This is a genomic window from Nonomuraea sp. NPDC050536 (assembly GCF_044457685.1).
In the GTDB taxonomy this organism is placed as follows: Bacteria; Actinomycetota; Actinomycetes; order Streptosporangiales; family Streptosporangiaceae; genus Nonomuraea.
Genome location: NZ_JBITHD010000006.1, coordinates 279,359 through 393,854 on the forward strand (window position 1 = coordinate 279,359; position 114,496 = coordinate 393,854).

101 protein-coding genes, 1 tRNA gene and 1 pseudogene (2 of these 103 cut by a window edge) are annotated in these 114,496 nt (G+C 69.6%); 45 read left to right on the forward strand and 58 right to left on the reverse strand.

Going from position 1 to position 114,496, the window contains the following annotated elements; translation table 11 throughout:
- From scpB to ACIBHX_RS19950, 7 genes are all read right to left on the reverse strand, one after another.
- Positions 1-400, reverse strand: partial view of an SMC-Scp complex subunit ScpB gene (gene scpB, locus ACIBHX_RS19920; protein ID WP_397068775.1) — the 5' portion only. The gene continues 197 nt to the left of window position 1, outside the view; only the first 400 of its 597 coding nucleotides appear in the window; it begins with the start codon at positions 398-400; its stop codon lies beyond the left edge, outside the window.
- A gap of 886 nt (positions 401-1,286) precedes the next feature.
- Complete coding sequence (locus ACIBHX_RS19925) at positions 1,287-2,099, reverse strand: segregation and condensation protein A (RefSeq protein WP_397068601.1); 813 nt, start codon at positions 2,097-2,099, stop codon at positions 1,287-1,289.
- Positions 2,096-3,037 carry a ParA family protein gene (locus ACIBHX_RS19930; RefSeq protein WP_397068603.1) on the reverse strand — a complete coding sequence of 314 codons (942 nt, stop codon included), beginning with the start codon at positions 3,035-3,037 and terminating at the stop codon, positions 2,096-2,098. Before ACIBHX_RS19930 ends, ACIBHX_RS19925 begins: the two co-directional genes overlap by 4 nt.
- A 115-nt stretch (positions 3,038-3,152) precedes the next feature.
- Positions 3,153-4,058 carry a site-specific tyrosine recombinase XerD gene (locus ACIBHX_RS19935; RefSeq protein ID WP_397068604.1) on the reverse strand — a complete coding sequence of 302 codons (906 nt, stop codon included), beginning with the start codon at positions 4,056-4,058 and terminating at the stop codon, positions 3,153-3,155.
- 5 nt (positions 4,059-4,063) lie between these two features.
- Positions 4,064-4,675: an NUDIX domain-containing protein gene (locus tag ACIBHX_RS19940; protein ID WP_397068605.1), complete on the reverse strand. Its 612-nt coding sequence runs from the start codon at positions 4,673-4,675 to the stop codon at positions 4,064-4,066.
- Positions 4,676-4,697: 22 nt separating this feature from the next.
- Entirely contained in the window at positions 4,698-5,927 is a 1,230-nt protein-coding gene (locus tag ACIBHX_RS19945) for a TIR domain-containing protein (protein ID WP_397068606.1), read from the reverse strand.
- Positions 5,928-6,014: 87 nt separating this feature from the next.
- Positions 6,015-7,676 carry a CTP synthase gene (locus ACIBHX_RS19950; RefSeq protein WP_397068607.1) on the reverse strand — a complete coding sequence of 554 codons (1,662 nt, stop codon included), beginning with the start codon at positions 7,674-7,676 and terminating at the stop codon, positions 6,015-6,017.
- A 110-nt stretch (positions 7,677-7,786) separates the two neighbouring features.
- Here ACIBHX_RS19950 and ACIBHX_RS19955 point away from each other — a divergent pair, with 110 nt between their 5' ends.
- From ACIBHX_RS19955 to ACIBHX_RS19970, 4 genes are all read left to right on the forward strand, one after another.
- The gene (locus tag ACIBHX_RS19955) at positions 7,787-8,443 is read left to right on the forward strand and encodes an acyltransferase (protein WP_397068608.1); all 657 of its coding nucleotides are present in this window, start codon (positions 7,787-7,789) and stop codon (positions 8,441-8,443) included.
- Positions 8,444-8,453: 10 nt separating this feature from the next.
- Complete coding sequence (locus ACIBHX_RS19960) at positions 8,454-9,578, forward strand: NAD(P)H-dependent flavin oxidoreductase (protein WP_397068609.1); 1,125 nt, start codon at positions 8,454-8,456, stop codon at positions 9,576-9,578.
- Positions 9,579-9,652: 74 nt separating this feature from the next.
- Complete coding sequence (locus tag ACIBHX_RS19965) at positions 9,653-10,399, forward strand: GntR family transcriptional regulator (protein WP_397068610.1); 747 nt, start codon at positions 9,653-9,655, stop codon at positions 10,397-10,399.
- 10 nt (positions 10,400-10,409) lie between these two features.
- Positions 10,410-12,671: an ATP-binding cassette domain-containing protein gene (locus tag ACIBHX_RS19970; protein WP_397068611.1), complete on the forward strand. Its 2,262-nt coding sequence runs from the start codon at positions 10,410-10,412 to the stop codon at positions 12,669-12,671.
- 9 nt (positions 12,672-12,680) lie between these two features.
- On the opposite strand, the gene ACIBHX_RS19975 is transcribed toward ACIBHX_RS19970, so the two are convergent.
- Together ACIBHX_RS19975 and ACIBHX_RS19980 are read right to left on the reverse strand one after the other, a co-directional pair.
- A complete protein-coding gene (locus ACIBHX_RS19975; RefSeq protein WP_397068613.1) occupies positions 12,681-14,732 on the reverse strand; it encodes an ATP-binding protein in 2,052 nt (683 codons plus the stop codon).
- Complete coding sequence (locus ACIBHX_RS19980) at positions 14,729-17,053, reverse strand: ATP-binding protein (protein WP_397068614.1); 2,325 nt, start codon at positions 17,051-17,053, stop codon at positions 14,729-14,731. Before ACIBHX_RS19980 ends, ACIBHX_RS19975 begins: the two co-directional genes overlap by 4 nt.
- 155 nt (positions 17,054-17,208) lie before the next feature.
- Between ACIBHX_RS19980 and ACIBHX_RS19985 the strand changes: the two genes are divergently transcribed.
- Positions 17,209-19,536 (forward strand): LuxR C-terminal-related transcriptional regulator, encoded by a 2,328-nt coding sequence (locus ACIBHX_RS19985; protein WP_397068615.1) that lies wholly within the window; start codon positions 17,209-17,211, stop codon positions 19,534-19,536.
- A gap of 103 nt (positions 19,537-19,639) precedes the next feature.
- On the opposite strand, the gene ACIBHX_RS19990 is transcribed toward ACIBHX_RS19985, so the two are convergent.
- The 3 genes from ACIBHX_RS19990 to ACIBHX_RS20000 form a co-directional block, all read right to left on the reverse strand.
- On the reverse strand, positions 19,640-20,071 hold the full coding sequence (locus tag ACIBHX_RS19990; protein WP_397068616.1) for an ATP-binding protein: 432 nt from the start codon (positions 20,069-20,071) through the stop codon (positions 19,640-19,642).
- A complete protein-coding gene (locus ACIBHX_RS19995) occupies positions 20,068-20,262 on the reverse strand; it encodes a DUF5999 family protein (protein WP_397068617.1) in 195 nt (64 codons plus the stop codon). The genes ACIBHX_RS19990 and ACIBHX_RS19995 overlap by 4 nt, the downstream gene beginning before the upstream one ends.
- Before the next feature lie 157 nt (positions 20,263-20,419).
- A complete protein-coding gene (locus ACIBHX_RS20000) occupies positions 20,420-22,774 on the reverse strand; it encodes an FAD-dependent oxidoreductase (protein WP_397068618.1) in 2,355 nt (784 codons plus the stop codon).
- A gap of 104 nt (positions 22,775-22,878) precedes the next feature.
- On the opposite strand from ACIBHX_RS20000, the gene ACIBHX_RS20005 reads away from it, so the two are divergent.
- Positions 22,879-23,784: a phosphotransferase gene (locus ACIBHX_RS20005; RefSeq protein WP_397068619.1), complete on the forward strand. Its 906-nt coding sequence runs from the start codon at positions 22,879-22,881 to the stop codon at positions 23,782-23,784.
- A 4-nt stretch (positions 23,785-23,788) separates the two neighbouring features.
- Positions 23,789-24,403 carry a DUF4126 domain-containing protein gene (locus ACIBHX_RS20010; protein WP_397068620.1) on the forward strand — a complete coding sequence of 205 codons (615 nt, stop codon included), beginning with the start codon at positions 23,789-23,791 and terminating at the stop codon, positions 24,401-24,403.
- Here the strand turns inward: ACIBHX_RS20010 and ACIBHX_RS20015 are convergent.
- Genes ACIBHX_RS20015 through ACIBHX_RS20025 form a run of 3 tightly spaced genes read right to left on the reverse strand, consistent with a single transcriptional unit; the run spans position 24,372 to position 26,866 of the window.
- Positions 24,372-25,166 (reverse strand): alpha/beta fold hydrolase, encoded by a 795-nt coding sequence (locus tag ACIBHX_RS20015; protein WP_397068621.1) that lies wholly within the window; start codon positions 25,164-25,166, stop codon positions 24,372-24,374. The genes ACIBHX_RS20010 and ACIBHX_RS20015 overlap by 32 nt on opposite strands.
- Position 25,167: 1 nt before the next feature.
- Entirely contained in the window at positions 25,168-26,091 is a 924-nt protein-coding gene (locus tag ACIBHX_RS20020) for an alpha/beta hydrolase (protein WP_397068622.1), read from the reverse strand.
- On the reverse strand, positions 26,081-26,866 hold the full coding sequence (locus ACIBHX_RS20025; protein ID WP_397068623.1) for a glucose 1-dehydrogenase: 786 nt from the start codon (positions 26,864-26,866) through the stop codon (positions 26,081-26,083). Before ACIBHX_RS20025 ends, ACIBHX_RS20020 begins: the two co-directional genes overlap by 11 nt.
- A gap of 83 nt (positions 26,867-26,949) precedes the next feature.
- On the opposite strand from ACIBHX_RS20025, the gene ACIBHX_RS20030 reads away from it, so the two are divergent.
- Positions 26,950-27,555, forward strand: a complete 606-nt coding sequence (locus ACIBHX_RS20030) for a hypothetical protein (RefSeq protein WP_397068624.1) — start codon at positions 26,950-26,952, stop codon at positions 27,553-27,555.
- Between the two features lie 195 nt (positions 27,556-27,750).
- Here ACIBHX_RS20030 and uvrB read toward each other — a convergent pair whose 3' ends face one another.
- Complete coding sequence (uvrB, locus tag ACIBHX_RS20035; RefSeq protein WP_397068625.1) at positions 27,751-29,859, reverse strand: excinuclease ABC subunit UvrB; 2,109 nt, start codon at positions 29,857-29,859, stop codon at positions 27,751-27,753.
- Positions 29,860-30,127: 268 nt separating this feature from the next.
- On the opposite strand from uvrB, the gene ACIBHX_RS20040 reads away from it, so the two are divergent.
- From ACIBHX_RS20040 to ACIBHX_RS20050, 3 genes are all read left to right on the forward strand, one after another.
- A complete protein-coding gene (locus ACIBHX_RS20040) occupies positions 30,128-31,675 on the forward strand; it encodes an SPFH domain-containing protein (RefSeq protein ID WP_397068626.1) in 1,548 nt (515 codons plus the stop codon).
- Entirely contained in the window at positions 31,675-32,892 is a 1,218-nt protein-coding gene (locus ACIBHX_RS20045) for an SPFH domain-containing protein (RefSeq protein WP_397068627.1), read from the forward strand. The genes ACIBHX_RS20040 and ACIBHX_RS20045 overlap by 1 nt, the downstream gene beginning before the upstream one ends.
- A gap of 129 nt (positions 32,893-33,021) precedes the next feature.
- Positions 33,022-35,073 (forward strand): phosphocholine-specific phospholipase C, encoded by a 2,052-nt coding sequence (locus tag ACIBHX_RS20050; RefSeq protein WP_397068628.1) that lies wholly within the window; start codon positions 33,022-33,024, stop codon positions 35,071-35,073.
- Here the strand turns inward: ACIBHX_RS20050 and ACIBHX_RS20055 are convergent.
- From ACIBHX_RS20055 to ACIBHX_RS20075, 5 genes are all read right to left on the reverse strand, one after another.
- Entirely contained in the window at positions 35,060-35,203 is a 144-nt protein-coding gene (locus ACIBHX_RS20055; RefSeq protein WP_397068629.1) for a hypothetical protein, read from the reverse strand. The two genes, ACIBHX_RS20050 and ACIBHX_RS20055, sit on opposite strands and share 14 nt — an antisense overlap.
- Positions 35,200-35,460 (reverse strand): hypothetical protein, encoded by a 261-nt coding sequence (locus ACIBHX_RS20060; RefSeq protein WP_397068630.1) that lies wholly within the window; start codon positions 35,458-35,460, stop codon positions 35,200-35,202. The genes ACIBHX_RS20055 and ACIBHX_RS20060 overlap by 4 nt, the downstream gene beginning before the upstream one ends.
- 81 nt (positions 35,461-35,541) lie before the next feature.
- Positions 35,542-36,354 carry an inositol monophosphatase family protein gene (locus ACIBHX_RS20065; protein WP_397068631.1) on the reverse strand — a complete coding sequence of 271 codons (813 nt, stop codon included), beginning with the start codon at positions 36,352-36,354 and terminating at the stop codon, positions 35,542-35,544.
- 9 nt (positions 36,355-36,363) lie between these two features.
- The gene (locus ACIBHX_RS20070) at positions 36,364-36,978 is read right to left on the reverse strand and encodes a hypothetical protein (protein WP_397068633.1); all 615 of its coding nucleotides are present in this window, start codon (positions 36,976-36,978) and stop codon (positions 36,364-36,366) included.
- Positions 36,975-38,027 carry a hypothetical protein gene (locus ACIBHX_RS20075; protein WP_397068634.1) on the reverse strand — a complete coding sequence of 351 codons (1,053 nt, stop codon included), beginning with the start codon at positions 38,025-38,027 and terminating at the stop codon, positions 36,975-36,977. Before ACIBHX_RS20075 ends, ACIBHX_RS20070 begins: the two co-directional genes overlap by 4 nt.
- A 154-nt stretch (positions 38,028-38,181) precedes the next feature.
- Between ACIBHX_RS20075 and ACIBHX_RS20080 the strand changes: the two genes are divergently transcribed.
- The gene (locus ACIBHX_RS20080; RefSeq protein ID WP_397068635.1) at positions 38,182-39,072 is read left to right on the forward strand and encodes a PIG-L family deacetylase; all 891 of its coding nucleotides are present in this window, start codon (positions 38,182-38,184) and stop codon (positions 39,070-39,072) included.
- 181 nt (positions 39,073-39,253) lie between these two features.
- Here ACIBHX_RS20080 and ACIBHX_RS20085 read toward each other — a convergent pair whose 3' ends face one another.
- The gene (locus ACIBHX_RS20085) at positions 39,254-40,252 is read right to left on the reverse strand and encodes an NADPH:quinone oxidoreductase family protein (RefSeq protein WP_397068636.1); all 999 of its coding nucleotides are present in this window, start codon (positions 40,250-40,252) and stop codon (positions 39,254-39,256) included.
- Between the two features lie 112 nt (positions 40,253-40,364).
- On the opposite strand from ACIBHX_RS20085, the gene ACIBHX_RS20090 reads away from it, so the two are divergent.
- The 3 genes from ACIBHX_RS20090 to ACIBHX_RS20100 all read left to right on the forward strand — a co-directional run bounded on the left by ACIBHX_RS20090 (position 40,365) and on the right by ACIBHX_RS20100 (position 43,376).
- Positions 40,365-40,991: a TetR/AcrR family transcriptional regulator gene (locus tag ACIBHX_RS20090; RefSeq protein ID WP_397068637.1), complete on the forward strand. Its 627-nt coding sequence runs from the start codon at positions 40,365-40,367 to the stop codon at positions 40,989-40,991.
- A gap of 60 nt (positions 40,992-41,051) precedes the next feature.
- On the forward strand, positions 41,052-42,632 hold the full coding sequence (locus tag ACIBHX_RS20095) for an IS1182 family transposase (protein WP_397068638.1): 1,581 nt from the start codon (positions 41,052-41,054) through the stop codon (positions 42,630-42,632).
- Positions 42,633-42,959: 327 nt separating this feature from the next.
- Positions 42,960-43,376 (forward strand): DUF6292 family protein, encoded by a 417-nt coding sequence (locus ACIBHX_RS20100; RefSeq protein WP_397068639.1) that lies wholly within the window; start codon positions 42,960-42,962, stop codon positions 43,374-43,376.
- Between the two features lie 654 nt (positions 43,377-44,030).
- Here the strand turns inward: ACIBHX_RS20100 and ACIBHX_RS20105 are convergent.
- On the reverse strand, positions 44,031-45,197 hold the full coding sequence (locus ACIBHX_RS20105) for an SLC13 family permease (protein WP_397068640.1): 1,167 nt from the start codon (positions 45,195-45,197) through the stop codon (positions 44,031-44,033).
- A gap of 57 nt (positions 45,198-45,254) precedes the next feature.
- Here ACIBHX_RS20105 and ACIBHX_RS20110 point away from each other — a divergent pair, with 57 nt between their 5' ends.
- Positions 45,255-50,822, forward strand: coding sequence for a TIR domain-containing protein (locus tag ACIBHX_RS20110; protein WP_397068641.1), 5,568 nt, complete (start codon positions 45,255-45,257; stop codon positions 50,820-50,822).
- Here the strand turns inward: ACIBHX_RS20110 and coaE are convergent.
- A complete protein-coding gene (gene coaE, locus ACIBHX_RS20115; protein ID WP_397068642.1) occupies positions 50,799-51,398 on the reverse strand; it encodes a dephospho-CoA kinase in 600 nt (199 codons plus the stop codon). The two genes, ACIBHX_RS20110 and coaE, sit on opposite strands and share 24 nt — an antisense overlap.
- A gap of 9 nt (positions 51,399-51,407) precedes the next feature.
- Positions 51,408-51,854 carry a GNAT family N-acetyltransferase gene (locus tag ACIBHX_RS20120; protein ID WP_397068643.1) on the reverse strand — a complete coding sequence of 149 codons (447 nt, stop codon included), beginning with the start codon at positions 51,852-51,854 and terminating at the stop codon, positions 51,408-51,410.
- A gap of 27 nt (positions 51,855-51,881) precedes the next feature.
- Between ACIBHX_RS20120 and ACIBHX_RS20125 the strand changes: the two genes are divergently transcribed.
- The gene (locus ACIBHX_RS20125) at positions 51,882-52,628 is read left to right on the forward strand and encodes a maleylpyruvate isomerase family mycothiol-dependent enzyme (protein ID WP_397068644.1); all 747 of its coding nucleotides are present in this window, start codon (positions 51,882-51,884) and stop codon (positions 52,626-52,628) included.
- Positions 52,629-52,680: 52 nt separating this feature from the next.
- On the opposite strand, the gene rpsA is transcribed toward ACIBHX_RS20125, so the two are convergent.
- The 3 genes from rpsA to polA form a co-directional block, all read right to left on the reverse strand.
- Entirely contained in the window at positions 52,681-54,159 is a 1,479-nt protein-coding gene (rpsA, locus tag ACIBHX_RS20130) for a 30S ribosomal protein S1 (protein ID WP_397068645.1), read from the reverse strand.
- Between the two features lie 202 nt (positions 54,160-54,361).
- Positions 54,362-55,459: a polysaccharide deacetylase family protein gene (locus ACIBHX_RS20135; RefSeq protein WP_397068646.1), complete on the reverse strand. Its 1,098-nt coding sequence runs from the start codon at positions 55,457-55,459 to the stop codon at positions 54,362-54,364.
- Between the two features lie 257 nt (positions 55,460-55,716).
- Positions 55,717-58,407, reverse strand: a complete 2,691-nt coding sequence (gene polA, locus ACIBHX_RS20140; protein WP_397068647.1) for a DNA polymerase I — start codon at positions 58,405-58,407, stop codon at positions 55,717-55,719.
- 140 nt (positions 58,408-58,547) lie between these two features.
- Between polA and ACIBHX_RS20145 the strand changes: the two genes are divergently transcribed.
- From ACIBHX_RS20145 to ACIBHX_RS20170, 6 genes are all read left to right on the forward strand, one after another.
- Positions 58,548-58,892: a PaaI family thioesterase gene (locus ACIBHX_RS20145; protein ID WP_397068776.1), complete on the forward strand. Its 345-nt coding sequence runs from the start codon at positions 58,548-58,550 to the stop codon at positions 58,890-58,892.
- Positions 58,893-59,360: 468 nt separating this feature from the next.
- Entirely contained in the window at positions 59,361-60,644 is a 1,284-nt protein-coding gene (locus ACIBHX_RS20150) for a branched-chain amino acid ABC transporter permease (RefSeq protein WP_397068648.1), read from the forward strand.
- A 10-nt stretch (positions 60,645-60,654) separates the two neighbouring features.
- Positions 60,655-61,644 (forward strand): branched-chain amino acid ABC transporter permease, encoded by a 990-nt coding sequence (locus ACIBHX_RS20155; RefSeq protein ID WP_397068649.1) that lies wholly within the window; start codon positions 60,655-60,657, stop codon positions 61,642-61,644.
- Between the two features lies 1 nt (position 61,645).
- Positions 61,646-62,569: an ABC transporter ATP-binding protein gene (locus ACIBHX_RS20160; RefSeq protein ID WP_397068650.1), complete on the forward strand. Its 924-nt coding sequence runs from the start codon at positions 61,646-61,648 to the stop codon at positions 62,567-62,569.
- Entirely contained in the window at positions 62,566-63,351 is a 786-nt protein-coding gene (locus tag ACIBHX_RS20165) for an ABC transporter ATP-binding protein (RefSeq protein ID WP_397068651.1), read from the forward strand. The genes ACIBHX_RS20160 and ACIBHX_RS20165 overlap by 4 nt, the downstream gene beginning before the upstream one ends.
- A gap of 58 nt (positions 63,352-63,409) precedes the next feature.
- On the forward strand, positions 63,410-63,811 hold the full coding sequence (locus ACIBHX_RS20170; protein ID WP_397068652.1) for a hypothetical protein: 402 nt from the start codon (positions 63,410-63,412) through the stop codon (positions 63,809-63,811).
- 46 nt (positions 63,812-63,857) lie between these two features.
- On the opposite strand, the gene ACIBHX_RS20175 is transcribed toward ACIBHX_RS20170, so the two are convergent.
- Entirely contained in the window at positions 63,858-65,150 is a 1,293-nt protein-coding gene (locus ACIBHX_RS20175) for an ABC transporter substrate-binding protein (RefSeq protein ID WP_397068653.1), read from the reverse strand.
- A 186-nt stretch (positions 65,151-65,336) separates the two neighbouring features.
- Here ACIBHX_RS20175 and ACIBHX_RS20180 point away from each other — a divergent pair, with 186 nt between their 5' ends.
- Positions 65,337-66,179, forward strand: a complete 843-nt coding sequence (locus tag ACIBHX_RS20180; RefSeq protein WP_397068654.1) for a hypothetical protein — start codon at positions 65,337-65,339, stop codon at positions 66,177-66,179.
- 3 nt (positions 66,180-66,182) lie between these two features.
- Here ACIBHX_RS20180 and ACIBHX_RS20185 read toward each other — a convergent pair whose 3' ends face one another.
- From ACIBHX_RS20185 to ACIBHX_RS20195, 3 genes are all read right to left on the reverse strand, one after another.
- Entirely contained in the window at positions 66,183-67,487 is a 1,305-nt protein-coding gene (locus ACIBHX_RS20185; RefSeq protein WP_397068655.1) for an ABC transporter substrate-binding protein, read from the reverse strand.
- Positions 67,488-67,659: 172 nt separating this feature from the next.
- Positions 67,660-68,946 carry an ABC transporter substrate-binding protein gene (locus ACIBHX_RS20190; protein WP_397068656.1) on the reverse strand — a complete coding sequence of 429 codons (1,287 nt, stop codon included), beginning with the start codon at positions 68,944-68,946 and terminating at the stop codon, positions 67,660-67,662.
- A 112-nt stretch (positions 68,947-69,058) separates the two neighbouring features.
- Positions 69,059-69,643: an ANTAR domain-containing response regulator gene (locus ACIBHX_RS20195; RefSeq protein ID WP_397068657.1), complete on the reverse strand. Its 585-nt coding sequence runs from the start codon at positions 69,641-69,643 to the stop codon at positions 69,059-69,061.
- Positions 69,644-69,684: 41 nt separating this feature from the next.
- Here ACIBHX_RS20195 and ACIBHX_RS20200 point away from each other — a divergent pair.
- Positions 69,685-69,758, forward strand: a tRNA-Leu gene (locus tag ACIBHX_RS20200).
- Between the two features lie 10 nt (positions 69,759-69,768).
- Here ACIBHX_RS20200 and ACIBHX_RS20205 read toward each other — a convergent pair.
- Positions 69,769-70,098, reverse strand: coding sequence for a hypothetical protein (locus tag ACIBHX_RS20205; RefSeq protein WP_397068658.1), 330 nt, complete (start codon positions 70,096-70,098; stop codon positions 69,769-69,771).
- A 1-nt stretch (position 70,099) separates the two neighbouring features.
- Here ACIBHX_RS20205 and ACIBHX_RS20210 point away from each other — a divergent pair, with 1 nt between their 5' ends.
- The gene (locus tag ACIBHX_RS20210) at positions 70,100-70,600 is read left to right on the forward strand and encodes an ATP-grasp domain-containing protein (protein WP_397068659.1); all 501 of its coding nucleotides are present in this window, start codon (positions 70,100-70,102) and stop codon (positions 70,598-70,600) included.
- Between the two features lie 386 nt (positions 70,601-70,986).
- Positions 70,987-72,027 carry a phosphate ABC transporter substrate-binding protein PstS gene (gene pstS, locus ACIBHX_RS20215; protein WP_397068660.1) on the forward strand — a complete coding sequence of 347 codons (1,041 nt, stop codon included), beginning with the start codon at positions 70,987-70,989 and terminating at the stop codon, positions 72,025-72,027.
- A 375-nt stretch (positions 72,028-72,402) separates the two neighbouring features.
- Here pstS and ACIBHX_RS20220 read toward each other — a convergent pair whose 3' ends face one another.
- The 5 genes from ACIBHX_RS20220 to ACIBHX_RS20240 form a co-directional block, all read right to left on the reverse strand.
- The gene (locus ACIBHX_RS20220; protein ID WP_397068661.1) at positions 72,403-72,942 is read right to left on the reverse strand and encodes a hypothetical protein; all 540 of its coding nucleotides are present in this window, start codon (positions 72,940-72,942) and stop codon (positions 72,403-72,405) included.
- 34 nt (positions 72,943-72,976) lie between these two features.
- Positions 72,977-73,222: an ATP-binding protein gene (locus tag ACIBHX_RS20225; RefSeq protein ID WP_397068662.1), complete on the reverse strand. Its 246-nt coding sequence runs from the start codon at positions 73,220-73,222 to the stop codon at positions 72,977-72,979.
- Positions 73,222-75,498, reverse strand: coding sequence for an FUSC family protein (locus ACIBHX_RS20230; protein WP_397068663.1), 2,277 nt, complete (start codon positions 75,496-75,498; stop codon positions 73,222-73,224). The genes ACIBHX_RS20225 and ACIBHX_RS20230 overlap by 1 nt, the downstream gene beginning before the upstream one ends.
- 193 nt (positions 75,499-75,691) lie before the next feature.
- On the reverse strand, positions 75,692-75,880 hold the full coding sequence (locus ACIBHX_RS20235; RefSeq protein WP_397068664.1) for a response regulator transcription factor: 189 nt from the start codon (positions 75,878-75,880) through the stop codon (positions 75,692-75,694).
- A gap of 213 nt (positions 75,881-76,093) precedes the next feature.
- Positions 76,094-77,737, reverse strand: coding sequence for an FAD-dependent oxidoreductase (locus ACIBHX_RS20240; protein ID WP_397068665.1), 1,644 nt, complete (start codon positions 77,735-77,737; stop codon positions 76,094-76,096).
- Positions 77,738-77,824: 87 nt separating this feature from the next.
- On the opposite strand from ACIBHX_RS20240, the pseudogene ACIBHX_RS20245 reads away from it, so the two are divergent.
- Together ACIBHX_RS20245 and ACIBHX_RS20250 are read left to right on the forward strand one after the other, a co-directional pair.
- Positions 77,825-78,743: pseudogene (locus ACIBHX_RS20245) on the forward strand (aldo/keto reductase).
- A gap of 274 nt (positions 78,744-79,017) precedes the next feature.
- Positions 79,018-79,227, forward strand: a complete 210-nt coding sequence (locus ACIBHX_RS20250; RefSeq protein WP_397068666.1) for a molybdopterin-binding protein — start codon at positions 79,018-79,020, stop codon at positions 79,225-79,227.
- Here ACIBHX_RS20250 and ACIBHX_RS20255 read toward each other — a convergent pair.
- On the reverse strand, positions 79,224-79,406 hold the full coding sequence (locus tag ACIBHX_RS20255; protein WP_397068667.1) for a hypothetical protein: 183 nt from the start codon (positions 79,404-79,406) through the stop codon (positions 79,224-79,226). The genes ACIBHX_RS20250 and ACIBHX_RS20255 overlap by 4 nt on opposite strands.
- Positions 79,407-79,441: 35 nt before the next feature.
- Complete coding sequence (locus ACIBHX_RS20260) at positions 79,442-80,008, reverse strand: molybdopterin-dependent oxidoreductase (RefSeq protein ID WP_397068668.1); 567 nt, start codon at positions 80,006-80,008, stop codon at positions 79,442-79,444.
- A gap of 30 nt (positions 80,009-80,038) precedes the next feature.
- Here ACIBHX_RS20260 and ACIBHX_RS20265 point away from each other — a divergent pair, with 30 nt between their 5' ends.
- Positions 80,039-80,533 carry a helix-turn-helix domain-containing protein gene (locus ACIBHX_RS20265; protein WP_397068669.1) on the forward strand — a complete coding sequence of 165 codons (495 nt, stop codon included), beginning with the start codon at positions 80,039-80,041 and terminating at the stop codon, positions 80,531-80,533.
- Between the two features lie 109 nt (positions 80,534-80,642).
- Here ACIBHX_RS20265 and ACIBHX_RS20270 read toward each other — a convergent pair whose 3' ends face one another.
- The 6 genes from ACIBHX_RS20270 to ACIBHX_RS20295 all read right to left on the reverse strand — a co-directional run bounded on the left by ACIBHX_RS20270 (position 80,643) and on the right by ACIBHX_RS20295 (position 85,633).
- A complete protein-coding gene (locus tag ACIBHX_RS20270) occupies positions 80,643-81,137 on the reverse strand; it encodes a hypothetical protein (RefSeq protein ID WP_397068670.1) in 495 nt (164 codons plus the stop codon).
- Positions 81,138-81,145: 8 nt separating this feature from the next.
- The gene (locus ACIBHX_RS20275) at positions 81,146-81,739 is read right to left on the reverse strand and encodes a LamG-like jellyroll fold domain-containing protein (RefSeq protein WP_397068671.1); all 594 of its coding nucleotides are present in this window, start codon (positions 81,737-81,739) and stop codon (positions 81,146-81,148) included.
- Positions 81,740-81,785: 46 nt separating this feature from the next.
- Positions 81,786-82,082, reverse strand: coding sequence for a hypothetical protein (locus tag ACIBHX_RS20280; RefSeq protein ID WP_397068672.1), 297 nt, complete (start codon positions 82,080-82,082; stop codon positions 81,786-81,788).
- Between the two features lie 294 nt (positions 82,083-82,376).
- Positions 82,377-84,491: a BTAD domain-containing putative transcriptional regulator gene (locus ACIBHX_RS20285; RefSeq protein WP_397068673.1), complete on the reverse strand. Its 2,115-nt coding sequence runs from the start codon at positions 84,489-84,491 to the stop codon at positions 82,377-82,379.
- A gap of 13 nt (positions 84,492-84,504) precedes the next feature.
- A complete protein-coding gene (locus ACIBHX_RS20290) occupies positions 84,505-85,062 on the reverse strand; it encodes an NADPH-dependent FMN reductase (RefSeq protein WP_397068674.1) in 558 nt (185 codons plus the stop codon).
- Positions 84,974-85,633, reverse strand: coding sequence for a YitT family protein (locus ACIBHX_RS20295; protein WP_397068676.1), 660 nt, complete (start codon positions 85,631-85,633; stop codon positions 84,974-84,976). Before ACIBHX_RS20295 ends, ACIBHX_RS20290 begins: the two co-directional genes overlap by 89 nt.
- A gap of 50 nt (positions 85,634-85,683) precedes the next feature.
- Here ACIBHX_RS20295 and ACIBHX_RS20300 point away from each other — a divergent pair, with 50 nt between their 5' ends.
- The 4 genes from ACIBHX_RS20300 to ACIBHX_RS20315 all read left to right on the forward strand — a co-directional run bounded on the left by ACIBHX_RS20300 (position 85,684) and on the right by ACIBHX_RS20315 (position 88,849).
- Entirely contained in the window at positions 85,684-86,151 is a 468-nt protein-coding gene (locus tag ACIBHX_RS20300) for a MarR family winged helix-turn-helix transcriptional regulator (RefSeq protein ID WP_397068677.1), read from the forward strand.
- Positions 86,152-86,296: 145 nt separating this feature from the next.
- Positions 86,297-86,860, forward strand: coding sequence for a hypothetical protein (locus ACIBHX_RS20305; RefSeq protein ID WP_397068678.1), 564 nt, complete (start codon positions 86,297-86,299; stop codon positions 86,858-86,860).
- A 143-nt stretch (positions 86,861-87,003) separates the two neighbouring features.
- A complete protein-coding gene (locus ACIBHX_RS20310) occupies positions 87,004-87,411 on the forward strand; it encodes a hypothetical protein (RefSeq protein ID WP_397068679.1) in 408 nt (135 codons plus the stop codon).
- 862 nt (positions 87,412-88,273) lie between these two features.
- Positions 88,274-88,849, forward strand: coding sequence for a dihydrofolate reductase family protein (locus ACIBHX_RS20315; RefSeq protein ID WP_397068680.1), 576 nt, complete (start codon positions 88,274-88,276; stop codon positions 88,847-88,849).
- 171 nt (positions 88,850-89,020) lie between these two features.
- Here the strand turns inward: ACIBHX_RS20315 and ACIBHX_RS20320 are convergent, their stop codons facing one another.
- Together ACIBHX_RS20320 and ACIBHX_RS20325 are read right to left on the reverse strand one after the other, a co-directional pair.
- A complete protein-coding gene (locus ACIBHX_RS20320) occupies positions 89,021-89,326 on the reverse strand; it encodes a hypothetical protein (protein ID WP_397068681.1) in 306 nt (101 codons plus the stop codon).
- A 15-nt stretch (positions 89,327-89,341) separates the two neighbouring features.
- Positions 89,342-89,998, reverse strand: coding sequence for a sigma-70 family RNA polymerase sigma factor (locus ACIBHX_RS20325; RefSeq protein ID WP_397068682.1), 657 nt, complete (start codon positions 89,996-89,998; stop codon positions 89,342-89,344).
- 60 nt (positions 89,999-90,058) lie between these two features.
- On the opposite strand from ACIBHX_RS20325, the gene ACIBHX_RS20330 reads away from it, so the two are divergent.
- The 5 genes from ACIBHX_RS20330 to ACIBHX_RS20350 are packed head-to-tail and all read left to right on the forward strand — an operon-like array spanning position 90,059 to position 96,518.
- A complete protein-coding gene (locus ACIBHX_RS20330) occupies positions 90,059-91,654 on the forward strand; it encodes an ABC transporter substrate-binding protein (protein WP_397068683.1) in 1,596 nt (531 codons plus the stop codon).
- Positions 91,654-92,592 carry an ABC transporter permease gene (locus ACIBHX_RS20335; RefSeq protein ID WP_397068684.1) on the forward strand — a complete coding sequence of 313 codons (939 nt, stop codon included), beginning with the start codon at positions 91,654-91,656 and terminating at the stop codon, positions 92,590-92,592. Before ACIBHX_RS20330 ends, ACIBHX_RS20335 begins: the two co-directional genes overlap by 1 nt.
- A gap of 4 nt (positions 92,593-92,596) precedes the next feature.
- Complete coding sequence (locus ACIBHX_RS20340; RefSeq protein WP_397068686.1) at positions 92,597-94,432, forward strand: dipeptide/oligopeptide/nickel ABC transporter permease/ATP-binding protein; 1,836 nt, start codon at positions 92,597-92,599, stop codon at positions 94,430-94,432.
- Positions 94,405-95,202, forward strand: a complete 798-nt coding sequence (locus tag ACIBHX_RS20345) for an ATP-binding cassette domain-containing protein (protein ID WP_397068687.1) — start codon at positions 94,405-94,407, stop codon at positions 95,200-95,202. The genes ACIBHX_RS20340 and ACIBHX_RS20345 overlap by 28 nt, the downstream gene beginning before the upstream one ends.
- A gap of 8 nt (positions 95,203-95,210) precedes the next feature.
- Positions 95,211-96,518 carry an NAD(P)/FAD-dependent oxidoreductase gene (locus ACIBHX_RS20350; protein WP_397068688.1) on the forward strand — a complete coding sequence of 436 codons (1,308 nt, stop codon included), beginning with the start codon at positions 95,211-95,213 and terminating at the stop codon, positions 96,516-96,518.
- On the opposite strand, the gene ACIBHX_RS20355 is transcribed toward ACIBHX_RS20350, so the two are convergent.
- The 6 genes from ACIBHX_RS20355 to ACIBHX_RS20380 form a co-directional block, all read right to left on the reverse strand.
- On the reverse strand, positions 96,508-98,151 hold the full coding sequence (locus ACIBHX_RS20355; protein WP_397068689.1) for a DUF885 domain-containing protein: 1,644 nt from the start codon (positions 98,149-98,151) through the stop codon (positions 96,508-96,510). The two genes, ACIBHX_RS20350 and ACIBHX_RS20355, sit on opposite strands and share 11 nt — an antisense overlap.
- A gap of 82 nt (positions 98,152-98,233) precedes the next feature.
- Positions 98,234-99,448, reverse strand: a complete 1,215-nt coding sequence (locus ACIBHX_RS20360) for a PucR family transcriptional regulator (RefSeq protein ID WP_397068690.1) — start codon at positions 99,446-99,448, stop codon at positions 98,234-98,236.
- Positions 99,449-99,488: 40 nt separating this feature from the next.
- Positions 99,489-99,890 carry a hypothetical protein gene (locus tag ACIBHX_RS20365; protein ID WP_397068691.1) on the reverse strand — a complete coding sequence of 134 codons (402 nt, stop codon included), beginning with the start codon at positions 99,888-99,890 and terminating at the stop codon, positions 99,489-99,491.
- Positions 99,878-101,467 carry a DUF885 domain-containing protein gene (locus ACIBHX_RS20370; RefSeq protein ID WP_397068692.1) on the reverse strand — a complete coding sequence of 530 codons (1,590 nt, stop codon included), beginning with the start codon at positions 101,465-101,467 and terminating at the stop codon, positions 99,878-99,880. Before ACIBHX_RS20370 ends, ACIBHX_RS20365 begins: the two co-directional genes overlap by 13 nt.
- Positions 101,454-103,112 (reverse strand): DUF885 domain-containing protein, encoded by a 1,659-nt coding sequence (locus ACIBHX_RS20375; RefSeq protein ID WP_397068693.1) that lies wholly within the window; start codon positions 103,110-103,112, stop codon positions 101,454-101,456. The genes ACIBHX_RS20370 and ACIBHX_RS20375 overlap by 14 nt, the downstream gene beginning before the upstream one ends.
- Positions 103,109-103,963 carry an alpha/beta fold hydrolase gene (locus ACIBHX_RS20380; protein ID WP_397068694.1) on the reverse strand — a complete coding sequence of 285 codons (855 nt, stop codon included), beginning with the start codon at positions 103,961-103,963 and terminating at the stop codon, positions 103,109-103,111. Before ACIBHX_RS20380 ends, ACIBHX_RS20375 begins: the two co-directional genes overlap by 4 nt.
- A gap of 469 nt (positions 103,964-104,432) precedes the next feature.
- Between ACIBHX_RS20380 and ACIBHX_RS20385 the strand changes: the two genes are divergently transcribed.
- Positions 104,433-104,738: a hypothetical protein gene (locus ACIBHX_RS20385; RefSeq protein ID WP_397068695.1), complete on the forward strand. Its 306-nt coding sequence runs from the start codon at positions 104,433-104,435 to the stop codon at positions 104,736-104,738.
- 462 nt (positions 104,739-105,200) lie between these two features.
- Here ACIBHX_RS20385 and ACIBHX_RS20390 read toward each other — a convergent pair whose 3' ends face one another.
- The gene (locus ACIBHX_RS20390; protein WP_397068696.1) at positions 105,201-105,413 is read right to left on the reverse strand and encodes a histidine kinase dimerization/phospho-acceptor domain-containing protein; all 213 of its coding nucleotides are present in this window, start codon (positions 105,411-105,413) and stop codon (positions 105,201-105,203) included.
- 202 nt (positions 105,414-105,615) lie between these two features.
- On the opposite strand from ACIBHX_RS20390, the gene ACIBHX_RS20395 reads away from it, so the two are divergent.
- On the forward strand, positions 105,616-108,699 hold the full coding sequence (locus ACIBHX_RS20395) for a BTAD domain-containing putative transcriptional regulator (RefSeq protein ID WP_397068697.1): 3,084 nt from the start codon (positions 105,616-105,618) through the stop codon (positions 108,697-108,699).
- A gap of 141 nt (positions 108,700-108,840) precedes the next feature.
- On the opposite strand, the gene ACIBHX_RS20400 is transcribed toward ACIBHX_RS20395, so the two are convergent.
- Both ACIBHX_RS20400 and ACIBHX_RS20405 read right to left on the reverse strand, forming a co-directional pair.
- Positions 108,841-109,284 carry a hypothetical protein gene (locus tag ACIBHX_RS20400; protein ID WP_397068698.1) on the reverse strand — a complete coding sequence of 148 codons (444 nt, stop codon included), beginning with the start codon at positions 109,282-109,284 and terminating at the stop codon, positions 108,841-108,843.
- A gap of 196 nt (positions 109,285-109,480) precedes the next feature.
- Positions 109,481-110,098, reverse strand: coding sequence for a sigma-70 family RNA polymerase sigma factor (locus ACIBHX_RS20405; RefSeq protein ID WP_397068699.1), 618 nt, complete (start codon positions 110,096-110,098; stop codon positions 109,481-109,483).
- 325 nt (positions 110,099-110,423) lie between these two features.
- Between ACIBHX_RS20405 and ACIBHX_RS20410 the strand changes: the two genes are divergently transcribed.
- Positions 110,424-112,553 carry a BTAD domain-containing putative transcriptional regulator gene (locus ACIBHX_RS20410; protein WP_397068700.1) on the forward strand — a complete coding sequence of 710 codons (2,130 nt, stop codon included), beginning with the start codon at positions 110,424-110,426 and terminating at the stop codon, positions 112,551-112,553.
- A 21-nt stretch (positions 112,554-112,574) separates the two neighbouring features.
- On the opposite strand, the gene ACIBHX_RS20415 is transcribed toward ACIBHX_RS20410, so the two are convergent.
- Positions 112,575-113,078 carry a hypothetical protein gene (locus tag ACIBHX_RS20415; protein WP_397068701.1) on the reverse strand — a complete coding sequence of 168 codons (504 nt, stop codon included), beginning with the start codon at positions 113,076-113,078 and terminating at the stop codon, positions 112,575-112,577.
- A gap of 207 nt (positions 113,079-113,285) precedes the next feature.
- On the opposite strand from ACIBHX_RS20415, the gene ACIBHX_RS20420 reads away from it, so the two are divergent.
- The 3 genes in view from ACIBHX_RS20420 to ACIBHX_RS20430 are tightly spaced (each overlapping or abutting the next) and all read left to right on the forward strand, a layout consistent with a single transcriptional unit that may run on beyond the window.
- The gene (locus tag ACIBHX_RS20420) at positions 113,286-113,681 is read left to right on the forward strand and encodes a hypothetical protein (RefSeq protein WP_397068702.1); all 396 of its coding nucleotides are present in this window, start codon (positions 113,286-113,288) and stop codon (positions 113,679-113,681) included.
- Entirely contained in the window at positions 113,678-114,250 is a 573-nt protein-coding gene (locus ACIBHX_RS20425; protein ID WP_397068703.1) for an RNA polymerase sigma factor, read from the forward strand. Before ACIBHX_RS20420 ends, ACIBHX_RS20425 begins: the two co-directional genes overlap by 4 nt.
- Positions 114,243-114,496 carry the beginning of a hypothetical protein gene (locus ACIBHX_RS20430; protein WP_397068704.1) on the forward strand. 610 nt of this gene lie beyond the right edge of the window, so the window shows 254 of its 864 coding nt (coding positions 1-254); its start codon is at positions 114,243-114,245; the stop codon falls past the right edge of the window. The genes ACIBHX_RS20425 and ACIBHX_RS20430 overlap by 8 nt, the downstream gene beginning before the upstream one ends.

Sequence of the window (114,496 nt, forward strand, 5' to 3'; positions counted from 1 at the left end):
TGTTCACGCCGCGTACCGCGGCCACGCGGGCACGGCTCACCGGTTGCCGGTAAGCCACGACCGCGAGAGTCTCGAGCGCGGCCTGGGTCAGCCGCGTCTGCTGGCCGTCACGGATAAACCGCTCGACCAGGGCAGCGCAGTCGGCACGCGTGTAGTAGCGCCAGCCGCCTGCCACTTCCCTCAAGTCAAACCCCCGACCCGCCTCGGTGTATTCCGCCTCCAGCTCACGGAGTGCGGCCGCCACCTCGTGCGTGGGCCGTTCGAGCACCTGCGCCAGCGTCACCTCGGCCACCGGCTCGTCGACCACCATCAGGATGGCCTCCAGCGCGGCCCGCAACCCCGGCCCGACCCCGCCCTCCTCCCCAACCTCCGCGTCCCCCACAACGCCCACGTCACCCACGACGCCCGCGCGTCCGGCCTCCGCCGCTGCCACGGACAGGACGTTCTCGCGTGCCCACGTCTCCGGGTCACCCACATCGCCCGCGTCGCCCACGCGTCCGGCCTCCGCCGCCGTCCCGGACGGGGCGGGCTTGGGGTCCTCGTCCGTCAGCTCGACGGGCGCGCCGGGAGACTCCTGCTCGGGCGCGGGCCTCGCGCCGGGCACCGCCGCACCCAGACTCGCCGCACCGGCGCCGACGAAACCGGCCGACACCGCCGAATCCTCACCTTCGTCCCCGGTACGGCCAGTAGGCACGAACTCCCCGTCCCCGACACCGTCGGCAGGCACGAACTCCGGGTCCCCGGCGTAGTCGGCAGGCTCGAAGTCCGCGTCCCCGACACCGTCGGCAGGCACGAACTCCGCGTCTCCGGCGTGGTCGGCAGGCTCGAAGTCCGCGGAGCCGGAGTCTTCCGGCTCACCACGCCGCGCGACGCCGTCGCCGTGCATCGTGCCCTCGCCGTCAGCGCGTCCGCGCTCGATCCCGCCCTCAGCCTCGACCTCGACGCCTGCGTCGAGGTCGACGTCCGAGTCGGCTTCGCTTACCAGCGCGGCATCCACGTCCGAAGCGAGGGACCCGGTGTCCACATCGAGCCCACCACTCCTGGCCGCAGGCACGTCCGGAGCGGCAGGCGTGGGAGCGCTCTGGGGTTCTGGCGCGACGGCGGACGACTGGGTGCCGGCAGTCTCGGACGCGGCATCCGAGGCGGGCTCACCCTCCCGGGCCGCAGGCACGTCCGGAACGGCAGGCGTGGGACCGGGCGCGGGCTCGGCGGGGTCGGAGTGGCCTGCAGGGTCGGCCAGGGAGCCCGGGAGGGTCATCCAGGCAGGCAGGTCCGAGTCGCCGTGCTTACTCATCGGTTCGCTTCTCCGCGCTCTCTTCGTAGTCGTCGCCCACCGAGACGTCGCCCTCGTCGGCCCCCGTCCAGGTGACGTGCAGGTCGCCCAGCGGCTCGAGCTGGTCGAAGGTGACCGCCGACTCCCGGAAGAGCTCGAGTACGGCCAGGAAGCGGGCGATGACCTCGAAGGTCCCGTCGCAGTCGGCGACCAGGGCGCGGAAGGTCGCCTTGCGCATCCGCCGCAGCCGCTGGACAAGGATAGCCGCCTGCTCCCGCACCGAGGCGAGCGGTTGGTAGATGTGGCCGACCGAGACGGTGGGCGGCAGCTTGGGGGTGAAGGCCCGGGCAGCGATCTTGGCGAGCTGGTCGGGCCCGATGCCGAGCACCAGCTCCGGCAGGAGGTTGGCGAACTGCGGCTCCAGGGCCACCGTACGGGGGAAGCGCAGGGACTCCTGGGCCATCAGACCGGAGAAGACCTTCGCCACTTCCTTGTAGGCCTTGTACTGCAGGAGGCGGGCGAACAGCAGGTCGCGGGCCTCCAGCAGCGCCAGGTCCTCCTCGTCCTCGACCTCGCCCGAGGGCAGCAGCCTGGCGGCCTTCAGGTCCAGGAGCGTGGCGGCGACCAGGAGGAAGTGACTGGTCTGGTCGAGGTCCCACTCGGGCCCGCGCGACTTGATGTAGGCGATGAACTCGTCGGTGACCTTGGAGAGCGAGACTTCGGTGATGTCCAGTTTGTGCTTGGAGATGAGCCCGAGCAGCAGATCGAAGGGACCCTCGAAGACGTCCAGGTGGACCTGGAAACCCTGCTCGGACGGAGTTGTCACCTGGCCATTGTCGCAGGCTGCGGCCAGCGCGCCAGCACCTCTCTGGCCAGCTCCCGGTAAGCGTTCGCGCCGAGCGAGGACGGGTCGAACGTGGTGATCGGCTCGCCGGCGACCGTGGCGTCGGGGAAGCGGACGGTCCGGTTGATCACCGTGTGGAAGACCTTGTCGCCGAAGGCCTCGACGGTGCGGGCGAGCACCTCGCGGCCGTGCAGCGTGCGGGCGTCGTACATGGTGGCCAGCAGGCCCTCGATCTCGAGGTCCTCGTTGAGCCGCTCCTGCACCTTGGTGATGGTGTCCATGAGCAGGGCGACGCCGCGCAGCGCGAAGAACTCGCACTCCAGCGGCACCATGACCCCGGCGGCGCAGGTCAGCGCGTTGATCGTGAGCAGGCCAAGCGAGGGCTGGCAGTCGATCAGGCAGACGTCGTAGTGCGGCAGCAGCGGCTTGAGCACCCGGCCGAGCACCTGCTCGCGGGCCACCTCGGTGACGAGCTGGACTTCGGCGGCGGACAGGTCGATGTTGCTCGGCAGCAGGTCGAGGCCCTCGACGCCGGTCTCGAGCAGCACGTCTTCCGCGGTGACGGACCTCTCCATCAGCAGGTTGTAGACCGTCAAGTCGAGCTGGAGCGGGTTGATGCCGAGGCCGACCGACAGGGCGCCCTGCGGGTCGAAGTCGACCAGCAGCACCTTCAGCCCGCACTCGACGAGCGCGGCGCCCAGGTTGATCGTGGTGGTCGTCTTGCCGACGCCACCCTTCTGGTTGACCATCGCGACGACCCGGGCCGGTCCGTGCGTGTCACGGGGCACGGGATCGGGGAACGTCGGGCGCGGCCGCCCGGTCGGACCCAGGTTCACGCCGCTGGATGGCGTGTTCGTCTTGGTGTCGCCCCAGGGGTTGTCGGGGGTCCCCGGGGTCGAACCGTTGGTCTTCACAGTCACCAGCTCGAACCTCCCTGACGATCCCGAACCGGACCGTCCGGACGGACACTATGGCGTCGGCACTTAACGCAGCAAGGCGGCACGCCGGAACCGCCGCACGTCGAAAGACTATAGATCACTGCCGGGCACGGGGGTGCGCCGCGGCATAGACCTCTCTGAGCTTGTCAACGGTGACCAAGGTGTACACCTGGGTAGTGGTCACCGAGGCGTGGCCCAGCAGTTCCTGCACCATCCTAACGTCGGCGCCGCCGTCGAGCAGGTGAGTTGCGAAGGAATGCCGCAAGACATGCGGAGAGATCCCGTTAAGCCCGGCTCGTTCGGCGGCCGCCTGCAGCACTTCCCAGGCGCCCTGGCGGGTCAGCCGCCCTCCCCTGGCGTTGAGGAAGATCGCGGGGGTGCCGCGGCCGTGCGCGAGCAGGCCGGGGCGGGCGCGCACCAGGTATGCGTCCAGCGCGCCACGGGCATACCGGCCGAGCGGGACGACCCGGGTACGGCCGCCCTTGCCGCGCAGCCGTACCTGGTCGTGCTCCACGTCGTCGACGGCGAGTCCCACCGCCTCCGAGATGCGGGCGCCCGTGCCGTACAGCACCTCGAGGAGGGCGCGGTTGCGGAGGGTCAGCGGCGCGCCGTCGGGGCCCGAGGCGGCGATGAGCCGCTCGACCTCGTCGACCGTGATCGCCTTGGGCAGGCGGCGCAGCTGGCGCGGCGGCCGCACCTCGTGCGCGGGGTCGTGCTCGGTCATCCCCTCGCGCAGTGCGAAGCGGTGCAGCCCGCGTACGGCCGAGACCGCTCTGGCGGCCGAGCCTGCCACGAGGGCGGGGTGCTCGCCGTCGCCCTCGCGCAGAGCGGCCAGGAAGCCCAGCACGTCGGACTCCCCGACGTCCGACAGCTTGTCGCGGCCGCGGGCGCGCAGGTGGTCGACGTAGCGGCGCAGGTCGCGCCGGTAGGAGGCGAGCGTGTTGGCAGCCAGGCCACGCTCCACCGCCAGGTGGGCGAGGTAGCTGGAGAGCACCGCCTCCACGAAACTCACTCCTCAGGTGTGTCGGCGGGCCGCAGCCCCGCGAACCCCTCGGCCGAAGCCACGTATGCGGCGAGGATACCGGCCACTGTCGGGGAATTGTGGATCATTCCCGCGAGCACGTGTTCCACCGCCTCCTGCAGCGGCATCCAGATCGTCGGCATGTCGGCCTCCTCGTGCTCGCGCACGAAGGTGATCTCCTCCTCGGGGATTGCTGTGATGCCGCGGGCGAGGAAGATGCGCGAGCGCTCGTCGGAGGCCCCGGGGGTGACGAACAGGTCGAGCAGCGTGTGCCAGGTGTCGGCGCGGTAGCCGCTCTCCTCGGCCAGCTCGCGCGCCGCCAGGTCGACCAGCGCCTCGCCCGGGCGGTCGCGCAACCCGGCAGGCAGCTCCCACAGCAGGTGCTTGACGGCGTGCCGGTACTGGCGCAGCAGCAGCACGTACCCCCGCTCGTCGACCGCGACGACGGTGACCGAGCCCGGGTGGGAGATCAGGTCGCGATCGGCGACCGCGCCGTCTGGCATGCGCACGGCTTCCGTGGTGACCTTCAACAGCTTGGTGCGCAGGCGCTCGGTGGAGGAGACGACCTCCCACTTGTCTGCGGTGTCGCGTACGTGCATTCGCCCACGGTAACGCAGGCGATCATCCGAATCGTGCCGCGACCTCCCGGGTCACGGTATCGAGATCTTCCTGGGCGTAGCAGGAGATGTAGAGCTCACGCAGGTCGGGCACCAGGTCCACGTTGTCGGCCAGGGTCTCCAGCATCGGCCCGATCACCTCGGTGGTCGCGGCTCCGCCCTGCCCGGTGCCGAGCAGCGGAAGGATCACGCTGCGCAGCCTGCCGTCGCCGAGTCCGGCCAGCCGTTCCTGCTCGCCGCGCTGCGGGGTGCCCGGCGGGGAGAAGACGCCGTCGGCGGCGTTGATGTCGGCCAGCGCGGCCAGCACCGAGCGGACGCACGCCTCGATCTGGTGCGGGTGCTTGTAGGGGATGACCTTGCTCTCGGCGTCGACGGCCTGCACGGCGGCCACGTGCAGGATGGCCCGCGCCTTGTTGACCTTGGCCAGCTCGCTGGCGGGCCCGCCCGCGCTGGTGGCGAAGACCTCCCCCGCCTGGACGGGCCTGCCGCGCTCGCGCAGCTGCCAGTCCAGCTCCTGCTGGATGGTGTCGACGTACAGCCCGGCCTTGATCGTCGCGCCGCGCCTGCGCAGCAGCGAGGAGACGGTGTGGCTTTCGAAGAAGCGGGCCATCTGCATGTAGTCGTTCTCGGGGTTGACCAGCGCGTCGATGCCCCGCACCTTGGCGATGTCACCGCTGGCCAGGTGCAGCGCCACCCCGGTGGGCAGCGTGAAGCTGGCGGCCCGCTGGTCGTCCCTGGCCCTGGTACGGCGGGGCGGCCTCCTGCCCTGGCGCGCGGCGGTCGCGCGGGCGGCGTGCTCGAGCGCCGGGGCGAGCTCGGCGACCAGCGCGTCCCCGCGCGACAGGGCGATGTTCCGCGTCATGACGTACTGCCTGTCGGCGATGTTGAGCGCCTTGACCTCGGCGACCATCTCCTCGTCGGCGAGGTCGAAGCCGACGGGCACCACCGCCAGGCTCAGCGCGGTCGCCAGCGCGATCTCCCTGCGCACCCACTCCGACTGCGAGGTGCCGGGGCCGACCAGCACCAGCAGCACGTCACTGGCCAGGATCTGGCGGTAGATCTCGGTCTCCCAGTGCATCCCGGCCATCAGCCGGGCGTCGTCCATCCACGGGTCGTACTCGGCGTGCTGGGCCAGGATGTAGTGAAGGATCTCGGCCTTGGTGTTCTCCTGGACCAGGCGTACGCCGCCCTCGTCGCGAGAGAGGTTCTTCTTGTAGCAGATGAAGACGCGCATCGGGCCCGTCCCTTTGGCCACGGGGGTATGCCGTGATACTGCCAGAGACAGGCCCGGGCGGCTACCGCTCCGCCCCGGCGGGGCGGCCTACTTGACCGCTTCCGCGACGCGGCTGTCGGCGTAGGCGAGGGCGGCGGAGATGAGGCCCTTGAACATCGGGTTGGCCCGGGTCGGCCGGGAGCGGAACTCGGGGTGGGCCTGGGTGCCGATGAAGAACGGGTGCACCTCGACGGGCAGCTCGGTGTACTCCACCAGGCGGCCGTCGGGCGAGAGCCCGGAGAAGACCATGCCGACCTTCTCCAGCTGCTCGCGGTAGGAGTTGTTGACCTCGTAGCGGTGGCGGTGGCGCTCGTCGGCCTTGGCCCGCCCGCCGTACAGCTGCCTGGCCAGGGTGCCCTCGCCGAGCTTGGCGGTGTAGAGGCCCAGGCGCATGGTGCCGCCCATGTCGCGCTCGCCGGCCACGACGTCCTCCTGGTCGGCCATGGTGGAGATGACCGGGTGCTTGGTGTCGGGGTCGAACTCGGCGGAGTTGGCGTCCTCGACGCCGGCCAGGTTGCGGGCGGCCTCGATGACCATGCCCTGCATGCCGAGGCAGATGCCGAGCAGCGGGACCTTGTTCTCGCGGGCGTGGCGGATCGCGCCGATCTTGCCCTCGATGCCGCGCACGCCGAAGCCGCCGGGGATCAGCACGCCGTCGACGCCGTCGAGCTCACGGGAGGCGCCTTCGGGCGTCTCGCAGTCGTCGCTCTTGACCCAGCGGATGTTGACGCGGGCGTCGTTGGCGAAGCCGCCTGCGCGCAGCGCCTCGGTGACCGACAGGTAGGCGTCGGGCAGGTCGATGTACTTGCCGACCAGCGCGACCGTGACCTCCTTGGCGGGCCGGTGCACCCGGCGGAGGAGCTGCTCCCACTCCTTCCAGTCGACGTCCCGGAAGGGCAGCCCCAGCCGCCGTACCACGTAGGCGTCCAGGCCCTCGGAGTGGAGCACCTTGGGAATGTCATAGATCGAGGCGGCATCGATCGCGGAGACGACCGCGTCCTCGTCCACGTCGCACATCAGGGAGATCTTGCGCTTGAGCGAGGTGGTGATGGGCCGGTCGGAGCGGCAGACGATGGCGTCGGGCTGGATGCCGATGCTGCGCAGGGCGGCCACGCTGTGCTGGGTGGGCTTGGTCTTCAGCTCGCCGGACGGCCCGATGTAGGGCAGCAGCGAGACGTGCAGGAAGAAGACGTTGTCGCGGCCCACCTCGTGCCTGATCTGGCGGACGGCCTCGAGGAACGGGAGTGACTCGATGTCGCCGACGGTGCCGCCCACCTCGGTGATGATCACGTCCACGTCGGGGCCGGCCATGCCGCGGATGCGGTCCTTGATCTCGTTGGTGATGTGCGGGATGACCTGGACGGTGTCGCCCAGGTACTCGCCGCGGCGCTCCTTGGCGATGACGTTGGAGTAGATCTGCCCGGTGGTGACATTGGCCGAGCCGTGCAGGTCGGTGTCGAGGAAGCGCTCGTAGTGGCCGACGTCGAGGTCGGTCTCGGCGCCGTCGTCGGTGACGAAGACCTCGCCGTGCTGGAACGGGTTCATCGTGCCGGGGTCGACATTGAGGTAGGGGTCGAGCTTCTGCATGGTGACCCGCAGACCGCGTGCCTTGAGCAGGCGACCGAGGCTGGATGCCGTGAGCCCCTTGCCGAGACTGGAGGCGACACCGCCGGTGACGAACAGATGCTTGGTTTGCGATGCGCTGCGCAAAGGGGCTCCCGTGGCTCGAGGTGTGGTCAACATGTCCACGGGCTCTCAGGATATCAAAGAACGCCCCCGACATGCCCGAACGGCATGACCAAGCGGTAACTTTGGGCTCTATGTCACTAGTTGGCGCGCTGATTCACCGCGCATATGGGTTGGTCCGCAGGGCGGGCGCGATCAGTCCCGCCAACCCCGCCGGCTACCGATTCCGCCGTCTGGGCGACGGGGTGAGCATCGCGTTCCCGCCCGGGGCGATCTTCGGCGAGCAGTGGATCGAGATCGGCGACCACACGCTGATCGGCGAGCGCGTCTCGCTCTCCTGCGGCATGGGCCCGGGGGTGGATCTCGGCCCCGACTCGATCCTGCGGATCGGGGGCAGCTGCTCCATCGGGCGCGGCAGCCACATCGTCGCCCACCAGTCGATCGACATCGGCGACCACGTCTTCACCGGGCCGTACGTCTACATCACCGACCAGAACCACGTCTACGACGATCCCGATGTGCCGATCGGCAGGCAGTGGCCGCGCAACAGCCCGGTCTCGATCGGGTCAGGCTCGTGGCTGGGGGCGGGCGCGATCATCCTGCCGGGCACGCGGCTCGGCAGGCAGTGCGTGGTGGCCGGCGGCGCGGTGGTGCGCGGCGAGTTCCCCGACCACAGCGTCGTGGCGGGTGTGCCGGCCAAGCTCGTCCGCAGCTACGACCCGGAGCAGGGCTGGCACACCCCGGGCATCGCCGTGACCCGGACAGTGGACCTGGACCGAACATCGTTCTAGAGTCATTGCCATGCGGAGCGCCATCTGCGAACGGTTCGGCATCGAGTTCCCGCTCTTCGCGTTCAGCCACTGCCGCGACGTGGTCGCCGCGGTGACCAACGCGGGCGGCTTCGGCGTCCTGGGCGCCGTCGCCTACACCCCCGAGCAGCTCGACACGGAGCTGACCTGGATAGACGAGCAGGTGAACGGCAGGCCGTACGGGGTCGACGTGCTCGTCCCCGGCAAGATCGAGGCGGCAGCCGTAGCTTCAGATGCCCATATTTCCGACTTCATCCCGGAACGGCATCGCGACTTCGTCGCCCACCTCTTCACGAAATATCAGGTCAAAGGCGATACGGGCGGGCTCAGTGGCTCCGCCGACGAGTTCGGCAGACGCGTGACCGCCGCGGGCGCCACCGGCCTGATCGACGTGGCGCTCAAGCATCCCATCGGCCTGATCGCCAGCGCGCTCGGCCCTCCCCTGCCCGAGATGGTGTCGCTGGCCCGTGACCGGGGCGTCCCCGTCGCGGCGCTGGTGGGCACGGTCGAGCATGCCAGGCGGCAGGTCGCGGCGGGCGCGGACCTGATCGTCGCGCAGGGCACGGAGGCCGGCGGGCACACCGGCGAGATCTCCACGATGGTGCTGGTGCCGCAGGTGGTGGACGCGGTCGCCCCGGTCCCCGTGCTGGCGGCCGGCGGCATCGCCTCGGGCCGCCAGATGGCCGCGGCGATGGCGCTGGGCGCGGAGGGCGTCTGGTGCGGCTCGGTCTGGCTGACCACCGAGGAGGCGGAGACCGCGCCCGCGGTCAAGCGGAAGATGCTGGCCGCCTCGTCGCTGGACACCACCCGGTCCCGCTCGCGCACCGGCAAGCCGGCCCGGCAGCTGAAGTCCGCCTGGACCGCCGAGTGGGACGAGGGCGGGGAGAGCCCGGGCCCGCTCGGCATGCCGTTGCAGATGCTGGTGGCCGAGGGCGCGATGGCGCGCATCACCGCGGCCGCCGAGCGCGGCGTGCCCGGCGCGGTCGAGCTGGCCAACTACTTCGTCGGGCAGGTCGTCGGCCAGCTCAACCAGGTCAAGCCGGCCCGCGAGGTGGTCTACGACATGATCAGCGAGTTCTCCGAGGCCCTGGACCGCCTGACGCGCATCACGGACTGAGGGTGCGGGCCGTCCCGGGCCCTTCTCGGCGGCGGGCCGTGCCCGGCGTCCCGGCCGCGCCGTACCCTGGCTGGATGGGCAATCCGGCACCCGAGCTGCGTCGCGGCACCGGCGTGCCCGCGCACGTCCAGATCGAGCGCTGGCTGCAGGAGGCGATCTCCGCAGGTCAGATGGCGCCGGGCGACCGCCTGCCGGGCGAGCGCGAGCTGGCCGCCGGGCTCAAGGTGAGCCGCATGACGCTCAGGCAGGCGCTGGCCGCCCTGGAAGCCAAGGGGGTGCTGGTCAGGGTGCCCGGCAGGACGGGCGGCGCGTTCGTGGCCGAGCCGCGGATCGACTGCGATCTGACGGGGCTGGCCGGATTCACCGAGCAGATGCGCCGGGCCCACCTGCGCGCCGAGGCCGCGGTTCTGAAGGCGGCGACCGTACCCGCCGCGGCCGAGGTCGCGCAGGCGCTGGAGATCAGGGCCGGCGAGCCGGTGCACGAGATCGCGCGGGTGCGGTCCGCGGGCGGATCGCCTGTCGCGCTGGAGCACTCCTACTTCCCCGCGGCCCGCCTGCCGGACCTCCTGGAGGAAGACCTGTCCGGCTCCATCTACGACATACTGAAAAATCGGGATCTGTCGCCGCACACGGCGGTCGAGTACCTGGACCCCGTCATCTCGACCCCCGATCAGGCGGAGCATCTCGGGATCGAACCCGGCGCCCCGCTGATGCGCATCGAACGCACCGCCCACACCGCCGCGGGAATTCCTGTAGAACACGCGCACGATTTGTTCCGGCCGGATAGAGTCCGAATCTCCGTACAGTGTACGACTCATTGAGGAGACGCGAGTGGAGCGGGCGGCGGCGGACACCCACGACGTCATCGAGGTCAGGGGAGCCAGGGAGAACAACCTCAAGGACATCTCTCTCGACATCCCGAAACGCCGCTTGACGGTCTTCACCGGAGTGTCGGGATCGGGCAAGTCGTCGCTGGTCTTCGGCACCATCGCGGCCGAGTCGCAGCGGCTGATCAACGAGACCTATACGGCGTTCCTGCAGTCGTTCATGCCGAGCATCGGCAGGCCCGACGTCGACGCCCTGGACAACCTGAGCGCCGCGATCGTGGTGGACCAGGAGCGGATGGGCGCCAACTCCCGCTCGACGGTCGGCACGGCCACCGACACGCACACGATGCTGCGGATCATCTTCAGCCGGATCGGCACGCCGCACATCGGCACCTCGGGGGCGTTCAGCTTCAACCTGGCCGAGGGCATGTGCCCGGCGTGCGAGGGGCTGGGCCGGGTGTCGGACATCGACGTCGACGAGCTGGTGGACAGGAGCCTGTCGCTCAACGAGGGCGCGATCACGGCCCCCAACTTCGCCGTCGACTCCTGGTACTGGCGGGTGATGGCCGAGTCGGGGCTCTTCGACCCGGACGTGAAGCTGAAGGACTTCACCCCGCGGCAGTGGGACGACTTCCTCAACAAGCCCAACACCAAGCTCAAGATCGGCTCCCACAACATCAACTACGAGGGCCTGCTGGTCAAGGTCCGGCGCCTGTACGTGGACAAGGACCGCGGCACCAAGCAGGCGCACATCAAGGCGTTCCTGGAGCGGGCGGTGAAGTTCGCGCCCTGCCACGAGTGCGGCGGCACCCGGCTGAACCAGGCCGCGCTGTCGTCCAGGATCAACGGCTACAACATCGCCGAGTGCGCGGCCATGCAGATCAGCGACCTGGCCGAGTTCATCAGGGCCATCACCGACGCCGGCGTCGCGCCGATGGTGGCCACGCTCAGCCACACGCTCGACTCGCTGGTCGAGATCGGGCTGGGCTATCTGAGCCTGGACCGCGAGTCGGGCACGCTGTCGGGCGGCGAGGCGCAGCGCGTCAAGATGGTGCGCCATCTCGGCTCCAGCCTGACCGACGTCACCTACGTCTTCGACGAGCCCACGGTCGGCCTGCACCCGCACGACATCGAGCGGATGAACAACCTGCTGCTGCGCCTGCGGGACAAGGGCAACACGATCCTGGTCGTGGAGCACAAGCCGGAGACGATCCAGATCGCCGACCACGTCGTGGACCTCGGCCCCGGCGCCGGTTCGGACGGCGGCCAGCTCTGCTACAACGGCGACCTCGCCGGGCTGCGCGCCTCGGGCACGCTCACCGGCCGCCACCTCGACCACCGCGCCAGGCTGCGCGGGCAGGTACGGCAGGCCACCGGTCACCTGCCCATCCGCGGCGCCGGCCTGCACAACCTGAAGGACGTCAGCGTGGACGTCCCGCTGGGCGTGCTGACGGTGGTGACAGGGGTGGCCGGGTCGGGCAAGAGCTCGCTCATCCACGGCTCCCTGTCGGGCAGGCGGGACGTGGCGGTCGTCGACCAATCGGCCATCCGCGGCTCCCGCCGCAGCAACCCGGCCACCTACACCGGCCTGCTCGACCCGCTCAGGACGGCCTTCGCCAAGGCCAACGGCGTCAAGGCGGCCCTGTTCAGCGCCAACTCCGAGGGCGCCTGCCCCACGTGCAAGGGCATCGGCCTGATCTACACCGACCTGGCGATGATGGCCGGGGTCGCCTCGGTGTGCGAGGAGTGCGACGGCAAGCGCTTCACGGCCGAGGTGCTGACCTACAAGCTCAACGGCAGGGACATCAGCGAGGTGCTGGACATGCCGGTCGCCGAGGCCGCCGCGTTCTTCCCGCACCCGATCCTGGACCGGCTGACCGACGTCGGGCTGTCCTACCTGGGGCTGGGCCAGCCGCTGACCACGTTGTCGGGCGGCGAGCGGCAGCGGCTCAAGCTGGCCATCCAGATGGCGGAGAAAGCCACCACCTACGTGCTCGACGAGCCCACCACCGGCCTGCATCTGGCCGATGTGGACCAGTTGCTGGCGCTGCTCGACCGCCTGGTGGACGCGGGCAACTCGGTGATCGTCATCGAGCACCACCAGGCCGTGATGGCGCACGCCGACTGGATCATCGACCTCGGCCCGGGCGCCGGATCCGACGGCGGCCGGATCGTCTTCACGGGCACGCCGCACTCCCTGATCGCGGACTCGGACACGCTGACCGCCCGTCACCTGCGCTCCTACGTCGACGGAGGTACCTTCTGAGCTCCGGGGTCACGCGCCGACCGCGTAGGGGGTGGTGGACTCCAGACCGTGCCTGGCGCCGTCGCGGAAGAGGGCGGTGAAGGCACGGTCTCCCAGGCGGTCGCGGGACTGCTCGACGCAACGCTCGTGCCACATCGCGTGGTACCACAGGCCGTCCGGGGAGGCCTCGACCGCCTGCCACAGCGCATGGGCCGCGCCGAGGAGCCAGGCGGCGCGCTGGTGATCGCCGCGGGCGCAGGCGGTCCACGACAGCACCTCCAGGCACTGCGTGAGGCACCACCGGTCGTCGATCTCCCTGGTGAACTCGGCGGCCTCGCTCACCAGTGCCTCGGCCCTGCGGCAGTCGCCCTGGTTCCACGCGGCGATGCCGAGCGACAGCTGGGCGTACCCGCGCGACACCACCGCGTGGTGTGCCTCGCACAGCGCCAGGAACTCCTCTCCGAACCGGGCGGCTCGCTCGGGGTCCTCCGCCGCGCCGTACGTGGCCGCGTAGTAGAGGCTGAAACCCACGCCGCTGAGGTCGCCGGCGGCGCGGTAGAGGTCGAGTGACTCTTCCAGGAGGGCCAGTCCACGCCGGGGGTCCCCGGTGGAGAAGGCGGCGACGCCGGCGGTCCGGATGGCGAACGGCAGGACGCTCTCGTTGCCCGGCCGGCGCGCCAGGCTGTGGCATTCCTCGAGCCTCCGCAGCGCGGTCGCCAGGTCACGCTGGCGGAGGGCGATCATGCAGTCCACCCAGAGCGCCATCCCCCTGGCGATGCCCGACGGCACCAGGTTCAGGCCACGCTCCAGCCAGTACCTGCCCTCGGTGAAGGAACCCGCCGCAAGCCAGTAGCCCCACAGGGAGGTGGCGGTTTCCAGCTCCTTGACGGCGGTCCTCGGATCGCTGAGACCCAGCTCGAGCGCCGCGCGCAGGTTGGGCAGTTCCCCGAGGACGAGCTGCAGACGCTCGAACTGGTCGGGCGCGAGCACGTCGATCCGGTGGTTCTCCGCCAGAGCGTGGTAGTGCTCGAGGTACCGTCCGTGCAGGGCCCGCGTTTCCTTCGGCTCCAGCTGCTCTGCCCCGTAGGCGCGGAGGCTCTCCAGCATGCGGTACCTGAGCCCGGGTGCCGAGTGCTCCCCCGCCAGCACCGATTTGTCGACCAGCCCGGCCAGCAGGTCGATCACGTCGGCGACGTCGATCCCGTCGCCCGCGCACACCGCCTCGGCGCCGTCGAGGTCGGCCCCGCCGGGGAACATCGACAGCCGGGCCCACAGCCGCTGCTCGGCCGGCGAGCAGAGATCGAAGCTCCAGTCGATGGTCGCGCGCACCGTCCGGTGGCGTGGCAGGACGGCGGGGTCCCCGCGCAGAACGTCCAAGCGTTCGTCCAGCTCGCCGGCGAGCTGCTCCAGCCCCCGGGTGCGCAGCCGGGCCGCGGCCAGCTCGATCGCCAGCGGGAGCCCCTCCAGACGCCGGGCCAGCCGGGTCAGGACGGCGGCGTCGCGCGCACCGAGAGTGACGCCGGGCTGCGCGGCGGCCGCACGCTCCAGGAACAACCGCACGGAATCATGGCGTTCGACGTCGCGGAGCGGCTTGCCGGCCTCCGGCACGGACAGCGGAGGTACGGCCAGCACCTGCTCGCCGCCGACTCCCAGGGTCTGCCGGCTGGTGGCCAGGATCCGCAACCGGGGAGAGCGGCGCAGCAGCCGATCGGCGAGAACGGCGCAGTCCTGGAGCAGATGCTCGCAGTTGTCCAGCACCAGCAGCATGCGCTTGTCCGACAGGTAGTCCGCCAGCGCCGCCATCGGATCGGGCCCCACGTACCGCAGGCCCAGAGCCCCGGCGACGGCCGAGGCCAGCAGGTCGCCGGATTCCAGGGTGGCCAGCTCGACGATCTCGACGCCGTCCGGGTACTTGGGCCTGAGCGCCTGGGCGACCCTGCGTGCCAGCCGCGTCTTGCCGACACCGCCGGTACCGGTCAGGGTCAGCAGCCGCGTGCCGGACAGCATCCGCCTGACCTGCGCCACCTCGTGCCGGCGTCCGACGAAGGCGGGCTCGTCCGCGTGCTGATCGGCGCGGCTCATGGTGAACCTCCGGACGGGTCCTCGTCAGCCAGCGGGTCCAGCCCGCTGACCCACGCGGCGATCTGCACCCGCGAGGTGAATCCGAGTTTGGACAGAATGTGCTCGACGTGTCCCTCCGCGGTGCGCTGAGCGATCACGAGCGTGGCCGCGATCTCCCTGTTGCTCATGCCCCGGGCGACCAGCTGGGCGATCTCCATCTCCCTGCGGGTGAGCGCCGACGGCCTTCGTGCCGGTTCGCCCTCCGGGGTCTCCTCGCGCATCGCGTACTCCAGCGCCTCGGCGGGCGCCAGCTCCATGCCCTTGCGCGAGAGGCCGTCGAACCTCTTCCGGCCGAGGACTTGCCTGGCGGCCTCCTGGCAGGCGTCGTGCCCTGAGACGAGGTAGCCGAACAGCGGGCCGCCGAAGGATCGCCACATCCGCTCGGCGGCGCCCAGGAGCAGCGCCGCGCGCTCGGCGTCACCGTCGTCGCAGTACATCCGGGCCAGGACCTCGACGCACAGGGCGACGCCCAGGCGGTCGTCGAAGGGTTGCTTGAGCCGGAGCGACTGGCGTTCCATCTCCACCGCCCGCCGCGTGTCGCCCTCCCTCCACACCTCGATCCCGTACGCCCACAGGACGTAGGACCGGAACCAGTTCTCGCGGCGCGGTTCGCAGATCGCCAGGCACTGCTCGAACACCTCGGTCGCCTGCGCGGAACGTCCGGCGAGCGAACGCACGACGGCGAGGTAGATCAGCGCGTTGACGACGCAGATCTGGTCGTCCGCGGCGCGGCCGTACTCCACCGCCTCGGTCAGGAGCCGCAGCGCCTCGGCGGAATCCCGCTGGAGCAGGGCGTTGAGCCCGGCGACGTAGGAGACGGTTCCCGTGAGCGACAGATCGCCGAACTCGCCGGTCAGCTCCCTGCACTCCTCCAGCAGGCCCGCGGCCACCGCGAAGTCGCTCTGCAGGACCGCGAGCCGTGCCTGGAGGCACAGCGCCGAGGCGCGCATCAGGGTCGGCCGCGCGTCCACGGCTAGCAGGCGCTCGAGCCAGCTTCTTCCCTCGTGCGGGGAGTTGGCGGCGATCCAGTAGAAACGCAACGCCGTGGCGATGACCAGGCCGGACTCCTCCTGGCCTGGAACCGCCAGGCAGTAGTCGAGGGCGGTGCGGAGGTTGTCGTGCTCGGTGCGCAGGCGCGCGTACCAGGCCACCTGCTCCGGCCCGAACCAGTCCCGCTGCGCGGACAGGGCCAGGTCCTGGTACCAGTCGCGATGCCGGCGCCTGAGGTTGTCCTGCTCACCGGACTCGCGCAGCCGGTCGCGGCCGTACTGGCGGATCGTCTCCAGCAGCCGGTACCGCACCGTCGTCCCGTGCTCCTCCCGCATCAGGATGGACTTCTCCACCAGGCCGGTCACGAGGTCGACGATCTCCTCGACGTCGATGCCGTCGCCTGAGCACACGTGCTCGGCCGCCTCGAGATCCAGGCTCCCTGAGAACACCGACAGGCGGGCCCACACCGTCTGCTCCTGCTCGCCGCACAGGGCGTAGCTCCAGTCGATCAACGCGCGCAACGTCCGCTGACGGGGCAGCACCACCCGCGATCCCGCGCTGAGCAGCGTGAAGCGGTCCTCCAGCCTGGCCAGCAGCTGCTCCACGGAGATCACCCGGAGCCGGGCGGCCGCGAGCTCGATGGCCAGGGGCACGCCGTCCAGGCTCCGGCAGATCCGTGCGACGGCCTCCTGGTTGTCGCCGGTGATCGCGAAGCCGGGCAGTACGGCGCCGGCCCGCTCCGCGAACAGCCGCACCGCGTCCGACTGCTCCAGCGGATGATCGGCGTTCGGCAGCGGCAGCGGCGGCACCACCATCGTCTGCTCGCCGGCGACGCCGAGCGCCTGCCTGCTGGTGGCCAGGATGCGCAGGCCGGGCGCGGCACGCACCAGCGCGTCGGCGATGAGGGCGCAGCCGGACAGCAGGTGCTCGCAGTTGTCCAGGACCAGCAGCAGTTGCTTGTCCCGCAGATGTTCCGTGAGGACCTGCAAGGGGGTCCTGGTCGACAGGTCGGTGATCCCCAGGGACTCGGTCACCGCTTGGGCGAGCAGCTCGGGGCCGTTCAGCGTGGCGAGCTCGACCAGGCACACGCCGTCGTGGAAGGCCCGCCGCACGTCGGCAGCGACGCGCAGGGCCAGCCGGGTCTTGCCCACGCCGCCCGCCCCGGCCAGCGTGACCAGCCTGGAACCTGTCAGCAGCCGTTTGACCTCGGCTATCTCATGCCGCCGCCCCACGAAGCTGGTCAGCTCGACCGGCAGCCCGCGGACCTGCGGCTCCTTCGATGTCACCCGCATCAACGCTCCACCTGCTCGGGCCCTCGGGGACCTGAGCCGACAAAACCCAGATTACGCCGGGGCCGTTTCCGCTTGTACACCGGCGACGAGCTGCGCATACCCTGAAGATGAACGTCTCGGCGCCACTTCGCCGGCGACCGAGGCGGCGAGGCACGATGACAGCACTGACCAGGAGCGCCTCACGCCGCCAGCAGACAGTCAGGCTGCCGGCCGAGGTGACCAGCTTCGTTGGGCGTCGGCACGAGGTGGCCGAGGTCAAACGACGCCTGTCCATGTCGCGCGCGGTGACCCTGACGGGCGCCGGCGGTGTCGGCAAGACGCGGCTGGCCCTGCACGTCGCGCTGGATGTGGCGCGTGACTTCCGCGGCGGCGTCTGGTTCGTGGAGCTGGCCGCGGTGGAGAACCCGGACATGCTCCCCCAGACCATGATCGAGGCCCTGGAGATCCGCGATCACAGCCTCAGTTCACCCCTCGACGTGCTCGCCGAGTATCTGCGGGACAAGCAGGCTCTGATCATCCTGGACAACTGCGAGCACCTGGTGCACGGGTGCGCGGTCCTGGCCGAGGCGCTGCTGCGCCGCGTCCCCGGGCTGCGCATCCTGTCCACGAGCCGGGAGGCGCTCGGCTTCGCGGGCGAGCAGACACTGGCGGTGCCGACGCTCCCGCTACCCGATCTGAACGGCGCGAACGTGCCGGCCGAGGAGTTGGCGCAGAGCGACGCCGTCTGCCTGTTCGCCGAGCGGGCCAGGGCGGTCCTGCCGTCGTTCGCCATCACCGAGGACAACAAGAACGTCGTGGTCGGCATCTGCCGCCGACTGGACGGCCTGCCCCTCGGGATCGAGCTGGCCGCGGTCAGGTTGCGGGCCCTGTCGGTGCACCAGCTGGACGAGCGGCTTGACGACCGGTTCCGGTTGCTGACCGCCGGCTCGCGGGCCGTACTGCCGCGCCACCAGACGCTGCGCGCGCTGATCGACTGGAGTCACGCGCTGTGTTCCGAGAAGGAGCAGCTGATGTGGGCCCGCGTGTCGGTGTTCGCGGGCGGGCTGGACCTGGAGGCGGCCGAGGCGGTCTGCTCCTTCGACGGCATCGCCCGCGAGGAGGTCTTCGACCTGGTGAGCGGCCTGGTCGACAAGTCGGTCCTGGTCCGGGAGGAGCACGGATCGCGGGCGCGCTACCGGCTGCTGGAGATCATCCGCCAGTACGGCCTGGAGAAGCTCGCCGACCGGGGGCAGACGGCGCAGATGCAACGGCGGCACCGTGACTACTACCGCGAGCTGGCCGCCCAGGCACGAGCGGAGCTGTTCGGACCGTCGCAGGTGGCCTGGTTCGCCAGGTTGCAGCTGGAGCACCCCAACCTGCACAACGCCCTCGACCGGTTCTTCGAGACCCCTTCGGACGTCACCGCCGGCCTCGACATGGCCGTCGACCTCCTCTACCACTGGATCAGCTGCTTCTACCTGCGTGAGGGCCGCCAGTGGCTGGATCGGGGGCTCACCGCCGACACGGACCCGAGCGAGGTACGCGCCCGGGCGCTGTGGACCGACAGCTGGCTGGCCATCATCCAGGCCGACATCGGCTCCGCCACGACGATGCTCGAGGAGAGCCGGTCCATCGGCGAGCGGCTGGGGCTCGACCCGGTTCTCGCCTACGTCGATCTCTTCTCCGGGATGCTCGCCATGTACGGGGGCGACACGGACGCGGCCATCGCGCACTACCAGGAGGCCCTGGCGCGGCACCGGGCCGCCGACGACCCCGTGGGCACGGCGCTGACACTCATCCGGCTGTCCCTGGCCCACTCCTTCCGCGGCGACTCGCCGGAAGCCGTCTCGCTGGGCGAGGAGTGCATGGCCATCTGCGACGCCCATGGCGACGGCTGGCACAAGGCGTACATGATGATGGCGCTCGGCGTGGAGCTCTGGCGCCAGGGTGACACCGAGCGCGCCGGCGAGCTCGAGACGCAGAGCCTGACCTTCAACCGCGAGCTCGACGATCCGCTGGGAGTCGGCGTCAACCTGGAGGTGCTGGCCTGGATCGCCGCCACGGACAAGCAGTACCGGCGGGCGGCGGAGCTGCTGGGCATCCTGGAGACGATCTGGCAGACGGTCGGGGGGATGCTCTCGGGGTTCGGGCACCTCGCGAGCTATCACGACCAATGCGTGGCGAGCACCGTCGAGGCGCTCGGCGAGACGGCCTTCGCCGCCGCGTTCAAGCGAGGCGCCCGCCTGTCCTACGGCGACGCGCTCGCCTACGTGCTCCAGGAGGACAAGCACGTGGACGAGCGGCCGGCGACGCCGCTGACCCCTCGGGAGACGGAGATCGCCCAGCTCGTGGCCCAGGGCCTGACGAACAAGGAGATCGCCGCCTCTCTGGTCATCTCTCAGCGCACCGCGGAGGGGCATATCGAGCACATCCTGAGCAAGCTCGGATATCGCTCACGTGCGCAGATCGCCGTCTGGGTGAAGGAACAGGATCGCGACGACTAGTACGGCAGCGGCCGCCCCGACGGCGTCCGCAGGTCCGGGGTGTCGATACCGGTCGGCTTCCGCGTCTTGCGGATCCGGATCCTTCGCACGGTGACGGCTCCTTTCATGCCGGTGCGGGCGTGGGAAGCTCGAACCACACGATCTTCCCCTCGGGTGTGCGGGCGGTGCCCCAGCAGCAGGCCAGGCCGGCGAGCAGGAGCTGCTCGCGGCCCACGCTAAGCCGGAGGCGGATCGGCTCGGCGTGCTCGACCTCGCAGCGCAGCAGGCCGTCCTCGGCGGTGAGCATGAGCCGGATCCTGTCGCCGTGCCGCAGGGCGTTGGTGACCAGCTCGGTGACGAGCAGCTCGGCCGCCGACACGTAGTCGTGCAGCCCCCAGAGCGCCAGCCGGGTCCGGGTGATGCGCTGCGCCATGGCCACGGCGGTCGGCCCGGACGCGAGCACCCAGGACGCCGTCCGGTCATCGTCATCGTCGCCGATCTCGCTGTACAGGCCGTCGGCCAGGGCCACGAGCCGGTTGGACGGCGTGAGCCTCATGCCGCCCTCCCCGCGAGGACGGGCCCGGCGCAGCGGCTGCTGCCGTCGGGAAGCAGCTCGCCGGCGTCGTCGAAGATCACGACACCGTTGCAGAGCAGGCCCCATCCCTGTTCCGGATGGAACGCCACCATGCGCGCCGAATCGTGGTCGGGAGCGTCCGCTGGCGGACACTGTGGCCGGTGCTGGCACATGGCCCTTCCCCTTCTCGGTCGGCTGAGCTCAGGTCTAGCCAGCAGCTTGCCTCGGGACCCCTCACCAGCGAGACGGGATAAACCCCCATATAGGTACCCCTTACGTAGTGAGTAGGTACGTATCTCCTCAAGCAGGGTGACCGCAGAGGCGGCGCCGTCACGACGCGGCGTGCACCACCGTGCCGGGGATCCAGGTGCCGAAGACGTCCACCTCGACGCGGGTGCCCGGGCCCGCCTCCAGGTAGGCGTAGGCGATCGACGTACGCGCGGTGTAGCCGTAGCCGCCCGAGGTGACCCGGCCCACGATCCGCCCGTCCACCCGGACGGCCTCGTTGCCGAGGGCGACCGCCCGCGGATCGTCGAGTGTGAGGCAGCGCAGGCGGCGCGCCGGGTCCGGATCGAGGGCGTCCCCGCCGAGGAACTCCTTGTCCGGCTTGACGCAGAAGCCCAGCCCCGCCTCGTACGGCGTGGTCTCGGGCCCGATGTCGGAGCCCCAGACCCGGTAGCCCTTCTCCAGGCGCAGGCTCTCGATCGCCTTGTACCCGCCGGCCACCAGCCCGTGGGGTTCGCCTGCCGCCCACAGGGTCTGCCACAGGGCCATGCCGTACTCGCTGGAGCAGTACAGCTCCCAGCCGTGCTCGCCGACGAACGTCACCCGCATGGCCAGCACGGGCACGTCGCCCACGGTGATCTCGCGGGAGGTCATGAAGGCGAAGTCCAGCGGGTCCGGCGTCAGCCCGGACAGGATGTCGCGCGCCTTCGGCCCCCACAGGGCGAAGCAGGCGTACTGGCCGGTCACGTCGGCGATCCGCACGTCGGCACCGCGCACCCGGGCCTGCTTGCGCAGCCAGCCCAGGTCGTGCGAGCCGAACGCGGTGCCGGTGACGATCAGGAACTCGCGCTCGCCGCGGCGGGTGACGGTGAAGTCGCACTCGATGCCGCCGCGCCGGTTGAGCGCCTGGGTGTAGGTGACGGCGCCCACGTCGCGGGCGACCCGGTTGTCGCAGACCCACTCCAGCAGCGAGGCCGCGTCGGGGCCGGTGACCTCGATCTTGGCGAAGGACGTCTCGTCGAACAGGCCGGCCGTCTCGCGGGTGGCGCGGTGCTCGGCGCCGATCGCGGGCGACCAGTGGCGTCCCGCCCAGCCCCGCGGCCGCTCGTCCTCGCCCTGCGTGCCGTTGGTCTCGTAGTAGTTGACCCGTTCCCAGCCGGACTTCTCGCCGAAGCAGGCGCCGTGGCGGGCGTGCCAGCCGTACACCGGGGAGACCCGCAGCGGGCGGCCTGCCGAGCGCTCGTGGCCGGGGTAGCGGATGTCGTAGTAGGTCTCGTAGTTCTCGATCGAGCGCTTCAGCGTGAACGACGGGGAGCGGTACTGGCGGCCGAAGCGGCGGATGTCCATGTGCCAGACGTCCAGCGACGGCTCGCCCTCGACGATCCACTCGGCCATCACCATGCCGATGCCGCCTGCGCCCGCGATGCCGTGTGCGCAGAATCCCGCCGCCACGTACAGGCCGCCGACCTCGGTCTCGCCCAGGCAGAACTCGTTGTCGGGGGTGAACGCCTCGGGACCGTTGATCATCTTGCGGATGCCGACCTCGGCCATCGCCGGCACGCGGATCCTGGAGTTGTCGGAGATCTCCTCAAATCGGTCCCAGTCCTCGGGCAGCAGCCGCCCGTTGAAGTCCGCCGGGATCGCGTCGTAGCGGTCGAAATCGGTGGTCCATGGCGCGCAGTGGCGCTCGTAGCCGCCCATGACCAGGCCCTGGACCTCCTGCCGGTAGTACACCAACAGGTCGGGGTCGCGCAGCGTGGGTAGTTTGCCGTGCTCGTGGAAGCCCTCGGTCACCACGTACTGGTGCGACATCGGCACGATCGGGATCCGGACCCCGGCCATCCGCCCGATCTCGGCGGCGAACATGCCGCCGCAGTTGACCACGATCTCGCAGTCGACGTCGCCCTGGTCGGTCCGCACCCGGGTGACCCGGCCGTCGCGCACGTCGATGCCCACCACCCGGGTGCCGGTCCTGAACCTGGCGCCGCCCTTGCGGGCCGCGGCGGCCAGCGCGTAGCACAGCTGCGAGGGGTCGATCTGGCCGTCGGTGGGCAGGTAGGCGGCGCCGACCACGCCGGTGGGGTCCATCAGCGGGAACAGCTCGACCGCCTCGGCCACCGAGATCTCCTCCAGCGGCAGCCCGAACGTGCGGGCCCAGCCGATCTGGCGGCGGATCTCCTCCATCCGCTCCGGCGTGGAGGCCAGCTTGATGCCGCCGCACTCGGTCCAGCCTGCGTCCAGCCTGCGGTAGAGGTCGACGGAGTGCTGGTTCATCCTGGTCAGCGTCGGGTCGGCGCGCAACTGGCCGACCAGGCCCGCAGAATGGAAGGTGGAGCCGCTGGTCAGCTCGTCGCGCTCGAGTACGAGCACGTCGCGCTCGCCGAGCTCCGTCAGGTGGTAGGCGACGCTGGCCCCGCCCACGCCGCCACCGATGATCACGATGCGCGCCGAATCGCTCATGCGGGCGAGGCTAACGCGACACGCCTAAAAGGTCTAGACCGTTTACGGCGCGCCGCCCGTGCTCTACGATCCCCGGTCAAGCACGCGTCCCTTTGGAGCCGCCCATGCAGGTGCCCGAGGTCCTCGACCGGATTCCGCTGCTGTCCGGCTCGCCCAGAACCGTCGAGGAGCTACCCGGCGGGCTGACGAACCGGAACTACAAGGTGACCGTGCCCGGCGGCGTCTACGTGGCGCGCGTGTCGGCCAGCGAGGCGTCCCTGCTGGCGATCGACAGGGCGGCCGAGCACCACAACACCATGGCCGCCGCCGAGGCGGGAGTCGGCGCGCCGGTGCACGCCTACCTGCCGCAGGAGGGCGTGCTCGTGGTGGGCTTCATCCCGGGGCGCACCTTCACCGAGGCCGACCTGCGCGACTCGGCGAACCTGCCCCGGGTGGCCGAGGCGTGCCGGCGGCTGCACGCGGGGCCGCGGTTCCGCGGGACGTTCGACATGTTCGAGCTCCAGCGCCACTACCTGACCATCGTCCAATCCCGAAATTTCCGCCTTCCTGCCAGATATCTGGACTTCATGGACGACGTCGGAAAAATCAGGAAAGCGTTGGCGGTGCGGGACGCGGGGACCGTGCCGTGCAACAACGACCTGCTGCCGGGCAACTTCATCGACGACGGCCGGCGGCTCTGGCTGATCGACTACGAGTACTCGGGCAACGGCGACGCCTGCTTCGAGCTGGGCAACATCTGGAGCGAGTCGAACCTCACGCTCGACCAGCTCGAGGAGCTCGTCACGGCCTACCACGGCCGCCGGCTCCGCCACAAGATCGCCCGGGCGCGCCTGCTCGGCCTGATGTCCAAGTACGGCTGGACGCTGTGGGCCTCCATCCAGGACGGCGCCAACCAGGACCTCGACTTCGACTTCTGGTCGTGGGGGATGGAGAAGTACGAGCGGGCGGTGGCCGAGTTCACCGGTTCTGGCCTGCCGTACCTCATGGAGGAGGCGGTGCGGGCAGACTGAAGGTATGTTCGCCGCTCTGACCGGGCTGGGCCTGTCCACCGCCGCCGGGCTCAACGCCTACATCCCGCTGCTGATCGTGGGCGTGGTGGCCAACTTCACCGACAAGATCAAGCTGCCCGACGGCTACGCCTGGCTGTCCAACTGGGGCGTGCTGGCCGTGATCGCGGTCCTGCTGGTCGCGGAGATGGTGCTGGACAAGGTCCCCGTCGTGGACTCGGTCAACGACACGATCCAGACCGTGGTACGGCCGGCCGCGGGCGGCGTGGTGTTCAGCGCCACGAACGCCGCCGCCGAGTTCGAGCACTCCAGCTGGATGACGCAGAACCCGTGGGCGGGCTGGCTGCTGGGCATCGTGGTCGCGCTGCTCGTGCACGCCCTCAAGGCCACCGCCCGGCCGGTGATCAACGCGGGCACGGCCGGGGTGGGCGCGCCGGTGGTGAGCACGGTCGAGGACGTGGGCTCGGCCGGCGTCAGCCTGATCGCGATCTTCCTGCCGCTGCTGATCATCGTCGTGCTGATCGTGATCGCCGTGGTCGCCTGGCGGACGCTGAGACGCGTGCGCCGCTTCCGCGCGTCCAGAAGGCCGCCTAACCGCGTAGCCAGGCCTCCAGGACGTTGACGAACTCGGCCGGGCGCTCCTCATGCAGCCGGTGGCTGGAGCCCTCCCAGCACACCACCTTGGAGCCCGGGTCCTTGAGCAGGGCCGCCTCCCAGGCCGCCTGCGCCGGGTCGAACCAGATCGACAGGACCGGGCACCGCCTGCGGGCCAGGTACTCCTCCGAGGCGGGCCTGGTGCCGATCGAGCCCGGCAGCGTGAACATGCCCTCGAAGGCCTGTGCCAGGACGTGCGGCGCCATGCCGTACAGCCTGCGCTTGTGCCAGCGCCTGATCACGGCCGGGGTGGCGGCGTTGGTGCACCACTCGTCGATCTGGACGGCCGCCGCGTGCGGGTGCTCGCCCCGCAGCCCGGCCACCATCCGCGGGAAGCCGCGCGCGATCTGGGCGATCACGCCGTAGCCCGGCTCCACGGCGACGAGCCTGGCCACCCGGTCCGGGTACTCGACGGCCAGGATGGACACGACCTGCGCGCCCATCGAGTGGCCGACCGCGACCACGGCCGGGATGCGCAGGTGGTCGAGCAGCTCGCGCAGGTCCTCGGCCATCCTGCGGGGCGTGTTGTCCGCCTCGGGCACCGAGGAGTAGCCGTGCCCGCGCAGGTCCAGGGCCACGACCCGGTGCCGGGCGGCCAGCGCGTCCAGGTGCCACGACCACTGGTGGGAGTCGGCTCCCCAGCCGTGCACCAGCAGCAGCGGGGGGCCGTCGCCCGCGCCGTCGTCGGTGTAGAAGAGGCTGACGTCGCCGCCGACGTTCGCGTACGGCATGTCAGGCCAGGTTCCCGGTCAGGGCGGCGCACGCCAGGTCGGTGGCCTGTTTGGTGGCGGGCAGCAGGTTCCCCGCGAGCGTGAAGAAGCTGTGGAACATCCCGTCGAAGCGGACGGTCTCCGCCTGGGTGCCCGCCTTCCGCAGCAGCCTGCCGTACTCCTCGCCCTCGTCCCTGAGCGGGTCGTGCTCGGCGGTGATCACCAGCGCGGGCGGCAGGTTCCCCAGCTCTGCGTGGACGGGCGAGCTGTACGGCTCAGCCCGGCGGGATCGGTCGGGCTGGTAGCTGTCCCAGAACCAGGCCATGTGATCGGCGGTCAGGAAGTACCCGGTGGCGTTCTCCCTGCAGGAGGGCGAGTCCTGCGCCGCGTCGGTGGCCGGGTAGACCAGCAGCTGGAAGCGGATGGGCGGCCCCTCTAGATCGCGGGCCTTCAGGCAGGTGACGGCCGCCAGGTTGCCGCCCGCGCTGTCTCCCGCCACGGCCAGCCTGCCGGGGTCGACGCCCAGCTCGGCGGCGTGCTCGTGCACCCAGACGGTGGCCGCGTAGGCGTCCTCGACCGCCGCCGGGTAGGGGTGCTCGGGGGCCAGCCGGTAGTCGACGGACACCACGACGACCTGGGCGTCCCTGCATAACGTCCGACACACCCAGTCGTGGGTGTCCAGGGTGCAGATGCTCCACCCGCCGCCGTGGAAGAACACCACCACGGGCGGCGGGTCCTCCCCTCCGTCCGGCCGGTAGACCCTGATCGGGATGTCGCCCGCCATCCGATCCTCGATGCTCTGTACGGCGGGCGGCTCGACGTCCAGTTTGGGGGCCTGCGCCAGGATCCTGCGCGCCTCGGCGGCGTCGAACACCTCGGTGCCCAGCTTCGGGAAGAACTCGCTCATCGTGTCGATGATCGCCCTGGTCATCGCGTCAACCGCCATCGCGCACCCCCTCCGCTCCGCTCACAGCCGGGGCGGCGAGCAGCGGGAGCTCGCCGCAGGTCCAGCCGCCGTCGATGGCCAGCTCGGCGCCCGAGATGTAGGAGGCCGCGTCCGACAGCAGGAACGCGATCGCCTCTGCCACCTCGGGCGGCTCGCCCCAGCGGCCGGCGGGCGCCAGGGGGAAGCCGCCGTCGCCGGACACGGCGCCGAAGGGCTGAGTCATCGGCGTGACGATCATCCCGGGATGTACGGAGTTGACCCGGATCCGCGCGGCGCCGAACTCCTGGGCGGCGATCTTGGTGAGCCCGCGCACGCCCCACTTGGACGCCCCGTACCCGCCGGTTCCCGGCAGGGCCGTCAGCCCCGCCACGGACGACAGGTTGACGATGGACCCGCCGCCGCCCGACCGCATCGGGCCGAGCACGGCCTTCAGCCCGAGGAAGACGCCGACCAGGTTCACCTTGAGCACGCGTTCGAACTGCTCGAGCGTGTGCTCCTCGATCAGCTGCGCGGTGGCGATCCCGGCGTTGTTGACCAGCCCGTCGATCCGCCCGAACTCCTCCATCACCTCGCCGGTGACGCTCGCCCAGGCTTCCTGGCTGGTCACGTCGTGAGCGACGAAGCGGCCCTCGACCTCCTTGGCGGTGGCGGTGCCCTCCTCGTCGAGCACGTCGGTCACCACCACCCGGGCTCCGGCGGCGGCGCAGCGGCGGGCGGTCGCGGCGCCCATCCCCCGGGCCCCGCCGGTGATGATCACTACCTTGCCGTCCAGCATGTGTGCACTGAATCACGCTCGCGCGCAGTCTAGCAAGAGCTTGCTTGGTAGACCGGGAGCTATGCTGAAAGGGATATGAGGAGGTGTCGGCGATCTCAACCGTGATTCTCATCGTGCTGGTGCTGCTGGCCGTCATGCTGGCAGTGGCGGGCGTCGGCATCTACTTCCTGGTCAAGCTGGGCACCAAGGCGACGGTCAAGGCCAAGCAGACCGCTACCAGGATCACCACGCACGTCAACGCGATGGGGCAGGGCGAGGCCGCCGAGGCCGAGCGCCTGCGGCTGGACCTGCAGCGTGAGCTCACCCTCACCCGGCAGGCCGTGGCCCAGGCCCACCGCCACGGCTGGGATCTGGGGGACCTTCCCCACCTGCTGAGCGAGCTGACACAGCAGGCCGACATCCACGACGGCCAGCTCGCGATCTACGCCCAGCAGCGCCGCATGTCGCCCTACGTCGACCACGCCACGCTGGGGCGGCTGCGCGAGCACCAGGCCAAGCTCACCTCGATGTGCGCCCGCATCCGCGCCGATCTGCTCGGCAGCCAGGTGCAGCACGCCTCGAGCGGCATCGACGACCTGAACGCGCGCACGGAGCTGGAGATCGAGTCCCACCGCCGGACCCCCGACCCGCTGGACGAGATCGACGAGCTCTACAGCAAGACCATGCAGGAACGCCGAGATCTCCCCTGACGACTACCCAGTGTGTCGAGATGGATCCGTCGCGTGAACTTCCTGATGAGGTATGCCCGATGACCGCGACGCTTCCCGAGTGGTTCTATCCCGGGCCTCCCGGCGGCTGGACGAGCGAAGCGAGGCCCTCCAGGGGTCAGGCCTGGGCCCGACCCCTGGAGGGCCTCGCCTGAGCCGCGTTGTCCTGGGGAGCGCTTACCGGACGCCCGCCTCCTTCATGTCGCGCAGCTCCCGCTTGAGCTCCTTGATCTCGTCGCGCAACCGGGCGGCCACCTCGAACTGCAGGTCGGCCGCCGACTGGTGCATCTGCTCGGTCAGCGACTCGATGAGGGACTCCATCTGCGCCCGCGGCATCTCCCCCGCGATCGCCTTGGCGTGCTGGCCCGCCTGCTTGGTAGCGAAGCCGGGCACGGGGGCCTTGCCGCGCGACTGGGAGCGGCCGCCGCCCAGGAGCTTGTCGGTGTCGGCGTCCTCGCGCTGCAGCGAGTCGAGGATGTCGGCGATCTTCTTGCGCAGCGGCTGCGGGTCGATGCCGTTGGCCTGGTTGTAGGCGATCTGCTTGTCGCGGCGCCGGTTGGTCTCGTCGATGGCCCGCTCCATCGACGGGGTCACCTTGTCCGCGTACATGTGCACCTGGCCGGACACGTTTCGCGCGGCGCGGCCGATCGTCTGGATCAGCGAGGTCTCCGAACGCAGGAAGCCCTCCTTGTCCGCGTCGAGGATCGCCACCAGCGACACCTCGGGCAGGTCGAGACCCTCACGCAGCAGGTTGATGCCGACCAGCACGTCGAACTCGCCGGTGCGCAGCTCTCGCAGGAGCTCGATGCGGCGCAGCGTGTCGACCTCGGAGTGCAGGTAGCGCACCCGGATGCCGAGCTCGAGCAGGTAGTCGGTGAGGTCCTCCGACATCTTCTTGGTCAGCGTGGTGACCAGGACCCGCTCGTCACGGTCGGCCCGCTCGCGGATCTCGTGCACCAGGTCGTCGATCTGGCCCTTGGTGGGCTTGACCACGATCTCCGGGTCGACCAGCCCGGTCGGCCTGATGACCTGCTCGACGACGTCGCCCTTGACCCGGCCAAGCTCGTAGGAGCCGGGGGTGGCCGACAGGTAGACCGTCTGGCCGATCCGGTCGAGGAACTCCTCCCACTTCAGCGGCCGGTTGTCGAGCGCCGACGGCAGCCGGAATCCGTGATCGACCAGGGTGCGCTTGCGGGAGGCGTCGCCCTCGTACATCGCGCCGATCTGCGGCACCGTCTGGTGCGACTCGTCGAGCACGAGCAAGAAGTCTTCGGGGAAGTAGTCGAGCAGCGTGTTGGGCGCACTGCCCGCCACGCGGCCGTCCATGTGGCGCGAGTAGTTCTCGATACCGGAGCAGGTGCCGATCTGGCGCATCATCTCCAGGTCGTAGGTGGTGCGCATGCGCAGCCGCTGCGCCTCGAGCAGCTTGCCCTGCTTCTCCAGCTCGGCAAGCCGCTCGGCCAGCTCCGCCTCGATGCCCTGCACGGCCGCCGACATCCGCTCCTCGCCCGCCACGTAGTGGGAGGCGGGGAAGATGTAGAGCTCCTCGTCCTCGGTGATCACCTCGCCGGTCAGCGGGTGCATCGTGGACAGCTTCTCGATCTCGTCGCCGAACATCTCGATCCGGACGGCGAGCTCCTCGTACTTCGGGATGATCTCGATCGTGTCGCCCCGCACCCGGAACGTGCCCCGGGTGAAGGCCAGGTCGTTGCGCGTGTACTGCATGTCGACGAGGCGGCGCAGCAGCTGGTCGCGGTCGACGTCCATGCCGACGCGCAGCCTGGCCATCCTGTCGACGTACTCCTGTGGGGTGCCCAGGCCGTAGATGCACGACACGGAGGCGACCACGATCGTGTCGCGCCTGGTCAGCAACGAGTTGGTGGCGGAGTGACGCAGCCGCTCCACCTCGTCGTTGATCGAGGAGTCCTTCTCGATGTAGGTGTCGCTCTGAGGGACGTACGCCTCGGGCTGGTAGTAGTCGTAGTAGGAGACGAAATACTCGACCGCGTTGTTGGGGAGCATCTCGCGCAGCTCGTTGGCGAACTGCGCGGCCAGCGTCTTGTTGGGCTGCATGATCAGCGCGGGCCGCTGCAACCGCTCGATCAGCCAGGCGATCGTGGCCGTCTTGCCCGTGCCGGTGGCTCCCAGCAGGACGTTGTCCTTCGCGCCCGCCTTGACCCGGCGCTCCAGGTCGGCGATCGCCGTCGGCTGGTCACCGGACGGGGTCATCTCGGTGACGACCTCGAAGGGTGCCACCTTACGCTGCAAATCTGTAACCGGCCTCACGCGTCCCACTGTAGGTGCTGCCACTGACAGTTCTCCGCGTACGGCGAAGCGGGCAGGGAGGCCGCGGTGCCCGGGTCCTGTGCGCCGTGACGGCGGGCGAGCGTCACCGACCCGCCGCGAGCGCCGGGCGCGGGTCCTCGGCGCACGGCGGCGGGCGGCCGGTGGCGGAGGCCTGCCGTACCGACATCGCTTTGTAAGCGATCAGTAAGGAGCACCCGATAGCTTCGGAAACCTTCGGAAATCTTCGGGGTTCTACGAGAGAGGTGCGATGTCGCGACCGAGAGAGGCGCTCATCCAGGCGGGACAGGGGATAGCGCAGGCGGTGGCCCAGGGCGGTGACCTCAGACAGGCTGTCGGAGACGCGGTCGGTCAGGTGGCCCAGCAGGCGCCGGGCTTCGCGCTGAACCCGCACGACTTCGCCGCGGCTCGCGACGGCGGCGCCTCCGTGGGCACGCTGATCGAGGCCAGATCCGCCTCGCTCGGCGAGGCCGGCGAGATCGTCAACCGGAGCTTCGCCGAGAACGGCATGCACGTCATCTCGCCGGTGGTGATCCCGAAGAGCGGCACGGCCAAGGTCGTGGTCCCGCTCGGCATCCTGGTGGTGCTCGGCCTGATCGGGGCGCTCGGCAACGTCATCCCGAACACGGACCTGGTCTTCGGCCCGCACTACTGGGTGGTGCTGGTGCTGGCGGCGGGGTTCCTGTGGTGGCGGCGCAGCGTGGTGATGGTCCCCGAGGGCTGCAAGGCGCTGATCACCAAGTTCGGCAAGCTGGTCCAGATCGCCGAGCCTGGCCGGGTGACGCTGTTCAACCCGTGGAAGCGGGTCAGCTACATCGTCAACACCACCCGCGAGTACCCGTTCAACGCGCCGATCCGCGAGGCGCCGACCCAGCAGGGCGTCAAGGCGAGCGTCGACCTGTTCCTGCAGTTCAGGATCGAGAACCCGGCCGAGTTCATCTTCGTGCTCGGCTCGGTCAGCGGCTTCCAGTCCAAGCTGCAGAACTCCGTCAGCGAGGTCACCCGCTCGCTCATCTACGGCCAGCGCGCCGAGGACATCTACGACCTGGTGGGCGAGAGCACGCAGGGCATCCTGGAGAGCCTCAACCAGCAGTTCCTGCCGGCCGTGCGCCTCACCGACGTCAACATCACCCACGCCGAGCCCTCCAGCCAGGAGTACCGGATGGACCTGGCGGCGCCGGAGATGGTGCGGGTGGCCAAGGAGGCCTACACCTACGAGTACGAGCTGCAGCTGCGCAAGGAGCAGAACGAGGGCGACCTGGTCAAGGAGCTGGCGGGGCTGCAGGAGACGCTGAGCGCCATCCAGGCGGAGATCGCCTCCTACCAGGCGCGCATGGACACCGCGCTGGAGCGCGCGGAACACCAGGCCAAGGCGCAGGCCAGGCAGCGCCTGGTCGAGGCGGAGTCCACCGCCAACGCCAACGCCGCGCTGCTCGAGGCGCAGGCCCTGGACATCAGAGCGCTCAGCGCCGCCGAGGCGCCGGAGATCCTCGACTACCGCTTCCAGCAGGACCTGCTGGACAAGCTGGAGTCGGTGTCGGCGCGGCTGCCCCAGGTGGTGCAGGTGGGCGGCCAGACCGACATCGACTACCTGGCGCTGGCGCAGCAGTTGGTCGGCGGGAAGGGGGCGGCGCTGTTCTCGCCCGACGACATGGCCGCGATCAGGGGACGCCTGGCGGCGATCGCCGAGCGGGTGGACGCGCGCCAGGACGAGATCGCCACGCTGCTGCGGAAGTCGACGCGCGAGGTGAGCGTGCCGCAGGAGCTGGTGGCCACCGCGACGGAGGGTGAGGTCTGATGAGCCGCGAGTTCTCGAAGATCAAGGAGTCGCTGGCCTCCTGGTCCGACATCCGCCAGCTGCTGCGCGGCGGCGAGCAGGGCCAGCTGGTGCCCGTGGTGATCCCCAAGGACAAGCGCGGCTTCACCTGGATGACGCTGATCTTCCTGGCGCTCTACTTCGCCGGCATGGGCGTCAGGTTCCCGCTGGCGTTCGCGGCCGCGGCCGCCTGCCTGGTCCTCGGCCTGACCTGGATGTGGCGCAAGGCCATCATCGAGATCGAGGAGGGCACGACGGGGGTGCGCAGCCGCTGGGGCGCGATCACCGGGACGCTGGAGCCTGGCCGCCACTACCTGTGGCTGCCCTGGGACCGGGTGGACGCGGTCGTCGACACCTCCACCGAGATCCCGTACTCGGCGCCCATCGTGGCCTGCCCGACGGCCGAGAACGTGCCGCTGAAGTCGATCGAGTTCTTCCTGAAGTTCCGCATCGTGGACCCGGTGGCCTTCGTCCGGACGATCGGCGCGGGCAACTTCGACCTGGTGCTGGCTTCGGCCGTGCAGGACGCGATCAGGCAGCGCAGCCGCCGCGTCAACACCGAGCGGGCCTACGACCTGCGCGGCTCGGACGTGGGCGACATGCAGGACGCGCTCAGCCGGCAGCTGAGCCGCTACGGCGTGCGCATCACCGGCGCGAACATCCCCGACGTGCAGCTGCCCGACCAGTACCAGCAGCACCTGGCCACCAAGGAGAAGGTGGCCAAGGAGCTGTCGGCCTACGAGCGCGAGTGGGAGCTGACCCGCAAGCGCCGCATCGACACGCTGAAGATGGAGATCGAGCGGGCCAAGAAGACCCGCGACGCCCGGGTGGTCGAGGTCAAGGCGGCGCACAACACGGCGCGCAAGGACGTGGCCAGGATGCTGGAGGAGCAGGAGACCGAGGCGCAGCGCGTCACCTGGGAGATCGAGGCGCGCGGCCGGGCGGAGCTGACGGCGGCCGAGAACGAGGCCAAGGCGCTGCGCCGGCTGGCCGAGTCCTACCGCGACAACCGCGCGGTGCTGCAGTACGAGCTGGCGCGCCGCCGCCTGGACGTCGGCGCCAAGCTGGCGGAGAGCGCCCCGCAGCCGCTGGTGGTCCGCACGCCGGACGGCCAGCAGGATTCGGCGCTGTCCACGCTGCTGGTCGCCCAGCTGCTACCCCGCCTGTCGGGCTCCAACGGCAAGGCCGCCGAGCACTAGGCGTCGCCAGGCCATTGCTGGTCCGCCGCCGGACGCTGACACGGCGTTCGGCGGAAACCCCCAGTTCACCTGCCGCTGAGACGCTGTGCCGCGCTCGAACGCGCTCGGCTTCTCGGAAAAAGGTGCAGCATGTCGCAAGGACCCTCTCGTCGTCATTTTCTCGCTCTGGGGGCGGGCGTCGTGGCAGGGTCTCTGCTGCCGCCGTCCGTGCACCGCGCGATGGCATTACCGCTCCCGCAGGGAGGCCTGTCGGCCGTCAAGCACGTGGTCTTCCTCATGCAGGAGAACCGCTCGTTCGACCACTACTTCGGCACCATGCGGGGCGTGCGCGGCTTCGGCGACCGCAACGCGATCACCCAGCGCAACGGCAAGCCGGTCTTCGAGCAGAGCGGCGTGCTGCCCTTCCCCGTCCGCGAGGCGGCCGGCCAGGTGGGCAAGGACCTGCAGTGGATCTCGGCGCTGGCGCACGGCTGGTCCGACGGCCAGCAGGCGGCGGCCAAGGGCTGGCACGACGGCTGGATCAAGGCCAAGAGCGCGGCGACCATGACGTACTACACGCGGGCCGACATCCCGCTGCAGTACGAGCTGGCCGACACGTTCACCGTGTGCGATCACTACCACTGCTCGGTGCTGTCGTCCACCAGCCCGAACCGCAACTACCACGTCTCCGGCCACACCGGCTACGAGCCGGGCACCGCCAAGCGGGCGATCGACAACGCCGCCTACGCCGAGGACACCCACCAGGGCTACACCTGGGCCAACGCCGGCGAGATCCTGGAGTCCGCGGGCCACTCCTGGCGGGTCTACCAGGAGTGGGACAACTTCGAGGACAACAACATCGAGTTCTTCGCCCGCTTCCGCCAGATCGCCCGCAAGGCCCTCCAGGGCGACTACAAGAGCCTGGACTCCTTCTACTACGCCCTGTCGCAGGCTCCCGACCCCCAGCGGATGCTGCAGCGGCTGGAGGAGGGCGTGGCCAAGCTGACCAGCGAGGAGCGGTCGCTGTACGACCGGGCGCTGCGCCGCGTCCCCAGCGGCGAGCTGGTCAAGCGCTTCCGCGCCGACATCGAGGCCGGCACGCTCCCCCAGGTCAGCTACATCGTCCCGTCGTCTGTCGACTCCGAGCACCCCGCCGACTCCTCCCCCATCCAGAGCGCCCGCATCACCTACGACCTGCTCGACGCGATCGCCTCGCATCCGGAGACGTGGCAGTCGACCGTCCTGTTCATCACCTACGACGAGAACGACGGCTTCTTCGACCACGTGCCGCCGCCGCTGCCGCCCGCCGAGCAGCGCGACGACTGGTACGACGGCAAGCCCATCGGCCTGGGCATGCGCGTGCCGATGACGGTCGTCTCCCCCTGGACCAGGGGCGGCTACACCTGCTCGCAGGTCTTCGACCACACCTCCACCGTCCGCTTCCTGGAGACGTGGCTCGGGGTGACCTTCCCCGACATCACCCCCTGGCGCCGGGCGGTCTCCGGCGACCTGACCTCCGCCTTCGACTTCTCCGGTACGGCGGAGCCGCCCGCACCCGCGGCCCCCGGCGCCGTGCCGCCCTTCACCGGCCGGTGGAAGCCCGCACCGCCCGCCGATCAGAAGATGCCGGTCCAGGAGGCGGGCACCAGGCCCGCGCGGGCCCTGCCGTACCAGCCGAACGGGTGGGCCAGGCTGCTGGGCCGCACGCTGGAGCTGACGCTGGCCAACAACGGCGCCGACAGCGTGCACCTGACGCTGTTCCCCTACGAGGGCGAGCTGGACGCGCCGCTGCACGTGGACGTCAAGGGCGTGACCACGCAGAACGTGCAGGTCAAGGGAGAGGCCTACCGGCTGGCGGTGGTGGGGCCGAACGGGTTCCGTCGCGAGTTCGGCGGGACGCTGTCGGGGGCGGCGGCCCGGGTCCAGGTCTCGTGCGGCCTCGACATCGATCCGCGCAAGCTGCGCCTGGAGATCGCCAATCTGGGTGACACCCGGGTGAAGCTGTGGGTGCGGTCGCTGGCCTACGGCGACAAGGAGCAGGCGGTGCCGCTGGCGGCCGGGCAGTACAAGCAGGTGGTGATCCCGCTGGAGGAATCTCAGGGGTGGTACGACGTGGCGGTCGGCTGCGAGCAGGACCCCGCGTTCAACCGGCGCTTCATGGGCCACGTCGAGAACGGCAGGCCCAGCGTCACCGGCCTGTAGCCGGGCGGCGGGACACGGTCAGCACACGGGCGGCGCGGCGGCGGCCACGCGCGCGGCGCCGCCCGTCGTCGTCCTCGTCAGGGGGCAGGGGCGCGATCAGTTCCGCGAACCAGGGATGCATCGTGATCACGCGGCCATCGCGTAGGTCCGGTAGGCGGAGCTGACGGCGTCCAGCGCCCAGCGCATCCGGGTGGCGTAGGCCTCGGGGTGGTCGCCCGCCTCTTGCGCCACGGAGGCGGCGCACGCGGTGTGGTCGTCGCCGCAGGCGCAGAGCCGGTCCTCGATGGCCGAGCGGATCTGCGGCGGCGACAGCGTCTGCGAAGGCTGCAGTGCCGAGGTGAAGAGCACCTGCGCCAGTTCGGTCGTCGTCAGCGTCTGGTACGTCATTTCCGGCTCCTTCGTCGGTCCGTCTGCCTGTATAGACCACGACGTAACCGGAAACTCATCGGCGCTTCCAGGCCGAATTACTCAGATCCCAGAAGAACGCACAAGGCGCAGCACAGCGTCGAGGCCGGCGGGGTGCGCGGCCACGAAGCTGCGGTCGTCCGGGGTGCCGTCGATGCGCTCCTCGAACGGCCCGCCGTCCAGGGCGCGGATCTCCAGCCCTGCCTCCTGCGCGATCAGCGCGCCCGCCGGCAGGTCGACCGACTCGGCCCGGTAGCCGACCACCGCGTCGATGTCGCCGCGGGCCAGCATCACCCACGACAGCAGTGGCGCCCACAGCTGCAGCACCCTGCGGGCGCCCAGCTCGAGGGCCGACTTCAGCGCCAGCGCCGCGCCGTCGTCCTTGGCCACGCCGTACCCCTGCGTCCAGGCCAGCAGCGGCCCATGACGCGAGTCACGGTACGGCGGCGCCAGCCGTACCCCGGCGCGGCCCCGGGCGCCTCGGCCGCGGATCGCCGACCAGGTCTGGGCGGTGACCGGGTCGTGCACCACGCCGAGCACGGGCAGGCCCGCGCGGCACAGCGCCAGGCCCACCACGTAGGCCGGCAGGCCGATGGCCACGTTGTTGGTGCCGTCGAGCGGGTCGACCAGCCACGTCCAGTGGCCGCCTGAGGCGCCGAGCAGGCCGGACTCCTCGGCGACGACCGCGTGCGTGGGGTAGGCGGTCAGTATCCGCTCCACGATGAGCTTCTCCGAGGCCAGGTCCAGGTCGGTGACCACGTCGCCGGCCTGGCCCTTGGGCCTGGTCCCCACCCGGCCCCTGGTGCCTTGCAGCAGCAGGTCGCCGGCGGCCTCGGCGGCCTCCACGGCCACCGCACGAGCACGGTCCAGGTCCATCGGCACCCCTCAGGTCAGGCGGGCGGCTATCAGGCGCAGGGCTTGCGCGGTCTCGTCGGGGTCGAGCGGCTGTCTGGCCACGTGATGGTCGCCGGCGCCCAGCGGGCCGAGCGACAGGTCGCGGCTGCCCGGCCTCCCCCGGCCCAGCGCGATCGTGGCCGCCTCGCCGCCCTCGGGGATGACGCTGCTGTGGAAGCGGTCGGCGGCCAGCGTGTAGGTGTCGCCGGGGCCGAACACCTCCACCAGTCCCGTCTTGTGCCGCACGGTGCGGCCCGTGGGCGTGATGCGGTCGCCGTCGGCCGCGCTGACCACCTCGAACACCCGGTGGGTGGCGTCGACGGCGGCGTCGGTGACGACCGCGTGCACGTTGCGCACCTGGCCGTACAGCACGTGGCTGATCAGGTCCCAGCTGTGGCAGTGGATCTGCGACGTGGTGGCCTCGGCGTGCGCGAGGGTGCCCGACCACAGGTGGAGGCAGACGCCCTCGCCGCCGCTGCGCTCCAGCGGCAGGCAGACGAAGCCCAGCGGGTGGCGCACGGCCTTGACGGGGCCCTTCAGCGCTTTCAGCGCCCAGTCCCGGCCCCTGCCTGCGGCGAGCTGCTGGTGGACGGCTTGATAGCTCATGGCGCGTATGGATCCTTGGCCCGCAAGGCTTTGCGGGTGATCTCGACGACATCGGGATAGGTGTAGGACTTGGGCAGCGGCAGCTCGATCCGGTCGAACAGCTCGCGCACCTCCTCCTCGGTGGGCTCGTCGCTGAGCGGCACTTCCCTGTACCTCTCCAGCGGCACGCGGCGGGCCTGCTCCAGGCTCAGCCGCAGCTCAGTGTCGCAGTTCTCGTAGTAGAACGTGTCGGCCAGCGCCGTCATGGCCCGGTTGGGATCCTCGACCGTCATGATCAGGCGGCTGCTCGAGATGTCCCAGCGGAAGGTCGTCATCGTCCTCGACAGGCCGACGCCGATGTCGAGCAGGCCGTAACGCTGGCGGTGCCAGAAGGCGGCCAGGACGGTGGCGTAGGACTCCATCCTGGCCCTGTCGGTGGTCCACACCTGGCCGGTGCCGTCGGGGGTGTCGGCCAGCGATCTGCGGTAGTGCGCGTACGACTCGCACACCTCGCGGTCGGACGGGTCGATGATCTCGATCCTGACCGTGAGGTGCCGCTTGTCGCGCTTGGCCGCCGCCACGCACGCCGGCAGCGTCTTGGCCCGCAGGTAGGTGCCGGTGCCGCCCTTGAAGCTCCAGCGGGTGGTGTCCTTGCGCGCGTCGGCGTGCGCCTGCGCGATCTCCTGGGCGCTGCCCAGGACCCGGACCAGCTGGAGCGAGTCCAGCGCCTTGCGGGTGCCGCTGACCAGGGTCTCGATCTGCTCCAGCCGCGCCAGCCGTACGGGAAGCTCCGACAGCGCGCCTGAGGTGATGGCCTGCTCGACCGGTGCCTGGCGGGCGCGGTCGCGCAGCAGCGCGGTGGCCACCAGCGCCATCACCAGCAGGCTGCCCGCGTTGACGAGCTGGTTCTGCACGTCGGCGGGCACGTTGGGGACGAGCCCGACCGCGCCGACCACGATGGCGAGCAGCAGGGCGATCGCGCCGTCGGCGTTCTGACCTGCCCAGGGGGCCACTCGCTTGAGCGCCGCCACCAACCATGCCATCGTCTCGCCCCGCATCCCGACGATCATTGGGTCCCCATCGTCATGGTAACGAGCACGTCATGCGACTGCCAGAGGACGGTAAGGAGCGAAAGCCCTTCTTAGGTATGACCCATAAATCACCCTAAAGGCTAATGGGCGGCCCCTTCATGAACACTTACCCTGAAGGTCACGGGGGTGGGGAGTGAAGGGGATACGCGCGCTTTCAGCGAGCGTCGGAGCCGTCGCGCTCGCGATGACGCTCGTCGTCTTCATGGTGTGCCCGGTGCCGCCGGGGCAGGCCACCACGCTGGCCGACGCGCCGGTGCTCGGCGAGCGGTTCGTGCAGGTCGTCGCGCATCCGGACGACGATCTGCTGTTCATGAGCCCCGATCTGTACGGCGCCGTGCAGGCGGGCAGGCCCACGGCCACGATCTATCTGACCGCGGGCGAGGGCATGGCCGGGCTGGACGACCGGCACGACCCGCACCAGTACGCCCGCGAGCGCCTGGACGGCCTGCACGCCGCCTACGCCTACCTGGCCGGATCGCGCGACTCCTGGCACAGCACCATGCTGACCGCGGGCAGGATGCGGGTCAGGATGGACTCCCTGGACGACCGCCCGGAGATCCGCCTGATCTTCGCCGGCCTCCCGGACGGCGGCGACCCCCGCGCCGACGGCGGCCGCGACGCCCTGATCCGCATCTGGTCGGGCGGCGCCTGCGTCCACCCCTTCGCCCTCCCCGGCCCCTGCGCCGACCGGTCCGAGGTGGCCGGGATGATCCGCGCCCTCCTGCGCCGCTTCCACTGCACGACCCTGCGGACCCTCGACCCCTACCCGCCTCGGGCCCGTATCGGCGACCACCCGGACCACGTCGCCTCGGCCCGCCTGGCGGACGAGGCGGTGGGCGGCCTGCCGATCACGGTCATGGCCTACCGCGGATACCCGATGGCGAGCTGGTCACCGAACATCACCTTCCGCATGCGCGCCTTCAAAGGCGAGGTCTTCCGCCGCTACCGCGACCACGACTATCGGGTGCGGTACGGCTGGCGATACTGGGCGTGGCTCGAACGCATGTACCGCATCACCACCTGATACGGCACTGCGACATCAGCACCGCGTCCCCGTCATCGAGGTCTGCCACCAGCGGCGCGGCGTGAACATCATCGCGACTACCGTGGCAGCAGCGACTGCCGCGTCTCTTGATCGCGGCACCGCACACCCGTGTGGCCCCGCAGAAAGCCGAGGGGACCCGCCACCTGGCGTCACGGTCTGCTCAGGGCAGCAGTGCCAGCTTGCCCACGGTGGCCCGCGCTTCCAGTTCCGCGAGTGCTTTCGGCCCTTCGGCCAGCTCGTAGATGGTGGGCCGGCCGGGGCCGAGCACCCCGGCCGCGAGGAGCCCGAACATCTCACCCATGACCTCGCCGAAGATCTGTGGCGCGGCCTGGATCAGGGTGCCGATGTTCAGGCCGATGACGTGGATCTGGTGCTTGTAGACCAGTTCCCAGTTGGTGATCGCGGCTTCGCCGCCGGCCATGCCGTAGACGACGACCCGGCCGGTGACCCGCTTGGCCGCGGCCAGGCTGGCGTCGAGGGTGGCGCCGCCGACCGACTCCAGCACCAGGTCGGCGCCCGCGCCGCCGGTCAGCCGCAGGACCTCGGCGGCGATGTCGGTGCCGCGGGAGTCGATGACGTGGTCGGCGCCATTCGCCCGGACCACCTCGTGCTTGCCTGGTGATGCCGTGGCGATCACCGTCGCGCCGTAGTGTTTGGCCATCTTCACCGCGGCCTGTCCGGTCCCGCCGGCCGCGGCGTGGATCAGCACGGTCTGCCCTGCGGTGATGCGGCCCAGTGGCTTGAGCGCCGCCAGCGCCGTTGGCCAGCTCACGACCAGGCCCAGCGCCTGCTCGTCGGCCCAGCCCGCCGGCACCGGCACCGCGCCGGCCGCGGGCAGCACCATGTACTCGGCGAAGGCGCCGCCTCTGACGTCGACGCCGATGACGTGGGCGCCGCGCTCCAGGCCGGTCACCCCCGCACCGACGGCGGTGACTTCACCGGCGCCCTCGATGCCCGCCAGATACGGCGGCTGCGGGCCGCCTGCGAACGTGCCGCGGGCCTGCGAGATGTCGACGAAGTTGACGCCGGCGGCGGCGATGCGGATCAGGACCTCGCCCGGGCCTGGGCTCGGTACCGGCGCGTCGGTGATCAGGCGCAGGTCCTGCGGGCCGTTCAGTGACGTCTGCTGCAGGGCGCGCATGGTCGCGGGAATACTCATGGCGGTCGCCTTCCTTTTTGTTTATCGAACGACAAACAAACCGTGGCACGGCCGTGCGGCGCGGGTCAAGGTAAAGTTGATCGAACGACAAACAAGTACGGAGACGCATCCGATGGCTACTCGCGGCAGGCCGCGCACCTTCGACCCGGACACCGCCCTGCGCCAGGCGCTGGACCTGTTCTGGGAACGGGGCTACGAGGGCACCTCGCTCAACGACCTGGCCCAGGCCATGGGAATCGCCTCGGCCAGCATCTACGCCTACTTCGGCAGCAAGCAGGACCTGTTCCGCAAGGTCATGGCGCTCTACGGCACGACCTCAGGCGAGCCGCCCAGGCGCGCGCTGCGCGAACAACCGACCACACGCGCCGCGATCCACGCCATGCTGCGCGCCACCGCCGATCAGATCACCGGCGCCGACACCCCGCACTACTGCATGCTCATCCTCGCCGCGCCGACCGGCGCCGTGGAGAACCATGCGGTCCGAGAGTTCCTGGCAGGCCTCCGGCACAACCAGCTCACCACCATCAAAGACCGACTCGCCCGCGGCGTCACCGACGGCGACCTCACCGCACCGCCCACCGGCCTCGACGCCATCGCCCGCTACTACGCCACCGTGGTGCAGGGCCTGTCCATACAAGCCCGCGACGGCGCCACCCGCGCCGAACTGGAAGCGGTCATCACTTGCGCGATGGCCGCCTGGGACACACTCACGTCCGCGCCATCACCCCAAGTGAGCTAGGAGTGTCCTGAAGATCTTGATGGTCTTTTCAGACTGGAATCGGGGATCCACACTCGGGTCATGATGGGCCGTCGGAGGGCTCCGGCCGGGCCTGAGGCGTGGGTCGTGTGCCGGGAGCTGATCCCGGCCGGCAGCGTGTTCGCGTTCCTGGCCGAACACCGGCGGGCGTTGTTCCCGCCGCAGGCGTTCGCGGACATGTACGCGCCGGTCAACGGGCGTCCGTCAGTGCCGCCGGACCTGCTGGCGACAGTGGTGGTGCTGCAGGCGCTACATGGGCTGTCGGATGAGGAAGCGGTCGCGGCGCTGCGGTTCGATCTGCGCTGGAAGGCCGCCTGTGGGCTGGGGTTATACGACCAGGGGTTCGATCCGTCGCTGCTGACCTATTTCCGGCGGCGCCTGGCCCGTTCTTCGCGCCCGGACCGGATCTTCGAGACCGTCCGGACAGTGATCGAACAGACCGGGGTGCTGGCAGGCCGGAATCGGCGGGCGCTGGACTCGGCGGTGCTGCTGGATGCGGTCGCCACTCAGGACACCATCACCCAGCTGATCGCCGCGATCCGCCGGGTGGCCCGCCAGGTGCCCGGCGCGACCGCGATCGTGGCGGCGCGCTGCCACGCCCACGACTACGCCGACCCGGGCAAACCGAGAATCGCATGGGACGACGAACAGGCCAAGGCCGCCCTGGTCAGCGGCCTGGTCACCGACGCGCTCACCTTGCTGGACCAGTTGGCCGGCCGAGACCTGGACGAGGCAGCTGCGGGGGCGGTCGGCCTGCTGGCGCTGATCGCCGGTCAAGACGTCGAACCCGCCGACGGCTCTGATGGCACCGATGGGCGGTGGCGGATCGCCCGCCGCACCGCACCGGACCGGGTCATCTCCACCGTCGATCCCGAGGCCCGCCACATCCACAAAAGTGCGCAGCAACGCGAGGATGGCTACAAGGGCCACCTGGCCGTCGAACCGGAAACCGGCCTGTTCACCGCGGTCGCTCTGCGCCCCGGCGTCGGGGCGCAGCACCACGAGGCCGCCGTCGCCCCGGACCTGCTCGCCGACGAGCGCGGCCCGCTGCAGATCCTGGCCGATGCCGCCTACGCCGCCGCCGAACTGCGCGCCGACCTGACCGCCGCAGGGCACCGGCTACTGATCAAGCCACCCGCGCTCAAGCCCGCCGTGGTCGGCGGGTTCACCCTGGACGACTTCGTCATCGACACCGGCGCCGACACGGTCACCTGCCCCGCCGGGCACACCGTCCCCCTCTCCGCGCCCGCGGGCCGCTACCAGCAACGTCGCGCAACCTTCACCGGGCTGTGCGCCGACTGCCCCCTCCACGATCGATGCACCACCGCCAAGACCGGCCGCATCCTGACCATCCGCCCGCACCACGATCTCCAGGCCGCCGCCCGTCATCAGGCCGCCACCGACCCCGCCTGGCAGGACGACTACCGACGCTGGCGGCCCATGGTCGAACGCGCTGTGGCCTGGCTGGTCGCCCGCGGCAACCGCCGCCTGCCCTACCGCGGCACCCACGCCAACGACCGCTGGCTCCACCACCGCGCCGCCGCTCTCAACCTCCGCCGCCTGGTCAACCTCGGGCTCACCTACCTCAACAACACCTGGACCCTCATCCCGACCATCCCATAACAAGAGGGTGAGTCAGCTCATGCCGACCCACCCACCAAGATCTTCAGGACACTCCTAGGCCGTGTCCCGTGATCACGTGTGCCCACAAAGGCCCTTCCGCCACGCTCGGGGACTTTGACGTCCCCAAGCTGGCGACGGAGGAGGGGAATACCTCCCAACGGCACAGCTCATCGGGCCAACCATGCCGCCCTTGCCAAGCCGCTGCCCGGCTTTGCCCGCTCCCTCGAAGCGCAGGCGAATCCCTCTGATCTCAACTCCGTACAGGCCCCAGCTAGAACCATCACCCAACCCGATGATCGTTTCTAGTACAGCACTAGGCTGAACGTCATGACAGCCGAGAGCCGAGCCGACCCTCGCGGCTACGTCGAAGCGGTCCGCGTCGCACTGGTGGCCGAGGGCATCGAGATCGGCGAAATGGTGTCACCCGAGCCGGGCCGGTCCACACGAATGCTGGGCCTGTCCATCGACGGCCCGCACTTCCAGGACACCGAGTGGCTCGACCTCATCTGGGACGAGGAATTCGGCTGGACCGTGCACAAAGCCTTCCTGACCGGTGGGACACGCGGCCGGTCCCACAGCGCTGACGGCTTAGGCCTGGGCCTGGTCCCCGAGCCCGCCACGGTGGCCCGGTACGTCGCGACAGTGCTCGGCTCCAGGGAGAGCTTCTCCGACCGAGGCAGGCGCTACCGCAGAGCCTTCAGGCCTGATCCGGATCTCGAGGCGGCCCTGTCGGCCTACTCATGATTGCTGGTGCTGCCCGGCAACCGACTGTCAAGGTGAGCCACACCGCGACGTTGCCCAGCCCCTCCCGCTCAAAGAAGGCCAGCACCTCCCGGTCGGTGGTCCGCAGGCTGAAGGAGGTTCAGCACGAACAGCGTGCCCGGATGCGCCACGACGAACGGCTTCAGCTCGCCTCACACCGTGTGCCCAACCCGCCGCGCCCGATCGGGCTCGGCATCGTCGAGATGAGTGCACTCGGCGATGATCCCCGAGTAGCCGCAGGCTGCGCCTGAGCGCCCGGCGTGCGGCGACACACCGGCCCCGGACCCGCTCCCGCAGACCCTCACCGCAAAACTGCAAAAGGGATCACGCGAAGGTCGATTCATACACCACGTCCGTAGACGTGACCCTTCCGCGGTGATGCCTGGCCTCGAGGTGGGCATCAGGCGTCCTCCACCCAGATGGGTATCGGTTGGGCTTGCGCCGCAGGCGCCAGGGAGACGGCCGAGCGAAGCGAGGTCCTCTGCGGTCCCGGGGCGTGCCCGCCTCTCGGCTCGGGGTGGGCGTCGGACGGGCTGCTGGCCAGGCGGGTTTCGGGCGGGGCCTCGAAGCTAGGACAGCCCGAGCGCGAGCGAGGCCCTTTGTGGGGGCGTGGTGGGCGCCTGGGCGCGTGGGCTCTCAGGTGGTGGCGACGAGGGCCCAGGTGGTGGTTAGGAGGGCTATGAGGGCCAGGCCGGCGCCAGTGAGGAGGAAGCGGCGCATCGGGACCTTGACGTCGTTACGGCGGCAGGATTCGAACCAGAGGAGCGTGGCGAGGGAGGCCCAGGGGGTGATGACGGGGCCGACGTTGGTGCCGACGAGGACCGCCAGGAGGCCGTCCCGGGTGGCGACGACGGGTTCGAGGGCCTTGTAGGCCGGCAGGTTGTTGATGGTGTTGGCCAGGCCGGCTCCGACGGCGGCGTTGCGGTAGGGGTCCTGGTGGGTGCCGAGCATCCACGTCATGAGGTCGGCCAGGCCGTACCGGCTGAGCGTGGGCACCACGAGGAACAGGCCCGTGACGAAGATCAGCAGCTGCCAGGGGATGAGGCCGAGCGTGAGCCGGCCGCGGTCGCGCACGAAGAAGGCGATGACCACCAGCAGCGCCGCCACCGCGGCCGCGACGCCGACCTGGACCTTGAGCAGCAGCGCGGCGATGAACAGCAGGCAGGCGATGCCGGCTGTCCAGAACAGGACGGGGTCGGCGATGGGGTCGAGCAGGGGCGGGGCGTAGCGGGCCTCCCTGCGCCGGCCGCGCCGCCAGTAGAAGACCCACAGGAAGGCCAGCGTCACCGCGATGGAGACGATCTGCGGCGCCCACATGCGGGCGGCGAACTGCTGGGCGTCGAGGTCGATCCTCTGCATGGCCAGCAGGTTCGTCAGGTTGGAGACGGGCAGCAGGAGGCTGGCGGTGTTGGCCAGCCAGATGGTGGCCATGGCCAGCGGCAGCGCGTCGATGCGGGCCTTGGGCGCGAGCGCCAGCATGACGGGCGTGAGCAACACCGCAGTCGTATCGAGATTCAGAAATATCGTGACAAAGGAGGCGAAGGCGGTGCTGAGGAAGAACAGGGCGGTGTAGTTGCCGCGCCCGAGCACCGCCATCCTGGCCGCGATGGCGTCGAAGACCTGCGCCTCCTTGGTCAACTCGGCCAGCACGATGATGCCGACGAGGAAGACCAGCAGCGGCCCGATGTCGTCCAGCGAGGCGATGGCGTCCTGCAGCGGCAGTAATCCGGACGCGACGAAGATCAAACCGAGCGCCAGCAGGCCGATTCTGATCCAGTCGAGTACGGAAAGACGCCGCAACACCCGACGATGATCGCACACCCGCTGCGAAACGCCGATTCCCCGGGAGATACTGGGCAGATGGCGCGTGACGGCAGGCCGACCGAGATCTTCGTCAGCTATTCCCCGGCCGACACGGCGTGGGCCACCTGGATCGCCTGGGAACTGGAGGCGGCGGGTTACCGAACGATGATCCAGTCCTGGGACTTCGTGCCCGGCACGAACTTCATCGACTTCATGGACCGCGGCGTGAGCGAGGCGGCGCTGGTCGTGGCGGTGCTCTCGCGCAAGTACCTGACCTCCCGCTACGGGCGCATGGAGTGGCAGGCGGCGCTGCGTGCCGATCCTGACAACCCCTCCAACAAGCTGGTGACGGTACGCCTGGAGGACGTCCAGGTCGAGGGCTTGCTGTCCACGATCACCTGGGTGGACATGCTGGGCGTGACCGATCCAGGCCAGGCCAGGGCGCTGCTGCTGGGCAGGATCAGGGAGGCCATGGCCGGCCGCGCCAAACCCGACAAAGCACCGATATTTCCGACAAATGCTACGACGCCGCCGATTCCCAGCCTGCCCGCCCCCGAGGAGCGCTCGCGGGCCCGCCGGACCCCGGTGACCGCGCCGAAGTTCCCGCCCGCGACCGCCAAGTCCCACGAGAAGCGCGAGTCGCTGAGCGTGCTGCACATCGGCGGCCCCCGCTTCGGCCGGGCGCTGCCGGACCCCGGCGAGCCGTTCACCCCCGAGGACATCCAGGCCAGGATCTGGGCGGATCTGACCGGTCTGTACGACAGGGGGATGCCACGCCCCGACCTGATGCTGGTCAGCGGGGACCTCACCGAGTCGGGCAGCCTGGGGCAGTTCGGGCAGGCCACCCGCTTCCTGACCGACCTGCGACACCTGATCGGCCTGGAGCCGCACCGGCTGGTCATCGTGCCGGGGCCGCGCGACGTGACCAAGGCGGCGGCCAGCGCGTACTTCCTGACCTGCGAGGCGGACGACGTCAGCCCGCAGCCGCCGTACTGGCCCAAGTGGCGCCACTTCGCCGGCCTGTTCGACGAGCTCTACCAGGGCCTGGACGACCGGGTGTTCGACGGCGGGCAGCCGTGGTCGCTGTTCGAGGTGCCCGACCTGAAGGTCGTGGTGGCCGGACTGAACTCCACCATGGCCATGAGCCACCTGGAGAAGGACGCCTACGCCCAGCTCGGCGAGGCGCAGGCGGCCTGGTTCGCCGAGCGGCTGCGCCCGTATGAGGAGTCGGAGTGGCTGCGGCTGGGCGCGATCGGCCACCCGCCCGCACTGCTGCACGACGCGCCCACCTACGACCGCCTCGTCGCCCACCGTCTCAACCTGCTCTTCCACGGGTACGGCGAGCCAGGTGAGGGTGCCGTGGCCGCGCCCCGCCCCGGCCACCACCACGTGGTCGAGATCGGCCCCCAGGGCATGCGCGTCTGGCACCCCGACGCACAGAAACCGGAACGCGCCGCGCGCGCCTGGCGGGCCGCGACGGCCCCGTTCAGCAACGGAAAGCGCCCGGCTCCCGTCCCCGAGCCGGAGCCCGACAGGAAGGAGCCCAGCCCCACCGAGCTGCTGCTCGACCGCATCACCGAGGTGTGCGAGGCCAGGCACGAGCGCGCCAAGATCCGCCGCTTCCCCGCGCACCTGGTCGTCACCCACCCCGAGGACGGCTTCGTGCGCCAGCTGATGGTCGGCGCGCACGTGGGCGAGGTCACCGCCGACAACGCCGCGGACTTCGTACGGCAGGCCCACGCCACCGAGCTGTCCGCCGAGCTGGTCTACCAGGGCCCGCCGCCGCCACGGGCGCTGCGCGACGACCTGATGCGCAGGGGTGTCCGGCTGCGCAGCTTCACCGAGTTCCAGGGCCTGCTCGACCTGTCCGGCTACGTGGCCGAGCAGACGGCCAGGCTCACCACCGACCGCCGCTACCCGCCCGACCTGTACGTGCCGCAGCGCTACCGGGACCTGGACCGGCCAGGGCACCAGGTCAAGCAGGGGCTGACGGACGAGCTCATCAGGCTGCTCGCCGCCGACCACGGCCGGTTCCTGCTGCTGCTCGGCGACTTCGGCCACGGCAAGACGTTCGCGCTGCGGGAGCTGGCCAGGCGCATCCCGCTCGAGCTCCCCCATCTGACGCCGATCCTGATCGAGCTGCGCGCGCTGGACAAGGCGCACTCGGTGGACGGGCTGGTGGCCGCCCACCTGGCCAACCACGGCGAGGAGTTCATCGATCTGAAGGCCTTCCGCTACCTGCTGCGGCAGGGGCGGATCGTGCTGCTGTTCGACGGGTTCGACGAGCTGGTGACCCGGCTCACCTACGACAGGGCCGCCGACCACCTGGCCACGCTGCTGGCCGCCGCCGAGGACAAGGCCAAGATCGTGGTGGCCAGCCGTACGCAGCACTTCAAGTCGCACACGCAGGTGCTCACCTCGCTCGGCGAGATGGTGGGCGTGCTGCCGCAGCGGCGGGTGCTGTCGGTGGAGAACTTCACCCAGGACCAGATCCGCTCCTACCTGGACAACCGCTTCGACGACCGAGCCGAGGCCTCGGCGCGCATGGCGCTGATGGAGGGCATCAAGGATCTGCTGGCGCTGGCGCGCAACCCGCGCATGCTCAGCTTCATCGTCGACCTGGACGCCGACCAGCTGCGCACGGTGGCGGGGGCGCGCGACGCGATCAGCCCCGCGCTGCTGTACGAGGAGATCCTCAGCTCGTGGCTGGCCTTCGAGGAGCAGCGCACCCGGGTGCCCGGCTCGCCGGCCACGCTCACCCTCGAGGAGCTGTGGCGGGTGGTGACGGCGCTGGCGCTGCGGCTGTGGGAGACCGGCGAGGCGTTCCTGGGGCTGGCCGAGCTGACCGAGATCGCCGAGACGCTCACGGGCCTGGCCGACGGGCAGCTCACCGGCGCGCAGGCGGCGCACGCGATGGGCACGGGCAGCCTGATGGTGCGTACCGAGGAGGGCATGTTCGGCTTCATCCACGCCTCGGTGATGGAGTGGCTGATCGCCCGGCACATCGCGGCCACGATGGACGACCCGGTGGCGCTGACGCGCAGGCCGCTGTCGGCCCTGACGGTGGAGTTCCTGTGCGACCTCGCCGACATGCGGGCGTTGCGGGCTTGGGCCGACGATCCGCCCGCCGACGGCCCGGACAACGACATCGCCAGGGCGAACGCGGTCAAGCTGGCCGCCCGGCTGCGCACCCCGGCGCGGGCCGACCTGCGCGGCGCCAATCTCAGGGGCGAGGACCTGTCGGCCAGGGATCTGCGGGAGGTGGACCTGACCGGCGCCGACCTGAGCGAGGCCACGCTGGTCGGCACCGACCTGTCGCGGGCCACGCTGCGCGATGCCAGGCTGGTCGGCGCCCGGCTGGACGAGGCCAAGCTGGTGGGCGCCGACCTGACCGGGGCCGACCTGTCGGGCGCCCACCTGGCCAGGGCCGACCTGAGCGACATCGCCGCCGAGGGGGCCCACTGGCACCGGGCCGCGCTCATCAACGTCACCGGCACGCTGCCGCACCTGCCCGGCGCCGCCGTCGTGCCGGGTCAGCCGGTCGACGTGCAACTCGCCCCGGCCGCGATCGGCGTGCCGTACGGCTATCACATGCAGACCAGCCGGCTGCCCGAGCCCATCGCCTACAGCGCCGACGGCGCGACGCTGGCCATCGGCAACGAGGACGGCGGCGTGCTGCTGTGCGTCGACGGGCTGCCCACGCGCACGCTGCAGGGCCACCGCGGCCGCGTCTACGCGGTCTCCTTCGCGGGCGACCTGCTGGCCACCGGTGCCAGCGACGGGCGCGTGCTGCTCTGGGACGCGCTGACGGGCGCGCTCCTGCGCGAGCTGTCCGGCCACTCCGAGGGGGTCTGGCCGGTACGGCTCAGCCCCCGCGGCGACCTGGTCGCGGCGGGCGGCGCCGACGGCGTGGTCCGGGTGTGGGAGACCGCCACCGGAACGCTGAAGCAGTCCCTGGCCGGCCATCTGGCCCCCGTCTACACCGCCTCCTTCGGCCGGGCGGGCCTGGCGACCGGCGACGCGGCGGGGGTGGTCCGCGTCTGGGACCTGGAGTCAGGGCAGGTCGTGCGCACCCTGGAGGGGCACGGCGGCTCGGTCTACCGGGCCATCCACAGCGCCGACGGCTCCATGCTCGTCACGGGCGACGAGGCGGGCACGGTCCGCGTCTGGGACGCCGCCTCCGGCACGCTGCGGCACACGCTGACCGGGCATCCTGGCAGCATCTACAGCCTGGCCTTCGCCCCCTCGGGGACCCTGCTCGCCAGCGGCGACACCGCGGGCATCGTACGGCTGTGGAACCCGGTGACGGGCGAGACGCACGGCGTGCACACCACCCACGCGGGGGCGATCTACCGGGTGGCGTTCAGCCCCGACAGCGGCAAGGTCGCCAGCGCCGACGCCAAGGGCGTGGTCCGGCTGCAGGAGGTGGGCGGCGCCCACCGGGTCGAGCTGACCGGGCACCGCAGCTCGGTGTGGCCGTTCGCGTTCCGCCCCGACGGCAGGCAGCTGGCCACCAGCAGCAACGACGGCACGGTCCGGCTGTGGGACACGGCCACCGGGCAGTGCCAGAAGGTGCTGCGCGGCCACGGCAGGCGCATCGCCTCGGCCAGGTTCAGCGCCGACGGCTCGATGCTGGCCACCAGCGGCAACGACGGCGTGGTACGCATCTGGGAACCGCGCACCGGGCGGCGGCTGCGCGAGTTCACCGGCAGCGCCGACCGGCTGATCTCGGCCTCCTTCTCCCCCGCCGGGCCGGTGCTGGCCACCTCCAGCAACGACGGCGGCGTGCACTTCTGGAACGCCACCACCGGCGACTACGAGCGCGAGCTGAACGCCGAGACCGACCACGTCTGGGCGGAGGCCTTCAGCCCCGACGGCGAGCTGCTGGCCACGGCCAACGACGACGACAGCGTCCGGGTCTGGTACCGGCCGACCAGCCGCCTGGTCAGCAACCTGGCCGACCATCGGGGCCGGGTCCGCTCGATCGCGTTCAGCCCCGACGGCCGCTACGTGGCCACCGGGTGCGACGACAGACTCGTCCGCATCTGGCAGGTCGAGACCGGCGACCGGGTGATGACGCTGCAGGGGCACACCGACCGCGTCTACTCGGTGGTGTTCTCCCCTGACGGCCGCTACCTGGCCAGCGCCGGCAACGACGGGCTGGCCAAGATCTGGGAGCTGTCCAGCGGCATGGAGCGGCACACGCTCACCGGGCACGCGGGACGGCTGTGGAGCTGCGACTTCGACCCGACGGGCGCCCGGCTGGCCACCGGCGGCGACGACCTGGCCATCCGCGTGTGGGACACCGGCTCGGGCGAGCTGCTGCAGACGCTGCACGGGCACGCCAGGCGGGTCTGGTCGGTGGCCTTCAACCCGGCCGGCGACCTGCTGGCCAGCGCCGGCGACGACGGCGTGGTCATCCTGTGGCGCGCGGGCGAGCGGCAGATCACGCTGCTCGGCCTGCCCGAGGGCTGGGCGGCCCTGTCGCCCGACGGGCGCTACAAGATCCAGGGGGAGGCGGCCGGGCAGTTCTGGCACGTCATCGGCACGGCCCGGTTCGAGCTGGGCGAGCTGGACCCGCACCTGCCCGCCGTACGTCAGTTACCGCTGGAGGCGCCGTTCTAGGTCCTGCCAGACCTCGTCGACGCGGGCGTCGAGCTCCTCGAGCGAGCCCTCGTTGGCGATGACGACGTCGGCGACCGCCAGCCGGTCGGCGCGGCTCGCCTGGGCGGCGATACGGGCCTTGGCGTCGGCCTCGGACATGCCACGGATGCCGGTCAGCCGGGCCAGGCGCACCTCGTCGCTCGCGTCGACGACGATGACGACGTCGTACATGGGGGCGAGCTTGTTCTCGGCCAGCAGCGGCACGTCGTAGACGAGGATCGCGTCGTCGGGCGCCTGGCTTTGCAGCTCCGCGACCCGCTCGCCGACCAGCGGGTGGACGATGGCGTTGAGCGCGGCCAGTCGTTCGGAGTCGCCGAAGACGATCGTGCCGAGCTTCTCCCTGTTGAGCGTGCCGTCGGGGCGCAGCACCCCCTCGCCGAAGGCGGCCACGACGCGGGCCAGGCCCTGGGTGCCCGGCTCCACCACCTCACGGGCGATCTTGTCCGCGTCGATCACGACGGCGCCCCTGGCGGACAGGCGCTTGGACACCTCGCTCTTGCCCGATCCGATACCGCCGGTGAGCCCGATCTTCAGCACCTGGCCACCTTATCGCCGCATGTGCACCAGGGTGAGATGGTCGTCCATCCGCTCCCGGTGTGTCTCCTTGTATCCCAGTCGCCGGTACAGCCGCAGGTTGCCCTCCGAGAGGTGCCCGGTGAACAGGTCGAACGCGGTGGCCTCCGGCACCTGCTCGTGCAGCGCGGTCAGCAGGGCGGTGCCGATCCCCGCGCCCTGCCGGTCGGGCGCGACGACGAGCCGCCCGACCAGGCACGCCGTGCCGGCCGGCTGCCCGCGCACGGCGCCGACGATCCGGCCCGACTCGGTGGCCTTGAGCACGGTCGCGGTCTCGATGGCCTTGCGCACCTGCTCGGCCGACTCCACCAGCGGCGCGATGAACGGGTCGCCGTAGAGCTGGGCCTCGCTCACGTAAGCCGCCCGCTGCAGGGTGAGGATCTCCCCCGCGTCCGCCGCCACCGCTCGCTCGATCTCCACCGGGGCAGTCTATGGTTAGCTCGGCCCATGCGAAGCCTTCGATACCTGGATTGCCTGCGGGCGGACGCGGCGCTGCTGGGCTCGGCCGCCGCCGCGGACCTGACCGCGCCCGTGCCCAGCTGCCCCGGCTGGACCGCAGCCGACCTGGTCACCCACGTGGCCACGGTCTACCTGCACAAGGTGGAGACGATCCGCCAGGGCGCCTGGCCCTCCCCCTGGCCGCCGGACCTGTCCGGCGAGGATCCCCTGGCGCTCCTCGATCGGTATCTGGCGGAGCTGCTGACCGAACTCACGGCCCACGAACCCGGCGCCAAGGCGCTGACGTGGTACGACCCTGACCAGACGGTCGGTTTCTGGATCCGGCGGATGGCGCACGAGACGGTCATCCACCGCGTCGACGCGGAACTGGCCCGCGGTGCCGCCGTTTCCGACATTCCACACGATCTGGCCACTGACGGGATCGACGAGGTGCTGGTGACCTTCCTCGCCTTCGCCTCGGCCGGCTGGCCCGAGGACTTCGGCGACGCGCTGCCCGCCCTGTCCGGCCGCACGATCGCCCTCGCCGCGGGCGACAGGCACTGGCAGGTACGGCCGGCCGCCACGGGAGCCGCGGTGACTGCCGATGCCGGACCCGCCGACGTCACCATCACCGGCGCGCCCCAGGACCTCCTGCTGTGGCTGTGGCGCCGCGGCCCCTCAGACGGCCTGCGCATCGAGGGCGACGCCGCGCTGGCCGAGGGGTTGCACGGGCTCATGCGGGACGCGACCCAGTAACGCACGAAAGAGGCCCCGCACCGGAGTGCGGGGCCTCTATACGCGGGTCAGATCAGCTCTGGCCGCCGGCGAGCTTCTCGCGGAGAGCCGCGAGAGCCTCGTCAGAGGCGAGCGCGCCGCTGGCCGGAGCCGACGACGAGTTGGCGGGGGCCTGCGTCTCGCCCGAGTAGGACGAGGGAGCAGCCTCGCCGGCCTCGGCCTCGGCCTTGCGGGCCTCCTCGATCTGGCGCCTGTGCGCCTCGAAGCGGGTCTGCGCCTCGGCGTACTGGCGCTCCCACTCCTCACGCTGCTTGTCGAAGCCCTCGAGCCACTCGCCCGTCTCCGGGTCGAAGCCTTCGGGGTAGATGTAGTTGCCCTGGTCGTCGTAGGTGGCGGCCATGCCGTACAGCGTCGGGTCGAACTCGACCTCGGTGCCAACACCCTCGTTGGCCTGCTTCAGCGACAGGCTGATGCGACGGCGGTCGAGGTCGATGTCGATGATCTTGACGAAGATCTCGTCGCCGACCTGGACGACCTGCTCCGGGATCTCCACGTGGCGCTCGGCCAGCTCGGAGATGTGGACCAGGCCCTCGATGCCCTCCTCGACCCGGACGAACGCGCCGAACGGCACCAGCTTGGTGACCCGGCCGGGGACGACCTGGCCGATCTGGTGGGTGCGGGCGAACTGCTGCCACGGGTCTTCCTGCGTCGCCTTGAGCGAGAGGCTGACGCGCTCGCGCTCCATGTCGACGTCCAGGACCTCGACCGTGACCTCCTGGCCGACCTCGACGACCTCGGACGGGTGGTCGATGTGCTTCCAGGACAGCTCGGACACGTGGACCAGACCGTCGACGCCACCCAGGTCCACGAAGGCACCGAAGTTGACGATCGAGGACACGACGCCCTTGCGGACCTGGCCCTTCTGGAGGGTGTTGAGGAACGTCTGGCGGACCTCGGACTGCGTCTGCTCGAGCCAGGCGCGGCGGGACAGGACCACGTTGTTGCGGTTCTTGTCCAGCTCGATGATCTTCGCCTCGAGCTCACGGCCGACGTACGGCTGCAGGTCGCGGACGCGGCGCATCTCGACCAGGGACGCCGGCAGGAAGCCGCGCAGGCCGATGTCGAGGATGAGACCACCCTTGACGACCTCGATGACGGTACCGGTGACGATGCCGTCCTCGTCCTTGATCTTCTCGATCGTGCCCCAGGCGCGCTCGTACTGGGCGCGCTTCTTGGACAGGATCAGGCGACCCTCCTTGTCCTCCTTCTGGAGAACCAGGGCCTCAACGTGCTCGCCGACTTCGACGACATCCGCGGGGTCCACGTCGTGCTTGATCGAGAGCTCGCGCGAGGGGATGACGCCCTCGGTCTTGTAGCCGATGTCGAGAAGGACCTCGTCTCGATCGACCTTGACGACGGTGCCCTCGACGATGTCGCCGTCGTTGAAGTACTTGATGGTCTCGTCGATCGCTGCGAGGAAGGCTTCCTCGGACCCGATGTCGTTGACCGCTACCTGCGGGGTGCTCGAGGTGGCCTCAGTGCTGCTCGTCATGTGTGGAATTGCTCCGAACGCGGACAGATGTCGATGTGGCGAACGCGCGGCAGGCCCTCTTCCGCATCAAGCCGAGGAATTACGACATCGACGTGACCGAGCGCGAGCCCGCTCCGTCTGAGGCGCGCGCGAACCCACAGCGCAGCGATCAGCATATGAGACCTAGCGAGCGTGGTCAATCCGGGCGACGTAAACGCCCGGACTAATAGGCGTTGACCTGCGGTCTCTGCTTGGGGCTGATATTACCTCGGAGTTTGACCGGGACTGAGATCCGGTTGGGGTCCCCGTCGGAGACGTAGCGCCAGCCCGGGTGCTTGTTCAGCCACTCCAGCCAGTACTGCGAGCACCACTTGCGGCACTCGCCCTTCTTGCCGTTGCTCTGGATCCGCTGGATGGCGAGCGGGTCGAAGTCCTTCGCGAAGGGCGAAACCGAGGGCTCGGCCCCGGCCAGGAAAACCCCGGCAAAGCTGTAGGAGGTTCCGTCCCAAGAGCCGCTGCGCGCGAGCTTGCGCGGGTGCGGCATCGCCCCGAACGGCAGGGCGATCGTCTTGTCCGGGGGCGCGCCGAGCTTCTTCAGCAGCCGTTCGATCCTGACGATCTGCTCGCGGACCTTCTTCTTCGGCATCACGGCCAGGTCGGGGTGCGACCAGGTGTGGTTGGCCACCTCGAAGCCGTGGTTCACCAGCCACTGCACGGCCGTGGCCTGCTGGCTCTGGTCCTGCAGCCCGAAGGGCGTCCGGTTGATCCAGAACGTGGCCACGGGACGGAACGTCGGATACTCGGCGGCCACCCGCAGGATGATGTCGACGGCGGTGTCCTTGACGGGCGCGCCGTTCGCGTCCAGCCCGAAATGGCTGGGATGGCCGTCATCGAAGGTCAGCACCACCGGGTAGTGCCCCGCGGGCACCGGCATGGCCCCCGTGGCGAACTCCCTGGCGGTGACGGGCACGTAGCCCTGCTTGGCCAGCGTCTCAAGCTCCTGCTTGAGCTGCGCGGGGGTCCGGTCGATGGAGGCCCGGCGCTTCTTGATGATCCGGTGGTACATCAGCACCGGCACCAGGCCCGCCTCGTTGGCCTTGATCTGCCTGGCGAACTCCGGCGTCGCCTCGACCCCGGGCGGCGTCGTGCTGACGGGCTGCGCCGACGGCTGCACGCCGGGTAACGGGTTTCGCGCTGCGGCCAGTGGTCTGTCTCCGGGACGGCTGGCCGACGGCACCAGAATCAAGCCGACGACCGCCGCGACGACCACCACGATGTTGGCGATGCCGATGATCCGCGTGAGTGACGCTGATGAAGGCACACAACTCCCGGCAGCTCGGGGAAAGTACGTCTCAGGATATGTCCGGCTACCCCGCCGCAGGCGGATAAACACGCCTCCTCATCGCCCCTCCCGCAAGGTCATCCGCAAGAGTCGGCATACCCAGAACTGACGCCTTCTTTGCCTTCACCGGAAGGTCACGGGAGCACAAACGCCCCGCCGCCGCCCGCATGAGGCGTGGGGCTCGGCTCCCCTCTTAGGAGAGCCGAGCCGCGGGCGAGGGCCGTGCGCTTGGAGGGTCAGTGGCCGGCGTCCTCCCAGGTGCGGCCGACGCCTACGGAGACCTCCAGGGGGACGCGGAGGTGGTAGGCGGCGTTCATCTGGTCGCGGACGAGCTGGGTGAGGGCGTCCAGCTCGCCGGGGACCACCTCGAAGACGAGCTCGTCGTGGACCTGGAGGAGCATGCGTGAGCGGAGCCCCTCCTCGCCCATGGCCTGCCGTACGTTGAGCATGGCGACCTTGATGATGTCGGCGGCCGAGCCCTGGATGGGGGCGTTGAGGGCCATCCGCTCGGCCATCTCGCGGCGCTGGCGGTTGTCGCTGGTCAGGTCCGGCAGGTAGCGGCGGCGGCCCATGATGGTCTCGGTGTAGCCGTCGGTGCGGGCCTGGGCGACGATGGCGTGCAGGAAGTCGCGCACGCCGCCGAACTCCTGGAAGTACTCCTCCTTCAGCGCGCGCGCCTCGGCGACCGGGATGTTGAGCTGCCCGGACAGGCCGAAGTCCGACAGGCCGTAGGCCAGTCCGTAGTTCATGGCCTTGATGCGGGCCCGCAGCTCGCTGTCGATCTGCTCGGGCGGCAGGTCGAAGACGCGCGAGGCGGTGGCGGCGTGGAAGTCGTGACCGGATTCGAAGGCGGCGATGAGCGACTCGTCGCCCGACAGGTGAGCCATGATGCGCAGCTCGATCTGGCTGTAGTCGGCCGTCAGGAGCGTCTCGAAGCCCTCGCCGACCGTGAAGCCCTGCCGGATGCGGCGGCCCTCGGCGGTGCGGATCGGGATGTTCTGCAGGTTGGGCTTCTCCGACGACAACCGGCCGGTGGCGGCGATGATCTGGTTGAACGTGGTGTGGATCCGCCCGTCGTCGGCGATCTCCTTGATCAGGCCCTCGACCGTGGTGCGGAGCTTGGTCTGGTCGCGATGGCGCAGCATGATCACGGGCAGCTCGTGGTCGGTCTGCGTGGCCAGCCAGGCGAGCTGGTCGGCGTCGGTGCTGTAGCCGGTCTTGATGCGCTTGGTCTTGGGCAGGTTGAGCCGGGTGAACAGGATCTCCTGCAGCTGCTTGGGCGAGCCGAGGTTGAACTGCTCGCCGACGGCCCGATGGGCCTCCTCGACCGCGTGCTTGACGGCGGCGCCGAACTCGGCCTCCAGCGAGGCGAAGTATTCCGCGTCGACGGCGATGCCGGCGCGCTCCATCTCGGCCAGCACGCTCAGCAGCGGCAGCTCCACGTCGGTCATCAGCTGGGTGCCGCCGCGCCCCGACAGGAACTCCTCCAGCGAGCCGGCCAGCTCGAGCACCGCGTGGGCGCGCAGCGCCAGGTCCTTGGCCGGGGCGAGCTCGTCGTCGCCGAACAGCGCGCCCTGCCCGTCGGACTCCTCCTCTGCCCGCAGGTCACGGTGGAGGTAGCGGCGGGCCAGGTCTTCCAGCGCGAACGTGCGCTGGCCGGGCATGGCCAGGTAGGCGGCCAGCGCGGTGTCGGCGCTGAGCCCGTTGAGCTGCATGCCCTGCGCCCACAGCGCCAGGATCGGCCCCTTGGCGTCGTGCACGGCCTTGGGCTTGCCATGGTCGGCGAGCCACTCCCGCAGCGCCGTCTCGTCGGCCTCGGTCAGCTTGGTGGGGTCGATGTAGGCGGCCGTGCCGTCGGGCGCGGCGATCGCGATCGCGTCGACGCGTCCGGTGCCGCTGCCGTAGGCCCCCTTGAAGGCGAGCCCGGCGCGGCCTTGCAGCAGCGCCGACAGCCAGCCGGCCACCCGGTCGGGCCCGAGGACGACGGTCTCCACCTCGAAGCCCTGCTCGGGCTCCTGCTCGCCGGTGCCGAGGACCTTGAACAGCCGCTCGCGCAGCTCGCCGCGGATCTGCAGCGAGTCGAGCAGCTTGTTGACCTCCTCGCGCTCCCACGTGCCCTGCTGGAGGTCGCCCAGCTCCACCTCGAGCGCGACGTCGCGCAGCAGCTCGGTCAGCCGACGGTTCATCAGCACCTGGGCCACGTGCTCGCGCAGCTTGTCGCCGACCTTGCCCTTGACCTCGTCGACCCGGTCGATCAGCGCGGTCAGCGAGCCGAACTCGCGCACCCACTTGGCCGCCGTCTTCTCCCCCACGCCGGGAATGCTGAGCAGGTTGTCGCTGGGGTCGCCGCGCAGCGCCGCGAAGTCGGGATACTGCTGCGGCGTCAGCTCGTACTTCTCGAAGACCGCCTCAGGCGTGAAGCGCGTCATGTCGCTGATCCCCCGGCGCGTCATGAGTACGGTGACCCGCTCGTTGACCAGCTGGAGCGCGTCGCGGTCACCGGTGACGATCAGGACGTCCATGTCCTCGGCGGCGGCGCGGGTGGCCAGCGTGGCGATCAGGTCGTCGGCCTCGAACCCGGCCTTGGACAGCCGCGGGACGCGCAGCGTGTCGAGCAGCTCGAAGATCAGCTGCATCTGGCCGCGGAAGTCCTCCGGCGTCTCGCTGCGGTTGGCCTTGTACTCCGAGTACTCCTCGTGCCGGAACGTCGGCTCCGACCGGTCGAAGGCGACCGCCACGTGGGTCGGCTGCTCGTCGCGGAGGATGTTGGTCAGCATGGACGTGAACCCGTAGACCGCCTCGGTGTGCTGGCCGTCGGTGGTCATCAGGTTGGCGTCCTTGAGCGCGTAGAACGCTCGATACGCCAGGCTGTGCCCGTCAAGCAGCAGCAGGCTCGGTCGGTTGGGGGTCACTTCACTCTTCGGCACAACCGAAGCCTAGTCTCCAACTGCGACAGAAAACCTGAGCTCGGAAGACTGGAGACATCCCCTTGACGGAGACGCCGCAGATCAACCCCGTCGACTTCGCCGGCCTGGGCGGGATCCACGAAGGCACGCTCCCCCACCGGATGGGCATCGAGTTCGTCGAGGCCGGCGCCGAGCGGGTGGTGGGCCGCATGCCGGTCGAGGGCAACACCCAGCCGTACGGCCTGCTGCACGGCGGCGCGTCGGTGGTGCTGGCCGAAACCCTGGGTTCGGTGGGCGCGGCCATCCACGCAGGACCCGAGCGGATCGCGGTCGGCATCGAGATCAACGCCACCCACCACCGCCCGGCGACCTCCGGGCACGTCACGGGCGTCGCGACCCGGCTGCACGGTGGCCGCACGCTGGCCACCTACGAAATCGAGATCACCGATGACCAGGGACGACGTGTGTGCACCTCACGCCTCACCTGCATGTTGCGAGACCGCTGAACGCCACGCGAGTTCCGCTCTCCCTTTGCACACCGGCCCCGTGGGTCGCTACGGTTGTCCCCAGCAGAGCCCGCGGGGAGGCTGAGTAGATAACGTGTAGGGCCGGGGAAGCCCTACATGGTCCCAAAGGTCACCCCCGGGCTCGTTTCTCCCCCCGATTCAGCAATGCCTCGAAAGTGTCGCGCGTGACCGCACCGCCGACCTGCCGCCACTCCTCAAGCTTTTCGACCAGATCGTTATTGCTTCGTTGTCAGGACCTGCCAGGTGTCTACCCCGATTTAGCCCCTGACCTGGCGTCTTTTTTCCTCACATGAGTGACACACGCACGTCACTAATTGGTGACGAACGATACTGAAACGGGCGTTCCCGGAATAAGCTCCCGCCACAGCATCCCAGTTGTGCCTGCGATGCCCGCGTGTCGAGATGGAGGGGTCACAACCCCGCCTTGACCTAATTGAGGGAGCACCATTGCGCAGAGCCGTGATCGCGTTCACGGCCTTCCTGGGTGGACTCATCTTCCTGCTCGCCGTACCCGCCCAAGCGGCGGTCGACGACCAGGGCTTGAGGGGGACACTCAAACTCCAAGGCCAGCCAGTGAACGGCGTGAAAATCGTCGTGACCACCGAAGACGGCAAACCCGTCAAGGAGGTTACAAGTAACGCCCAAGGCACATGGGAAGTGAAGGTCGACAAACCGGGCAAGTACAAGGTGACCCTGGATGTCAAGACCCTCCCCGCGAATGCCCAGGTTCGGGCCAACAACAACGTCCGCACCCCGACGGTTTTCAGCGGGAACATGTCGACCGTCCTGTTCGCGCTCGAGCCCAAGGGCACCACGGCCGCCCAGGAGACGGGCGGTGAGTCAAGTCCCTTCTGGGACACCGCGGCACAGCTCACCTTCGAGGGCATCAACCTCGGCCTGATCATCGCGCTGGCAGCCCTCGGCCTCTCGCTCATCTACGGCACGACCGGCCTGACCAACTTCGCCCACGGCGAGCTCGTCACGCTGGGCGCCATCGTGGCCTATGCCTTCAACGTGGGCATAGGCCTGCATCTCATCCCCGCGGCGGTGCTGTCGGTCATCGTCTGCGGCGGGCTCGGCTACGCACAAGATCGCTTCTTCTGGGGCCAGCTGCGCAGACGCGGCACCGGCGTCATCGCCATGATGATCATCTCGATCGGCGTCGCGCTCTTCCTGCGCTACACCTACCTGATCCTCTTCGGCGGGCAGAACGAGGCCTTCGCGCAGTACACCGCGCAGCCGGGCATCCAGATCGGCCCGATCTCCGCGGCGCCGAAGAACTTCGTCGCCATAGGCATCGAGCTCGCGGTCCTCATCATCGTGGGCGTCGCGCTGCTGCGCACCCGCACCGGCAAGGCCGCCCGCGCGGTGGCCGACAACCCGGCGCTGGCCGCCTCCTCCGGCATCAACGTCGACCGCATCATCCGCATCATCTGGACGACGGGCGGCGCCATCGCCGCGCTCGCGGGCATCATGCTGGGGCTGTCGCAGAACCTGAAGTACACGATGGGCCAGGACATCCTGCTGCTCATCTTCGCGGGCGTCACGCTCGGCGGGCTCGGCACCGCCTTCGGCGCGCTGGTCGGCTCCCTGGTGGTCGGCCTGTTCATCCAGCTCTCCACCCTCTGGGTGCCGCCGGAGCTGAAGAGCGTCGGCGCGCTCGCCGTACTGATCATCGTGCTCCTCGTCAGGCCGCAGGGGATCCTCGGCCGCCGCGAGCGGATCGGCTGAGGGGGCTCACATGGACTGGCTCACCATCTTCACCACCACCGTCAAGGCCGCCATCGGCGTGGAGACCGTGCTCTACGGTCTGGCCGCGATCGGCATCAACGTCCAGTTCGGCTACACCGGCCTGCTCAACTTCGGCCAGGCCGCGTTCATGGGCGTCGCCGGGTACGGCCTGGCCGTCACGGTCACCGTGATCGGCCTGCCGTTCTGGGTCGGAATCCTGGTCGGACTGGCCGCGGCCGTGCTGCTGGCCCTCATCCTGGGCATCCCGACACTGCGCCTGCGCGCCGACTACCTGGCCATCGTCACGATCGCGGCAGCCGAGATCGTCCGGCTCATCTTCCGCTCCGTGGCGTTCAAGAGCGTCTTCGGCGGCTCGGACGGCCAGCGCGGCTTCTCCGACGGCTTCTATGCCCTCAACCCCTTCCCCGAGGGCGACAACTACGGCATCGGGACGATCACCTTCAACAACCGGGTCCTGTGGGTGCTCGTCGTCGGGTGGATCCTGGTCGGCCTCACCAGCTTCCTCGTCTACCTGCTCATGAAGAGCCCGTGGGGCCGCGTGCTGAAGGCCATCAGGGAGGACGAGGACGCGGTCCGCAGCCTGGGCAAGAACGTCTTCTCCTACAAGATGCAGTCGCTGATCCTGGGCGGCGTGATCGGCTGCTTCGGCGGCTTCATCTACGGCCTGGCCTTCGCCTCAGTCCAGCCGGACATCTTCGGCACCGAGACCACCTTCTTCGCCTACACCATCGTGATCCTGGGCGGCGCCGCCCGCGTCCTGGGCCCCATCGTCGGGTCGATGATCTTCTGGGTGCTCCTCGTCCTGGTCAACGGCGTGCTGAGCGAAGCGGTCCAGGCGGGGTACATCCCCTTCATGACCAGCATCCAGGTCGGTCCCGTCCGCTACATGCTGGTCGGGCTAGGACTGATCCTGTTGCTCATCTTCCGGCCACAGGGCATCTTCGGTGACAAGAGGGAGATAGCACTCGATGCGCGCTGAAATGACAACCGATCGCAAGGCCGCCGCGCTGGCCGTCTTCAAGGACCTGGCGCGCGAGCCCGGGGTGCCCAAGCCCGACCCGATCCTGGTGGTCGACAACGTGGTGCGGCGCTTCGGCGGCCTGACGGCCGTCGAGGTCGAGCACGTGGAGATCCAGCGCGGCTCGATCACCGCGCTCATCGGTCCCAACGGCGCGGGCAAGACGACGTTCTTCAACCAGCTGACCGGTTTCGACACCGCCGACTCCGGCTCGTGGACGTTCAACGGCCAGAGCATGAGCGGCGTGCCGGCGCACAAGGTGGCGCGCCTGGGCATGGTGCGCACCTTCCAGCTGACCAAGGCGCTGTCCAGGCTGACCGTACTGGAGAACATGCGCCTGGGGGCTCAGCAGCAGCGGGGGGAGAACTTCTGGCGGGCGCTGATCCCCGGCTTCTGGCGCAGCCAGGAGGACTCGATCACCGAGCAGGCCGAGGAGCTGCTCGAGCGGTTCAAGCTCGACGCCAAGCGCGAGGACTTCGCCGGCTCGCTGTCGGGCGGCCAGCGCAAGCTGCTCGAGATGGCCCGCGCGCTGATGGTCAAGCCGGAGCTCGTCATGCTCGACGAGCCGATGGCCGGCGTGAACCCGGCGCTCACCCAGTCGCTGCTCGGCCACGTCAAGGACCTGCGCGAGCAGGGCATGACGGTGCTGTTCGTCGAGCACGACATGGACATGGTCCGCGACATCAGCGACTGGGTCATCGTGATGGCCCAGGGCGCGGTCATCGCGGAGGGCCCGCCGGACTCGATCATGTCCGACCCGCGCGTCATCGACGCCTATCTGGGCGCCCACCACGACGCACCGTTGTCGGAGACCGAGCTGGAGGAGCAGCTGCAGCAGGCCGAGGCGGCGCTCGAGGCCGAGATCGAGGAGGAGACGCAGAAGTGAACGCCGTCCCCGAGTCCAAGCAGGCCGTCACCGACCGCAGCGCCCACCTCAAGGGCGCCGAGAACGCGGTGCTGCGCTGCGACGAGCTCATCGCCGGCTACCTGCCCGGCGTCAACATCCTCAACGGTTCCGACCTCTACGTGGCCGAGGGCGAGCTGATCGGCATCATCGGCCCCAACGGCGCCGGCAAGTCGACGTTGCTCAAGGCCATGTTCGGGCTGGTCAACATCCGGTCGGGCACCGTCGTCCTCAAGGGTGAGGACATCACGAACATGAAGGCGCATTCGCTGGTCTCCCGCGGCGTAGGTTACGTGCCGCAGACCAACAACGTCTTCCCCAGCCTCACCATCGAGGAGAACCTCGAGATGGGCGCCTTCCAGGTGCCCGGCAAGTTCAAGGAGCGCTTCGAGTTCGTCGCCGAGCTGTTCCCCGCGCTGAAGGAGCGGCGCAAGCAGCGGGCCGGCTCGCTGTCGGGCGGTGAGCGGCAGATGGTGGCGATGGCCAGGGCGCTGATGACCGAGCCGTCGGTGCTGCTGCTCGACGAGCCGTCCGCGGGCCTGTCGCCCAAGCTGCAGGACCTGGTGTTCATCCAGGCCCAGCAGATCAACACGGCGGGCGTGACGGTCATCATGGTCGAGCAGAACGCGCGGCGCTGCCTGCAGATCTGCCACCGCGGCTACGTGCTCGACCAGGGCCGTAACGCCTACACGGGCACCGGGCGGCAGCTCGCCAACGACCCCAAGGTCATCGAGCTGTACCTGGGCACGCTCGCCAAGGCGTAAAGATCTCGATCAGGAGAAGGGGCTCCCATGGGGCCCCTTCTCTTCGTTTAATGGCTGGGTGAGACGTTTAGCGGCAGTTGCCATTCTTCTTCCCATCCTCGTCGGCTGCCAGCACGCGCCGGCGGCCCACGCCGAGAAGTACAGCACCGGCGGCGATCCCACCGACAGCCCGTGCGCGCGGGTGGTCTCCGCGATCGGCTACGTGGGGCTGATGCTCAACCCGCGTGGCCAGGAGGACAGCCAGAAGATCGAGGACGCGCTCCTGGGACGCTTCGGCGAGCTGCGCGGGATCACGCTGGAGTTCGGTCCGCGGCTGCCGGAGTCGTTGCAGCCCGCCGTACAGACCATCAAGACCACCACGGCGGGGCTGGCGCGGGCGGACGTGCCCCGGCCGCGGCAGATCGCGCTCATCAAGCAGTACCGGCCGGCCGCCGACCAGATCGTGGCGGGCTGCAAATAGCGAAAGGGCCCGGCCGTGAGGCCGGGCCCTCGCCGCTGGTGAGCCGTTAGCCGGCGATGTTGCCGGTGCGGTACTCGAGCGCCTTGGTGGCGTACTTGTTGTCGGGGCCGTACTGGTAGATGCCGATCGTGGCGACCGCGGGGTCACCGGCGTCGTTGAACTCGACCGGACCGCTGACGCCGTCGTAGTCGATGTCCTTACCGGCCTTCAGCAGCTCGTCGCAGGACTTGAAGTCCTTGCACTTCTCGCCGCCCTTGCTGACGTCGGCCAGCTTGGCCGCGATGTCCGCGCCCGCGTCGCTCTTGGCGGCCTCGGCGGCCAGCGCGACCAGGTTGGTGGCGTCGTAGGACTCAGGAGCGTAGGAGTAGTCCTGCAGCTTGGGGTTGGCCGCGAGCAGCTTCTTGCGGAAGTCGTCCGGCGAGTTGGCGCCGGGGATGGTGCCCTTGACGCCCTTGAGGGTGCCCTTGGGCATCTTCAGGTAGTTGGTGTTGGAGGTGTTGCCGTCGACCATGTACCACTTGTGAGTGTCGGCGGTGAGGCCCTGCTTGACCAGCTCCTGGATGACCTTGGCGGTCTCCTCGAACCCGATCAGCACGATCGCCTTGGGGTTCTTGGCCTTGATCTTGGCCACGTCGGCGGAGAAGTCGGCGGCCTTCGGGTCGTAGTCGACCCGCTCGACCACCTGCGCACCGCCGTCCTGGACCGTCTTGGCGACGTTGTCGGCCAGGCCCGTGCCGTAGGAGTCCTGCATCGCCAGGATGCCCACGGTGTCGCTGCCGTCGGCGACGATCAGGTCACCGAGCACGCGGCCCTGCAGCTTGTCCGGCGGCGAGGTACGGAAGTACAGGCCGTGGTCGTTGATCGTGGTGAACTTGTCGGAGGTGTTGGCCGGCGAGAACTGGATCACTCCCGCGCCGGTGATCTTGTCGATGACCGACTCCGACACCGAGGACGAGGCCGCACCGACGATCACATCGGCCTTCTGCGCGAGCAGCTTGTCCACCGACTGCGAGGCGATGTTGGTGGTCGTGTCGCCGGAGTCCGTGTCGTACTTGACGACCGGCTTGCCGAGCACACCACCGGCCTCGTTGATCTCCTTCAGCGCGGCGTCGACGCCGGCGAACTCAGGCGGGCCGAGGAAGGCCAGCGAGCCGGTCTGCGGAAGCAGTGCGCCAATGGTCAACACGCCGTCGCCCTTGGCCGCGGCTGCGGCTGAGGACGGCGCCGCTGATCCGGTCTGCTGCGTGGCGGTATTGCTGCCGCCGCCGCAGGCCGTCAGGGCGAGGCTGGCAACCGCTGCGACAGCCAGCACGCGCCCCGCGGGAGCAATGCGGATCATGAAGTGTCTCCTTCATCCCAGGCCGGGATCCCATCAGCCAGGCCGACGTTCCCGATCGAATGACGGAAACGTACAAAACCCCAGGCTGCTCCAACAGATGCCCAGGTGAACTGTCGGCACTTGGATGCGGAGTCGTAATCACTCCTCAACTTACGACGGGCGCTGACCACGCCTAATGTGCCTAGGGTGAAGCGTATTTCGGCCTTCCTGGCCCTCGCCGTCCTGCTTGCCGGCTGCGCCTCTCCGGAACCCGCGACGACCCCGCCCAAGGGCGTATCGGTCTCGCTGGCGCAATGGCGTTCCGACGAGCCCGTCCACGCCCTCGAGGTCGCCGTGCGTAATACCACCGACACACCGGTCTATTTCGCCGATGTTCAGCTCGTCACGCCGTCTTTCAAAACACTCCCGGCGCAAAGGGCGGACGGCCTCATTCGGCACACCGACCGCACGGACCTTCGCATTCAGTACGGCGCGGCCAACTGCCTGCCCAAGGGACTTCCCACCGTGCAACCGGCCACCGTGGTGGCGCACGTGCGCGAGGGATCGTCGCAGGAGCTGCGGAAGGTGGTCTTCCCGGTGCCGCACCCCGACCCGCTGCTGACGCAGCTGCTGCGCGACGAGTGCTCGGCGTACCTCATCAAGGAGGCCGCCGACATCGAGTTCGGCGACGACTGGCACCAGGTCGGCAAGGTCATGACGGGAACGCTGACGCTCACCAGGAAGGGCGAGGGGGCCGTGGCGATCGACGACGTGGGCGGGACCACCCATTACATCGCCACGCCGGTGCCGAAGACCAAGCCGCTCGCCGTACTGCAGGCTGGGGCGTCGCAGCAGACGATGCCGCTGCAGCTGACCCCCGGACGGTGCGACCCGCACGCCTTCGCCGAGGCCAAGAAGGCCTTCCAGTTCCCTGTCCGTGCCACCGTGGACGGGGGCCAGGAGCGGGTGATCATCGTGGTGCCGCCCAAGCCGCTGCAGGATCGCCTGTGGAGCTACGCGCTCAAGACGTGCGGCCTGGGCGGCGGCTGAGGGTCAGCCCTCGATGTTGCCCTTGCGGTACTCCAGGGCCTTGGTGGCGTCGTACTTGTTGTCCGCGCCGTACTGGTAGACGCCGATCGTGGCGATCGCCGGGTCACCGGCGTCGTTGAACTCGATCGGGCCGCTGATGCCGTCGTAGTCGACGTCCTTGCCGGCCTTCAGCAGCTCGTCGCAGGACTTGAAGTCCGCGCACTTCTCGCCGCCCTTGCTGACCGTGACCAGGTGCTTGGCGATCTGCGCCGGGTCGTCGGTCTTGGCCTCCTGCGCGGCCAGCGCGATGAGGTTGGCCGCGTCGTAGGACTCGGCGGCGTAGGTGTAGTTGGTCAGCTTCGGGTCGATGGCCAGCAGCTTCTTCTGGAACTCGGTGGGAGCCGCCGCGCCGGGGATGGTGCCCTTGACGCCCTTGAGCGTGCCCTTGGGCATCTTCAGGTAGTTCGTGTTCGACATGTTGCCGTCGACCATGTACCACTTGTACTTGTCGGCCGTCAGGCTCTGCTTGACGAGCTCCTGGACGACCTTGGCCGACTCCTCGAACCCGATCAGCACGATGGCCTTGGGGTTCTTGGCCTTGATCTTGGCCACGTCGGCGGAGAAGTCGGCGGCCTTCGGGTCGTAGTCGACGCGCTCGACGACCTGGGCGCCGGCCGCCTCGGCCGTCTTGGTGACCTGGTCGGCCAGGCCGGAGCCGTAGGAGTCCTGCATGGCCAGGATGCCGATCGTGTCGTTGCCGTCGGCGGCGATCAGGTCGCCGAGCACGCGGCCCTGCAGCCTGTCCGGCGGGGCGGTGCGGAAGTACAGGCCGTGGTCGTTGATCGTGGTGAACTTGTCGGAGGTGTTGGCCGGCGAGAACTGCACCAGGCCCGCGCCCGTCACCTTGTCGATGATCGACTCCGACACCGAGGAGGAGGCTGCGCCGATGATGGCGTCGGCCTTCTGCGCGATCAGCTTGTCCACCGACTGCGAGGCGATGTTGGTGGTGGTGTCGCCGGAGTCGGTGTGGATCTTGTTGACCGGCTTGCCCAGCACGCCGCCGGTGTCGTTGATCTCCTTGACGGCCTGGTCGATGCCGGCGAACTCGGGCGGGCCGAGGAAGGCCAGCGAGCCCGTCTGCGGCAGCACGTCGCCAATCGTCAGCGTGCCGTCCCCCTTGGCCGCCGAGGCGGGTGCCGAGGAGGCGGGCGCTGCCGACTCGCTCTTCTGCGCGGCGGTGTCACCGCCGCTGCCACCACAGGCCGTCAACGCCAGGCTCGCGACCGCCGCGACGGCCAGCAGGCGTCCGGCAGGAGCAATGCGGTTCATAAGAACTCCCCTTAAAGTGCCATTTCCGAAGCTCAGCATGCCCGTAGGAACGTTCCGATCGGGGATTCGGCGCGGCTTTTATGCTGATTCGTAATGTCCTGACCGTACGAGGTCATGGACTGTCACAGGGGAGTTGCGGCCCCGGTCCGCCAACGGACCGGGGCCCAAACGGTCATCCGGCGATGTCGCCCTTGCGATATTCGAGGGCCTTGGCGGCGTCGTACTTGTTGTCCGCGCCGTACTGATAGATGCCGATCGTGGCGACCGACGGGTCACCGGCGTCGTTGAACTCGACCGGACCGCTCACGCCGTCGTAGTCGATGTCCTTGCCCGCTTTCAGCAGCTCGTGGCAGGCCTTGTAGCTGGTGCACTTCTCGCCGCCCTTGCTGACATCGGCGAGCTTGGCCGCGATGTCCACGCCCGCGTCACTCTTGGCCGCCTCGGCCGCCAGCGCGATGAGGATCGCCGCGTCGTAGGACTCGGCCGCGTAGGTGTAGTTGGTCAGCTTGGAATCCACCGTCAGCAGCCGCTTCTGGAACGCCGTGGGCGCCGCGGCGCCGGGGATCGTGCCCTTGACCCCGGCGAGCGTTCCCTTGGGGTCCTTGGCGTAGTTGGTGTTCGACATGTTGCCGTCGACCATGTACCACTTGAACTTGTCGGCCGTCAGGCCCTGCTTGACGAGCTCCTGGACCACCTTGGCGGTCTCCTCGAAGCCGATCAGCACGATCGCCTTCGGTTTCTTCTCCTTGATCTTGGCCACGTCGGCGGAGAAGTCGGCGGCCTTCGGGTCGTAGTCGGCGCGGGCGACGACCTGCCCGCCGTTCGCCTCCGCGGTCTTGGTGACCTGGTCGGCCAGGCCGGTGCCGTAAGAGTCCTGCATGGCCAGGATGCCGATGGTGTCGTTGCCGTCGGACACCACCAGATCCCCCAGGACCCGCCCCTGTAGCTTGTCCGGCGGAGCCGTGCGGAAGTACAGCCCGTTGTCCTTGATCGTGGTGAACTCGTCGGAGGTGTTGGCCGGCGAGAACTGGATGACCCCCGCTCTGGTGATCTTGTCGATGATCGACTTGGACACCGCGGACGAGGCGGCGCCGATGATGGCGTCGGCCTTCTGCGCCAGCAGCTTGTCCACCGACTGCGAGGCGATGTTGGTGGTGGTGTCACCGGAGTCGGTGTCGATGGAGACCACCGGTTTGCCGAGCGCCCCGCCGGCGTCGTTGATCTCCTTGATGGCCAGGTGGATCCCGGCGAACTCGGGCGGGCCGAGGAACGCCAGCGACCCCGTCTGCGGTAGCACGTCGCCGATCGTCAGCGTGCCGTCTCCCTTGGCCGCCGCGGACTGCTGCGCGGAGGCCGAGGCGGTGGCGTTGGGGCCGCCGGACTTGTTCGGGGTGGAACAGGCCGCCAGCGCGAGGCTCGCCGCTGTGGCGACGGCCAGCGCGCGGGAAATTCGGGTCATCGAAAGTGTCTCCCTTCGGTCCGCCCACAGAATGGGGCGGTATCCCCCGGAGGGAGAGTTTCCGACGCCGGTTGGATGCCCAGTCGTGACCGTACGGCGCTTTTTCGTGCCCTCAGTCGCGCTCGGGGGTGTCGTCTATAACGATCTGGGCAACCTCGCGCATGCTCAGACGGCGGTCCATGGACGCCTTCTGGATCCACCGGAACGCCTGTGGCTCGCTCCAGCCGTGATCACTCATCAGCTTGCCCTTGGCCCGCTCGACCAGCTTGCGCGTCTCCAGCCGGTCGGACAGGTTGGAGACCTCCTTGGCCAGCGCCAACATCTCCTCGTGCCGGCTGACCGCCATCTCGATCGCGGGCACCAGGTCGCTCTTGGTGAAGGGCTTGACCAGGTAGGCCATCGCGCCGGCGTCCCTGGCCCGCTCGACCAGGTCACGCTGGGAGAACGCGGTCAGGATCAGGCACGGCGCGATCCGGTCGGCCACGATCCGCTCGGCCGCCGAGATGCCGTCGAGCACGGGCATCTTGACGTCCAGGATGATCAGGTCCGGCCTCTGCTCGGTGGCCAGCTGGATCGCCTGCTCGCCGTCGCCGGCCTCGCCCACGACGACGTAGCCCTCCTCCTGGAGCATCTCCTTGAGGTCCAGGCGGATAAGAGCCTCGTCTTCCGCGATCACCACTCGCCGCTGCGTAGTCACGAGCAGAAGGGTACCGAGGTCCGATACATTAGATCCACGTCGCCCCGATAGACCAACCGGCAGAGTCGATGGCCTCAAAATCCATTCAGTGTGGGTTCGAATCCCACTCGGGGCACCCCCACCCTCTACCCGGGCACCCGCTCTCCGCGGATGCCCGGCTCGCTGTAGAGTGTGATCTTGATCTGTACGGCGCAGACGGTCGGGTCGTAGGTGATCGCCAGCCGGAAGACGCTGAAGAGTTCGCGCTGAAGATCTTCTTGAAGCCGGCCAAGCCTTTGCCTGGAGCATGGGATCCGGCCCAGCAGATCGGCCTGCTGGTTCTCCACAGGCGACTGCTCCTGGAGTCGGGCGAGCTCGTCGGCCTTCACCCTGCGTTCCGTCTCGAGCTCAGCGAAGCGGGCGCGAAGACGACGAGAGAGCGCATCGTCCACATCGACGGTCCTGTAGCTGATCACTTTGGGGCAGGCTCGGCGGCACCGCGTCCCCCGCTTCGTCAAGCCGGCCGCCGGAAGGCTGTTTCCGGCTGGGGTGCGTCCGGACGGGGCCGGTCCGCCGTCGCGCCTTCCCTCCGAACTCCCCGTGCTGTCTGCCGAACCGGTCGTATTCGCTGAGGAGTACCGGCTCCACGTCCTGGACGGCGAGCTGCGCGCCGCGAGCCGCTATGCGGTGCACGAGGTTCTCGAAAGCGCGCCGCTGCCGCCGCCACATCCCGCGGTCGGCTTCGGCAGAAGGTTGGTGAACCACCTCGCGAGCGGGCTGCCGAGCGCTGTCGTCCTCGACGTCGGAATCCTCTCTGACAGCGGCCGGTTCGCTGTCGTCGAGGCCGATGAAGCCTGGTTCAGCAACGCTTATGCTGCGGATGCCGAGCGTGTCCCGGACGTCAACCCGCGGGCGGCTGGACCCGCACGCGAGATACGGGACACCGAGCGGCCCTTCAGACGAAGGACGTCGGCCTAGGGCAGCGGGAGAATCTCTTCACGGGTTTTGCCCTGAAGACGAGGGACGTTGTCGAGCGCTGCCTTGGCCTCCTGAGGATTCATACGTCCTCCGTTCCACATACCGGCATCCGGACTGCTGTCGCAGGGTGGGATCACGGCCGCTGTGACGGCCGTGACGTACCTGGCGTGAAAGTCGTCAGCGGCCGTCAGCACACACTCTCGACGAGTTGGAACACCACACGTCACTCGACCTTCACCCACGTGTCGCCATGCGCTCTGCTCGAGCAGGCCCGGGGTGGTCATGGTCTGCAAGAGCGCTGCATGATCAGCTGGCAAGGGTTAATTCTTGTCCGCTTTGCCCGTGCTTGACGCAACTCACCAACGGACATCCCTAGCGTTTGAGACGTGGCAAGGACGCTGGAGGTCATCGGCACAGCCGCGGCAGTAATGCTCGCCGTGGCCTCATGCGCCCGCACGCCGGCCGTGCCGGCCGACACTGCTGTCACGGTCGCCGGCTCAGGTTCGACGATGCAGGTCGCCGCGATCGAGGCCTGGCGAACGGCATTCGGCAAGATCGTCCCGAACGCGAGGGTCGACTACCAGCCGGTCGGCTCACAGGCCGGCGTGCAGGACTTCATCAGTGGCAAAACCGCGTTCGCCGGATCCGACGCCGTGATGAACCCCCAGCAGCAAAATCAGGCGGACAAGCGGTGCGGCGGCCGCGCCTTCCACCTGCCGATGGTGGTGAACCCGATCGCGGTGATCTACAACTTGCCCGGCGTGCCCGACCTGAGGTTGTCACCTTCGACCATCACCGGCATCTTCAGCGGGAAGATCACCCGATGGAATGACGCGAAGATCGCCGCTGACAACCCGCGAACCCGGCTGCCTGGCACGGCTATCCATGCCTTCCACCGCTCTGATGAGTCCGACACGAGCCAGACTCTCACCACCTTCCTGGCCGGGGCAGGCGGCTGGCCGTACCGGGCCACCAGGCTGTGGTGGGCGCCGGGTGGCCAGGGCGTTGCCGGGTCGGCCGCGATGACGCAGACCGTCCAGAGCACGGACGGCTCGATCGGCTACGTGGAGTATGGGCACGCCAGCGCTGCCGGGCTGCGCACAGCGAAGGTGCGCAACGCCGCCGGCCAGTTCGCCGAGCTGACACCGGACAGCGCGAGCAGAGGCCTGGCCGGTGCCACGGTCACCGGCAAGAACGGGGACCTGGCCCTCAAGCTCAACATGGCGACCAAGGAGCCGGGAGCGTATCCGATCGTGCAGCTCACCTACGAGATCGCCTGCGCCCACGGCTCACCCCCGGTCCTGCTCGGCTTTCTCAATCACGCCGCCAGCAACGCCGGCCAATCCAACCTGTCCCTGCTTGGCTACGCACCGCTACCGCCCGACCTGATCGCCAAGGTCCGCGCCTCGCTGGCCTCCATGACGTGATCCTGTCCGCGCCAGGCCTCCTGCGTGTTGGTGATGGTGATCGTCCGGGTTGCGGGTCCTGAGATTGCACAAGCGGCCCAGGGATCGCATGTGCTAAATCCGCGCGAGATCTTGATCTGGTGACCGGCGGCGGAGAAAAGGGTCTTCCTCAGACGAGGTGAGCCTCATAGGCGGCGATGACCAGGTGTACGCGGGTCCGGGCATCGAGCTTGGTCAGCGCGCAGCCCTGTCAGGCCGTGTCCGTACGGCTGTGCTTGGCCTCGCGTGCCGTCATCGGCGACCTCCACAGTCAGCCCGTCCTCTTGCCGTTCGATCCGCACCAGGACATGGCGGGAGCCACGAGCGTTGTTCGCCGCGGCCCTGGCCTGATCCCCCTCATGAGATGCCGAAAGCGACCGGTGGGGACGAGGACCTCCAGCGGGTGGTGCGCTTCTTGGTCGCTACACACCACGCCAGGAGGTCCTCACCCCTTTCGAGACCCTCGTCGCCGAGCGCCACCGGCAGCTCCAGCAGGTCTAGCGGGTTGCCCTGGGCATCGGCCAACAGCCTGCGGTGGGCCCGGGGCGCCAGCGCGGGGAAGCGCGCTTTCAGCAGGGCCGCGGCGTCCCTTTCCGCCAGCGGCTGCAACTCGTAGCCGGGCAGCCCGCCGTACTCGAAGAAGCTCTCCTCGCCCGAGCGAGACGCGGCGAGCAGCCCGACGCGGCTGCCGGTGAGGCGGCGCGCCACGAAGCCGAGCACGACGGCGCTGGCACGATCCAGCCACGCGATGTCGTCGACGATCACCATCAGCGGGCCAGCGGCGGCGGCCTGGCGGAGGAGAACCAGAGCCGCATTGGCCACCAGGACCTGACCTGCTGGAGGTCCCTCCCCCAGCCCCAGAGCGACGCTCAGCGCCCGCTCATGCGCCGGGCTCAAGCGTGTCAGGTCCGTGAAGAGCGGGTGGAGAACCTCATGGAGGCCGGCGAAGCTCACCTCGGCCTCGAAACTGCGAGCCGGAGGCGCGCAACACCCTGTGTCCGGCTGCCGGCGCCCGTGCCGCGGCGGCCTCCAGCAGCACGGACTTGCCGACCCCTGCCTCGCCCAACAGCATGAACGCGCCACCCTGGGCTGCGGCCTGGTCAACGAAGCCGCTGATCCGGGCGAGATCCCGCTCGCGTCCTATCAACGATCCGGCTGGATCCGGCGGAGGTGACATTACGCCGGTGCTCGACCGCTTGCCGCCGGCACGAGGGTGAACTGGAGACGCCGCACTGCCTCCAGGTGGTCGCCGGTCCAGATGATGCGGACGCTGGTCGCCGTGGCCCGCCCCTCCTCGTCGCGCAGGTCTCGGCGGACCGCGTCAACCAGGCGGGCGCTGTTCCTCCGGTCGGACGCCAACGGCTCGGGCATGGATCCTCCGCGCTCGATCCCGTCGGCCAGGCTCTCGTACCACTGGAGGACCCTCTCAGCCATGGCCAGCAGCTCCTTCTGCGCGGCCGCGCGATCCTCGGGTGGCTGGTCGTCTGAGGACCGCCGCCACAGCTCCAGGATCCCGTCGGCGGAAAGACGGAGGCCGACGACACCGGTGACCAGGGCGGTCATCTCGTCCAGCGGAACAGCCTTCGGCCCCCGCTCCGCCAGATACGTCCGGAAGGCGTCGTCCAGTCGGCGCGCCGCGGCCGCCGCCCGGCGGCCCTCCTGGGGGACCCCGATCGTCGCGGCACCGAACCTGCAGCAGGACACGCCGTAGTCCACCGCGCCGAGCAGGTAGCGGGCACTGTCGACGTACGCGTCCGCCAACGCCCTGCTGACGGCGGCGGAGGCGCCCCGCGGCCAGAACAGCACGCCGACGATCAGGCTCACCGCGCAGCCGAGCGCGATGTCCTCGACGCGGAAGAGGGCTACCGACCATCCCGCGGGTTGGGCGAGGTTGAAAAGGATCACCAGCGTGAGCGTGAAGGCCGCTTGCCCGGCGGCGAACGAGATCGCGGCCGGGACGATACCCGCTACCAGCACCGCGATCGGCAGCAGGATCCACAGCACGGTTGTGTTGTTGCTCCCCAGGAGCTGGAGCAGACCGGCGCCCAGGATCGAGCCGGCCACGGTCCCGCCGAGTGCCCGGAACGCGTTCTGTCCCGTGTTGAGCGCGTTGGAGCGCAACACCGACAAGGTGCCGAGGATGACCCAGAAGGCGTGCTGAACGCCGGTCAGGTCGGCCAACGCGACGGCGATGCCCAGGCCGATCGCGCCGCGGATGCTGTTGTGCAGCCAGACCGAGTGCGGTTCGAGGTGCGCCGCAGCGCGCTCCGTGGCGCTGGTCAGCGGACCGGTCAGCGTCCCGGGCTCGCGGCCGAAAAGGCGGTCCGGCAAACCGCGCTGGTCGGCTGCGCGGACGATCTCGACGTTCTGCGCGATCTGCAGGACCACGAAGGCCACTTCCTGAGCCCGGAAGGACACATCGAGGCTCTCGATGAAGGCGTCGACGTAGAGCCCATCACCCGCGGCGCCGTCCGGCGTCGGCAGCCGGCTGACGGCCCCACCCTCAAGCGCGCTCAAAGCCTTGCGAAGCTCCTCCTCCCCTGCGCGTAGCCGGACCGGCGTGCAGCCCGGATCCTCCAGCATCTGCGCGCACAGATCCAGCACCGCGGCAGCGGCTCTGCGCACCGCTGAGGACTCGGGGTCCCCCGTCGGACCAACCTCGGCCACGGGGCCGGCCCCGGCCAGGATCGAGCTCAGCCAGGTCAGCTCGTCAACGAGGCGAACAAGCGCCCGGGAGCCGGTCGACAGGCCAGTGGGCCGGTAGGGGGTCGCGGTGAAGGCGCGCCGCAACTCCTGTGCGGTGGCCTCGGTCTCCTGGGCCCGGGCGCGGCACGCCCCGAAGCTGGGTCCGCCGGCTCGTCTCGCGAAGTGATCCGCGTCGGTGCGCAGTTGGTCGGCCGCGGCCCGGCAGACCCGTGCCGCCGGCGCGCTGAGTGGGTCGGCCGGCGTCCGCGGCCACAACAGCGAAATCGCGATCATGGTCGCCCCGGCCGCCAGCGCCACGCCGGCCAGCCGGTCAGGTAGCTGTGACAACGGGGCGGGCGTCGTCACCGGGAGTACGAACGCCAGCAGCAGCGACGTCGTGGCGCCGGCCAGGACCGAGCTGACGACGCCTGAGAAGAGTACGGTCAAGCCCACCACGATCGTTGCCGCCGTCGCGGTCCAGACCGATCCCGCGGCGAGCGTACCCAATGAGACCAGGACCAGCCATGCGACGGCGAGCGCCGCATGGGCCCGCAGCCGCTGCACCATGGGACCTGGGAACTCGACCAGCAGCAGCATCGCGAACGCGCCGAACGCGGCGAAGGTCGCCATGGCCGGTGCGTGGAAGACCTGGGTGCAGAGCGCGAAAAGCGATGGCATCACCACCGCGGTCCGGCCCGCGCGCCGGGTGGCGGCCAGCCCCGGATCCCGGCGACGCAACCAGGCGGCGAGCTGACGCATCAGGTTCATCGTTTCTGATTCGCTGGGCTTGTGATGTTCTGGCCTTCTTTGAGGCTAGACCTGACCTGCATGGATACGCTCGTCGGCGACCGCAGGTGCCGAAGATCGAGCCCCAGTCTTTGCACCCGACCAGCACGCGCCAGGGCCAGAACCGCCATGGTTTCCCGGGGCGGTGGGCCCGCGACATCACCTGAATTGGTGATCAGGCGCCGGCGATCCGGTCGTGGTACTTGTTGCTGAGCTGCGCTCGGGAACGCACGTCGAGCTTGGCGAAGATGGACCGTGCGTGGGTTCCGACGGTGTTCGTCGACACCCCGAGCTCGGCGGCGATCTGCTTGTTGGAGCATCCGGTGCCCATGAGGCGGGCAACCGTACGCTCGGCCTCGGTCAACGCCTCCCACCCGAACGCGGGGGCCGGGTGGCGACCCAGCCGGCGCGCTGTACCCCAGCCGAAGGCGGCGGTGTTTCTTGCGGAACATCGGGATGTCGGGCACCTGCTCGATGCGCATCAGCGTGGCGGCCAGGTCCTGGGCGAGCTTCTTGGTGTCCGTGAACGTTCCCGCTGCGGCTTAGACGTCGATCATCGGCGTTTCCGGCTCCTTGGTCACAGGATTTCGAGCCCATCGGCTCTTCGTCGTTCGAACACGATGCGCACCGCTGCGGACCCTTCACCGACAGCCGTGGCGACACGCTTCACGCTTCCACTGCGTACGTCTCCGACGCAGAACACACCAGGAACGCTCGTTTCAAAGGTGAACGGCGCTCGATTGCTCTTCGGGAACGTGTTGAGCTCATGCCCGGTGAGCAGGAATCCCGCGTCATCGGTTGCCAGCTGGCCGTCGAGCCAGTCGGTGCAGGGCGTGGCTCCGATGAAGACGAAGACCGCGCTCACATCCAGTGTTGCCCCGTTCGCCAGCTCGAGCCCGGTGAGGGATGAATCCGCCGTGATGCCGACCGCTTCCACCCGGGTCTGCAGCAGGATCCTCGGATTGGATGCGATCGCGTCGATGAGGTAGCGCGACATCGAATGCTCCAGGTCGTCACCCCGTACCAGGAGGTGCACCGGATCGGAGGTGCGAGACAGGAACATGGCGGCCTGGCCCGCCGAGTTCGCGCCGCCGATCACGGCTACGGGCCGCCCGAGCGCGTACCTGGCTTCGGCGACGGTCGCGGCGTAGTACACGCCGTTTCCTTCCCAAGCCTCAATGCCCGGTACGGCCAGGCGCCGGTAATTCGCTCCGGTGGCGATGATGACGTCGCAGGCCCTGAACGCTCTGCCGTCATCACAGGTGACGGTATGGATGCCGCCACTGCTGGCGAAGGCCGTTGCCCGGGCGTTCCGGTGCAGCCGGACCCCGAACTTCGCGGCCTGGATCGCCCCGCGGGCAGCCAGTTCGGCACCCGAAAGACCCGCGGGGAATCCGAGGTAGTTCTCGATTCTCGACGACGTACCGGCTTGGCCGCCGAACGCCGCCGCGTCGATGAGGGCGGTCTGGAGTCCTTCCGATGCTCCGTACACCGCTGCCGCCAGCCCGCCTGGCCCGCCGCCGACGACGAGCAGGTCACAGACATCCTGGTCGGCGTCGATGGCCGTGGGCGGCTCGCCGAACTCCGCGGCGATGTCCGCCGGCTGCGGATTGCGCATCAGCGGCCTGCCGGGAACGATGACGATGGGCAGGTCCTTCAAGGGTACCTGGAGCTCTCGCAACAGCGCCTCGGCCTCCGGCTGGACTTCGAGATCCATCCACTTCACGGCGATCCTGCTGCGCGCGAACGACTGCAGGAGCGCGCGGCAGCGCTCGTCATAGCGGGAGCCGATGACCGTCAGGCCCGCGCCCTTGCGCACGAGGTTCGCCCGGCGTTCCAGGAACGTCCGGAGGATGTACTCGCTGAGATCGGGCTCGTGCGCCATGAGCAGCTGAACCTGGTCCAGCGGCACCCGGAGCACCCGTCCCGGCTGCCTCACGACACCCGCGAGGCTCGCCCGCTCTCCGGTGAGCATGCCTATCTCGCCCAGGAACTCCGCGGGGCCGTACGACGCGACGACGCGCTCACTCACCTCGCCGAGCCGCTCGACGACGTCCGCTGATCCGTCGAGGACGACGAACAGATCGTAGGACGCGTCACCTGCGGAAAAGAGGATCGTCCCGGAGGTCACGGCGATTTCTGTGCCGTGTGTTCCCAGCTTCTTGAGCTGGTCGCCGCTGAGAGGCGCGACCGGGGTCCACGCCGGGTTCGTGGCTTCCATCGCTGCCCTCTTTCAACAGTCCGCGGCGCGGCGCAGCAGGCCGAGGATTTCCTCGTCGAGGCGCCGGGCCAGCCCCGACGCCCGGTGATGCTGATACGGCTCGATCGTGCTGCCGACAGCGTCGTACGCCATTCTGGTGCCGCCCACGCAGGTCTTCTGGAGGAGAACGGTCGCCGGAACGTTCAGCGCGGCGTCCGGTACGGCGTTCGTGAGCTCGGCCGCCGCCGCGCTCCGGACGACTATGCGGACCAGCGGTGCCGTGTGATCCAGGATACTCAAGCGGTTCGCGTGCTCCGCCGATCGGTCGAGCTCGGGGTGACGTTCATCGACACGGCGGACTCCTACGGTCCGTTCGTGAGCGAGCGGCTGATCAAGCAGGCTCTTCATCCGTACGCTGCCGACCTCGTCATCGCCACCAAGGGCGGATATACCCGGCCAGGTCCGTCCAGACGGCAACCGAACGGCCGTCCGGAGTACCTGAGGCAGCGGGCCGAGCTGAGCCTGCGGAATCTCGGCGTCGAGCGGATCGACCTGTACCAATGCACCGCATCGATCCCAAGGTGCCGGTCGAGGAGTCCCTCGGCGAGCTGGCACTGCTCCAGCAGGAGGGGAAGATCCGCCACATCGGCCTGTATGAGGTATCGGTGGCCCAGCTCAAGCGGGCCCGTGCGGCTACCGAGATCGTGTCGGTCCAGAACCTCTACACCTCGCCACGCGCGATGCCGAAGACGTCCTGGACTACTGCGAGGCCGAGAACCTCGCCTTCATCCCGTGGTTTCCCATCGCGACGGGCAGACGCGCCGATCCGAACGGCCTCCTGGCCAGATTCAGCAAGGCCCACGGCGCCACCCCGTCCCAGTTCGCGCTGGCATGGCTGCTTCGCCGCTCTCCGGTGATGCTCCCCATCCCGGGGACCTCGTCGGTTGCCCACCTCGAAGAGAACGTCGCGGCGGCCGCCGTACAGCTGTCCGACGAGGAATTCGAGACTCTGGCGAGCGCTGTGTGACTACCCGGCCAACAGTTCCTTGATCCGGACTTCCGCGACGCCATCGAAGGCTTCACGCCACCGCCTGACGCCCAGTGGCAGGCTCTCATCCCGGCTAAGGGAAAAGGGCTGGCAGAGTCTTGATTCGGCACTACGGCTGCATATGGGCGGGATGAGGCCGAGCGACGGCCGCTGGTGCCAATGCCGGCTCGGTTGATCCGCGGTCTGCTTGTGAACTGTGGTGAAGACCTTCCTCGGGTAGGTACCAAGCGCGAACAGCACCGAGGGGGAACGCATGCGATTGAGCGCGCGCAACAAGATACCGGCCCGAGTGGTGGGCATCACCAAGGGAGAAGCGACGGCCAACGTGGAGCTCGATGCCGGTGGTGTCCGGCTGGTGGCGTCGATCACCGTGGAGGCCGCTGAGGAGCTTGGTCTGGCGGCGGGCAGCGACGTATTCGCCTTGATCAAGGCATCGGACGTCATGCTGGGAGTGGATACCTAGCTGCCGTCTTGATGGCGGCGGCCGGCGAGCGCGAGCCCGGCCAGTCCGACGACAGCGCCCAGGGCACTGACGCGCGGATCGGCCGGGCCATCGCCGATGGAGAGCAGGTAGAGCCTCATGCCGATGGCGGCGCCCGCGGCCAGCAGCACGCCGGCCCAGCACAGGACGTTCGGTGACATGGTCCCTGCTTTCCCGCTCGCCGGTGGCACCGTGATCAGGCCGGGTCGACGGCGTCAGCGTTGCCGACGTACAGGCGCACCACCCCGCTCACGTAACGACCGCCTTTGACGTCGCCGGGCACGACCAGGCGCGGTCCTTCCTTGTCGAGCTTCTTGCCGTCCTGGGCGACGGCGAGCAGGACCTTCTTGCCCGAGAAACCGGCATCGAGTTCGGCCCAGGCCACGGTGGCGCGGTAGCCGTCGGACCCGGTCGCGGTGACGAACAGGCGCAGCTGGGCGTTCTTGGCTTCTGTGTCGATGCGCGGCTTGGCCAGCGCGAGGACGTCGGCCAGGAGTGGGCCGGTGAAGGTGTGCTTCTCCGCGCCGTGGGAGGTCTGGTAGCGCACCCGGACCGTGTGCTGGGGAAGCGCGCGCAGGCGATCCATGGAGAACGAGCGCGGCTGGTCCACCTCGCCGCGGACCTTGACCGGTGGGGCGTCGGTCCGCTGCGTGGAGTACGGCCCGGCAATGACGGCGGCGGATGCGGTCGCGGGTGCGAGCGTGGCCAGCAGAGCGGTCGCGAGCGTGAGCGCGGCAAGGTTTCTTGATCTCGTGGATGCCATGCAAAGACCGTAAAGCATGCCGCTTATGCCATGGAAGACCGGCATTTGGGGTCGAATGTGCAAAGGAGAGGGTGTGTTGTTGTGACGTTCCGTATCAGCGAGGCCGCCGCCCTGCTCGGGGTCAGCGCCGACACCGTCCGCCGCTGGGTGGACGCGGGCCGGCTGGCCGCCGAGCGCGACGAGCACGGCCACCGGCAGGTCAACGGCGCCGACCTGGCCGCGTTCGCGCGGGCCCAGATCGAGGCGGTCGACAGCGGTCATTCCTCGGCGCGCAACCGCTTCCGCGGCATCGTGACCGAGGTGGTCCGCGACGCGATGATGGCGCAGGGTAGCCGCGACATGGTGAGATCCCCCTCCGGGGAGGGCGCCGTAAGCGCAGGCCACGGCTCGGGCCCCGCCATGCGGAAGCGGCCGCCTCGACTGGCCGGGGTGACGACCGGGCCGCCCCCTTCCAGGCGTCCGGCAGCAGACCGCTCCCCCGATGCTGCTGCCGGACTTCACCTCGGGCAGGGACGAGCAGCTTGAGGTGGCTTCCCCGCGCGGGCGCGAGCGAGGCGAGGCAGAGGCGCCGCTCGAATCCCGGCCCGGGCAAGACAGGGGAGTTCCCACGAGCCTCGAGCGGGGTGACCCTGGGTTAGAGCCGTTCGTTCGCCGAAGTCGGCGGTTGCAGCAGTGTGGCAAGGTAGCGTCCGCTGTCCTTCAAGCCGCGGGGCCACGGGGCAAAGGTCAGTCGGAGCCTCTGGTCGGATCCAGCGAAATCAAGCCGGAGCTGGTAAGCCATGCGGTTTCTGAGCACCGTGGCAGTAACGGTGTCACGGGGCACGTGCGCGATGATGTCACCCGGTCCGGACTTGTTCCGCCTGCCTGCGAAGATGAGCACGCTGCGGTCGGTCACGGTGATGTACACGCGAGCCTTGTCGAATGCAGTCACGATGACCACGCCCGCGCCACCGGTGATTGCGGTAACCGCGGCCCCGACCGCGACAGAGGCGGCGATCGACGCTACGTTCTTCTTGATCGGTACCGTGCCCGCCCTGGCGTAGAGGGTGTGAACGATGCGCTCGCCGGGCTGCATGAGCAGCTCAGTCTTGGTCGTTAATTGTCTGTGGCTCTTTTTGGACATGACCATCTAGTCACCTACCCGACGGGTGTCTTCATGTTGGTGTGGATTTCCTCGACGGTCAGGGCCCGGCGGTAGATGCGGACCTCGTCGATGCGGCCGGTGGAGAACTGCTTGATCTCGGAGGCGACGCGGCCGATCCGCGGCGGCCCAGTATTGGCCCGGACCGCGGATGAGTGCAGGGGTTGACCAGCGTGCCGTTGACGCGCACTGAAGGCGGTGAGCCTCTGATAGTTGACTATGTGGCCGACGGCGCCCAGGGCGTAAGAGGTGTCTGAGTAGGTGCCCCTGTCGACGACGAACTGGAACTTGCCGGTGTCGGCGGGGTAGCTCCACGCCTCCAGGGTCATCGCCGTGCTCAGCTGGAGCGAGTCGGAGTCCGGAATGAGGGTCTCATCGCCCCCGACGTCGAACTCGGCGGCGTAGCCATACCTGGCTTCCGCCCAGGTGACGCCGGTGTCGTTGCCGTTACCGGAGTAGTCGAGGATGCCGTCGTCATAGGCGACGATCAGGTCGGCATCGGCCACCGCAGGTGGGACAGTCCCCCCGGCGGCGGCGATGGCGATCCCCGAGCGGACGGCGAGCGCACAGGCGAGGTGGTTCGTTGTCACGCGATGCCCCCCGATGATTTTTTATGAATGAGATATGGGCATGGTGTTATCGCTCACCGTTACGACATGTCAGAGCTGACGGATGTGACCGGCGAAGGATCACGATTTGGTCAGGACAGGCCATGCGTACGTAGGGCGCGGGCGCCAGGGTGTTCTGCTCGGCGTGGCGGGCGTGGTCGGTGCCGTCGAGAGCTAAGTAGCGCAGGGCGGTGAACTGGGCCTCGATGCGGTTCAGCCAGGAGCTGTCGGTCGGCGTGTAGGCGAGTTCCACGTTGTTCACAGCAGCCCACTTACCGACCCGGGCGTCCTTCTTCGTGCGGTGCGGGGAGAAGTTGTCGAGCATGATCGCGATCTTGACCCGGGGCGGGTAGAGGCGGCGCAGGTAGCAGCAGAACTCCACTTCTCGCCGACGCGGTCTGGGCTCGCGGTCGGGGTCCTTGTGCTGCCCGCCGCGCTCGGTCCATTGCCGACCGGGGGTGGGGCTGGAGGTTGAGTGACCCGGACTCGGGATCGGGCCAGGGGCCGGGGCAGCGCGTGGGGCGCGGAGTGTGCTCTCGCCTCGGCCTCGTCAGACCGACCGAGCAGGCGCTCCACGTCGGGCGCCGACCACAGGGCCGGGGAAAGGTCGCGCAGCACCTCATGGGCGAGGTCGTGCGCCTCTTCGAGCCGGTCGGCGGCCGGCGGCGCGCGGCAACAGGAGAGCAAGTTCGGCTCGGGGTGGAGTGATCCCCTCGCCGCCCGGAAGCGTCTCCAGGACCAGAAGCAGCCAGCGGGCCACAGTGGACGGCGCTTCGCCGATGACGTCGATCAGGCCGTGGGCCGCGGCGTGGCGGCTGACGGCGATGAAGTTGGCCCGCTCCGCGTTCACCCATGCCTGAGCGTCTGCCGCGTTGGCGAAACGCACCGCTGGAGAGCTGAGGCGTTCGGATGCGGGAAGGTCCACGCCCAGGGCGGCGGCGGCCGTACTCAGATAGTGGTCGAACAGGCGTGTCAGCGCTCTTTGCCTGTCGGCGGGAGGCTCCTCGGCGTCGGCGAGGCAGCGGGCGTGAGCGCGCAGCAGGTCGTGCAGGGTGTAGCGGCCCGGCTGGTGCTGGAGCAGAAGGTGCTCGTCGACGAGATCCTCCAATAGCCGCTCCGCCCGCGCCGGATCGGCTGCCGCCAGCGCAGCCGCCGCCTGCGGCTCGATGTCGTGTCCCGGATGCACGCTGAGCAGGCGGAACATCCGCTGCTGGTCTGGGCCAAGCTGCTGGTAGGACCGGGTGAACGCGTCGCAAACCCCGCGTTCGGCGGTGGACAGCTCTCTCAGGCGACGCCGCTGATCGCGGAGCCGGTCGGCGAGATAGGCCACGCTCCATTGTGGTCTGTGCCGCAGCCTCGCCCCCGCGATCCGTACGGCGAGCGGCAGGAGGCCACACAAGTGCACCACGTCGAGCACGGCGACGGGATCCGCCTGCGCTCGCTCGCCCACGATGCGCTGGAACATGGCGACGCAGTCCTCGACGGGCAGCGGCTCCAGCGAAACGGTGTACGCGCCGTCCAGGTCAGTCAGCCTGCGACGGCTGGTGACCAGCATCAGGCTCCGCGTGGCACCGGGCAGCAGCAGGCGGATGTGGTCAGTGTCGGCCGCATTGTCCAGGACCACGAGCACCCGGCGGCCAGATAGCTCGGCCCGCCACAACGCCGCCCGTGCCGCCGTCGCGGGCGGAATGAGGTCGGCGGCCACTCCCAGCTGCCGCAGCAGCAGCTCTAGCGCGGTCCCCGGATCAGTCGGCGGCTGGTCCACGGCGTGCGCGTGCAGGTCGACGAAGAGCCGGCCGTCGGGGTATCGCTCGGCCAGCTGGTTCGCCACGTGGACAGCCAGCGTGGTCTTCCCGATTCCGGGCATGCCGTCCACCGTCGAGATTGTGCGGGAGTCGTTGTCGCATGCGCCAAGCAGCGCCTGCACTTCGGTGGCGCGGCCGGTGAAGTCTGGGATGTCGCGGGGCAGGAAGTTCCGGCCCGCGGCCCGTGCTGGGACGGGCGCGCTGCGCAGGATGGCTTGCTCGCACTCCACGAAGGCCTTTCCGGGGTCGAGCCCTTGCCGTTCGACCAGCTCATGCCGGTAGGCTCGCGCCGCCGCCAGGGCCTCGACCTGCCGCCCCGACTGATGCAGCGCCAGCATCAGAAGGCAGGTCAGCCGCTCACGCAGCGGATGCTCGGCCACTTCGGCACTCAGCTCGTCGATCAGCTGCTCGTGCCGGCCATCCGCCAGCTCCAGCTCCGCCAGCTGCTCGAAGGCCCGCAGCCGCCGATCCTCCAGGCGATCCCGCGCGGCACCGACGTAATGGGCCGACAGATCCTCCAGCGGCCGTCCCCGCCACGCACTCAGTGCTGCTCTCAGGCGTTGTACGGCGGCGCCGCTGTCGGCAAGCGCCTGCGCGGCCGCCACCTCCGAGGCGAAGACCTCGACGTCCACCTGCCCGGGTACGGGGGTGATCACATATCCCGCCGGCCTGGTGGCCAGCAGATCGCGCGCCCCGGCCTCGCGCAACGCCCGCCTGATCGCCGCCACGGTGGACTGGATCTGCGCCCGCGCCGTATCCGGCGGGGTGAGACCCCAAATCGCCTCGATCAGCCGATCGACGCCGATCACGATGCGCGGATGCAGCAACAGGTAGGCCAGCACCGCACGGTGGCGCGGCGCCAACTGGGACAGGTCACCGTTCTGCGCGATCACCTTGACCGTGCCGAGCAGCTGGAACCGAACAGTCACGCTCATCTCGGTGTCAAACCGGCTGGGCTTCCCGGAGAGCGCTGAACGCGCTGGCGAGCAGGGCCAGCTCGTCGAGCATCTCCTTGGCGGCCTCGGCCATCGACGGGGTGGGTTCGGTGAAGCCGCGCAGATGCACGTGGACCGCCTCGTCGACGGGCATCATCTTCAGCGCGGTCAGCACGGGCTTGATGGACTGAACCGCGCGCATTCCGGCCGAGCTCATGCCGTACCCGACGAAGCCCACCGGCTTGTAGAGCCACTCGTGGTACAGGTAGTCCAGGGCGTTCTTGAGCGGCGCGCTGTAGCCGCGGTTGTACTCCGGCATGACCAGGACGAAGGCGTCGGCGGCGGCGGTGATCGCGCTCCAGCGGCGGGTGTGCTCGTGCAGGTACGGCTCGCCCTCGATGGCGGCGGTCGGCTCGTCGAGCATCGGCAGGTTCAGCTCGGCCAGGTCCACCAGGCGAACGTCGAAGCTGCCGTGTTCACGCGCGGTCTGTGCGAACCAGCGCGCGATCGGCTCGCCGGCCCGGCCGGGTCGGGTGCTGGCCAGGATCACGTTGAGAGTGGGCATGAGGTGCTCCGATCTTGGTGAGGAAGAACTGGACCAGCGGGCCGATGGAGACGGCGTAGAGCAGGGTGCCCGCGCCGACGGTCCCGCCCAGCAGCCAGCCGAGGGCCAGGACGGCCAGCTCGATGGCGGTCCGTACGGCTCTGATGGAGTGGCCGCGGGCGGCCAGGCCGGTCATGAGACCGTCGCGCGGTCCCGGCCCCAGCCCGGCACCGATGTACAGGGCGGTGGCGAAGGCGTTGAGCACGATGGCGGCGGCGAGAAGGCCCACCCGTACCGCCAGGTGGTGGGGTGTGGGCAGCACGGCCAGGCTCACCTGCGCGGCCAGGCCGACGAGCGCGACGTTGGCGATGGTGCCGATCCCGGGACGCTGCCGCAGGGGGATCCAGGCGAGCAGGACGAGCAGGGCGGTGCCGTTGATGATCAGGCCCAAGGGCAGGCCGGTGCGCTCGGCCAGTCCCTGGTGCAGCACGTCCCAGGAGTCCAGGCCGAGCCCGGCCCGCACCATGAGGGCGATGCTGGCGCCGAACAGCGCCAACCCCGCTCCTAGCCGGACATAGCGTCTTGTTGACATGTCACCAAGCTAGGTCGACAGATGATGACATGTCAACTAAAATCTGGGATGTGCAGAATGCTGAGACCCGGTGGCTCGACGAGCGGGAGATGCGGGCCTGGATCGGGTACCGCCGGATGAGGTTGCTCCTCGACCTGGAGCTGGGCCGCGACCTGATGAACGCCAGTGGCCTGTCCGAGCCCGACTACGACGTGCTGTCCAACCTGTCCGAGGCGCCCGGCCGCAGCATGCGCCTCAGCGCCCTGGCGGCGCACATGCACTGGTCCAAGAGCCGCCTTTCGCACCACATCACCCGCATGCAGCAGCGCGGCCTGGTCGAGCGCCAGGAATGCGCCGACGACGGCCGCGGCTCGGCCGTGGTCCTGACGGACACAGGCTGGGACAGCATCGTGCAGGCCGCCCCGGGCCACGTCGAATCGGTCCGCAGGCACCTGATCGACCTCATGACGGAGGAAGAGCTGGACGCCCTGGCCGCCTTCAGCCGCCGCGTCATCGAGAAACTGGAATCCGACAGCTAAGGACGGGGGGGGCTTCGGCAACCTCAAATACAAGATCACAGGACGGCTGTACCGCTACGCCTCCGCCGCGACCGACCGTGGGACGAAACCTGCCACGCGCGACATCCCGGTGTTCGTCCAGGAGCGGGAGGGGCAGCCGTGGCGGGTGGCATACGTACCGTTCTCCACCACGGCGAAGGGGCCGCTGGCCCCTGGAGTCGACGTCGAGGACTTCCCCGACGTGGTGCCCGCCGACGATGCGGGCCTCGCGGTGCCGCCGGGGGATCTCGCGAACTCCCTCGCCGACGTCGTCTCCCACGGCACCCGGAGCCCGTCGGCCAGGCTGTTCGCCTTCGGCCGCCTGATCAAAAGCCCTTATCAGTCGCTGATCGCCAACCGGAAGGCGTTTCAGGGCAACGGATGGACAGGCACGAGCCGGGCCAGGAGTGCCGCTACGCCGGTGTACGCCGTACGGACGAAATCCGGTGGGGCGCTGGTGTGGTTCGGCCTCGACCTCGAGCACTCCTATCGCAGCAAGTCCCCCAACAGCGGCATGACCTGGCAGAGCCAGAACTACGGGGACCTGCAGAAGGGCTTCGGCGTGCCGTCCACGGTGCGTTCGCGGCTGACGAAGGTGGATCGCAACGAGTTCCTCGCCTACATCCCGCCCAAGGGAAAGATCCAGGTCATCGCCAACCGCTGGTTCCCCGTGTCGATCCAGGGCCGCTGAGAGGTCTTGGGCGGGGCGGGATGAAGCAACCGGTCACGTTCCACCGCCGGGCCGTGTCACTTCACCAGAGACTCACCAGAGGAAGGAACTCATTCGTGTTCGTGCGTCAGCTATTTGGACGAGCCCTGGCGGCGGCAGCAGCCATGGGCGCGACGGTCCTGGCCATGTCGAGCCCGGCCTCCGCCTACCCGAACTGGCAGTCGGTCTCGCCCGACTCGCACTGGCACTGCGGCCGGACGACGCAGCACCCGGATTCCACGAACGTCTACATGCAGACCTGCATCATCGTGAACGACAACCGCGATGCGCAGGCCGTGACCGTGGTCCAGAACAAGTCGAACGTCGCGATCCACCTGGCAGCCCTGGCGACGGCCTCCTTCGGCGGCAGCGCCAAGTGCAACGACACCGCCATCCGTCCGGGTCGGCAGGTCGGCTGCTTCTCGCGCACCGTGCACGTCCGCTCGGGACAGGACCTCAAGGCGTGGTCCTTCGTACGGATGAACGGCAACGAGCCCGCCGCCACCACGAGAGCCGCGCGCTACCACATCTAGCGCCCGGTCGAACGTGCTGACTGTGACCCTGGTGGTGAGACCGGGCGATGTTCGTCACGGCCATGATCTCCATCTGGATATGGGTGGCGCGGCCGGTACGCCGCATGTGGTGGCGGCCCTGTCCGGCCATCGCGCTCCTCCCTGGAACAGGATCGGGATGCGGGGTCACAGTGCATGGCCGTGCCGTGTCATATCCATGAACGACGAACGGGAGAAGAGAAACGCCACGCACACGCCCCAACCGACCAGCGGTGCTCGTCGTTCGGGCCGGATGATCTGTGCGGGTGTCTGAGTCGAAGAGGGCGGCGTGTACGAGGTCGTGGTCCGAGCGGGTGGCCGCTGGCGCGTGGGTGTCGGCGTCTTGCGGGATGGTCGATGCGGCAGTCGCGTTCGGTGCTGTGACGCGCCGCCATCCTCACCATCTGCGAACTGGGATGCTAACCGTGCGTGCCGGTCTGCTCGACGAGTTCACCCTTCCGCTGACTCTCGTGGCGGGCGTTCGCCGTGAGCGTCTGTCGATCAAAGGACGTGGGGTGCGGCCGGTTCCCGGCTGCCCTGACGCGGTTGCCTGCAACGTCGCCGGAGCGGCCGAACTGGTCGTGGATCTACGCCAGCCCGTGAGCCTGCGCCTGGCGAACGGCCGACAGCTCGTTGTCCAACGGCTGTATCTCGCGGCCGACGACCCTGCCTCAGCCCACCGAACACTGCGATCAGCCCTGGCATGATCCTGACACTCAGACCGGATGAGCCCGGAAAGTTTTGAAAGAGATCCGGGAGGCGTGTCGGATCGGGGCGGTGGTGTTCGTAGCAGGGGTGAGGCCGCCACAAGGCGCGCGCGACCAACTTCCCGCAAGGAGACACCATGACTGCCACGTACACCTTCGACATCTTCTCCACGCTCGACGGCTTCGCCAACCACGACGGCGACTGGGGCGGCTACTGGGGCAAGCAGGGCCCCGAATTCCTCGCCTATCGCGCCGCTGCCTACCGCGACCCGCTGCGCATGGTGCTCGGGGCCAAGACCTACTCCTCGAACGCGCCGTTCCTTGACGCGGGCTTCGACCGCAGCCTGTTCGACGGGTGGATCACGCGCATGTTCGACTCGCCGGTCACGGTGCTCTCCAGCCGGCTGACCGAGCCGCTCGCGTGGCCGGACACGACCATCGAGGCCGGCGATCCTGTCGAGGTGGTCACGCGCCTCAAGGCCGAATCCGATGTGCCGCTGCGCTCCCACGGCAGCCTGACGCTCAACCGGGCGCTGCTGAACGCCGGCCTGATCGACACCATCGAGGTGACGGTCTTCCCAGTGATCTCCGGGACGACCGGCGTGGACCGGATCTTCGACGGTGCGGACGACTTCGACCTCGAGCTGCTCGAGGCCCGGACCTTCGACGGCCACACGCAGGTGCTGACCTATCGGCCGACCCGACACAGTTGATCGGCGACGGGGCGTCGTTGAACCATGCCGGGATCGTCATCCTCGCCGCGTGCGTGGTGTAGGGCGCTGTGCTCCTGACGTCGACACGTTGACCACCAGCGAAAACTCTGCACGCCTCAACTCGACGACTCCGTGCGGGGTTCGTCATCGGCCGGCTCACCGCCACGCCCGTCACCATTCCCGCGAAGCCGGGGTCGGGCACGTTGCGGTAGCCCTCCTCGGAGGCGATCGTGACGCGGGGGTCACCTTGGCCAGATCGCGCCACAGTGTCGAGTCGGCTGACAGCCGGTGCATGGCGTAGAGCTGGCGCTCCGCCGTCGAGAAACCGGTCTGCTCGACCAGGGCGCGCGGCAGCAGGGCACCGCCCTGGTGCTCGTCGGCGGGTTTGGCCAGCACCGCGGGCACTTCGAGCTTGCGCGGAGGGCCGGACGTGGAGCTCGCCCGCAGCGCCAGCTTGCCATCCCGCAGTCTTGTCATGAAGCTTCTTCCTTCCTATGTGGACGACCAGGCATTCGCCATGAGCCTGCGGCGGGCGCGGCTGGCCAGCTTGCGAGCCGCCACCGTGGACCGCTGCATCACCGGAGCGATCTCCTCGAACGGCACGGCGAACATGTCGTGCATCACGAACGCGAGCCGCTCCCTCGGCGGCAGCAACTCCCGCAGGGTCAGCAGCGCCAGGCTGATCGATTCGTTCCTGAGCGCCGCGTCCTCGGGGTCTCCCCCACCATCCGGCCCCGCGATCGCCGGGCAGTGCAGCGGATCGACGAGATCCTCCCGCAGGCTGTTGCGTGATCGGAGCATGTTCAGCGACACCCGGGTCACGATCCTGGTCATCCACGCGGGCAGGTTCTCCACGTGATCCGGATAGGAACCGCTGAGCCTCAGCCAGGTCTCCTGAACGGCGTCATCCGCATCGATCGAGGAACCGAGGATCCGCATCGCCACCCCCATCAGCAGGCTCCGGTGCTCCTGGAATCGCCGAGCGAGGAGCTCGTAGTCATGTACAGGGTCGGCCAGCTGACACCTCCGCGCGCCGGTAATTAAGGCCCTGACCGTAATCTGAAGTCCAGGCCCCGTCAATGCGAAAACATTATTTCGGCCCCAGCCGAAATCCAGATAATGAAAAGTTCGACACCAGTCGCAATTCATCGCGAGAAGTCAAGACAGCGGTAGCTCCTGAGGAATTTCGGCCGGTGTCACGATGCGGGCATGCAACTCCAGCCCTTGCCCAGAACCTCCGCCGCCATCGCCCTCATCGCCACCCTCGCGGCGGCTGGGTGCTCTGCGGCAGGCGGCAACGCCTCCCAGGCGCAGGGGGCGCTCGTCGACGGTGGCACCGTCAAGATCGGGAACAACTCCGAGATCACCAGCTTCCACCCCTACTCGCAGTTCGGGGTGAGCCAGGCGGGCTACGCCTACGACCCTCTGGTCAACGTGGCAGCCGACGGCAAGGTCACCTCCGGCCTGGCCGCGAGCTGGACTGCCACGGCCACGGACGCCACGTTCACCCTCCGCAAGGAGGTCACCTGCGCCGATGGCGCCAAGCTGACCGCCTCGGACGTGGTCCGGTCGCTGGAGTACGCGAAGGATCCGAAGAACAAGCTGGTAGGGGCGCAGACGATCCTGCCCGCCGGCGTGCCGTTCACCCTGCGCGCCGACGACGCGAGCGGGACGGTGTCGGTGCACCTGAAGTCGCCGTACAGCTTCATCACCCGCTCGATCGGCACCTTGCCCATCATCTGCCCGGCCGGGCTGAAGGACCCCGCGTCGCTGGAGCGCGGCTCGGCGGGGACCGGGCCGTACGTCCTCAGCGGCTACCAGCCCGGCGGGCCGTACACCTTCACCCTGCGCAAGGGATACGCCTGGGGGCCGGGCGGTGCGACGACAGACGTCCCCGGCATACCCGGCAAGATCGTCATCTCGGTCGTCGCGAACGAGTCGACGCGCGCCAACCTGCTGCTCACCGGCGGTCTCAACGTGGCCGGCGTGTCAGGTCCGGACGTCGACCGTCTCAGGGGAAGCCGGCTGTTCACTCTCGACATGCCCACCGTGCTGGGCCTGACGTTCTTCAACGAGCGGCCCGGCCGCCCGTTGAGCGATCTGGCGGTACGGCGTGCCCTCATCACCGCGCTCGATCGCGGGCAGCTGGCCAACGTGGCCGCGGGCGGCAAGGGCAGGCCCGCCCAGGCGATCAGCGCCACCAACACCGTCTGCCACGCCGACCTGGCCACCGCCAACCTGCCCGGGGGCGAAGACCCGACCGGCGCGTTGAAGGCCGCCGGCTGGACTCCGGGTCCCGGCGGGACGCTGGCCAAGGACGGCAAGCCACTGAAGATCCGCCTGCTGACCAGCCCTGCCCTGGGCTCCACGCTGCCGTCCGTGGCCGAGCTCATGGCCAAGACGTGGAAGGCGCTGGGCGTCGACGTGCAGCTGGCGAGCGTCGACCTCAACGCCCTGGTCAACGACATGTACAAGACCGGCGACTTCGACGTCGTCATGGGAAGCAGCCCGGGCGTCCCGTTCCCTGCCCAGCTCATCCCCTATTTCCGTGGCCCAGAGCCGCCCACCGGGCTGAACTTCGCCGGCAGCCGCAACGCCGACTACGCCGAGCTGGTCGGCAAGGCCCTCCGCGAGGCCGACGAGTCGAGCTGCGCGCTGTGGAACCAGGCCGAGGCCGCGCTGTTCCGCGACGCCGACGCGCTGCCGATCGCGGATGGGATCATCCCCTTCTTCGGCAACAAGGTGACCTTCGGCTACACCTTCAGCGGCGGCATCGCGCCGACCAGCCTGCGGATGCACGCGTGATGGCCGGGTTCGTCGCCAGACGGACGGTGCGCCTGGTCCTGTCGCTCGCGGTCGTGGTGAGCGCGTCGTTCTCCATGATCCATCTGATTCCGGGCGATCCCGTTCGCGCGGCGCTCGGGGTCGGCGCGCCCGCCGAGGCCGTCGCGGCCAAGCAGCACGAGCTCGGACTCGACCTCCCGCTCCTGACGCAGTACGGCGACTACCTGCGCAGGCTGGCGCACGGCGACCTCGGTGTCTCGCTCGTGAGCGGCGAGCCCGTCGCGCAGCTCATCCGGGAGCGTCTGCCGAACACGCTGGCCATCGCGACGCTGGCGTTCGCGGCCGTCCTCCTGCTGGCCTTCCCCGTCGGGCTCCTCGCCGCCGTCCACACCCGTGACGGCAGGCGGCCCCGGTCCGAGCTGTCGTTCACCGCCGCCACCGCCACCGTCGCGTCCTTCCCGGAGTTCGTCCTGGCGGCCGCGCTGTCCGCCGGCCTGGCGGTGGCCATCCCGCTCTTCCCCGTCGCCGGCCAGTCGGGCCCCTCTTCCTACGTCCTGCCCGTCCTCGCGCTCTCGCTGGGCCCGGCCGCGGTGCTCGCACGGTTCGTGCGGGTTGAGGCGCTGAACGCCCTGTCCGCTGACTACATGCGTACGGCTCGCGCCAAGCGGCTCCCCGCGCGCCTGCTCTACCTGCGGCATGCGGCTCCGAACATGGTGACCGCCTCGCTGACGGTCGCGGGCAACATGCTTCCCGCGCTGATCGCGGGAACCGTGCTGGTCGAGAGCATCTTCGCCTGGCCCGGCCTCGGGACGGCGATCGCCACGTCCGTGGTCAACCGGGACTACTTCGTGGTCCAGGCCATGGTGCTGATCCTCGGCACGGCCGTACTGGCGGCCAACTTCCTCATCGATGTGCTGTTGACCGCGCTGAACCCCAGGTCCGCGCTGCGGGGAGCGTGAGGCGATGAGGTCCTCCACGAGCCGTGGGGCGTGGGCGACGCCGATGGGAGTCACCGCGGCCGCCATGGTCGGCGTCCTGGTGCTGCTCATGGTGGCCGGGTCGGCCATCTGGGGCGCGGCCGCCGAGCACGTCGACGCGTCGAACGTGCTGAGTGGCCCGTCGTCCGGGCACCTGCTGGGGACGGACAACCTCGGCCGGGACGTGCTGGCCCGGATCCTGGCCGGATCCGGTCGCTCGCTGTCGCTCGCGCTGATCGCCACAATCCTCGGTGCGGGCGCGGGTGTGCTGCTCGGCTCGCTCATCGCCGTCGTCGGTACCCGGGGGCGGCGGCTCCTCGGCGGGCTGATCAACCTGCTGCTGGCCTTTCCCGCCCTGCTCGTCGCGATCTTCTGCGCGGTGATCTTCGGGGCGGGCGCTGCCGGGGCCGTGCTGGCGCTGGCCGTCGCCTACACGCCGAGCTTCGCCCGGCTGACCCAGACGCTGGCCGCCGGGGTGGTGGAGAGCGAGTACGTGTCCGCCGCCCGCGTGCTCGGGCTGCGGTGGCACCGCCTGCTCCTGCGCCACGTCCTGCCGAACATCGCCGAGCCGCTCCTGCTGAACGTCACCCTGGCGGCCGGCGCCACTCTCGTGGGCCTGTCCGGACTGAGCTTCCTCGGGCTCGGGGTGCAGGCGCCGGACTATGACTGGGGGCTGCTCCTCAGCCAGGGCCTGCAGCGCATCTACGCCAGCCCGCTACCGGCCGTGGCGCCCGGGTTCGCCATCGTCTTCGCCGGGCTGGCCCTGCAGCTGCTCGGCGAGGTGTGGGCGGGCAAGGCCGCGTGCCGAGCCGGGGTCCGGCCGGCGCCCCCGCCGGTGACCGCGGTGGAGCGCTCCGAGAGGCCCCGCCCGGACGACGAGGTCCTGCTCGTGGAGAACCTGACCGTCGGCTTCGACACCGGCGTCCCCGTGCGCGGTGTCACGCTGGCTCTGCGGCGTGGCGAGATCGTCGGGCTGGTCGGCGAGTCAGGGTCCGGGAAGTCGCTGACCGCGCTGGCCCTGGCGGGCCTGACGCCTCCCGCCGCCCGCGTGCGCTGTGACCGCCACCGGTTCCTCGGCGAGGACGTGACCGCGCTCCAAGCGGCCAACCTCGCCACCGGCATGGCGATGATCTTCCAGAATCCCGCCTCCGCCCTCAACCCCGCGCTCCGGATCGGCACCCAGCTGACCGAAGCCGTCCGCGTGCACCGCGGCACCGGCCGTAAGAAGGCTCTGGAGCAGGCGAGGGACAGCCTCGCGCGCGTCGCGCTGCCTGCCGAGCGGCGCATCCTGCGGGCGCGGCCGTTCAGCCTGTCGGGCGGTATGCGGCAGCGGGTGATGATCGCCATGGGCCTCATGACGCGCCCCCGGTTGATCATCGCCGATGAGCCCACGACGGCGCTGGACGTCACCGTCCAGCAGCAGATCATCGACCTGCTCGCGGGGATACGCCGGAGCGACGGCACCGCGATCCTGTTCATCAGCCACGACGTCGCCGTCGTCTCCCAGCTGTGCGACAGGATCCTGGTGATGTACGGCGGGCGCCTCGTCGAGAGCCTGCCCGCCTCCCGCCTCGTCGGCGGAGCGGCGCACCCGTACACTCGCGCGCTCGTGGCCGCGGTCCCCGACCTGGCCGCGGATCGCCATGCGCCCCTCGCGACGATCGAGGGCTCGCCGCCCGACCCGTCGCACCCAGCCGCGGGCTGCCCCTTCGTCACCCGGTGCGCGGCCGCCCGCTCCCGCTGCGAGGAGTCGGAGCCCGAGCTGTCACCCGTCGACGCGGAGCAGGAGGTCGCATGCTGGTACCCGATGACTGCCTCCTGAGGCTGCGCGACGTCGGCATCCGGTTCGGCGACGTCGTGGCCGCGGAGCGCGTGTCGCTGGACATCCCCCGCGGCGCCACCCTGGGGCTCGTCGGCGAGTCCGGCTCGGGCAAGTCCACCCTGGCGCGCGCGATCGTCGGCCTCGTCCCCGTGCTCCGTGGGCGGATCCTGCTGGACGGTGAGGACCTCGCGCGACGCCGACGCGGCGCGCGGAGACGGCTGGGGCGGCGGGTGCAGATCGTGTTCCAGGACCCGGACACCGCGCTGGACCCGCGGATGACCGCCGGGCAGACGCTGGTGGAGGCCGCCACGGCGTTCACCCGGCTCGCCGTACACGAGCGCGAGCAGCGGACCGCGGAGCTGCTCGAACTGGTAGGCCTGGATCCGGCCCTGGCCGCGAAGCTGCCGCGGGAGCTGTCCGGCGGCCAGCGGCAGCGGGTCGCGATCGCGCGAGCGCTGGCCGTCGAGCCGGACCTCGTGATCGCCGACGAGATCACCTCGGCCCTGGACGTGTCGGTGCAGGCCTCGGTGCTCAACATGATCCGCCGGGTCCAAGCCGAGCGCGGGCTGTCGATGTTGTTCATCGGCCACAACCTGGCGGCCGTGCGCTACGTGTCCGACGTCATCGCGGTCATGCGGCAGGGCGAGATCGTGGAGGTCGCGCCCGCCGACGAGCTGATCGCCTCGCCCCGGCACCCCTATACGCGGAGCCTGCTGGCGTCAGTGCCGACCCTGCGGCGGGACCTTCCGGACCCGTCGCGTGCAACCTAGGAGAATCGTTGTCAACGACCGCTGATGCGGTGGTGGTGGGTGCCGGTGTCATCGGCGCGTCCATCGCACTGGAACTGTCGCGGCTCGGGCTGGAGGTCCTGGTCGTCGACAAGGCCGGCGGCGCCGGCCACGGATCGACGAGCGCGTCGAGCGCGGTCGTCCGGTTCAACTACTCTACCTGGGCCGGCGTCGTCGCCGCCTGGGAGTCCTGGCACTGCTGGACGAACTGGGCCGAGCACGTGGGGCACCGCGACGCGGCGGGGACCGCCTCGTTCCGGCGGACGGGCATGGTCCTGCTCGACGCCCCGATCGCGCCTCGGGACCAGACCGTCGCGCTCTTCGAGCAAGTCGGCGTGCCGTACGAGGAATGGGACGCCGACACGTTGCGGGCGCGGGTGCCGGGCATCGACTCGGGGCGCTACTGGCCGCCCAAGCCAGTCGACGATTCGGCCTTCCTGGACGAGGCCGACGGGGAGCTGGGCGCGGTCTACACGCCCGACGCGGGGTTCGTCGACGACCCCCAGCTGGCCGCGCACAACCTCGCGGCGGGGGCGCAGCGGCTGGGCGCCCGCTTCGCCTTCCACAGCCAGGTCGTGGCGGTCTTCCGGCAGGGCGACCGGGTTCGCGGGGTGCGGCTGTCCGACGGCTCGGCGGTGCTGGCCCCGATCGTGGTGAACGCGGCAGGACCGTGGTCCGGTGCGCTGAATCGGCTGGCAGGCGCGGGGGCGGAGTTTACGATCGGGGTCCGCCCGATGCGGCAGGAGGTTCACCAGGTGCGGATGCCGGAGGGGTTCGGCGGTGACGCCGAGTTCGGGCCGGCCATCGCCGACATGGATCTCGGCGTCTACATCCGGCCCGTCCCCGGCGCGCAGTTGCTCATCGGGGGGACGGAGCCGGAGTGCGACCCGCTGGAGTGGGTCGACGATCCCGACACCGCTCATCAGGGGCCGACGGTCGAGCGCTTCTGGACGCAGGTGCTCCGTGCCGCCAGGCGGCTGCCCGGCCTCACCGTTCCGAACATCCCGCGCGGCGTCGCCGGGGTCTACGACGTCGCCGACGACTGGACGCCGATCTACGACCGCACCGACCTCGCGGGCTACTACGTGGCGATGGGCACGAGCGGTAACCAGTTCAAGAACGCGCCGATCGTGGGGCGCGTGATGGCCACCCTGATCGAGCGCGTCGAGGCGGGGCACGACCACGACAGCGACCCGGTTCGCCACCGGTGCGAGCACACGGGACTCGAGATCGATCTGAGCGCGTTCTCCCGCAAGCGGCCGGTCCGGCAGGATGCTCCCAGGACCGTCATGGGATGACGCGGGCGATCCTGCGCCGCAGGGCCGGGAACGGCAGGCAGCCTCCCCCCAGGACCGCCTCATGGAAGGCGCGGACGTCGACGCCGGCTGCCTCGCGCCGCAGCCGGGTCAGCTCCAGGAAGCCCGCCCGGTAGGTGAGCGCCTGCCCCGGCAGGTCGGTGCAGTACCTCAGGGTGTCGGTCGCGATCTGCGTCTCGGACTCGGTCGTGTGGAGCCGCATGAAGGCGCGTGCCTCGTCGAGCGTCATCGTGCCGAGGTTGAGCCCCGTGTCGACCACGAGCCGCTGCGCGGTGAACCGCTCCTGGGTGAGCCGGCCGTAGGCGTCCCACGGGTCGTCGTAGAGTCCCATCTCCCAGCCCAGTCCTGCGGCGTACTCGGCCCACCCCTCGTTGAAGGCGGTGAAGGGGGCCAGCCGGCGCCGCAGCTGCGGCAAGGACGTGTTCTCCTGCTGCCGGGCGAGGTGGAAGTGGTGGCCGGGAGCCAGCTCGTGGTAGATCAGCGAAGCCGCGCCCAGCATGGAGCGGCTGTCCAGGTCGGAGGCGCTGTAGCGGTACAGCCCCGCAGGGCTCCCAGGCGTGGGCAGCTGGTAGTAGCCGAAGGTCAGCGTGGCCTCGAGCGCCGCGTCGAGGCGCTTGACCCCGTAGGGCGCCTCGGGCAGCGCCGAGAACCAGCTCGGCAGCAGCGGCCGCAGGCGCTCGAGGTAGGCCAGGTAGCGCGACTCCACCTCCTCGGGTGAGGCGGCATGGACCCCGGGCTCGGCCTTCAGCCGGTCGTGGAACTCGCTCTCCGTACCCGTGAAGCCCAGGCGGGCACGGGCTTCGCGCATGCGCTCGGCCAGCTCGTCGCATTGTTCCCTGCCCAGCTCGTGCAGCCGCTCCGGCGTGGTGTGCACCCGGACGAAGGAACGGTAGGCCTCCTCGCCGTCGTCGTGGAGCGTCCATGCCACGCCCTCGGGCGCGCTCCGCTGGTAGTCCGGGTCGTTCAGTACGGCCAGCAGGCGGTCGAAGGCGATCGCCAGCTCACCGTCGCGCAGCCGGGCCACGTCGTCCCGCAGCCGCGCACGCGTCAGGCGGTCCAGCCGGCCCAGCCGTTCCTCGGCCACCTCCACGTACCGCGATGCCGACGCGCGCAGCCTCTCCACTGTGCCGATGGCGCCGGGGAGCGCGGGCGCCGGGACGCGGATGCCGCGTGCCGCCTGCCCCGCCACCTTGGCCGCGACACCGGCGACGGACCCGGCCAGGCCGCGTACCAGTTCGAGGTAGCGGTCGACGTCGCCCGGCCCCTCGAACGCGAGCGCTGCGAACACCGCGTCGCCGTACACGGAAAGATCCATGAGCCTGTACGGCGTGGCCGCGGGCGTCAGCCAGTAGAAGCGGGCGGCCTCGATCTCCTGCTCGGCCAGCGCGCGCAGGAACCCAGCGGTGTCGTCGTCCGAGGCGGACGGCGGCAGAGCGTCCATCCGCTCCAGGACGCTCGCGGCGAAACCGGCACGCTTCTCGGCTTCCTCGATCGAGGCCACGGGGATCGACTCGACGGGGAGTCCCATCCGGACGCAGAGCACCGGATCATGTTCGGCCAGGTGAAAGAGATAGGCGTCGGCCAGGGAGTCGAGCTCTTGGAGGGTGCGTTCCATGAGGACAGTGTGGTTGCGCAAGGAGCGGCCGACAGCCGACGCCCGTCGCAAAGGAGGGCACGGAGTTCAGACTCCCGCATGATCACGGATGCGGATACCGGCCGGTGAGCCGAGCCAGTTTGAGGCCGAGGTGGATCATGAGCCGCTGCCCGCCGTCGGCCAGGTCCAGACCGGTGAGATCGCCGACCCGGCCCAGGCGGTAGTAGAGCGTGGCCCGATGGACGTGCAGCTTCGCCAGCACGGTCCGTACGTCGCCGATATGATCGAGATAGACCTCTAAGGTGTTGACGAGCTGGCCGGAACGATCCACCTCGAACAGTCGGCGCAGGGCACGCGGCACCGCTTCCTCGGGCAGCTGGTCGAGCGGCAGCTGCACCAGGAGGGAGTAGATGCCCAGTGACTTCCAGTGCACGACGGGCTGGAATCCGGGCACGGTCTCGCCGACCTTGATCGCGTCATTGGCGTGCCGGTAGCTGGTGCGCACGTCCGTCAGCGACTCCACGGTGTCCCCCACGCCGACGCGCACGGAGCCCCGGTCGCCGATCACCTTGGCGACCTCGGCGTGGAGCAGGTCGGCCAGGCTCGACACCTCGCTCTCGGTCAGTCCTCCCGGTCCCGCGGCCGTGATGACCACCGCGTGATCGGCCCGGGCGAGGTAGGCGCACGACGCCGGTCCGAACCGGCGCGTCACCTGGTGCAGGACGGGTTCCAGGAGGAGCGGCAGATCGGCGATCGACGCGATCGGCAGCACCCGTCCCACCACGGCCAGAAACGCCCGGCGGGACCCTAACGCGTTCTGCTGCCGAAGTGTTTCGACGGCATGTTCCCTGATGGTCGGATCGTCGGAGAACAGGTCGCGCAGGGTCTCGCGTTCCTCCGCGCGCCGCAGGTTGCCCAGGAGCTGCTCGCGATACATCACCAGGCCGGCGGTCCGGGCGGTCTCCTCGGCCATCTCGATCTCGGCGGCGTCCATGGGCGGGTCGGTCTCGATGAGCCACAGGTAGCCGAGTAGGACATCCCGGTGCCGGATCGGCACACACACGCGGCCGAACATCTCCATATCCGGCCGTGCCGGGACACGCACCGGTTGGGTCGCCGTGGCGATGCCCAGCGGGCCCACGTACTCCAGCACCTCGGGGCTGGCCTTGCGGTTCAGCACCGATTCCATCCTGTGCCGGTCGACCGCCCCGATCTGCGGTGTGTACACCACCAGGGCCATCGAAGGGTCGTCGATGGCCACGGACCGACCCAGGCGGGAGGCCAGAGAGTCGACGAGTTCCTGCAGCTCAGACAGCACAGGATAATTGTGCCTATAGGTGTTCACCTGGAGCTTCCCTTCACATGGCGGGAAGTCGCGTTTCCACGGTGGCGACCCCTTGCCCGAGCGCCAGCACCTCGCCCAGCCTTTCCAGGAGATCTGGATCTCCGATGACCTCCTGCCGCACCTCCACGCGAACGCCGGACTTCTGCGCGTGGAGCGACCGCATCAGTTCCGTCCAGTCGGCCCGGACCACGATGTCCGCGGGATCGTCCGGGCGATCCAGGTCGAACCGCAGCCCCGCGGCTCCGATGGTCGCCGACCAGTAGACCGTGGCACCGTCGGGACAGCCGGTCAGCTCGTAGAGCCACACGTACTCGCCGCCCAGGGCGGCGGCCGCCGCACGTACCTCCCGTGCCTCGGCGAGCAGCGCGTTCATCAGCGCCACATGCTCCGCGGACATGAACTTCAGTACACCCATCTGTCCACCTCCTCCCCCAGCAGGTCCAGCGGCAGCGGGCCCGACCCCAGGACGAGGCGGTGGAAGCCACGGATGTCGAACCGCGCGCCGAGCGCGGCCTGCGCGCTGGCGCGATAACCGGCAAGCGCGAGGTAGCCCGCCCGGTATCCGAGAGCCTGGCCCGGCAGGTCGGTGGAGTACCTGAGGATCTCCGAGGTGATCTGCGCCTCGCTCTCCACCGTGTTGGCGCGCATGAACGCCCGCCCCTGCTCCAGCGACCATCCGAGCAGGTTGAGCCCGGTGTCGACGACCAGGCGTTGCGCGGTGAACCGCTGCGCCGTCAGCCAGCCGTAATGATCGTAGGGATCGTCGTAGAGCCCCATCTCGGCGGCCAGCGCGGCCGCGTACTCCGCCCAGGCCTCGGTGAACGCCAGGAATCGCGCGCCGTCGCGCAGCAGCGGTGGCAGGGCGGCGTTCTCCAGCTGCGCCGTGGTCTGGAGGTGCGCTCCCGGCACCAGCTCGCGGTAGATCAGCGCGGCCGCGCCGAGCATCGACCGGTTCTCCAGATCCGATCCGTTGTAGTGGTAGACCCCTACCGGGTCCGCCGGTGTGGGGCCCGAGTAGTAGCCGAACGTCATGGTCGGTTCGAGCGCCGGATCGAGCCTCCTGACGGCGTACGGCGTGCTCGGCGGATCGCCGAAGTACTCCTGCAGGCGAGGGCCGATCCGTTGCAGGTAGCGGTGATACCGGGCCTCGACCTCGGCGGGGTCGCGGGCGAACAGGCGCCGGTCGTGCCGTAGGCGCTCGTGGAACTCGCTCTCCGTGCCGGTGAAGCCGAGCTTGGCCCGCGTCTCGGCCATCTGCTCGGCCAGTTCCCGGCACTCCGCCAGCCCCAGCCGGTGCAGGTCCTCGGGTTCTGCCGCGAGTGTGGTCTCCCTGCGCACGCAGTGCCGGTAGTACTCCTCCCCGTATCCGACCTCCTCGGGCGCGGCTTCGGCGTAGTCGGAGCCGAGCGCTGCCAGGAGTCCGTCGTAGGCGGGCATCACCTCGGTCCGGACGAGGCGCTCGACCGCATCCCGGATGCTGCCTGCCGTACCAGGTCTGATCAGCAGGCGCTGCGCGTGGTCGCGCATGGAGGCGAGCGTGCGGCGGACTCCGGGCAGCGCGGGACGCGGAACCCGGATGCCGCGTTCGGCCTGACCAAGCGTCTTGTCGCGCAGGGATCGGACGAGCCCGGCGTAGTCGCTCACCAGATCCGCGTCCTGCGGCCTGGTGAACTCGGCAGCGCTGAACACGGCGCTCATGGGGCCGCGTACGCGCAGCGCCAGCTGGTACGGCGTGACGACCAGGTCGTCCCAGTAGTGATGATGAGCGGCGACGCGCTCGTTCATCATGTGCCTGAGGACCCGCCCGTGGAGCGAATCCGGCATCTCGTCCAGCCGGTCCAGGACGCGGGAGGCGAACCCCGCTTGTTCCGCGGAGGCCTCCTCGCTGAAGTCGGGCAGCCCCTCGACCGGAAGGCCGCGCTGCACCGCCAGCTCGGGCGACCTGCCGAGCTCGTGCAGCCACGCCTGCTCCAGCAGCTCATCGAGCGTCATGGGCACTCACCCATCCTCCGGCCATCTCCGACAGCACGCCCAGCGGGACGGCGCCGCTACCGAGCAGCATGTCGTGGAAGCCACGGATGTCGAACCGCGCCCCGAGGTCACGCTGGGCGGCCTCCCGGATGCGGACGATCTCCAGGCGTCCGATCATGTAGGCGAGCGCCTGGCCCGGCCAGGCGATGTAGCGGTCCACCTCCGTGACGATGTTGGCCTCCGTGAGCGGGGTGTTGGCCCGCATGAACGCGATGGCGCGGTCTCGCGACCAGCCGAGCGCGTGGATGCCCGTGTCCACCACGAGCCGGCACGCACGCCAGGAGTCGAAGGAGAGCATGCCGAACCGGGCGAGGTCTCCGGAGTAGAGGCCCATCTCGTCGGCGAGCCGCTCGGCGTACAGGCCCCAACCCTCGCAGTAGGCGGAGACGTTGCCGAAGCGGCGGAAGGCCGGCAGGCTGGTCAGCTCCTGAGCGCGGCTGATCTGCAGGTGGTGTCCCGGCACGCTCTCGTGGAAGGCCAGCGCCTCGTACTCGTAACGCGTCCGCGACTCCGGCCGGAAGGTGTTGATCCAGTGCCGTCCGGGACGGCTGCCGTCCGCCGCGGGCGGGTGGTAGTAGCCGAGCACTGCGTCGGGCGCCTCCAGCGCGTTCATCGGCTCGATGGCGCAGGGCGTATTCGGGATCGTGCCGAACCAGCCGGGCGCGGCCTCCTCCGCGCGCCGCAGGGCATGGCGCGCGTCGGCGACGATGTCCTCCTCCCGGGGGTAACGGAGCCCAGGATCGTCACGCAACCGGCCGAAGACCGTCTCCAGGTCGCCGGTGCCGAACACGGCCGACCCCAGCTTGCCGTGCTCCTCCCTGAGCTGCTCGCACAGCCCGAGGCCCAGCTCGTGGATGCGCTCGGGGTCGAGATCCGTCGTGGTGTGGGCGAGGACCGCGCGCCGGTAGGTCTCGTCGCCGCCCGGCAGGTGCACCAGACCGGACCGCTCGTCCGGCCGCGCCCGCGGCCTGACGGCCTCGGCCATCACGTCCCACAGCTGCTGTACGGCGGCGCGAACCTCGCTCCCCACGATTCGCTCGATCTCCTCGCGCCCGGCAGTCACCGGATGGAGCAGCGGGTCGTCCGCCACGGGGGTGGCCAGATAGGCCGTCAACTGGGCCATCCCCTGCTCGACCAGGCGACGCGGCGGCGTACGGCCGGCGTCCACGCCGGCGCGCAGGCGCTCCGCGGCCTGGCCGAGGTAGCGGGCCAGCCCCTGGCATCGGGTGGCGTAGTCGGCGGCTCTCTGCGGGGTGTCGAGCACCACCTTGGAGATCCCGCCCAGGACCGCCTCGTGAGGTGCGAGCGGCCCGCTGACCGTGTGCTCGACCAGCCGCGCCTCGATCTCCGCGATCCCGGTCGCGCACTGCTGGATCAGCATCGCCCGCGTGATCCGCTCCTCCTCGTCGAGCCCCGCCAGGTCGATCGCCCTGGCGGCCTCCGCCATGGCGGTGAGATCGGCGGCATGCGCCCCGCCGTACTCCTCGCTCAGATCGGGGACGCCCGCGTCGTAGCCGGGCACGCCCATGACGGTCGCCGTGAACGGCGAGGCGGCCATGGTGCGGGCGAAGTAGCGCTCGGCCAGCGCCTCCAGGTCGGCGTTCATGCGGTCTTCACCACGGAACGGACTGCTTCGATGACGACCTCCGGATCGTCGAAGGGAATCTGGTGGCTCGCGCGCTCGGCGACGACGACCTTCCCCACCGGGGAGCGCGAGGCCAGCCGGTGGTGGGAGTCCAGCATCCACTCGGCCAGCCTCCTGCCCTTGCGGGTGGGCGATCGGAGACCGGCGCTGAGGACGGTAAGCGGCACGGGCGGGAGACCGTACCGTGCGATGGCCTCCCCCACCTCGCGCACGTTGCGCGCGTGCGGTGCGAGGACCTTGGCGGTTTCGCGGACGCTCTGCCTGTCACGCAGGAATGTGACCATGCCGTTCACCTCCGCCTCGTCGTTGGCGCCCTGCCGGTACAGCACCCTGGCCAGCCACTCCCCCGGCCCGGTGTTGACCAGGCCGCTGGTGCCAAGGGCGAACAGGGTGCGTTGCCACACACCGCCCAGGCGCAGGTGCGGCTGCCGCTCGGTCGGCGTCGGGTCGATGAACACCAGCCCGGCCACCTCCTGCGGGAAGCGCGAGGCGTAGACCTGGGTGACCAGGCCGCCGTACGACCAGCCGACGAGCACCGCGGGGAGGGCGAGGTCGAGCGCGTTCGCGAGGGCGTGGAGGTCGTCGGCCATCCGGGCGACCGTCCTCGGCTCGGGCCCGGGGTCGGACCCGCCCACGCCCGCCCGGTCGTAGGTGACCACCGTGGCGAACGCCGCCAGCGGCGGCTCGATCGTGGCCCACGTACCGACACCCTGACCTGCGCCGCCGGTGTCGAGGATGACCGTCGGCCCGATGCCCCTCACGGTGGCGCGCAGGCGCCGCCCATCCACGGCGACAAAGACAGGCTCGCTCACCACAGGCCCTCCCTTGCGATCTCGGCCGATGGTAGGCACGAGGCGGCCGCGGACGCTCCAGTCCCTGGGCGCAACTCCATTCCAGGAATTGCGACGAATGTCGCGGCCGCAGCGGCGGCGCACGACAAGGGCCTGTCGGCAGGCCCCGTTACGGCATGAAGTCGCGGAACATACGGATCACCAGCAACCGTCCGGCAGTACGTCCAGCATCCGCCACCGTCTGACGGATGCCGAACACAGCACCTCAAGTCCCCGTCGCCCGATAGATCTCCACGAAACCGTCCCACGGCTGCAGCGGGGGCGAACATGGAGAAGGCCCGGCCAGGCATCAAGGCTGATCGCGGGGTCGTGCAGCTGCGGGCGGAGCGCCGCGCCGAACTTCCTCAGTGGGTACCCCGGCCCGGCGATGCGGCCACATATCGTGGACATATCGCGGATCTATCAGGCGGCCTCGCTACGGTGCGGGCCCATGAAGTTCACGATGTTCGCGGCAGCATTCGCCGCAGCAGCCGCCGTCTCTCTCGCCCCCGGCGTGGCCAACGCTGAGACGCCGCCATCGGGCTGCACCGACGGGTTCGGGTATCAGACCACCTACACCTGGGCCAACTGCACACGCGGGGCGGGGTACGTGCAGGCCATCGCGACCTGCTCCAGTGGGTCGTACACCAAGAAGGTCTACGGTCCCTGGACGTATGTGGGCACACAGTCGTCGGCGCACTGTCCCAGCACATACCCCAGGGCCGTGGCGCACGCCTACAACATCAGGGCCTACTGATCCACGCCCCACCGCCTCTGTCGCCATGCCCTCCTTCTGGATCTTGAGCGTCGTGGGGGCACGGTCGCAGATCCATGGATGCGGGTGTGAAAGTGGCCAAGTCCTGCCGTCGAGGGACGGCCGCGGGTGGTTGCACCTGCCGTCGCCGCACTGGGATCAGGAGTAGAGCAAGCGGTTCCGCGTCCGCGCTGGACTGTCACCGGGGCCCGCGTAGTCATCTATGGGGGTGGGCGCACTCGCCAGTGAGGCCGTGACCTCTGCGGAGCCACGCAGAGGTCGCGGCGATCAGCGGGACAGCTCACGCCACCGCCACCGACGCGCTCGGAACGACACCAGCGGCCAGCCACTCCCCTGCCTGCTCCATGTCGGTCCACGTTCAGCGGCCGATGTTGTCGTATGCCATGTCACGTCCTGAATGTCTACCGGCGTACGCCGGCTTCCTCACGGTGCACTGGGCAACCGCTACAAGCGGAGCTCTTCGACGATCGTCTGCAGGCGGTCGAGGTTGCGCAGCGCTCGGGTCAGCAGATCCGCCAGGTCGGTCTGGTCCTGGTGCAGCCAGGCCTCTTCCAGCTCGGCTCGCAGCCCGGCCAGGGGCGTGCGCAGGTCGTGCGAGGCTTGGGAGCCGAGGGCGCGCCGCCGCTCGCTTCCGATCGCCGTCAGCGTCGTCGTCATCGCCGTTTCTCCTCCGGGAGTTCCTCGTACCGAGGTTGCGTCGGAACCCGAATGGCGTGGTCCCGGCACGCAACCACAGTCCCTCCGGTCGCGTCGAACCCCACTAGCGAGGGCACCTTGCTTGTCCAGACAGTTTGGAGGGGCCGGTTGATACATTTGCGATACATCCGCGATACTGCGCCGCTTCGGCGCGGGGGTGAACGTGGCCTTCCGATTTGAGCTCCTCGGCCCGGTCAGGATGCTGGCCGACGACCACTGCCTGCCCGAACTGGCCCCACGCCACCGCGCTGTGCTCGCCTATCTGCTGCTGCACCCCCGCCTGGTGATCAGCGTCGACCGGCTGATCGAGGCGATCTGGGGGCCCACCCCGCCCGACACCGCTCGCGCGCAGATCCAGTCCACGGCCGCGGCGATCAGGCGGGCGCTGCGCGCAGGGGGAGCCGACGACGACCTCCTGGCCACAAGGCCCGCCGGATACGTCATCACGCCTGAGCCGGCGCAGGTGGATCTCGACGAGTTCATCACCGAGGTGGCCGCCGCACAGGCCCTCGCCGACCGGAGTGAGACGGGCCATGCCGTACAGCGGCTGAGGGCTGCGCTGGCGCTGTGGCGCGGCCTGCCGCTGGAGGACCTGACAGCCGATTACGTCGAGACAGCGCGGGCACGGCTGCGCGATCGGCGGTTGACCGCGGTGGAACAGCTCGCCGAGCTGGAGCTGTCCCTGGGCCGCCACGAACAGCTCGTCGACGAGCTCAGCGCCGAGGTGTGCAATCATCCGCTGCGTGAGCGGCTGACCAGCCAGTTCATGCTCGCCCTGCACCGGTCGGGGCGGCGCGTCGAGGCGCTGGAGGTGGCCCGGGACTACCGGTCCCGGCTGGCGGAGCAGCAGGGCCTCGACCCAGGGAAGACCTTCGCCGAGCGCGAGCAGGCCATCCTGCGCGACGAGTCCGGCGTGACGAGCCCCGAGCTGCCCGACGACAGGGCGGACAGGCCCCAGGACGGCAATCTCCCGGCCGATGTGACCAGTTTCGTGGGGCGCAAGCGGGAGCTGGCCGAGATCAAGCATGTGCTGTCCGTTTCGCGGCTGGTGACGTTGATCGGCGTAGGCGGCGTCGGCAAGACCAGGTTGGCCCTGCGGGCCGCCGAGCTGCACCGGGCCTTCGACGCGGTCTGGTTCGTGGATTTCAGCAGCGTCAGCGACCCCGCGCTGGTGGTGCAGACGGTGTCCACGACCCTGGGGTTGCGCGATGACCCGTCGTCCGCCCCACTGGATGCCCTGTCGAAGGTGCTGGCCTCCCAGCGGACTCTCCTCCTGCTGGACAACTGCGAGCACCTGCTGCAGGCGTGCGCGTCGCTCGCCGACCAGCTCCTGCGGGCCGCCCCAGAGCTGCGGATCCTGGCCACCAGCCGCCAGTCGCTGGGGATCATGGCCGAGCACCAGTCGCAGGTGGCGCCGCTGCCGGTCCCCGAACCCGACCAGCCGCCCGAGCTCAACGACGCCGTCACGTTGCTGGTCGAGCGCGCCGCCGCGGTGGTGCCCGGTTTCACGCTCAACGAGGACAACCGGGCCGATGTCGTGCGGCTGTGCCGCCACCTGGACGGCATCCCGCTGGCGATCGAGCTGGCCGCCGTCCGGCTGCGGGCCCTGTCGGTCAGCCAGCTCGCCGAACGGCTGGCCGAACGCTACCGGTGGCTGACCCGCGGCAGCCGTACCTCCATAGCCAGGCACCAGACGCTGCACGCGCTGATCGACTGGAGCTACCAACTGCTGGCACCCATCGAGCGACGCCTGTGGGCGTGTGCGTCGATCTTTCCCGGCCATTTCGGGCTGGAGGCCGCCGAGGAGATCTGCTCCGGCGACGGGACCGAGCGCGAGGACGTACTCGACCTGCTCGACGCGCTGATCGACCGGTCGCTGCTGCTGCGCGAGGAGCACGGCGGGCAGGTCCGCTACCGGATGCTCGAGACCATCAGGGAATTCGGCCAGCTGCAGCTCACCGGGCCGGAGGAGCGGCGGGCGCTGCAGCGCCGCCACCGGGACTGCTATCGGGAGCTGGTTGAGCGGGCCGCTGCCGAATGGTTCGGCCCGGAGCAGGCCGCCTGGTCGGCCCGGCTGAAGCTGGAGCACGCCCACCTGCGCGCCGCCCTCGACTTCTGCCTGCGCGAGCCAGGCGAGGTGGAGGCAGGGCTGGGCATGGCCGCCGATCTGGTGCGGCCGCTGTGGCTGGGCAGCGCGTTCTTCGGCGAGGGCCGGCACTGGCTCGGCCTGCTGCTACACGCCGGTCCCGAGCCGACCATCGCCCGCGCCCGGGCGCTTTGCGCCGCGGCCTGGGTGGAGCTCTCGCCCTCTCCGTCTTCCAACACGGTCGCCGACCAGGAGCCGCTCGTCGACCAGGCGCGGGAGCTGGCCGACGAGCTGGACGACCGCACGACCCTGGCCACCATCGCCATGATCTCCGGCTTGGCGGCCCACTACGAGGCCGACGACGTTCGCGCGGCAACCCTGCTGGAGGAGGCCATCGCGGGCCACACCGCCACCGGCGACCAGTTCGGCTTCGCGCTCTCCCTCGCGGCGCAGGCCTTGACGGTCAGCTTCCTCGGCGACGCGGCGCGAGCGGCCGAACTGTTCGAACAGAGCCTGCAGGAGACGGAACGGCACGGAGAACGGTGGTGCCGCGCCTGGGCGCTGACCGCCTACGCCGTACACACCTGGCGGCTGGGCGACCCGCAACGGGCCATCACGCTGGCACGCGAGGGCCTGGAGGTCGGCCTCCCTCTTCAGGATCGCCTGCTCATGGCGATCAGCATGGAGACGATGGGCTTCGCCATGGCCGATCTGGGACAGTATGAGAGCGCAGCCCGCCTCCTCGGCGCGGCCCTGGGGGTCGCTCACTCCGTCGGCGTGACCCCTTTCCTGTTCTGGCGGTTCATAGCGTTCCATGACCGCTACGTCGCCCTGCTCGCCGGCGAGCTGGGCGAAAAGGCCTGCGGGTGGGCGATGGGTCGCGGCCGCGAGCTCACGGTACGGCAGGCGATCGCCGAGGCGCTCGGAACCCCAGCCGAACGCCAGGAACCGGCTCCCACGGCATCCTCATCGCTCACCGCTCGCGAACAGGAGATCGCCGAGCTGATCGCCCAAGGGCTGAGCAACAGGCAGATCGCCGACACCCTCGTCATCGCCCAGCGCACCAGCGAGGGCCACGTCCAGCACATCCTGGACAAACTCGGCTTCCAGTCCCGCGCCCAGATCGCCGCCTGGATGGCCGCCCGGTCCAAGGAGGGCTAGGGCGGACAAATGTGACCGGCGGACAGGTCGCCCCCGAAGCGACCAGCCTCACGGATGTCAGGGAGTGATCTCGGGGCAGCCGGGGTCGAGGCGGATCTTGGTGTACCAGTCGTCACCCAGCCCCGAATACCCGCCTGGGTCTTACAGGCTGAGCCAGCAGTAGAGACGATGTTTTCGTGCCTGGGCTTGAATGGCCAGATCCACCAGTCTTCCAAGGAAGTCGGCCACGAGGTCAGGTTTGGGGTTGCCGTACTCGAAGGTCGCTGCCCAGCGTTCTGCGATAGTCAGCAGCTGGTCTGGAGTCACTCCGGCGAGTCCGTCCCTTAGGCGGTCTGTCAGCGCGACGATCCAGGTTCCCTCATCCTCGGTCTCTGGGGTGATCACAGCCTCGAATCGCGGGTCCTGCGAGACCTGGTCGAAAGACAGCCCTGTTAGGACGGCCTCAAGATTTCCAAGACCGATGTCGGGCCCGATCCCCTTGACAGCGCCGAGGCTGGCGAATCCGGCGTCTTCTGCTCCGGTCTCCAAGGCAGTCACCGCCGAGGCGTCGTCGGCCGCACTGAAGTACTCATACAGGTTGCCCATGCGCGAATCCTGGCACAGCCGATTCGCCCGCTGAGCTGCATACAGTTCCGTAAATACGATCTTGGCACCTAGCGCTTGCCAGTTGAAGGTTGTTCTAGGTACTCCGATAACCGGGAGACCCGCCCCCTCCAGGTTCTGGACAGGTTCAGCCACTGGATGGGCACGTACACCGCCGATCCCCCGCCGGACGAGACACTTACGCCGCGGAGCAGTCCTCCGGGTGCAACGTCGACAGGAGCGCTTCCAGGTCACCCCGGCGCAGGGCAGCGAGAACCGCCTCGACGACGCTTCGCGTGTCGGGCGGGCGGTGACCGATCTGGCGGGCGTTCTCGAGCCGTCGGCGCGCGCGGCTGGCCAGTTTGCGAGTAGCCACCGTAGATCGCTGCACGATCGGGGCGATCTCCTCGAACGGCACGGCGAACAAGTCGTGCATCACGAAGGCGAGCCGCTCGGCCGGAGTCAGCAGGTCCAGGAGCATCAGCAGGGCGAGGCTGACAGATTCCCCCCAGAGCACCTCGTCCTCGGGGCCTTCCTCGTCGGACCTGGCGGTCGCCTGGCAGTCGAGCGGATCGACGGGATCCTCCCGCAGAGTGTTGCGCCGGCGGCGCATGTTGAGCGACACCCGGGTCACGATCGTGGTCATCCACGCGGGCAGGTTCTCCACGTGATCTGGGTAGGAACGGCTCAGCCTCAGCCAGGCCTCCTGAACGGCGTCTTCCGCCTCGCTCGGCGAGCCGAGGATCTGGGAGGCCACGGCCGTCAGGAGGGGCCGGTGCTCCTGGAAACGCTGAGCCAGAAGTTCGTAATCGTTCATTGATCATGTTCCTTTTGGTGCCACGGCAAGGACGCTTCTCGGCCGCCCTACGAAGTGGCGATGAGCTTCGCCGGTGGCCGTACAAAGCGTGCATCTGCTTCTCTCATCCGCCTTTTGGGTGTGCGAGAACGATGAACTGGCCCGTTGATAGATTCGCGATAGGTCGGCGATAGGCGGCGATAGCTGAGGGACCGGTCAGGGTGGTGGCCGCGGGCGAGCTGCCAGAGTTGGCGCCGCGGCCGAAGTACGGCGGTCACACTCCCGCCTCGGGGCGTGTCTATTCCTGACACAGGGAAGCGTCACGCTGAAGAACGAGGGATGCCAGGTGCTGATCACGAGCAGCCCTCCGCCGACATTCCGTCTCCTGGGCCCTCTTGTCGTGCGGCCGGCCGACGACGACGTCCCTCTCAGGGGCTTCAAGCAACGGATGCTGCTGGCAGAGTTGCTGATCAACAGGGGCAAGACCGTGTCGGTCGATCAGCTGATCGACATCCTCTGGCCGGCCTCGGCTCCCTCGTCCTCTGTTGCCAACGTGCGCAAGTACGTGCATGCGCTGCGCACCCGGCTGTGGGCGGCCGACGTGGACGGCAGGCTGCAGACGCGGCCGGGCGGATACGCGATCAGCCTGGCACCCGGGGAACTGGACATCGAGGTCTTCGACCGGCTGGCCGTACAGGCTCGCGATCGTTGCGCGCGCGGGCTGGCCGCCGAGGCCCTCGACCTCCTCGACGAGGCGGCGGCCCTGTGGCGCGGCGACCCGCTGGAGGACCTGCAGGCGCCGCCGACCTGGCTGCCCGAGCTCACGCGGCTGAGGGAGCTCCGGCTCGCCATCGGCGAGCAGCGCAGCCAGCTGCAGGTCACCCTGGGACATCACGCGGAAGCCATCGCCGAGATCCGCGGGCTGCTCGCCGAGCACCCCCTCCGCGAGGAGCTGTGGAAGCAGCTGATGCTCGCGCTCTACCGCAGCGGTCGCCAGGCGGAAGCGCTACGAGCGTACGTCGACCTGCGCCGGGAGCTGGTGGAGGCGGTCGGTGCCGAGCCGGGCCGCGAGGCGCAGCACCTGTATGCGGCCATGCTGGACAACGACCCTTCCCTGGAGGCGCCTGTGCGACGAGGCACGCTCCTCCGCCGCGCGCCATGCCTGCTGCCGCCCGATACCGCCGGGTTCGTCGGCAGGAACGAGGAGACCAAGCTGCTCGCGGACACCGTCGCGCAGGACCGACCAGCCGTGGTGACGATCCACGGTTTGTCTGGAGCCGGCAAGACGGCGCTCGCCATCCGCGCGGCTCACCTGGTTCGCGCCGACTTCCCCGACGGCCAGCTCTTCGTACGGCTCCGCGGGCCGGCCGGCAGACCCCGCGATCCCGCGGAGGTGCTCGGCGAGCTGCTTCGTGCGATCGGATCTGGCGAGCCGCCACAGACCCTGGCGGAGCGGGTGAACGTGTACCGGTCGCTCGTCGCCGATCGGGCGTTCCTGCTCGTCGTCGACGACGCCGCGGACGAGTCGCAGGTGCAGCCCTTGCTGCCTGGGACCGGCGGCAGCACCGTCATCGTGACCTCGCGGACTCTCCTACCTGGCCTACCGGGAACGCGGCTCCGCCTGGACGTGCCGCGTATGGAGGAAGCTCTCGAGCTGTTCAGCGGGCTGGTCGGGCGCACCCGCGTCGACAAGGAGCGCGAAGCCGCACAGGCCGTCGTCGACGCCTGCGGCGGCCTGCCGCTGGCGGTTCACGTCGCCGGAGCCCGGCTCGCAGCGCGCCCCGGGTTGCCCATGCGGACGCTCGCGGAACGGCTCCAGCGGCCTGAAAGCCGGCTCGACGAGCTCGCTTTCGGCCCGATGACGGTGCGCGGCGGCTTCGCCGAGAGTTACGACGCGCTTCCCCCGACGGCACGGCGGGCTTTCCGGCTGCTGGGCGCTGTCGACCTCGGCGGATTCACCTGCTGGGCCCTCGCCGCCCTCTTGGGCAAGCCGGAGGCCGCGACGGACGGCGTGCTGGAGACGCTCGCCGTGGCGGGGCTGGTCACCTGCGAGGACGTCGACAGCGAGGGCGAGCCACGGTATGGCATGCACGAGCTGCTGAGAATCTTCGCCAGGGAACGCGCCGAATCCGAAGAGGACCGCGCGGCGCTCACCGCCGCCCTGTGCCGCTTCGTCCGCGAATGCCTGGCACGCCTGGGACGCTACTGGGACGCAGTCCAGCGGATCCGGGCAGAGCACGAGATCCTGGAGGCGGGCATCGATCTCGGCCTGTCCCAGGGCTGCCTTCCGCGGGAGTCCGCGTACCTCCTGAGCTCATGGATCAGCGCTGTCGGCAACGGGGAGCCCTCCTCCATCCGCAGGCAGGACGTGCTCGCCGCCAAACACGACCACCGTGGGCTCGCGCGCCACCCGGATCCATCCGGCCCACCGATGAAGCCCGAAAGGATCAATGCCGAGATCGTCGACGAGCGCTGAGCAGGGCACAGGGGTCACCGATCAATCCATGCTCTCGATCCAGAGATACCAGGGCCCCTTGAGGTGGCGATACCTGCCCTCCTCTGGGTCCGGAACGCGGCCGGGGCTGTAGGCGAAGCCGTAGGTGCGCCACTCCAGGACGACCTCCTTGAGCCGGAATCTCGCTCCCCCGGGGATCTTCTCCACGTCGTCCACGTGATAGAGGCCCCACCACCGGTTGCTGCGGTAGTCGGTGTGTACGGCCCTGGCGTACCGCTCGAGGCTCCGCTCCGACAGGGCGAAGCGCGCATGCTGCGACACATCCGCCCTGACCGCTACGGCGGTACCGAGCACCAGCGCGACGGGGATGAGCAACGCCCACGTCCGGCGCTCCGGGCTCACCACCCAGGCCAGCCAGGTGCCGGCGAGAGCCAGCCAGTACACCGCCAGGAACACCACCCAGAGGGACAGGCCAGGGATGCTTGCCTCGACCAGCGTCAGGAGCGAGGCGAGCGCGAACGCTCCGCACAGCAGAACACGACCCATGAGGTGATCTTCCTACTTTCCCGTACCCCGGACGTATACGGGCGGTCAGCCGCTTCCTTGACGCCATTTTCCGGAAACGATTTCCCGCCATCGGCGAAGGGAGGGTTACACCGATGGCAGGAGGACAGCGTGACGCTCGGGAGGAGCAGGCGATCGCCGACGCCGAAGGTGCGAAGTTTCAGACACCCAGCTCTGGTCACGACACTGGTGGTCATCCCACCCATCGCCAACTTCGCCACCGGCCTGCGCACTCTGTGGACACAAGCCCTCCCGGGCACGCTGTTCCACGCCATCGCCGGCGCAGGCCTACTGGACCTCTGGCTGCTCTTCGACCTCCTGGCGGCCACCGGCGTCCTGGGCGTCCTCGCGATCGTGATGCACGCCAGCGGCTCCAGGCTGTTCGCCGCCACGCTGCTTGCCGTGGTGGCCATGCTGAGCCTCGCCGCGGTCCTGGGCGAGTCTCTGGGCTTGATCCTTTGGTACGGCCTGGCCTACGGAACCGCCGCGATCGTCACCTACCCGTCCGGATTCATGCGGGAAAGGTCTTCGGGGCTCCGGCGAAGTGAGGGAGACAACCGTTCGCAGAAGGGTGAGAGCGTGTGACGACGGAGACAAGCGAGCAATCCGGAGACGAGGACCTCGTCGCCGGCTTCCGGCGGGACGCGGAGGAGTTCACGGCCGTCTACGACCGCTATTTCCTCGACGTGTACCTGTACGCGGCAGGGCGCCTGGACGTTCAGGTCGGCGAGGACATCGCGGCGGAGACGTTCTGCCTGGCCTTCCGCGATCGGCAGCGGTTCGACCCGGCCCGCGGCGGGCTACGGCCGTGGCTGTTCGGCATCGCCACGAACCTGATCGCCCGCCATCGGCGCAAGGAGGCACGCCACTACCGGGCGCTGGCTCGGACGAGTCCCGATCCGCCGGCCGACAGCCACGAGGGCCGCGTCGTCGACTGGGTCATGGCAGAACACATGGGGCCTCGCCTGGCAAAGGCACTCACCGCGCTCAACCGGGGCGAGCGCGATGTGTTGACGCTGATCTGCCTGGCCGAGCTCACGCACCAGGAGGTGGCCGACGCCCTCGGCATCTCCTACGGAACCGTCGGCTCCCGGCTCAGCCGGGCCCGTAAGAAGATCCACCAGGCGATGGCCAAGGAGAACACCCATGGATGACCTGCGCGAGATCCGGACCCTGCTCGCCAAGCCCGCCCCCTCTCCCGAGGCGGTCGCCCGGCGGCGCCGGCAGCTGCGAGACAGCATGCACAGCCGCGCTCTCCTGCGACGGGCGCGCTGGATCGTCGTCCTCCCGGTGGCCGCCGCTGCCACCGCTGCCGCACTCGTGATCGTTCCCGGCCATCTCGGCGACTCGCCGCCTCCGAGCGCGCGGGAGATCCTGCTGGTCGCTGCGACAACCGCGGA

Coding starts and splice junctions, on each gene's coding strand:
- ACIBHX_RS19940 (WP_397068605.1), bottom strand. CDS start 4,675: ATGCACGTACGCGACACCGCAGACAAGTGGGAGGTCGTCTCCTCCACC.
- ACIBHX_RS19945 (WP_397068606.1), bottom strand. CDS start 5,927: ATGCGCGTCTTCATCTGCTACAAGAAGAACCTCTCTCGCGACGAGGGC.
- ACIBHX_RS19955 (WP_397068608.1), top strand. CDS start 7,787: ATGTCACTAGTTGGCGCGCTGATTCACCGCGCATATGGGTTGGTCCGC.
- ACIBHX_RS19960 (WP_397068609.1), top strand. CDS start 8,454: ATGCGGAGCGCCATCTGCGAACGGTTCGGCATCGAGTTCCCGCTCTTC.
- ACIBHX_RS19965 (WP_397068610.1), top strand. CDS start 9,653: ATGGGCAATCCGGCACCCGAGCTGCGTCGCGGCACCGGCGTGCCCGCG.
- ACIBHX_RS19975 (WP_397068613.1), bottom strand. CDS start 14,732: ATGAGCCGCGCCGATCAGCACGCGGACGAGCCCGCCTTCGTCGGACGC.
- ACIBHX_RS19980 (WP_397068614.1), bottom strand. CDS start 17,053: ATGCGGGTGACATCGAAGGAGCCGCAGGTCCGCGGGCTGCCGGTCGAG.
- ACIBHX_RS19985 (WP_397068615.1), top strand. CDS start 17,209: ATGACAGCACTGACCAGGAGCGCCTCACGCCGCCAGCAGACAGTCAGG.
- ACIBHX_RS19990 (WP_397068616.1), bottom strand. CDS start 20,071: ATGAGGCTCACGCCGTCCAACCGGCTCGTGGCCCTGGCCGACGGCCTG.
- ACIBHX_RS19995 (WP_397068617.1), bottom strand. CDS start 20,262: ATGTGCCAGCACCGGCCACAGTGTCCGCCAGCGGACGCTCCCGACCAC.
- ACIBHX_RS20000 (WP_397068618.1), bottom strand. CDS start 22,774: ATGAGCGATTCGGCGCGCATCGTGATCATCGGTGGCGGCGTGGGCGGG.
- ACIBHX_RS20005 (WP_397068619.1), top strand. CDS start 22,879: ATGCAGGTGCCCGAGGTCCTCGACCGGATTCCGCTGCTGTCCGGCTCG.
- ACIBHX_RS20010 (WP_397068620.1), top strand. CDS start 23,789: ATGTTCGCCGCTCTGACCGGGCTGGGCCTGTCCACCGCCGCCGGGCTC.
- ACIBHX_RS20015 (WP_397068621.1), bottom strand. CDS start 25,166: ATGCCGTACGCGAACGTCGGCGGCGACGTCAGCCTCTTCTACACCGAC.
- ACIBHX_RS20020 (WP_397068622.1), bottom strand. CDS start 26,091: ATGGCGGTTGACGCGATGACCAGGGCGATCATCGACACGATGAGCGAG.
- ACIBHX_RS20025 (WP_397068623.1), bottom strand. CDS start 26,866: ATGCTGGACGGCAAGGTAGTGATCATCACCGGCGGGGCCCGGGGGATG.
- ACIBHX_RS20040 (WP_397068626.1), top strand. CDS start 30,128: ATGTCGCGACCGAGAGAGGCGCTCATCCAGGCGGGACAGGGGATAGCG.
- ACIBHX_RS20045 (WP_397068627.1), top strand. CDS start 31,675: ATGAGCCGCGAGTTCTCGAAGATCAAGGAGTCGCTGGCCTCCTGGTCC.
- ACIBHX_RS20050 (WP_397068628.1), top strand. CDS start 33,022: ATGTCGCAAGGACCCTCTCGTCGTCATTTTCTCGCTCTGGGGGCGGGC.
- ACIBHX_RS20060 (WP_397068630.1), bottom strand. CDS start 35,460: ATGACGTACCAGACGCTGACGACGACCGAACTGGCGCAGGTGCTCTTC.
- ACIBHX_RS20065 (WP_397068631.1), bottom strand. CDS start 36,354: ATGGACCTGGACCGTGCTCGTGCGGTGGCCGTGGAGGCCGCCGAGGCC.
- ACIBHX_RS20070 (WP_397068633.1), bottom strand. CDS start 36,978: ATGAGCTATCAAGCCGTCCACCAGCAGCTCGCCGCAGGCAGGGGCCGG.
- ACIBHX_RS20075 (WP_397068634.1), bottom strand. CDS start 38,027: ATGATCGTCGGGATGCGGGGCGAGACGATGGCATGGTTGGTGGCGGCG.
- ACIBHX_RS20085 (WP_397068636.1), bottom strand. CDS start 40,252: ATGAGTATTCCCGCGACCATGCGCGCCCTGCAGCAGACGTCACTGAAC.
- ACIBHX_RS20090 (WP_397068637.1), top strand. CDS start 40,365: ATGGCTACTCGCGGCAGGCCGCGCACCTTCGACCCGGACACCGCCCTG.
- ACIBHX_RS20095 (WP_397068638.1), top strand. CDS start 41,052: ATGATGGGCCGTCGGAGGGCTCCGGCCGGGCCTGAGGCGTGGGTCGTG.
- ACIBHX_RS20100 (WP_397068639.1), top strand. CDS start 42,960: ATGACAGCCGAGAGCCGAGCCGACCCTCGCGGCTACGTCGAAGCGGTC.
- ACIBHX_RS20110 (WP_397068641.1), top strand. CDS start 45,255: ATGGCGCGTGACGGCAGGCCGACCGAGATCTTCGTCAGCTATTCCCCG.
- ACIBHX_RS20125 (WP_397068644.1), top strand. CDS start 51,882: ATGCGAAGCCTTCGATACCTGGATTGCCTGCGGGCGGACGCGGCGCTG.
- rpsA (WP_397068645.1), bottom strand. CDS start 54,159: ATGACGAGCAGCACTGAGGCCACCTCGAGCACCCCGCAGGTAGCGGTC.
- ACIBHX_RS20145 (WP_397068776.1), top strand. CDS start 58,548: ATGGGCATCGAGTTCGTCGAGGCCGGCGCCGAGCGGGTGGTGGGCCGC.
- ACIBHX_RS20155 (WP_397068649.1), top strand. CDS start 60,655: ATGGACTGGCTCACCATCTTCACCACCACCGTCAAGGCCGCCATCGGC.
- ACIBHX_RS20160 (WP_397068650.1), top strand. CDS start 61,646: ATGACAACCGATCGCAAGGCCGCCGCGCTGGCCGTCTTCAAGGACCTG.
- ACIBHX_RS20175 (WP_397068653.1), bottom strand. CDS start 65,150: ATGATCCGCATTGCTCCCGCGGGGCGCGTGCTGGCTGTCGCAGCGGTT.
- ACIBHX_RS20185 (WP_397068655.1), bottom strand. CDS start 67,487: ATGAACCGCATTGCTCCTGCCGGACGCCTGCTGGCCGTCGCGGCGGTC.
- ACIBHX_RS20190 (WP_397068656.1), bottom strand. CDS start 68,946: ATGACCCGAATTTCCCGCGCGCTGGCCGTCGCCACAGCGGCGAGCCTC.
- ACIBHX_RS20225 (WP_397068662.1), bottom strand. CDS start 73,222: ATGTCACCTCCGCCGGATCCAGCCGGATCGTTGATAGGACGCGAGCGG.
- ACIBHX_RS20230 (WP_397068663.1), bottom strand. CDS start 75,498: ATGAACCTGATGCGTCAGCTCGCCGCCTGGTTGCGTCGCCGGGATCCG.
- ACIBHX_RS20240 (WP_397068665.1), bottom strand. CDS start 77,737: ATGGAAGCCACGAACCCGGCGTGGACCCCGGTCGCGCCTCTCAGCGGC.
- ACIBHX_RS20250 (WP_397068666.1), top strand. CDS start 79,018: ATGCGATTGAGCGCGCGCAACAAGATACCGGCCCGAGTGGTGGGCATC.
- ACIBHX_RS20255 (WP_397068667.1), bottom strand. CDS start 79,406: ATGTCACCGAACGTCCTGTGCTGGGCCGGCGTGCTGCTGGCCGCGGGC.
- ACIBHX_RS20260 (WP_397068668.1), bottom strand. CDS start 80,008: ATGGCATCCACGAGATCAAGAAACCTTGCCGCGCTCACGCTCGCGACC.
- ACIBHX_RS20265 (WP_397068669.1), top strand. CDS start 80,039: ATGGAAGACCGGCATTTGGGGTCGAATGTGCAAAGGAGAGGGTGTGTT.
- ACIBHX_RS20270 (WP_397068670.1), bottom strand. CDS start 81,137: ATGGTCATGTCCAAAAAGAGCCACAGACAATTAACGACCAAGACTGAG.
- ACIBHX_RS20280 (WP_397068672.1), bottom strand. CDS start 82,082: ATGCTCGACAACTTCTCCCCGCACCGCACGAAGAAGGACGCCCGGGTC.
- ACIBHX_RS20290 (WP_397068674.1), bottom strand. CDS start 85,062: ATGCCCACTCTCAACGTGATCCTGGCCAGCACCCGACCCGGCCGGGCC.
- ACIBHX_RS20295 (WP_397068676.1), bottom strand. CDS start 85,633: ATGTCAACAAGACGCTATGTCCGGCTAGGAGCGGGGTTGGCGCTGTTC.
- ACIBHX_RS20310 (WP_397068679.1), top strand. CDS start 87,004: ATGGGCGCGACGGTCCTGGCCATGTCGAGCCCGGCCTCCGCCTACCCG.
- ACIBHX_RS20315 (WP_397068680.1), top strand. CDS start 88,274: ATGACTGCCACGTACACCTTCGACATCTTCTCCACGCTCGACGGCTTC.
- ACIBHX_RS20320 (WP_397068681.1), bottom strand. CDS start 89,326: ATGACAAGACTGCGGGATGGCAAGCTGGCGCTGCGGGCGAGCTCCACG.
- ACIBHX_RS20325 (WP_397068682.1), bottom strand. CDS start 89,998: ATGAATTGCGACTGGTGTCGAACTTTTCATTATCTGGATTTCGGCTGG.
- ACIBHX_RS20330 (WP_397068683.1), top strand. CDS start 90,059: ATGCAACTCCAGCCCTTGCCCAGAACCTCCGCCGCCATCGCCCTCATC.
- ACIBHX_RS20335 (WP_397068684.1), top strand. CDS start 91,654: ATGGCCGGGTTCGTCGCCAGACGGACGGTGCGCCTGGTCCTGTCGCTC.
- ACIBHX_RS20340 (WP_397068686.1), top strand. CDS start 92,597: ATGAGGTCCTCCACGAGCCGTGGGGCGTGGGCGACGCCGATGGGAGTC.
- ACIBHX_RS20345 (WP_397068687.1), top strand. CDS start 94,405: ATGCTGGTACCCGATGACTGCCTCCTGAGGCTGCGCGACGTCGGCATC.
- ACIBHX_RS20355 (WP_397068689.1), bottom strand. CDS start 98,151: ATGGAACGCACCCTCCAAGAGCTCGACTCCCTGGCCGACGCCTATCTC.
- ACIBHX_RS20365 (WP_397068691.1), bottom strand. CDS start 99,890: ATGGGTGTACTGAAGTTCATGTCCGCGGAGCATGTGGCGCTGATGAAC.
- ACIBHX_RS20370 (WP_397068692.1), bottom strand. CDS start 101,467: ATGACGCTCGATGAGCTGCTGGAGCAGGCGTGGCTGCACGAGCTCGGC.
- ACIBHX_RS20375 (WP_397068693.1), bottom strand. CDS start 103,112: ATGAACGCCGACCTGGAGGCGCTGGCCGAGCGCTACTTCGCCCGCACC.
- ACIBHX_RS20385 (WP_397068695.1), top strand. CDS start 104,433: ATGAAGTTCACGATGTTCGCGGCAGCATTCGCCGCAGCAGCCGCCGTC.
- ACIBHX_RS20390 (WP_397068696.1), bottom strand. CDS start 105,413: ATGACGACGACGCTGACGGCGATCGGAAGCGAGCGGCGGCGCGCCCTC.
- ACIBHX_RS20400 (WP_397068698.1), bottom strand. CDS start 109,284: ATGGGCAACCTGTATGAGTACTTCAGTGCGGCCGACGACGCCTCGGCG.
- ACIBHX_RS20405 (WP_397068699.1), bottom strand. CDS start 110,098: ATGAACGATTACGAACTTCTGGCTCAGCGTTTCCAGGAGCACCGGCCC.
- ACIBHX_RS20415 (WP_397068701.1), bottom strand. CDS start 113,078: ATGGGTCGTGTTCTGCTGTGCGGAGCGTTCGCGCTCGCCTCGCTCCTG.